The 107,199-nt window shown below is 64.4% G+C and carries 115 protein-coding genes, 1 tRNA gene and 3 pseudogenes; 53 read left to right on the forward strand and 66 right to left on the reverse strand.

All coding sequences use genetic code 11. From position 1 onward, the window contains the following. Positions 1-392 precede the first annotated feature (392 nt). The 8 genes from QQK95_RS20390 to QQK95_RS20425 all read right to left on the reverse strand — a co-directional run bounded on the left by QQK95_RS20390 (position 393) and on the right by QQK95_RS20425 (position 6,016). Positions 393-650 (reverse strand): DUF6953 family protein, encoded by a 258-nt coding sequence (locus QQK95_RS20390; protein WP_284276008.1) that lies wholly within the window; start codon positions 648-650, stop codon positions 393-395. Further along, a complete protein-coding gene (locus QQK95_RS20395) occupies positions 643-834 on the reverse strand; it encodes a YodC family protein (protein WP_284276010.1) in 192 nt (63 codons plus the stop codon). The genes QQK95_RS20390 and QQK95_RS20395 overlap by 8 nt, the downstream gene beginning before the upstream one ends. Positions 835-1,548: 714 nt before the next feature. Next, the gene (locus QQK95_RS20400; RefSeq protein ID WP_284276012.1) at positions 1,549-1,755 is read right to left on the reverse strand and encodes an FKBP-type peptidyl-prolyl cis-trans isomerase; all 207 of its coding nucleotides are present in this window, start codon (positions 1,753-1,755) and stop codon (positions 1,549-1,551) included. 161 nt (positions 1,756-1,916) lie between these two features. Then, positions 1,917-2,675 (reverse strand): metallophosphoesterase, encoded by a 759-nt coding sequence (locus QQK95_RS20405; protein WP_284276013.1) that lies wholly within the window; start codon positions 2,673-2,675, stop codon positions 1,917-1,919. Between the two features lie 92 nt (positions 2,676-2,767). Further along, positions 2,768-3,331 carry an ATP-dependent metallopeptidase FtsH/Yme1/Tma family protein gene (locus tag QQK95_RS20410; RefSeq protein ID WP_284276015.1) on the reverse strand — a complete coding sequence of 188 codons (564 nt, stop codon included), beginning with the start codon at positions 3,329-3,331 and terminating at the stop codon, positions 2,768-2,770. A gap of 235 nt (positions 3,332-3,566) precedes the next feature. Further along, a complete protein-coding gene (locus QQK95_RS20415; protein ID WP_284276016.1) occupies positions 3,567-3,869 on the reverse strand; it encodes a hypothetical protein in 303 nt (100 codons plus the stop codon). A 230-nt stretch (positions 3,870-4,099) separates the two neighbouring features. Next, entirely contained in the window at positions 4,100-5,665 is a 1,566-nt protein-coding gene (locus tag QQK95_RS20420) for an AAA family ATPase (RefSeq protein WP_284276017.1), read from the reverse strand. A gap of 9 nt (positions 5,666-5,674) precedes the next feature. Then, positions 5,675-6,016 (reverse strand): DUF6634 family protein, encoded by a 342-nt coding sequence (locus QQK95_RS20425; RefSeq protein ID WP_284276019.1) that lies wholly within the window; start codon positions 6,014-6,016, stop codon positions 5,675-5,677. A gap of 32 nt (positions 6,017-6,048) precedes the next feature. Here QQK95_RS20425 and QQK95_RS20430 point away from each other — a divergent pair, with 32 nt between their 5' ends. After that, entirely contained in the window at positions 6,049-6,480 is a 432-nt protein-coding gene (locus tag QQK95_RS20430) for a helix-turn-helix domain-containing protein (protein ID WP_284276021.1), read from the forward strand. A 613-nt stretch (positions 6,481-7,093) separates the two neighbouring features. Beyond that, a pseudogene (locus QQK95_RS20435) lies at positions 7,094-8,398 on the forward strand (YifB family Mg chelatase-like AAA ATPase); the annotation flags it as partial. Between the two features lie 61 nt (positions 8,399-8,459). Here the strand turns inward: QQK95_RS20435 and QQK95_RS20440 are convergent. The 8 genes and pseudogenes from QQK95_RS20440 to QQK95_RS20475 all read right to left on the reverse strand — a co-directional run bounded on the left by QQK95_RS20440 (position 8,460) and on the right by QQK95_RS20475 (position 16,594). Further along, a complete protein-coding gene (locus QQK95_RS20440; protein WP_284276023.1) occupies positions 8,460-9,047 on the reverse strand; it encodes a TetR/AcrR family transcriptional regulator in 588 nt (195 codons plus the stop codon). A gap of 29 nt (positions 9,048-9,076) precedes the next feature. Further along, positions 9,077-9,666, reverse strand: a pseudogene (locus QQK95_RS20445) (DUF308 domain-containing protein). Positions 9,667-9,984: 318 nt separating this feature from the next. Beyond that, entirely contained in the window at positions 9,985-12,156 is a 2,172-nt protein-coding gene (locus QQK95_RS20450; protein ID WP_284276025.1) for a malate synthase G, read from the reverse strand. 229 nt (positions 12,157-12,385) lie between these two features. Continuing rightward, positions 12,386-14,428 carry a hydantoinase/oxoprolinase family protein gene (locus QQK95_RS20455; RefSeq protein ID WP_284276027.1) on the reverse strand — a complete coding sequence of 681 codons (2,043 nt, stop codon included), beginning with the start codon at positions 14,426-14,428 and terminating at the stop codon, positions 12,386-12,388. Between the two features lie 215 nt (positions 14,429-14,643). Next, complete coding sequence (locus QQK95_RS20460) at positions 14,644-14,946, reverse strand: cupredoxin domain-containing protein (protein ID WP_284276029.1); 303 nt, start codon at positions 14,944-14,946, stop codon at positions 14,644-14,646. A gap of 58 nt (positions 14,947-15,004) precedes the next feature. Then, on the reverse strand, positions 15,005-15,631 hold the full coding sequence (locus QQK95_RS20465) for a CDGSH iron-sulfur domain-containing protein (protein WP_284276031.1): 627 nt from the start codon (positions 15,629-15,631) through the stop codon (positions 15,005-15,007). Between the two features lie 110 nt (positions 15,632-15,741). Beyond that, positions 15,742-16,113 (reverse strand): hypothetical protein, encoded by a 372-nt coding sequence (locus tag QQK95_RS20470; protein ID WP_284276033.1) that lies wholly within the window; start codon positions 16,111-16,113, stop codon positions 15,742-15,744. 232 nt (positions 16,114-16,345) lie between these two features. Beyond that, entirely contained in the window at positions 16,346-16,594 is a 249-nt protein-coding gene (locus tag QQK95_RS20475) for a DUF1127 domain-containing protein (RefSeq protein WP_284276035.1), read from the reverse strand. A gap of 228 nt (positions 16,595-16,822) precedes the next feature. Here QQK95_RS20475 and QQK95_RS20480 point away from each other — a divergent pair, with 228 nt between their 5' ends. After that, positions 16,823-18,340: a winged helix-turn-helix domain-containing tetratricopeptide repeat protein gene (locus tag QQK95_RS20480; RefSeq protein WP_284276037.1), complete on the forward strand. Its 1,518-nt coding sequence runs from the start codon at positions 16,823-16,825 to the stop codon at positions 18,338-18,340. 28 nt (positions 18,341-18,368) lie between these two features. Here the strand turns inward: QQK95_RS20480 and QQK95_RS20485 are convergent, their stop codons facing one another. From QQK95_RS20485 to QQK95_RS20495, 3 genes are all read right to left on the reverse strand, one after another. After that, positions 18,369-18,725: a hypothetical protein gene (locus QQK95_RS20485; protein WP_284276039.1), complete on the reverse strand. Its 357-nt coding sequence runs from the start codon at positions 18,723-18,725 to the stop codon at positions 18,369-18,371. A 67-nt stretch (positions 18,726-18,792) separates the two neighbouring features. Beyond that, complete coding sequence (locus QQK95_RS20490; protein ID WP_284276041.1) at positions 18,793-20,280, reverse strand: pyridoxal phosphate-dependent decarboxylase family protein; 1,488 nt, start codon at positions 20,278-20,280, stop codon at positions 18,793-18,795. A gap of 13 nt (positions 20,281-20,293) precedes the next feature. Further along, positions 20,294-21,382, reverse strand: a complete 1,089-nt coding sequence (locus tag QQK95_RS20495; RefSeq protein ID WP_284276043.1) for a PLP-dependent cysteine synthase family protein — start codon at positions 21,380-21,382, stop codon at positions 20,294-20,296. Between the two features lie 173 nt (positions 21,383-21,555). On the opposite strand from QQK95_RS20495, the gene QQK95_RS20500 reads away from it, so the two are divergent. The 3 genes and pseudogenes from QQK95_RS20500 to QQK95_RS20510 all read left to right on the forward strand — a co-directional run. After that, complete coding sequence (locus QQK95_RS20500) at positions 21,556-23,619, forward strand: transcriptional regulator (protein ID WP_284276045.1); 2,064 nt, start codon at positions 21,556-21,558, stop codon at positions 23,617-23,619. A gap of 96 nt (positions 23,620-23,715) precedes the next feature. Beyond that, positions 23,716-23,895, forward strand: coding sequence for a hypothetical protein (locus QQK95_RS20505; protein ID WP_284276047.1), 180 nt, complete (start codon positions 23,716-23,718; stop codon positions 23,893-23,895). Positions 23,896-24,001: 106 nt separating this feature from the next. Next, a pseudogene (locus QQK95_RS20510) lies at positions 24,002-24,369 on the forward strand (YkvA family protein); the annotation flags it as partial. 83 nt (positions 24,370-24,452) lie between these two features. Here the strand turns inward: QQK95_RS20510 and QQK95_RS20515 are convergent. Beyond that, positions 24,453-24,995, reverse strand: coding sequence for a phosphatase PAP2 family protein (locus QQK95_RS20515; protein WP_284276049.1), 543 nt, complete (start codon positions 24,993-24,995; stop codon positions 24,453-24,455). A gap of 38 nt (positions 24,996-25,033) precedes the next feature. Here QQK95_RS20515 and QQK95_RS20520 point away from each other — a divergent pair, with 38 nt between their 5' ends. Both QQK95_RS20520 and QQK95_RS20525 read left to right on the forward strand, forming a co-directional pair. Continuing rightward, positions 25,034-25,516 (forward strand): DUF2127 domain-containing protein, encoded by a 483-nt coding sequence (locus QQK95_RS20520; protein WP_284276051.1) that lies wholly within the window; start codon positions 25,034-25,036, stop codon positions 25,514-25,516. A gap of 54 nt (positions 25,517-25,570) precedes the next feature. Continuing rightward, on the forward strand, positions 25,571-25,882 hold the full coding sequence (locus QQK95_RS20525) for a hypothetical protein (protein WP_284276053.1): 312 nt from the start codon (positions 25,571-25,573) through the stop codon (positions 25,880-25,882). Between the two features lie 83 nt (positions 25,883-25,965). On the opposite strand, the gene QQK95_RS20530 is transcribed toward QQK95_RS20525, so the two are convergent. Next, positions 25,966-26,274, reverse strand: a complete 309-nt coding sequence (locus tag QQK95_RS20530) for a UBP-type zinc finger domain-containing protein (protein ID WP_284276054.1) — start codon at positions 26,272-26,274, stop codon at positions 25,966-25,968. Next, positions 26,274-27,977 (reverse strand): FAD-dependent oxidoreductase, encoded by a 1,704-nt coding sequence (locus tag QQK95_RS20535; protein ID WP_284276056.1) that lies wholly within the window; start codon positions 27,975-27,977, stop codon positions 26,274-26,276. The genes QQK95_RS20530 and QQK95_RS20535 overlap by 1 nt, the downstream gene beginning before the upstream one ends. 247 nt (positions 27,978-28,224) lie before the next feature. Between QQK95_RS20535 and QQK95_RS20540 the strand changes: the two genes are divergently transcribed. Genes QQK95_RS20540 through QQK95_RS20555 form a run of 4 tightly spaced genes read left to right on the forward strand, consistent with a single transcriptional unit; the run spans position 28,225 to position 31,312 of the window. Then, positions 28,225-29,058 carry an FMN-binding protein gene (locus tag QQK95_RS20540; protein ID WP_284276058.1) on the forward strand — a complete coding sequence of 278 codons (834 nt, stop codon included), beginning with the start codon at positions 28,225-28,227 and terminating at the stop codon, positions 29,056-29,058. Between the two features lie 24 nt (positions 29,059-29,082). Beyond that, a complete protein-coding gene (locus QQK95_RS20545) occupies positions 29,083-29,805 on the forward strand; it encodes an FAD:protein FMN transferase (RefSeq protein ID WP_284276060.1) in 723 nt (240 codons plus the stop codon). Further along, positions 29,802-31,097: an RnfABCDGE type electron transport complex subunit D gene (locus tag QQK95_RS20550; RefSeq protein ID WP_284276062.1), complete on the forward strand. Its 1,296-nt coding sequence runs from the start codon at positions 29,802-29,804 to the stop codon at positions 31,095-31,097. Before QQK95_RS20545 ends, QQK95_RS20550 begins: the two co-directional genes overlap by 4 nt. Beyond that, positions 30,989-31,312 (forward strand): hypothetical protein, encoded by a 324-nt coding sequence (locus tag QQK95_RS20555; RefSeq protein ID WP_284276247.1) that lies wholly within the window; start codon positions 30,989-30,991, stop codon positions 31,310-31,312. The genes QQK95_RS20550 and QQK95_RS20555 overlap by 109 nt, the downstream gene beginning before the upstream one ends. A gap of 7 nt (positions 31,313-31,319) precedes the next feature. Here QQK95_RS20555 and QQK95_RS20560 read toward each other — a convergent pair whose 3' ends face one another. The 13 genes from QQK95_RS20560 to QQK95_RS20620 form a co-directional block, all read right to left on the reverse strand. Further along, positions 31,320-32,663, reverse strand: coding sequence for a sensor histidine kinase (locus tag QQK95_RS20560; protein WP_284276064.1), 1,344 nt, complete (start codon positions 32,661-32,663; stop codon positions 31,320-31,322). Then, positions 32,663-33,328, reverse strand: coding sequence for a response regulator transcription factor (locus QQK95_RS20565; protein WP_284276066.1), 666 nt, complete (start codon positions 33,326-33,328; stop codon positions 32,663-32,665). The genes QQK95_RS20560 and QQK95_RS20565 overlap by 1 nt, the downstream gene beginning before the upstream one ends. Continuing rightward, positions 33,328-33,738, reverse strand: coding sequence for a PepSY domain-containing protein (locus QQK95_RS20570; RefSeq protein ID WP_284276068.1), 411 nt, complete (start codon positions 33,736-33,738; stop codon positions 33,328-33,330). Before QQK95_RS20570 ends, QQK95_RS20565 begins: the two co-directional genes overlap by 1 nt. A gap of 25 nt (positions 33,739-33,763) precedes the next feature. Then, a complete protein-coding gene (locus QQK95_RS20575; RefSeq protein WP_284276070.1) occupies positions 33,764-34,306 on the reverse strand; it encodes a cytochrome b in 543 nt (180 codons plus the stop codon). Positions 34,307-34,599: 293 nt separating this feature from the next. Beyond that, positions 34,600-34,684: transfer RNA gene (locus QQK95_RS20580), tRNA-Leu, on the reverse strand. A gap of 139 nt (positions 34,685-34,823) precedes the next feature. Then, positions 34,824-35,444 (reverse strand): 2,3-bisphosphoglycerate-dependent phosphoglycerate mutase, encoded by a 621-nt coding sequence (locus tag QQK95_RS20585; protein ID WP_284276072.1) that lies wholly within the window; start codon positions 35,442-35,444, stop codon positions 34,824-34,826. 42 nt (positions 35,445-35,486) lie between these two features. Beyond that, the gene (gene dapB / locus QQK95_RS20590; protein ID WP_284276074.1) at positions 35,487-36,329 is read right to left on the reverse strand and encodes a 4-hydroxy-tetrahydrodipicolinate reductase; all 843 of its coding nucleotides are present in this window, start codon (positions 36,327-36,329) and stop codon (positions 35,487-35,489) included. Next, complete coding sequence (locus tag QQK95_RS20595; RefSeq protein ID WP_284276076.1) at positions 36,326-38,185, reverse strand: ABC transporter ATP-binding protein; 1,860 nt, start codon at positions 38,183-38,185, stop codon at positions 36,326-36,328. Before QQK95_RS20595 ends, dapB begins: the two co-directional genes overlap by 4 nt. A 134-nt stretch (positions 38,186-38,319) precedes the next feature. Further along, positions 38,320-39,345, reverse strand: coding sequence for a glucokinase (locus tag QQK95_RS20600; RefSeq protein WP_284276078.1), 1,026 nt, complete (start codon positions 39,343-39,345; stop codon positions 38,320-38,322). Between the two features lie 188 nt (positions 39,346-39,533). Continuing rightward, on the reverse strand, positions 39,534-40,613 hold the full coding sequence (gene mepA / locus QQK95_RS20605; RefSeq protein WP_284276080.1) for a penicillin-insensitive murein endopeptidase: 1,080 nt from the start codon (positions 40,611-40,613) through the stop codon (positions 39,534-39,536). Between the two features lie 64 nt (positions 40,614-40,677). Next, positions 40,678-41,577 carry an SDR family oxidoreductase gene (locus QQK95_RS20610; RefSeq protein WP_284276082.1) on the reverse strand — a complete coding sequence of 300 codons (900 nt, stop codon included), beginning with the start codon at positions 41,575-41,577 and terminating at the stop codon, positions 40,678-40,680. Next, a complete protein-coding gene (gene queG / locus QQK95_RS20615; RefSeq protein ID WP_284276084.1) occupies positions 41,574-42,728 on the reverse strand; it encodes a tRNA epoxyqueuosine(34) reductase QueG in 1,155 nt (384 codons plus the stop codon). The genes QQK95_RS20610 and queG overlap by 4 nt, the downstream gene beginning before the upstream one ends. Next, positions 42,709-43,401 (reverse strand): glutathione S-transferase family protein, encoded by a 693-nt coding sequence (locus QQK95_RS20620; RefSeq protein WP_010912586.1) that lies wholly within the window; start codon positions 43,399-43,401, stop codon positions 42,709-42,711. The genes queG and QQK95_RS20620 overlap by 20 nt, the downstream gene beginning before the upstream one ends. A 159-nt stretch (positions 43,402-43,560) precedes the next feature. Between QQK95_RS20620 and QQK95_RS20625 the strand changes: the two genes are divergently transcribed. After that, complete coding sequence (locus QQK95_RS20625; protein ID WP_284276086.1) at positions 43,561-44,367, forward strand: undecaprenyl-diphosphate phosphatase; 807 nt, start codon at positions 43,561-43,563, stop codon at positions 44,365-44,367. A gap of 35 nt (positions 44,368-44,402) precedes the next feature. On the opposite strand, the gene QQK95_RS20630 is transcribed toward QQK95_RS20625, so the two are convergent. Further along, positions 44,403-44,780, reverse strand: a complete 378-nt coding sequence (locus QQK95_RS20630) for a YraN family protein (RefSeq protein ID WP_284276088.1) — start codon at positions 44,778-44,780, stop codon at positions 44,403-44,405. Further along, on the reverse strand, positions 44,773-45,675 hold the full coding sequence (gene rsmI, locus QQK95_RS20635) for a 16S rRNA (cytidine(1402)-2'-O)-methyltransferase (protein ID WP_284276090.1): 903 nt from the start codon (positions 45,673-45,675) through the stop codon (positions 44,773-44,775). Before rsmI ends, QQK95_RS20630 begins: the two co-directional genes overlap by 8 nt. A gap of 189 nt (positions 45,676-45,864) precedes the next feature. On the opposite strand from rsmI, the gene QQK95_RS20640 reads away from it, so the two are divergent. Further along, positions 45,865-46,050: a hypothetical protein gene (locus tag QQK95_RS20640; RefSeq protein ID WP_284276091.1), complete on the forward strand. Its 186-nt coding sequence runs from the start codon at positions 45,865-45,867 to the stop codon at positions 46,048-46,050. Between the two features lie 7 nt (positions 46,051-46,057). Beyond that, positions 46,058-46,246, forward strand: a complete 189-nt coding sequence (locus QQK95_RS20645; protein WP_284276093.1) for a hypothetical protein — start codon at positions 46,058-46,060, stop codon at positions 46,244-46,246. 91 nt (positions 46,247-46,337) lie between these two features. On the opposite strand, the gene QQK95_RS20650 is transcribed toward QQK95_RS20645, so the two are convergent. From QQK95_RS20650 to rph, 5 genes are all read right to left on the reverse strand, one after another. Then, the gene (locus tag QQK95_RS20650) at positions 46,338-46,661 is read right to left on the reverse strand and encodes a low molecular weight protein tyrosine phosphatase family protein (RefSeq protein ID WP_284276095.1); all 324 of its coding nucleotides are present in this window, start codon (positions 46,659-46,661) and stop codon (positions 46,338-46,340) included. 79 nt (positions 46,662-46,740) lie between these two features. After that, positions 46,741-47,919 (reverse strand): radical SAM family heme chaperone HemW, encoded by a 1,179-nt coding sequence (hemW, locus tag QQK95_RS20655; RefSeq protein ID WP_284276097.1) that lies wholly within the window; start codon positions 47,917-47,919, stop codon positions 46,741-46,743. Next, positions 47,916-48,578 carry an RdgB/HAM1 family non-canonical purine NTP pyrophosphatase gene (gene rdgB, locus QQK95_RS20660; RefSeq protein WP_284276099.1) on the reverse strand — a complete coding sequence of 221 codons (663 nt, stop codon included), beginning with the start codon at positions 48,576-48,578 and terminating at the stop codon, positions 47,916-47,918. Before rdgB ends, hemW begins: the two co-directional genes overlap by 4 nt. Then, positions 48,578-48,988: a VOC family protein gene (locus tag QQK95_RS20665; protein WP_284276101.1), complete on the reverse strand. Its 411-nt coding sequence runs from the start codon at positions 48,986-48,988 to the stop codon at positions 48,578-48,580. The genes rdgB and QQK95_RS20665 overlap by 1 nt, the downstream gene beginning before the upstream one ends. Before the next feature lie 15 nt (positions 48,989-49,003). After that, on the reverse strand, positions 49,004-49,720 hold the full coding sequence (gene rph / locus QQK95_RS20670) for a ribonuclease PH (protein WP_284276103.1): 717 nt from the start codon (positions 49,718-49,720) through the stop codon (positions 49,004-49,006). 158 nt (positions 49,721-49,878) lie between these two features. Between rph and hrcA the strand changes: the two genes are divergently transcribed. The 6 genes from hrcA to QQK95_RS20700 all read left to right on the forward strand — a co-directional run bounded on the left by hrcA (position 49,879) and on the right by QQK95_RS20700 (position 55,595). Next, complete coding sequence (gene hrcA / locus QQK95_RS20675) at positions 49,879-50,961, forward strand: heat-inducible transcriptional repressor HrcA (RefSeq protein WP_041164512.1); 1,083 nt, start codon at positions 49,879-49,881, stop codon at positions 50,959-50,961. A gap of 40 nt (positions 50,962-51,001) precedes the next feature. Continuing rightward, a complete protein-coding gene (locus QQK95_RS20680) occupies positions 51,002-51,199 on the forward strand; it encodes a hypothetical protein (protein ID WP_095202875.1) in 198 nt (65 codons plus the stop codon). A gap of 92 nt (positions 51,200-51,291) precedes the next feature. Then, positions 51,292-52,659 carry a PQQ-dependent sugar dehydrogenase gene (locus QQK95_RS20685; protein ID WP_284276111.1) on the forward strand — a complete coding sequence of 456 codons (1,368 nt, stop codon included), beginning with the start codon at positions 51,292-51,294 and terminating at the stop codon, positions 52,657-52,659. A gap of 121 nt (positions 52,660-52,780) precedes the next feature. Next, a complete protein-coding gene (locus tag QQK95_RS20690; RefSeq protein WP_284276113.1) occupies positions 52,781-53,398 on the forward strand; it encodes a LysE family translocator in 618 nt (205 codons plus the stop codon). A gap of 179 nt (positions 53,399-53,577) precedes the next feature. Next, positions 53,578-54,558: a cysteine synthase A gene (gene cysK / locus QQK95_RS20695; RefSeq protein WP_095202872.1), complete on the forward strand. Its 981-nt coding sequence runs from the start codon at positions 53,578-53,580 to the stop codon at positions 54,556-54,558. 410 nt (positions 54,559-54,968) lie between these two features. Next, positions 54,969-55,595: a glutathione S-transferase family protein gene (locus QQK95_RS20700; RefSeq protein ID WP_284276116.1), complete on the forward strand. Its 627-nt coding sequence runs from the start codon at positions 54,969-54,971 to the stop codon at positions 55,593-55,595. Between the two features lie 3 nt (positions 55,596-55,598). Here the strand turns inward: QQK95_RS20700 and QQK95_RS20705 are convergent, their stop codons facing one another. The 4 genes from QQK95_RS20705 to QQK95_RS20720 form a co-directional block, all read right to left on the reverse strand. Then, positions 55,599-56,843, reverse strand: coding sequence for an RNA polymerase sigma factor (locus QQK95_RS20705; protein ID WP_284276118.1), 1,245 nt, complete (start codon positions 56,841-56,843; stop codon positions 55,599-55,601). Between the two features lie 25 nt (positions 56,844-56,868). Next, positions 56,869-57,237, reverse strand: coding sequence for a YciI family protein (locus QQK95_RS20710; RefSeq protein WP_284276120.1), 369 nt, complete (start codon positions 57,235-57,237; stop codon positions 56,869-56,871). A 173-nt stretch (positions 57,238-57,410) separates the two neighbouring features. Further along, positions 57,411-57,863 (reverse strand): thiol-disulfide oxidoreductase DCC family protein, encoded by a 453-nt coding sequence (locus tag QQK95_RS20715; protein ID WP_409371702.1) that lies wholly within the window; start codon positions 57,861-57,863, stop codon positions 57,411-57,413. A gap of 218 nt (positions 57,864-58,081) precedes the next feature. Beyond that, complete coding sequence (locus tag QQK95_RS20720) at positions 58,082-58,222, reverse strand: hypothetical protein (protein WP_013892047.1); 141 nt, start codon at positions 58,220-58,222, stop codon at positions 58,082-58,084. A gap of 398 nt (positions 58,223-58,620) precedes the next feature. On the opposite strand from QQK95_RS20720, the gene QQK95_RS20725 reads away from it, so the two are divergent. The 3 genes from QQK95_RS20725 to ligD all read left to right on the forward strand — a co-directional run bounded on the left by QQK95_RS20725 (position 58,621) and on the right by ligD (position 62,622). Continuing rightward, on the forward strand, positions 58,621-59,127 hold the full coding sequence (locus QQK95_RS20725) for a YciE/YciF ferroxidase family protein (protein ID WP_284276156.1): 507 nt from the start codon (positions 58,621-58,623) through the stop codon (positions 59,125-59,127). Between the two features lie 111 nt (positions 59,128-59,238). Further along, the gene (gene ku, locus QQK95_RS20730) at positions 59,239-60,108 is read left to right on the forward strand and encodes a non-homologous end joining protein Ku (protein WP_284276158.1); all 870 of its coding nucleotides are present in this window, start codon (positions 59,239-59,241) and stop codon (positions 60,106-60,108) included. 12 nt (positions 60,109-60,120) lie between these two features. Then, positions 60,121-62,622, forward strand: a complete 2,502-nt coding sequence (gene ligD, locus QQK95_RS20735) for a DNA ligase D (protein ID WP_284276159.1) — start codon at positions 60,121-60,123, stop codon at positions 62,620-62,622. Positions 62,623-62,632: 10 nt separating this feature from the next. On the opposite strand, the gene QQK95_RS20740 is transcribed toward ligD, so the two are convergent. Continuing rightward, on the reverse strand, positions 62,633-63,307 hold the full coding sequence (locus tag QQK95_RS20740; protein ID WP_284276161.1) for an ArsR/SmtB family transcription factor: 675 nt from the start codon (positions 63,305-63,307) through the stop codon (positions 62,633-62,635). Between the two features lie 68 nt (positions 63,308-63,375). On the opposite strand from QQK95_RS20740, the gene QQK95_RS20745 reads away from it, so the two are divergent. The 3 genes from QQK95_RS20745 to QQK95_RS20755 all read left to right on the forward strand — a co-directional run bounded on the left by QQK95_RS20745 (position 63,376) and on the right by QQK95_RS20755 (position 64,373). After that, complete coding sequence (locus QQK95_RS20745; protein WP_284276164.1) at positions 63,376-63,591, forward strand: DUF1127 domain-containing protein; 216 nt, start codon at positions 63,376-63,378, stop codon at positions 63,589-63,591. Positions 63,592-63,699: 108 nt separating this feature from the next. Continuing rightward, positions 63,700-64,032 carry an NIPSNAP family protein gene (locus QQK95_RS20750; RefSeq protein WP_019862263.1) on the forward strand — a complete coding sequence of 111 codons (333 nt, stop codon included), beginning with the start codon at positions 63,700-63,702 and terminating at the stop codon, positions 64,030-64,032. Further along, the gene (locus QQK95_RS20755; RefSeq protein ID WP_284276167.1) at positions 64,029-64,373 is read left to right on the forward strand and encodes an antibiotic biosynthesis monooxygenase family protein; all 345 of its coding nucleotides are present in this window, start codon (positions 64,029-64,031) and stop codon (positions 64,371-64,373) included. Before QQK95_RS20750 ends, QQK95_RS20755 begins: the two co-directional genes overlap by 4 nt. Positions 64,374-64,544: 171 nt before the next feature. On the opposite strand, the gene mbfA is transcribed toward QQK95_RS20755, so the two are convergent. Beyond that, complete coding sequence (gene mbfA, locus QQK95_RS20760; protein WP_284276169.1) at positions 64,545-65,528, reverse strand: iron exporter MbfA; 984 nt, start codon at positions 65,526-65,528, stop codon at positions 64,545-64,547. 179 nt (positions 65,529-65,707) lie between these two features. On the opposite strand from mbfA, the gene QQK95_RS20765 reads away from it, so the two are divergent. Together QQK95_RS20765 and QQK95_RS20770 are read left to right on the forward strand one after the other, a co-directional pair. Next, positions 65,708-66,025 carry a hypothetical protein gene (locus QQK95_RS20765; protein ID WP_284276170.1) on the forward strand — a complete coding sequence of 106 codons (318 nt, stop codon included), beginning with the start codon at positions 65,708-65,710 and terminating at the stop codon, positions 66,023-66,025. A 156-nt stretch (positions 66,026-66,181) separates the two neighbouring features. Further along, positions 66,182-67,165 carry a threonine/serine dehydratase gene (locus tag QQK95_RS20770; RefSeq protein WP_284276171.1) on the forward strand — a complete coding sequence of 328 codons (984 nt, stop codon included), beginning with the start codon at positions 66,182-66,184 and terminating at the stop codon, positions 67,163-67,165. Positions 67,166-67,256: 91 nt separating this feature from the next. On the opposite strand, the gene QQK95_RS20775 is transcribed toward QQK95_RS20770, so the two are convergent. Genes QQK95_RS20775 through QQK95_RS20790 form a run of 4 tightly spaced genes read right to left on the reverse strand, consistent with a single transcriptional unit; the run spans position 67,257 to position 70,979 of the window. Further along, complete coding sequence (locus QQK95_RS20775; protein ID WP_284276173.1) at positions 67,257-68,393, reverse strand: ABC transporter permease; 1,137 nt, start codon at positions 68,391-68,393, stop codon at positions 67,257-67,259. After that, on the reverse strand, positions 68,390-69,310 hold the full coding sequence (locus tag QQK95_RS20780) for an ABC transporter ATP-binding protein (RefSeq protein WP_284276175.1): 921 nt from the start codon (positions 69,308-69,310) through the stop codon (positions 68,390-68,392). Before QQK95_RS20780 ends, QQK95_RS20775 begins: the two co-directional genes overlap by 4 nt. Further along, on the reverse strand, positions 69,307-70,260 hold the full coding sequence (locus QQK95_RS20785; protein WP_284276177.1) for an HlyD family secretion protein: 954 nt from the start codon (positions 70,258-70,260) through the stop codon (positions 69,307-69,309). The genes QQK95_RS20780 and QQK95_RS20785 overlap by 4 nt, the downstream gene beginning before the upstream one ends. Continuing rightward, complete coding sequence (locus QQK95_RS20790; RefSeq protein WP_284276179.1) at positions 70,257-70,979, reverse strand: CerR family C-terminal domain-containing protein; 723 nt, start codon at positions 70,977-70,979, stop codon at positions 70,257-70,259. Before QQK95_RS20790 ends, QQK95_RS20785 begins: the two co-directional genes overlap by 4 nt. Before the next feature lie 90 nt (positions 70,980-71,069). On the opposite strand from QQK95_RS20790, the gene QQK95_RS20795 reads away from it, so the two are divergent. Genes QQK95_RS20795 through QQK95_RS20805 form a run of 3 tightly spaced genes read left to right on the forward strand, consistent with a single transcriptional unit; the run spans position 71,070 to position 73,346 of the window. Continuing rightward, positions 71,070-71,543, forward strand: coding sequence for a CYTH domain-containing protein (locus tag QQK95_RS20795; protein WP_284276181.1), 474 nt, complete (start codon positions 71,070-71,072; stop codon positions 71,541-71,543). Beyond that, positions 71,540-72,484, forward strand: coding sequence for a CHAD domain-containing protein (locus tag QQK95_RS20800; RefSeq protein WP_284276183.1), 945 nt, complete (start codon positions 71,540-71,542; stop codon positions 72,482-72,484). The genes QQK95_RS20795 and QQK95_RS20800 overlap by 4 nt, the downstream gene beginning before the upstream one ends. A gap of 55 nt (positions 72,485-72,539) precedes the next feature. Beyond that, the gene (locus tag QQK95_RS20805; protein WP_284276184.1) at positions 72,540-73,346 is read left to right on the forward strand and encodes a C40 family peptidase; all 807 of its coding nucleotides are present in this window, start codon (positions 72,540-72,542) and stop codon (positions 73,344-73,346) included. 6 nt (positions 73,347-73,352) lie between these two features. On the opposite strand, the gene QQK95_RS20810 is transcribed toward QQK95_RS20805, so the two are convergent. After that, on the reverse strand, positions 73,353-74,183 hold the full coding sequence (locus QQK95_RS20810) for a LytTR family DNA-binding domain-containing protein (RefSeq protein WP_284276186.1): 831 nt from the start codon (positions 74,181-74,183) through the stop codon (positions 73,353-73,355). A 129-nt stretch (positions 74,184-74,312) separates the two neighbouring features. Here QQK95_RS20810 and QQK95_RS20815 point away from each other — a divergent pair, with 129 nt between their 5' ends. Next, complete coding sequence (locus tag QQK95_RS20815; RefSeq protein ID WP_284276188.1) at positions 74,313-74,951, forward strand: DUF6622 family protein; 639 nt, start codon at positions 74,313-74,315, stop codon at positions 74,949-74,951. Positions 74,952-74,962: 11 nt separating this feature from the next. Here the strand turns inward: QQK95_RS20815 and QQK95_RS20820 are convergent, their stop codons facing one another. Next, positions 74,963-75,751, reverse strand: coding sequence for a helix-turn-helix domain-containing protein (locus tag QQK95_RS20820; RefSeq protein ID WP_284276190.1), 789 nt, complete (start codon positions 75,749-75,751; stop codon positions 74,963-74,965). Positions 75,752-75,865: 114 nt separating this feature from the next. Here QQK95_RS20820 and QQK95_RS20825 point away from each other — a divergent pair, with 114 nt between their 5' ends. From QQK95_RS20825 to QQK95_RS20835, 3 genes are all read left to right on the forward strand, one after another. After that, positions 75,866-76,723 carry an SMP-30/gluconolactonase/LRE family protein gene (locus QQK95_RS20825; RefSeq protein WP_284276192.1) on the forward strand — a complete coding sequence of 286 codons (858 nt, stop codon included), beginning with the start codon at positions 75,866-75,868 and terminating at the stop codon, positions 76,721-76,723. Between the two features lie 98 nt (positions 76,724-76,821). Beyond that, entirely contained in the window at positions 76,822-77,202 is a 381-nt protein-coding gene (locus QQK95_RS20830) for a nuclear transport factor 2 family protein (RefSeq protein WP_284276194.1), read from the forward strand. After that, entirely contained in the window at positions 77,181-77,807 is a 627-nt protein-coding gene (locus QQK95_RS20835) for a DNA-3-methyladenine glycosylase (protein WP_284276196.1), read from the forward strand. The genes QQK95_RS20830 and QQK95_RS20835 overlap by 22 nt, the downstream gene beginning before the upstream one ends. 57 nt (positions 77,808-77,864) lie before the next feature. On the opposite strand, the gene QQK95_RS20840 is transcribed toward QQK95_RS20835, so the two are convergent. The 4 genes from QQK95_RS20840 to QQK95_RS20855 all read right to left on the reverse strand — a co-directional run bounded on the left by QQK95_RS20840 (position 77,865) and on the right by QQK95_RS20855 (position 81,332). Next, the gene (locus tag QQK95_RS20840) at positions 77,865-79,613 is read right to left on the reverse strand and encodes a SulP family inorganic anion transporter (protein ID WP_284276198.1); all 1,749 of its coding nucleotides are present in this window, start codon (positions 79,611-79,613) and stop codon (positions 77,865-77,867) included. A gap of 66 nt (positions 79,614-79,679) precedes the next feature. After that, on the reverse strand, positions 79,680-79,958 hold the full coding sequence (locus tag QQK95_RS20845; RefSeq protein ID WP_010912541.1) for a helix-turn-helix domain-containing protein: 279 nt from the start codon (positions 79,956-79,958) through the stop codon (positions 79,680-79,682). A gap of 296 nt (positions 79,959-80,254) precedes the next feature. Beyond that, entirely contained in the window at positions 80,255-80,965 is a 711-nt protein-coding gene (locus QQK95_RS20850; protein WP_284276201.1) for a phosphatase PAP2 family protein, read from the reverse strand. Between the two features lie 28 nt (positions 80,966-80,993). Beyond that, positions 80,994-81,332, reverse strand: coding sequence for a hypothetical protein (locus QQK95_RS20855; protein WP_284276203.1), 339 nt, complete (start codon positions 81,330-81,332; stop codon positions 80,994-80,996). Positions 81,333-81,501: 169 nt separating this feature from the next. Between QQK95_RS20855 and QQK95_RS20860 the strand changes: the two genes are divergently transcribed. Together QQK95_RS20860 and QQK95_RS20865 are read left to right on the forward strand one after the other, a co-directional pair. After that, complete coding sequence (locus QQK95_RS20860) at positions 81,502-82,893, forward strand: sensor histidine kinase (protein WP_284276205.1); 1,392 nt, start codon at positions 81,502-81,504, stop codon at positions 82,891-82,893. Next, positions 82,890-83,552 carry a response regulator gene (locus tag QQK95_RS20865; RefSeq protein ID WP_284276206.1) on the forward strand — a complete coding sequence of 221 codons (663 nt, stop codon included), beginning with the start codon at positions 82,890-82,892 and terminating at the stop codon, positions 83,550-83,552. The genes QQK95_RS20860 and QQK95_RS20865 overlap by 4 nt, the downstream gene beginning before the upstream one ends. A 192-nt stretch (positions 83,553-83,744) precedes the next feature. On the opposite strand, the gene QQK95_RS20870 is transcribed toward QQK95_RS20865, so the two are convergent. Then, positions 83,745-84,401, reverse strand: coding sequence for a hypothetical protein (locus QQK95_RS20870; protein WP_284276208.1), 657 nt, complete (start codon positions 84,399-84,401; stop codon positions 83,745-83,747). A 272-nt stretch (positions 84,402-84,673) separates the two neighbouring features. Between QQK95_RS20870 and QQK95_RS20875 the strand changes: the two genes are divergently transcribed. Continuing rightward, a complete protein-coding gene (locus tag QQK95_RS20875) occupies positions 84,674-86,677 on the forward strand; it encodes a PhoX family protein (RefSeq protein ID WP_284276210.1) in 2,004 nt (667 codons plus the stop codon). Positions 86,678-86,912: 235 nt separating this feature from the next. Beyond that, the gene (locus QQK95_RS20880) at positions 86,913-87,137 is read left to right on the forward strand and encodes a hypothetical protein (RefSeq protein WP_284276212.1); all 225 of its coding nucleotides are present in this window, start codon (positions 86,913-86,915) and stop codon (positions 87,135-87,137) included. Positions 87,138-87,150: 13 nt separating this feature from the next. Here QQK95_RS20880 and QQK95_RS20885 read toward each other — a convergent pair whose 3' ends face one another. Next, positions 87,151-88,320, reverse strand: coding sequence for a flavin-containing monooxygenase (locus tag QQK95_RS20885; protein WP_284276214.1), 1,170 nt, complete (start codon positions 88,318-88,320; stop codon positions 87,151-87,153). Between the two features lie 380 nt (positions 88,321-88,700). Here QQK95_RS20885 and QQK95_RS20890 point away from each other — a divergent pair, with 380 nt between their 5' ends. From QQK95_RS20890 to QQK95_RS20910, 5 genes are all read left to right on the forward strand, one after another. Further along, on the forward strand, positions 88,701-89,738 hold the full coding sequence (locus tag QQK95_RS20890) for a phosphatidylglycerol lysyltransferase domain-containing protein (protein ID WP_284276216.1): 1,038 nt from the start codon (positions 88,701-88,703) through the stop codon (positions 89,736-89,738). A gap of 360 nt (positions 89,739-90,098) precedes the next feature. Further along, the gene (locus tag QQK95_RS20895) at positions 90,099-91,052 is read left to right on the forward strand and encodes a sulfonate ABC transporter substrate-binding protein (RefSeq protein WP_284276218.1); all 954 of its coding nucleotides are present in this window, start codon (positions 90,099-90,101) and stop codon (positions 91,050-91,052) included. Positions 91,053-91,143: 91 nt separating this feature from the next. Next, positions 91,144-92,301: an FMNH2-dependent alkanesulfonate monooxygenase gene (gene ssuD, locus QQK95_RS20900; RefSeq protein WP_284276251.1), complete on the forward strand. Its 1,158-nt coding sequence runs from the start codon at positions 91,144-91,146 to the stop codon at positions 92,299-92,301. Continuing rightward, a complete protein-coding gene (locus QQK95_RS20905) occupies positions 92,298-93,074 on the forward strand; it encodes an ABC transporter permease subunit (RefSeq protein WP_284276219.1) in 777 nt (258 codons plus the stop codon). Before ssuD ends, QQK95_RS20905 begins: the two co-directional genes overlap by 4 nt. A gap of 7 nt (positions 93,075-93,081) precedes the next feature. Then, complete coding sequence (locus QQK95_RS20910) at positions 93,082-93,879, forward strand: ATP-binding cassette domain-containing protein (RefSeq protein WP_284276221.1); 798 nt, start codon at positions 93,082-93,084, stop codon at positions 93,877-93,879. A gap of 122 nt (positions 93,880-94,001) precedes the next feature. Here the strand turns inward: QQK95_RS20910 and QQK95_RS20915 are convergent, their stop codons facing one another. Then, positions 94,002-94,178, reverse strand: coding sequence for a hypothetical protein (locus QQK95_RS20915; protein ID WP_284276223.1), 177 nt, complete (start codon positions 94,176-94,178; stop codon positions 94,002-94,004). 309 nt (positions 94,179-94,487) lie between these two features. Here QQK95_RS20915 and QQK95_RS20920 point away from each other — a divergent pair, with 309 nt between their 5' ends. From QQK95_RS20920 to QQK95_RS20935, 4 genes are all read left to right on the forward strand, one after another. Beyond that, positions 94,488-94,853 (forward strand): septal ring lytic transglycosylase RlpA family protein, encoded by a 366-nt coding sequence (locus QQK95_RS20920; RefSeq protein ID WP_284276225.1) that lies wholly within the window; start codon positions 94,488-94,490, stop codon positions 94,851-94,853. Positions 94,854-95,085: 232 nt separating this feature from the next. Continuing rightward, entirely contained in the window at positions 95,086-96,363 is a 1,278-nt protein-coding gene (locus QQK95_RS20925; RefSeq protein WP_284276227.1) for a polyhydroxyalkanoate depolymerase, read from the forward strand. 168 nt (positions 96,364-96,531) lie between these two features. Next, positions 96,532-97,152: a transglutaminase-like cysteine peptidase gene (locus QQK95_RS20930; RefSeq protein WP_284276228.1), complete on the forward strand. Its 621-nt coding sequence runs from the start codon at positions 96,532-96,534 to the stop codon at positions 97,150-97,152. Between the two features lie 221 nt (positions 97,153-97,373). Then, positions 97,374-97,613, forward strand: coding sequence for a hypothetical protein (locus tag QQK95_RS20935; protein ID WP_284276230.1), 240 nt, complete (start codon positions 97,374-97,376; stop codon positions 97,611-97,613). An 84-nt stretch (positions 97,614-97,697) separates the two neighbouring features. Here QQK95_RS20935 and QQK95_RS20940 read toward each other — a convergent pair whose 3' ends face one another. From QQK95_RS20940 to QQK95_RS20955, 4 genes are all read right to left on the reverse strand, one after another. Then, positions 97,698-98,066, reverse strand: coding sequence for a helix-turn-helix domain-containing protein (locus QQK95_RS20940; protein ID WP_284276232.1), 369 nt, complete (start codon positions 98,064-98,066; stop codon positions 97,698-97,700). A gap of 19 nt (positions 98,067-98,085) precedes the next feature. Beyond that, a complete protein-coding gene (locus QQK95_RS20945) occupies positions 98,086-98,616 on the reverse strand; it encodes a Smr/MutS family protein (RefSeq protein ID WP_284276234.1) in 531 nt (176 codons plus the stop codon). Next, positions 98,613-99,713, reverse strand: a complete 1,101-nt coding sequence (mltA, locus tag QQK95_RS20950; RefSeq protein WP_284276236.1) for a murein transglycosylase A — start codon at positions 99,711-99,713, stop codon at positions 98,613-98,615. The genes QQK95_RS20945 and mltA overlap by 4 nt, the downstream gene beginning before the upstream one ends. A 126-nt stretch (positions 99,714-99,839) precedes the next feature. Continuing rightward, positions 99,840-100,547 (reverse strand): Tim44/TimA family putative adaptor protein, encoded by a 708-nt coding sequence (locus QQK95_RS20955; RefSeq protein WP_284276253.1) that lies wholly within the window; start codon positions 100,545-100,547, stop codon positions 99,840-99,842. Between the two features lie 213 nt (positions 100,548-100,760). Here QQK95_RS20955 and QQK95_RS20960 point away from each other — a divergent pair, with 213 nt between their 5' ends. The 3 genes from QQK95_RS20960 (at position 100,761) to QQK95_RS20970 (ending at position 103,957) form a co-directional block, all read left to right on the forward strand. Then, positions 100,761-101,258 (forward strand): FxsA family protein, encoded by a 498-nt coding sequence (locus QQK95_RS20960; RefSeq protein ID WP_038650885.1) that lies wholly within the window; start codon positions 100,761-100,763, stop codon positions 101,256-101,258. A gap of 248 nt (positions 101,259-101,506) precedes the next feature. After that, the gene (gene secB / locus QQK95_RS20965; RefSeq protein WP_284276239.1) at positions 101,507-102,010 is read left to right on the forward strand and encodes a protein-export chaperone SecB; all 504 of its coding nucleotides are present in this window, start codon (positions 101,507-101,509) and stop codon (positions 102,008-102,010) included. Between the two features lie 306 nt (positions 102,011-102,316). Beyond that, positions 102,317-103,957, forward strand: a complete 1,641-nt coding sequence (locus tag QQK95_RS20970) for an ABC transporter substrate-binding protein (protein WP_284276241.1) — start codon at positions 102,317-102,319, stop codon at positions 103,955-103,957. 376 nt (positions 103,958-104,333) lie between these two features. Here QQK95_RS20970 and QQK95_RS20975 read toward each other — a convergent pair whose 3' ends face one another. Continuing rightward, positions 104,334-104,846 (reverse strand): hypothetical protein, encoded by a 513-nt coding sequence (locus QQK95_RS20975; RefSeq protein ID WP_284276243.1) that lies wholly within the window; start codon positions 104,844-104,846, stop codon positions 104,334-104,336. 218 nt (positions 104,847-105,064) lie between these two features. On the opposite strand from QQK95_RS20975, the gene QQK95_RS20980 reads away from it, so the two are divergent. Continuing rightward, a complete protein-coding gene (locus QQK95_RS20980) occupies positions 105,065-106,927 on the forward strand; it encodes a Z1 domain-containing protein (RefSeq protein WP_284276245.1) in 1,863 nt (620 codons plus the stop codon). Positions 106,928-107,199 lie beyond the last annotated feature (272 nt).

Genomic DNA, 107,199 nt, shown 5'->3' on the forward strand with positions numbered 1-107,199 from the left:
CCCGCCTCGATACGCCGCCCTTCTCAAACCGTCATCACCCATTTTCCGCCATAGCTCTCTGTCAGCTTATCGGGCTCGGAAATCCATGTGGTTCGAAGCCAATCCAAATCCTCAGATACGCTAGAGAGAGCTTCGGGCATTGCGCGGTCTCACATGAACTAAGTAGCCTATGCCCGCAAACGTATGTAGGCGAGTCTCAAGCGATGGATGCCTTGCGCACAAGGCGTCACTGCCGCATGGTCATTTCGGGCCATGGCTCGACAAGCAGCAAGGGCTTTCCCGCGCCGTGGCTTCGCAATGCATGGCGCTGGCCACGGGCGGGCGTCAGGACGCGCGGGATGCTTCGCCTGTGTAGGCCCCCCGCGCCGGTCACGGCAAACGCGCGCTTGGGCCTATTGTTGCCTGCCTGGTTGATCTGTTTCCAGCCGAAGCCGCCAGAACTTGCCTGCGCGTTCATAAACAGCTTTAGGTGTCAGGCTATTGAAGAGCGCCAGCACCTTCTTGCCTACGCAAAGATTTGAGTACTTGTCGAAATAGGCCAGACGTTCGTCGTTGTATTGGAAGAGGTGAGTTGCCGCACCCTCTTGGTAAAGGAAGCCGAATTCCTCGAATTCCTTCAGCATCCACCGGGCGGCCTCATCCTCAGTCATTCTTTTTCGGCGCCTCGTAGAGCTTCAGCGTTTCGGAATCGAATGTTGACGCTTCCCGTGAGGCCCCCTTAAACCAAACACAATCATAACGATTGGAGTTCGAGCTGTTCTCACGAGAGACGGTCATTGCCGGCCCGCCGGACTTGAGTAGCACGATATCTCCGGCCTTGAACTTCTGCGCCATGAAAGACTCCCATAGTTTCTGATAACGTAACCTCGCCTATTGCCGGACTTTCTTCAATCGAACACCCGGCCCACGACTATCACGCCAGCCGCAGTGGTGCATACGCATTAAGCCCGCCGAACGCCAGAACGCGGCGGACGATTCTCCGCCGTGGACGGCGGCCAGTAAGATCGCGCGCTGACGGGCTTGCCAGCGCCATCTTGATCAGGAGTATAATCCTCCCGTTGCGGCGACCCTCAAATGGAGATCGCCATGCCTCAGAAGACCCTCGCCGAAGCCCTGGCTGCCCGCGAAACCTAGCTGCAAGAGTTCAAAGGGGGCGGAGCTTTGAAGCTCAACCATCTGCTTCTCGTATCTGCCATATGCATCAGCGCCGTTTTTTATTTCTCAGCATGGGCCGGTCGAACGCCAGAAGCGGTCGAGCTTCCAAAAATGATCAAACCTGACAACCAGCGGCGTACAGGTAAATTTCTGATCACGCATGACCAAGAAGTACATGGCCACATGGAATCCTTCCCGTTCGTAGTGTCGCAAAGTCGGGCCCCAGCATTCGTTGAACGCAACCCTACCGACGAGGAACTCGCCGTGGCCGCGTCGAGGTGGCGCGGACCATGGCTATCGCCAATTCCTGATCTTGCGCGAATCGCCACCCGCTGCCGGGGAATGCTCGTAAGGGACGTCGCGAAGCCGGCCAATTCTGGGCCGTATGGGTTGCTACGCCGCCTGAACGATCTCGACCAGTTCAACGTCGAACACCAAATCCTTTCCGGCCAACGGATGATTGCCGTCGAGCTTGACGCTGGCGTCGTCCACTTCGACGACTGTTACCGGCATGGGGCGCCCGTCACGGGTTCTGACCTGCAATCGACTGCCGATATCAATGTTGACGTTGTCCGGCACCTTGGTGCGGTCGATGATCACGACCGCTTCGGGGCGTTCGCTGCCGCCTATTCGGTGATATCGGCAACCACAATTTTCGGATTGATCTGCGGCTATTTGATCGAGCAGTTCGGTACCCTCATCGTGCTAGGGGCGCCCACGCCAACTGGCACGACCTGCATTCATCGATGGCGGCCTCGCTGCTACACTCCCACGACCAGCGCCGGATCAAATGCGATGTTCTCGTCATCGTAGCCGCGCGGATTACAGAGAATGCGTGTGCTGCCGACCTTGTAATCACAGCTATCATGCGTGTGCCCATGGACCCAGAGCACGGGTCGATCACTCTCGATCACCTCGGAAAGGTCCGAAGCAAAGGCGGCATTCAGCAGGTCCCCCATGAATCTCGAAGGAATAGATTTCGCGTGGGGGAGGTGGTGGGTGACGACGACGGTCTCGATCGGATCGGCCTTCAACGCGGTATCGATGAACCGACGGGATTCCTGATGCATTCGGAATGCTGTCTCGGGCACGAAACGCTGCCAGGGATTGCGCTGTTCCGCGATCAGCCTGTGGTCGTTCATGCGTTCGCGCGCGTAGATCATGGCGAGTTCCGGATGCCCCTCGATCCGATAGTCCGTCCAGAGCGTCGCGCCGAGAAACCGAACGCCGTCGATCGTAACAAAATCGTTCTCCAGGAGGTGCACATTCGGGAACTGGGCGGCCGCGGCGCGCCCATCTTCCAACCCCTCCCCGATCGAACCCCGATAGAATTCGTGGTTGCCCGCGACATAGATGCACGGCATCGCATGAGCGACATTTTTGCCCAACCAGTGAACGCCGTTGGCGGGGGCGCGGCAAAGGTCTCCCGCCACGACGCAGACGTCGGCGTCCGGGATCGTCAGCGGCTGCCGCAGATCGGCAAATTCAAGATGCAAGTCGGAGAATAGCCATAGCTTCATAGGATCGAAACCTTGGTTTCATTCACGCGGGCGCGCCAAAACTCCACGAATCCTGCAAACGTGACCGCAGTGTTTTGCGACCGTTTGTCGGATCACCCGGGCGTCGCGACGATCCGCTGCTTCACTTCCTGGAGCACGGCGTCGAGTTCAGCTCCCTCCAGCGTCTTTCGTGCCAGCAGGATCTCGCCAAGGAAGTCGATCGCGATCTCCTGGTTGACGACCATTTTTCGGGCGACCGCATAGGCGCTCTCTAGCCGGGCGTTCACCCGCGCCGCCAGTTCGTGGTCGGTCGCGAGCATCGATGCCCGATCCTCGACTTTGCGGTGAAGCAGCGGCCATTTCTTCGAAAAACCCATCACAGTCTCCATGTCGAATGCCAATGCGGTTGCAGCCGCAAGATCACAGGACTCAGAGCCAGATCCGGCGGCGACCGACCCCACGATCACTTCCTCCGCTGCTCGGCCGGCGAGTGCTGCGATGAGAACGCCGGTGAGCACCGCCTCGGTCTGCTCTCTCGGCATGGTTCCGGTGACATATCCGCCTTCCGGCTCCTCGATCGTGATCTTCGCGATGGTTCCAAGATCGAGATGGAGGCGCGCTACCGCATGAGCGGCTTCATGGACGGACGTCCGGAACTGGAGCTGCAGCAATTGCAAGAGCAGAGGGTCTCCGAGAAAACTGTCCGCGCTCTCAATAGCGTCTGCAGCCCTTTCAGCAGAAATGCCGGAGTCACCCGCAGCCTCGACAGCTCTGGTCTTCTTGCTACGATGCTGTCGCGAGGGACGTATGCGACGTCTTTTCATCTTCCAATCCTTTCGATCGTTGCCGTGCCCGATGGAACTGGCTGGCCCTGACGAGCTTCCCGACGATGGTTCATCAATGGTCCGCTCCCTAGTGACTGTTCGCCTGCGGCGGGAGATCGAGAAGACCAGTCGCCTCAAGCCATTCCGCCAACTCGGTACAGGCAGGGTTTGCGTCCATGACGTGGCAGGTCAGCAGTTCGAGGATCACCGTCGGAATCGGCCACCCGGTCGCGATGGCTATGCGGGCATAATGGCTCGTCACCTCGACGGCGATCGCTGGATCCTCCATGTGCGCGGTTCTGTAGTCACAGGAAGCGATGGGGCCGGCCCTGATGAGGGCGAGGCAGCTTTCAGTATGGCCGAGAAGCCCAAGCAGCGTCTCGCTGGCCATGTGCCTGCCGAACGCCAAAGGCCTCGGTAATGCAGGCGCCGAGGGATTCGCCATAGGAATCCCGCGCTCCATCAAGTGCTGCTTTGATCTGCCCCCGGGCTGATGATCGACAAGCGATGATCCTTCCACTTCATTGCGCGGTCGGTGTAGAAAGCCTCTTGCTTCACGAGCTTTCATTCGGTTGCCTCCTGTGTCAGCCTATCGTTGCCGATCGTTTTGACGGGGCCAGCTCATTGCCTGCCCCAATGGCGTTCACGCGCCTCCACAAGCTTCTCGACAAGCCGCTCCAGTTTCCTGATTGACCCGCCCGGCCAGTTGTTGGCCAGCGCAGCGATTTCGAATCCTTCGATCGGTGCCGCCCAGCGCGGGTCGTGCCCCGTCTCGAGGTAGAGCCTTTCGAGAATGCGAGGGGCGAGGAACGGCAACTGGTCGGGGCCCGGCTCCGGAAATCGCAGGATCCGACATCTATCCCGCATCACCGCCGGGACGCTTCCCACCTCGTTTGCTGTCATCAGCCATGACACATGCGAGAGATCGCAGTTCGCTTCGACGTAGGGATCGAACCAGCGCGACGACGTTTCCTTCTCGAGCAAACCGATCAGGACGTCATGGACATTACCATTCTGGCGACCGGTGCCCACCTTCTCGATCTCATCGAGGATGATGGCAGGCCCCGCGCATTCATGCCGGCGCACCGCCATAATGGCGAGGCTCGGTTCACCCGAGGACCATCGCCGCGCGGTGCCGCCGACGGCACTGTCGCTCAAGCCGCCACAGGGAACCAGCTCGTATGGGATCCGGAGTTCCTCGATCAGCCTTCTCGCGAAGCGGGTCTTGCCGCATCCAGGCGGGCCGACCAGGATTGTTGGTCGCACGTATACATGTCTCCCGCCGACGAGACGGTTCAGGATATCGTCGGCCACCGATGCGACCCAGGGGAATTCGGACACAAGCTGCGTGCGAGGAATGGAGAGGTCGGATGCAGCTGGAAGCGGCAGTCCGCGCTGCACGAATTCTTGGAACTCGCCCAACACGCGCTTTCCTTCCGATGTTGTCGCGTTGCCGATGGAAGGAACGACAACCACGGTAGCATTCGGCGCGGGTTTGGTTTCCGCTTCGTCCTTGAGGAGGTACTCGATGTCGTCATCTCTAGACGCCTTCTTGGCCGACGCCTCTTTCGCCTCTTTGTTTGTCTGTTCGTCCGTCAGCCGTGCCTTTAGGATCGCAGACTCGAACTCGGCTTCAAAATTCAGAAGCATCCGGAACAGCGAATGCTGCGGATGCGGGACATGGAAGATTTCGGCGTAGCGCGAAGAGAAGAGAGTACGTGACAGCATACTCCACGCTAGCGCGCGCCAAAGCATTCGCGGGCCTCTGCTCTCGTTGAAGTCGCGCATCGCCATCGATGCCGTTTCGCTCGCCACCGCCGCCGCAGCCTGCGGATCGCCAAACACGGCAAGATAGAATTGACAGCGCAGGCGGCACGCCTCGGCCTGGATTCCCTTTACGGCTTCGGCGGTGCCGAGCGCGGCCTCGACACTTTTGATACCGTCCTCAGATTGCTCGGTCGCAAGGTCGTCGAGACAATTGGCAAGGGGCAAAAGTTCGACGCGACCGCGCTTCTTTATCCGCCGTGACAGGCGGCTTGAATATTCCCGGATATCGTCTTCGAGACGATCGCCAAAGAACGCCATGCCGCGCAGCAACTCGTCCTCACTCGGCAGATGCAAGCCGGCCTTCGCTGCTTTCAGGCGTCGGTCGAAATGACGGTCGAAAGTCGAACCCCTGAATGTCATGGACGACCCTCACGCATCTAGGCCGGACTGTTCGGCAGGACGTCCGAGTCGGTACCATCGCGACAGCGTTCGTGCCCAAGTCCGGTCTTCGGAGAGCAGCCACAAATCTGTTGTGGCGATCAATCTGTCCTGGCCGACGAGTCGGGGATGGCCGGTCGAGAGTCCTGCAAGGCAAGGAACGGCTCGCTGGGCAAGGATCCATCGGTCGAGAATTGGGGCTGCGTCACCCGCCATCGCCTCAGGCGGCACGCCACGGCGGACGCGCTCCATGTCGGCGGTCAATGCGAGAAGACGGTCCATCTGGAAGGTGACCATCTCGTCGGTAGTCGTTTCGCGGCCAAACAGCAGCATTCGAGTGCCTCCATGTTTCGATCAAGGACCCGTTGGATTTCGAATCCTTGATTCGCGAATCAAAGGCACGAGACATACGGCGCCGCGGCTTTGGCGTCCACGACGCCGCTTGGGATTTTTTGGACGCCATTTATCGTTCAAACTCAGGATTCCGCTCAGGACATCTAGAGCGACGGGGCATCTCCGATGTAGGGAGAGCAATGGATGTCCCGAACGAACTTTTAAGGGCAGCGCGCGTTGCGCTCGGCATTGGCCAACGAGAACTGGCAAAGCTCACTGGAGTTGGCCAGCGCACGATCCTACGCATCGAGCGCAATGACGAAACGGTCACTTTGGAGACCCGCCGCCGGTTACAGGACGCTTATGAGGAAGCCGGCGTTACGTTCATTCCTGACGATGGCTTGTCAGGACCTGGGCTTCGTGTGCGCCGGGATATTCTGAAGCAAGGCAAGTTGCGGTTCTGATTTGCATACCGGTGACGGGTGGCTCGACTGATTTCACCGCCGCCGGCTTTGGGAATGCATCCACGTCTTCTTGACCTAAATGCCAATCCCGCGAGTGAGCATGTTCGAGGTCGGCATGAGTACTTAAGGGGCAATTTTTCGCGATCCCGGCGAATGACACTATGCAATGACTCAGGGCCCTCCGTTCACGGCAGGCTAAATTACTGATGCCTTGCGCTGACGCGCTGCGGACCCGAGAGGGTCAAAACGCATACTCCCACTGACACACTACAATCCGGAACCGATCGTGGTGGTGAGTGCCACCGCAGAGCTACTCGACGCAACGCGATTGCACACGAGCCATATTGAGCCCCCTTTTTTGGTAACGCGCTTGCTGAAACTGTCAGACGTCGGGCTCTCAAGGCCCGCCCCCGAAGGGGGCAGGTCCGGGAGCTTGACCTTGAAAGGTCTTGGAAGGGGAAAGGTCGGGAGCTTCATTTGAGGCGCCCTCCCGACCCGCCGTGATACTTGACGATCGAGCGGTCCGGGAGGGCTCGTGTCGTGGTGATGTTGACGCTGTGGGATTGGGAAAAGAGAGCGGAGTATGCTTCGCATACGAATCTTTCAATAGGTCAAAAGCAGCCACTACGATCTGCCGATCGCGCTTGGCCTGATGGCCGCGCTTGGCGCCATTCCGGGCGACATGCTGGCTGGCTATGTCGTGCTTGGCGAACTTTCGCTCGACGGCACGATCGCCGCCGTCGCCGGCGCCTTGCCGGCGGCGATCGGCGCCAATGCCGAGGGCAAGGGCCTGATCTGTCCGTTCGCCTGCGGGCCGGAAGCTGCCTGGGCCGGCAAGGATTTCGACATTCTGGCGCCGCGCAGCCTGATCGCCATCGCCAATCATTTCCGTGGCACGCAGGTGTTGTCGCGGCCGGAGGCCGGTATCCACGCCGCGGCGCGCGACCTGCCCGACCTTGCCGACATCAAGGGCCAGGAAACCGCCAAGCGGGCGCTGGAAGTGGCAGCGGCCGGCGGGCACAATCTGTTGATGGTCGGTCCGCCGGGCTCGGGAAAATCGATGCTGGCGCAGCGGCTGCCGTCGATCCTGCCGCCGCTGGCGCCGAAGGAATTGCTCGAAGTCTCGATGATCGCCTCGGTGGCGGGCGAGCTCGGCGAAGGCAAGCTGACCGACCGGCGGCCGTTCCGCGCCCCGCACCATTCGGCCTCGATGGCGGCGATGGTCGGCGGTGGTCTGCGCGCGCGGCCGGGCGAAGTGTCGTTGGCGCATCACGGCGTGCTGTTCCTCGACGAATTCCCCGAATTCACCCCGCAGACGCTCGATGCGCTGCGCCAGCCGCTGGAGACCGGCGACTGCATGATCGCGCGCGCCAACCACCGCGTCACCTATCCGGCGCGCATCCAGCTGGTGGCGGCGATGAACCCGTGCCGCTGCGGCATGGCCGGCGAGCCGGGCTATCGCTGCCTGCGCGGCGAACGCTGCCGCACCGATTATCAAGCACGTATTTCCGGTCCGCTGCTCGACCGCATTGACCTGCGGATCGAAGTGCCGGCGGTCTCGGCCAGCGATCTCATCCGGCCCGACCGGGCTGAGAAGAGTGCGGATGTGGCGCTGCGCGTGGCGCGCGCCCGCACCTTGCAGCGCGAGCGTTTCGAACGGCTCGGCGTCACCAGCGCCACCAACGCCCATTGCGCGCCGGCTGTGATCGAAGACATCGCCATGCCCGACGCGTCAGGCCTGTCGCTGCTCAAGGACGCCAGCGAGAAGCTCGCCTTCTCGGCGCGAGCCTACCACCGCGTGCTGAAAGTCGCGAGAACACTGGCCGACCTCGACGCCAGCGAAACCGTCGGCCGCATCCACCTGGCCGAAGCGATTTCCTATCGCATGAGTTCGGAGCGCGTGGCGCAGGCGGCATAGGCGAAGGGCATCTGCAGCTACGCCAGGTCCGTCTCTCCGGGCCGATCCGCCTTTGCCCGGATCAATCGGTCGCGGGGATCAGCCTCTGCAGCGTCGGCGCCATGATCATGCCGAAGGTCAAGGTATCGCCGTAGGCTCGCGCGGAAAGCATTGCCCCATGGACGGTCGCCATGAAGGCTTCCGCTTCCACGCGCGGCGCATTCGATATTGTCAGTGTCCTCTGTTCGGCACCGCGCTCGATGACGCCAGTCAGCCAGCCCGAGAGAAACCGAAAATACGCCCGGACTTCCACGGCAACCTCCGGCGGAAGCGCCGGAAGTTCACTGGCAAGCAGCGCGCAGACGCAGAACGGCATGCTCGCATCCTCGATGCACCGAGCCCAGATGCCGGCATAGGTTCGAAGCAACTCGGGCGGCTCAGGGATATCGCGCTCGAGCCCTCCCATGCCCGTCACGGCATCCTGGAGGTAACGCTTGAGCAGGGTCCGCACGAGGTCGACCTTGCTGGGGAAATGGTGATGGATACTGGCCTTGCGGATGCCAACCACCTCGGCGACATCCGCGTAGCTGAATCCATTGTAGCCGCCGGCGACGATGAAGGCTCGCGCGGCGGCCAGGATGTCATCGGCAGTGGTCGAAGGCTTGCTCATGAACGTACCTGCCTTTCCGCAAGGAGACCTTAACTTGCGACCCGCGGCGACTTCCGAAGGACATCGCTGACCGACAACCACACCGCAGACACAAGGAAGTAGAAGGCGCCGAAAGCGGCATAAGGTGCGACGTTGGCAATGCCAATAGCTTCCGTGCCGCCCGCCATCCTTACGAAGAAGAGACCTGCCAGCGCCGACTGGGCGCCACTCAGGATCATCGCCCACTGGGCGCCGTTGGTTTTCCAGCGACGCACCGCCGTCAGGAGCTGAAACAGGCCGGAGACAACGGCCCAGACGCCGTAGACCGAGAGCACCGCGTTCATGCTGTGACCGAGCGCGATGGCGACCGCAACCGTGGCGACGATGCTGACGGCGAAGTTCAGCAATTGCGACTTGTTGCGGCCGAGCCCGCCGGTACGCCGGGCGTCGATGTAATTCGCGAGCGCGTCCCATGCGGGGTAGGCAACCAGCATGGCGGCGGCGAGCGGCGGGCTGCTCTTGGGACGGTAAAGGCCGCCGCGACCCAGGCCGCCGATACGGCAAACCGCAGATAATAATAGCTTTTGAGCCAGCCGTTCGATGACGGCGCGCGGCTTTGATCATTCATTTGTCCAGGCATGATGGGGATCTCTCGTTTCAACTGCCTACCAACTAGTAGGTAGATAACCGACCGTCAAGGCATCGGAAACCGATTGCCGGTCACCCCGACATCTCATTTGCGTGATCGGCGCTGGCTTGTGCCCTCGCTGGCGCCGGGACCAAAAGGCGGACGCTTTAGACGTGTTTTGACTTGCCATGAGCGGCAGCTTTCGCTGGCTGACACTGGCCGGCGCCAGCGAGACGGTCGGACGCATCCATCTCGCCGAGGCGACTTCTTATCGCATGAGCCCTGAGCGCGTGGCGCAGGAGCCACGGCGCTTGCGGCCGGTCCTGCTTTTCAGGTCCTGTCGCGCGCCTTCAGCTCCAGCCGCCGCGCGTGCAGCACCGGCTCTGTATAGCCGTTGGGCTGGCTGGTTCCCTTGAACACCAGGTCGCAGGCGGCCTGGAAGGCGATGGACTTGTCGAAATCCGGCGCCATCGGCCGGTAGAGCGGGTCGCCGACATTCTGGCGGTCGACGATAGCGGCCATGCGCTGCAGGGAATCGCGAACCTGGATCTCCGAGCACACTTTGTGGCGCAGCCAGTTGGCGATGTGCTGCGAGGAGATGCGCAGCGTGGCGCGGTCCTCCATCAGGCCGACATCGTTGATGTCGGGCACTTTCGAGCAGCCGACGCCCTGGTCGATCCAGCGCACGACATAGCCGAGGATCCCTTGCGCGTTGTTGTCGAGCTCGCGCTGGATCTCGTCAGGCGTCCAGTTCGGCCGCACAGCCACGGGCACGGAGAGTATGTCGTCGAGCTTGGCCTTCGGCCGGCTCTTCAGCGCTGCCTGCACGGCGTGCACGTCGACCTTGTGATAGTGCGTCGCGTGCAGCGTCGCCGCCGTCGGCGACGGCACCCAGGCGGTGTTGGCGCCAGCCCTGGGGTGCGCGATCTTCTGTTCCAGCATCGCCGCCATCAGATCCGGCATTGCCCACATGCCCTTGCCGATCTGGGCGTGGCCGGCCAGCCCGCATTCCAGTCCGGTGTCGACATTCCACGCCTCATAGGCGGAAATCCAGGCGGCCTGCTTCATGTCGCCCTTCCGGATCATCGGGCCGGCTTCCATCGAGGTGTGGATCTCGTCGCCGGTGCGGTCGAGGAAGCCGGTGTTGATGAACACCACGCGCTCCCGCGCGGCACGGATCGCTTCCTTGAGGTTGACGGTGGTGCGCCGCTCCTCGTCCATGATGCCCATCTTGATGGTATTCTTAGCCATGCCGAGCAGGGCTTCGACGCGATCGAAGATCTCGACGGCGAAGGCGACTTCCTCCGGTCCGTGCATCTTGGGCTTCACGACATACATCGAGCCGGCGCGGGAATTGGCGCGGCGGCCCTTCGGCCCGACATCGTGCAGCGCGATCAGCGCTGTCAGCGCGGCATCCATGATGCCTTCCGGCACCTCGTTGCCGTCGCGGTCCAGGATCGCAGGATTGGTCATCAGATGGCCGACATTCCTGACCAGCATCAGCGAGCGGCCGGGCAAGCCAAGCTGGCCGCCGGCAGGCGCGGTGTAGGCGCGATCGGGATTGAGCTTGCGGACGAAGCTCTTGCCAGCCTTGACGATCTCTTCGGCGAGGTCGCCCTTCATCAGGCCGAGCCAGTTGCGGTAGACGACGACCTTGTCCTGTGCATCCACCGCCGCGACCGAATCCTCGCAGTCCTGGATGGTGGTCAGCGCCGATTCCAGGACGACGTCGGCGATGCCGGCTGGATCGGTGCGGCCGATCTGGTTGTTGCGGTCGATGACGATCTCGATGTGCAACCCGTTCTTCACCAGCAGCACGGCATCGGGGTTGGCGGCGTCGCCGCGATAGCCGGCGAATTGCCTGGGGTCGGCCAGCGTGGTGTCGCCGGCGCCGGCGCCGAGCTTCAGCGCGCCATGCGCCACCGACAGGCCATTCACCCCCGCCCATTTGCCTGAGGTGAGCGGCACGGACTGGTCGAGAAAATCCTTGGCCCAGGCGATGACCTTGGCGCCGCGCGCCGGGTTGAAACCCTTGCCCTTTTCCGCGCCGCCGGTCTCGGGGATGGCATCGGTGCCGTAGAGCGCGTCGTAGAGCGAACCCCAGCGCGCATTGGCGGCATTGAGCGCATAGCGCGCATTCATCACCGGCACGACCAGCTGCGGCCCAGCGACGACGGCGATTTCGGGATCGACATTGTCCGTCGACACGCTGAAGGCCGGCCCCTCGGGAACGAGATAGCCGATCTCTTTCAGGAAGCCCCTGTAAGCCTCCATGTCGACCGGCGCGCCATTGTCGCGATACCAGCCGTCGAGCTTCTCCTGCATGGCGTCGCGTTTTTCGAGCAGCGCCCTGTTCTTCGGCGCGAGGTCGTGGACGATGGCCGAAAAACCGTTCCAGAACGCATCGGCGGCGATGCCGGTACCGGGCAAGGCCTCGCCAGCCACAAAATCATGCAGCTCGCGGGCAATCCGCAATCCGGCGATCTCGATGCGATCGGTCATCAGGCTACTCCAGATGAAAGGCTTTGCGGGGCGTTTGGCATGTTGAGGTTGCAGGGTCAATTCAGCTTAGGGTGAAGGTGGGGCATTTTGGCAAGTTGGCGAAGGTGGCGACAACAGCGTCCTTCTCCCCGTTCTACGGGGGTGAGGCATGATCCGCATAGCGGACGAAAAGCCAATTGCTTGGCTTTTCGAATGACGAACGCCCGTAGAACGGGGAGAAGGAAGAAGGCTACACCGCGATCCTTGGCCGTCCCGAGGCCACCGCCACGACATGCGCCTCGATGAACATGCGCTGGGCTTCGACGGTGGAAACCTTGAATTCCGTCGCAACGTCGATCTCGGCGCTGTCGGTGCCGGCGTCCCGGGCGCGCTCGGCGACGATCGCCCGCACATCGGCCTCGGCGGCGGCGATCGCAGTCGCTTCGTCGAGGAAATCGCGCACCGTTTCTCCGGAGGCAAGCCGGAACAGCCCTTCCTTGGGCTGGCTGACCCGTGCTTCGGCCGAGACCCTGACCTGGCCGACGACGGCGCCGAGCGCGTTGGCGACATCGGTGTCCTCCGGCACCACGCAGTCATTGCCGACAAGCGGCGCCAGGCCGGCATAGTGCAGCGGCGCCGAGGCGCCGAGGCCGATGACAGGACGGTCGAGCGCGACGCTCAGCCGGGCGATGCCGGGATGGGCGTCGACGGCGCGCTGCACCAGCGCGTGCGCCACCGTCGCGGCGCCATCGAGCCCGTCCTCGGCGAAGGCGGTTTCGAGGATATATTCGGCCGACCAGCGTGTCAGCGTCACCAGCACGCGCTCCGAGATTACCTCCGACGACTCGGCGATAGGCTGGCCACGGCCATCGCGCTTGCGGGCGAACAGCTCGGCGCCGAGGCGGGCGGTGGCTGCATCCCAATTGGCCTGCTTGCCCAGCACGTGCGCCGCGTCCGACGGGGTGAAGCCTGAGATATGCACCAGCCCGCGCGAGACCAGCCGGTTCAAGGTGGCGTTCTGGGCATTCGACGTCAGCAGCCTGTCGAGGGCAAGCGGGGTCGCGCCGATCGCCTCGTAGAGCCGCGCTTCCGGAGCCGTCAGCCCGGCGGCAAGCCTGTCCGGCACGCCGGTGCGCACCGCGAAGCGGCCATCCATGCGGCCGGGGTTGGGCGAACGCAGCTGGCGTTCGAGTTCCGATCTGACGGCGTCGCCATGCGCCATGCCGGCCAGCGCCAGCGGCACCAGGCGGCGCGGCCCAAGCAGGATCCTTGGATTGAACGCGCCGTCCTCCAGCGCCACTTCGGAATCGCCGCCAAGGCCGAAAGTGCGCATGGCGACGGCCTCGACCATGGTGCGGAAACCGCCGACGGTGGCGCCTTCGGGGTCAAGCCGCGGCCGGCCCTTGTCGAGCACGGCGACGTCGGTGGTGGTGCCGCCAATGTCGGAGACCACAGCATTGTCGAGCCCGGTCATGTGGCGGGCGCCGACCAGGCTGGCCGCCGGGCCGGAGAGGATTGTCTCGATAGGCCGCTGGCGGGCGAACGCCGCCGAGACCAGCGCACCGTCGCCGCGCACCACCATCAGGGGAGCGGCGATGTCGCGGGCTTGCAAAAACCCTTCGGTCGCGGCCACCAGCCGGTCGATCATCGAAATCAGCCTGGCGTTGAGCAGGGTGGTCAGCGCCCGTCGCGGGCCGCCGAGCTTGGCCGACAGTTCGTGGCTCGCGGTGACCGGCAGGCCGGTTCTGTCGCGGATCAACTCGCGGGTGGCGATCTCATGCGCCGGGTTGCGGGTGGCGAAATAGGCGCAAACGGCAAAGCCGGACACCGAGGCGCCGAGTTCCGGCAGGGCCTCTTCCAGGCCCGACAGGTCGAGCCTGGCGGCATTGCCGTGGACGTCGTGGCCGCCCGGGCAAAAAACCACCGGATCGGTGCCGAGCGCCGTCTTCAGCCCGTCGCGGGCGAGGTCGGCTTCGGAAAAGCCGATCATGACGAGCGCGACGCGGCCGCCCTGGCCTTCGACCAAGGCATTGGTGGCAAGCGTCGTCGACATCGAGACCAGCTTGATCGCGGCCGGATCGGTGCCGGACTTTTCGAGCACCGCGTCGACGGCGCCGGAAATGCCGACGGCGAGATCATGCCGCGTGGTCAGCGCCTTGGCCTTGGCCAGCACCTTGCCCTTGTTCGGCCCCTGCTGCGGCCCTTCGGTCTCGGACCACAGCACGGCGTCGGTGTAGGTGCCACCGGTATCGATCCCGAGGAACAGCGGCTTTGGCTTGGTCTTGGCGGTCATTTGGTAGGTCCGAGAGTTCTTCTGCCCCGCCCCTTAGCCGATACGGGCCTACGGATAAAGGCGCGAGCGCTGGGCCAACACGCGATGGCCGCAATACGAGCCCCGATCCCCCCGAGAGAGGATCGGCGGCTTTGACCGCAACGCCAGGGACCATCTCTCCCGCCCACGCAATAGGTCTTCTTGCGTTGGCGGGAGAGGGTCTGGCGAGGATGCCGCTATTTGGCTGTGACAATGCCCTTCATCGAGCTGTGGATCGCACAATGGAATGGATGTGCGCCGGCAGCCGATACCTTGACCTTGGCGCTCTTGCCGGTGGCGAGATGGCCGGTGTCGAAGGAGCCATCGAGCGCAGTGGCGGTGTGGGTCATGGGGTCGGCATTGGTGAAAGTGATGGTATCGCCAACGGCGACCGAGATTTTCGACGGGTTAAACTTCATGCCCTTGATCTGGACCGCATGATTGGCGGCATAGGCGGGCATGGCAAAGGCAAGCAGAGCAAGAACGAGCATGGTGCGCATGGTGGATTTCCTCCTGAACGCGAACCCTCATCCTACACCAACGCTGGCGAACGGCCTTTTATGCCACGAAGCCGATCTTCTTATGCGTATTGTCACAAAACGGCTTGTTGGCCGAGTGGCCGCAGCGGCAGAGGAAGGCGCGTTGCGTTCGGTCGATCGTGTGGCCGGTGCCGGTGACGATCTCGACATTGCCTTCGAGCTTGAGCGGGCCGTTGGCGGTCGGCGTCACTTTCAACGGGCCGTTGCGCGCTTCGAGCGCCGGCGTGTCCTTCAGCGGAGGTTCGCCGGTGGCGGCGAAGCCGGCCTTGTTGTGGCTGCCGTCGCAGAACGGCTTGTTTTCCGACGCGCCGCAGCGGCACAGCGTGGCGCGATAGAAGGTTTCGCCGTCGAGCACGATCTCGGCGTGCACGGCGAGCGGGCCGTTTTCGCGCAGCCGCACGGTGTTGACCACCGGCGGCTGTTCCTGCGGCCCGCCATCCTTCCTGACATAGGTGATGGCGCCGGACGGACAGCTTTCGGCTATGGCAACGATCTTCTCGACGCTGGCCGCATCGGGATGGATCCATTGCCCCGGCGCGTTGGGCTCGAAGACATGCGGATCGCCGAGCACGCAGTTGCGCGAATGGATGCAGCGCTTGCCGGCGAAGCCGACGTCGATCTTCTCACCTTCGACCGTGCCTGCCATTGCCGTGCTCCTCTTGCCTGGGCGCGTCGCGGCTGAACAGACGCGGCGCGCTTTGGGTATCGGCACAGGCTATGGCTCCCATGGGGAAAACCGTCAAGCTGGCAAACCGGTCAGGGGACGAGATTGATCTCCTCGGTCTCGCCGCCGCTGCAGGTGTAGCAGCAATCCTCGCATTTTTCCTTGTTGCCGGGTCCGACGCCCCAATAGGTGCCCTCGTCGCCATCGACCCAGGCGCCGTAGCAGATCGATTCGCCTTCGTTGCAGGAGATCGGCAGCGACTTGGTCTCGCCGTCATCGAGATAGAAGTCCTTGCCGTTGCCAGGCCAGACATAGTCTCGGTCCTGGCTGTAGAGCTCGAGCCGCATGGCGTTGGGATGGCTGTTCTTGATGGCAAAGGTGACGTCGCCGGCATGGGCGGCTGGTGCAAACAGGATGGCAAGCGAAAACGCGGCGGCAAGCCGGCGCGCTGGTGTCAAAGACATGGAAACCCCCGATGAAGAATCGGCCCCCACGGCCGATCGGGTCATCATGCCATGACAAGGGCCGACGCTAAAGGGATGATGGCGACAATCGCTGATATAATCGCTGGAGCTAAACGACCAGAGCTCTTTGTTTTGACGCAATTCCCTAGGGAAAGCGCTACGCGCTTTTCCCGGGAAAACCGCTCACACTTTTCCTGGAATTGCTCTAACCCGCGTCATCGCAGGCTTTTGCCTAGCGTTGCCAGAAGGGCAGCTTGGCGATCTCTTCATCGACCTGCCGTGGGGTCAAACCGATATCGTCGATCAGATGCGGGTTAACTTCCGAGATCCGCTTGAGGTCCCAGCGAAAGCGTGTCTGTTGACGCCAGGCCGCGATGGTGTTCCGCAAGGTGGCAAGGCTGTAGCGCCGGCGCGATGTCTGCCCGACACACAGTCCCCGCCGCACTGCCTGATGCGGGGCCGATGCAAGAATATTGGTCATGACAACCTCCATATGGTTGACGCCCACAGGCTTGAGAATGGGCGGCCTTTGATCTGAACGAGGTTGAATTCTGCAGGATATGGAGGGCGCCGTAATTAAGCCCTGCCAAATAGTTCTCAAAAGTTCCAAACAGACCCTAACGCGTTGTTTTGGCGTCATTCCCTGGGAAGAGGCGGTACGCTTTTCCCGTTGAAACCGCCTCACACTTTTCCTGGATTTGCTCTATAGATGCGCCCTATGCAGGGATCGCGCTTTGCCTTTGGTCCGTTCGTGCTTGATCCGGGTGCGGGAACGCTGCTTCGGAACGACGATCCCGTCGCCGTCGGCTATCGCGGCCTGAAGCTGCTTGCCGCACTCGTCGGACGGCCCGGCGAAATCCTGGAGAAGGCCGAGCTGATGGACGCGGCGTGGCCGGGCACGGCGGTCGAGGAGGGCAACCTCACCGTCCAGATCGCGCAGCTGCGCAAGCTGCTTGGTCCGCCCGCCGATGGCGGCGAATGGATATCGACGGTGCCCCGCGTCGGCTACCGTTTCACGGGCGCCATCGAACAGCTTGACCGGGCGAAACGCAAACCCTTGCCGCTGCCCGACAAACCATCGATAGCGGTGCTGCCTTTCGTCAATCTCAGCAACGATCCCGAACAGGAGGCCTTCGCCGACGGGTTGACCGAAGATTTGATCACCGATCTGTCCAGGGCCCCGGGCCTGTTCGTCATCGCGCGCAACTCGACCTTTGCCTACAAGGGCAAGGCGATGGACGTGCGCGCGATCGCCGAGGAGCTTGGCGTGCGCTATCTCCTGGAGGGCAGCGCCAGGCGCGCCGCGGGGCGCGTGCGCATCAACGCACAGCTGGTCGACGCCAAGAGCGGCGAGCATCTGTGGGCCGAACGCTTCGATCGCGGCCTGGACGATATCTTCGCCGTCCAGGACGAGGCCACGGCCAAGATCGTGGAGGCGCTTCTCGGCCGGCTACGGCCGCCGCCACCACGCAACCGGCCGACAAATCTCGAGGCCTACGATCTGTGCGTAAGGGGGCGCAAGCTGATCGAGGAATCACCGCAGACCGCACGGGAAGCGCATCTGCTGTTGACGCGCGCGGTGTCCCTCGATCCGGACTATGCCGAAGCCCATCGCTGGCTTGCCATGAACCATTGGATGGGATGGGTGCATTGGGGCGAGCCCGTCGACCCCAACCGTCGCATCGCGCTGGAACTGGCGCGCAAGGCGGTGGCGATCGATCCCAATGATGCCGGCTGCCGTTGGGTGCTCGGCAATTTGCTCGCCTATGAGCACAGCTTCGAGGAGTCGGAAGCCGAATTCGCAAAGGCGTTCGAACTCGACCCGAACGAGGCCGACGCTTGGGCGACCTTGTCCGACATCGCGGTTCTGGCCGGACGGGTCGAGGAAGGCCTAGAGCATATCCGCAAGGCGTTCCGGCTCAACCCCTATCCGGCCAGCTGGTACTATCTGACGCTCGGCGAGGCGCAATATGCGGCGCGCGATTACGAAGCCGCCGTCGAGACCTTGCGCCGGGAGGAGACCTACCGGACGAGCTCACGCCGCTTCCTGGCGGCGAGCCTGGCGCAACTCGGCCGGCTCGACGAAGCGCGCGCCGAGGTCGAAATGTTCCTCATCGGCAACCCGCATTTCACGACCAGCTACTGGGTCTGGACGGAGCCCTTCCGCGACGACGCTATGCGCGATCATTTCGTCGATGGTTTTCGCAAGGCCGGTCTTCCGGACTGACGCGACCTCCTGCGCGCAGGCGCGCCAATCACGGCACCAGGTCGATCGTCTCGGTCGTGTGCTCCACGCAGATGAAGCAGCAGGTGTCGCAAGGCTGGTCGTTGTCAGGCCCGACGCCGGCCGAAATCCGGTCATTGCCGTCGACCCAGGCGCCGTAGCAGATGCGCTCGCCCTGATTGCAGGAGAGCGGCACCGATTTCTGGGAATTCGGGTCGATCAGGAACACCTTGTCGTTGCCCGGCCAGACCGTTTCGCGGTCGCGGCTGAACAGCTCGACCGCAACCGCTTCCTTGCGCAGGTTCTTGACGAAGAAGGCCATGTCGGCCGCCTCGGCCGAATTGGCGCAGACGAGTGCAGCGAGCACGGCCAAACGAAACAGCGTCACGGTCGGACCTCCCGAATCACCGCCGCAGAATCGCATGGCCGCCCATGCCTGTCGCTCGCTTTTGGAACTATTTCCCCGAAGGACCTTCCGCCATGATCTCCCGCCCCAGCCGCACCGTTTCGCCGACGAGAAGATCGAGATCGTCACGCCTTGTGCGGTGGTTGGCGATCGCCACGCGCAGCCAGTGTTCGCCATGCACGGTGGTGTCGGAAAGGACGGCAATGCCCAGTTCCTGCAGCCGCAGCATGATCTCGGTGTTGAGCGCCTTCAGCGCCTCGCCGGTGACGCCGGGCTGGTAGCGGAAGCAGACGATGTTGATGGTCGGCGACATCGCCAGCTCCAGCAGCGGCTCGGCCTCGATGAGTGCGGCGAGATAGGAGGCTTGCGCGATGTTCTGGTCGATGAGGCGACCGAATTTGTCGACACCATGTTCCTTCAGCGCCATCCAGACTTTCAGCGCGCGAAAGCCGCGCGAGGTCTGCAGGCCGTAATCGTGCAGCCATTCGCCGGAGGCGAGGCCGCGCGGCGTCGATTCCAGATATTCCGGCGTCACCGCGAAGGTCCGGCGATGCGCGACGGCATCCCTGACCAGCGCGCAGCCGACCTCGAACGGCGCATGCAGCCATTTGTGCGGATCGAGCGCGACGGAATCGGCCCATTCGATGCCGGCAACGCGGTGCGCATTGTCGGGCGCGATCGCGATCAGCGCGCCGATGCAGCCATCGACATGGAACCATAGGCCTTCCTCATGCGCGAGTTTGGCAAGCGCGCGCAGATCGTCGACCGCGCCGGTGTTCACCGTGCCGGCATTGCCGATGACGCAGGCCGGCTTGAAACCGGCTTCGCGGTCTTCAACGATCGCCGCACGCAAGGCCGGTATATCGATGCGCAAGCCGGCATCCGTCGGGATGCGCCGCAGCGCCCTGTTGCCGAGGCCGAGCGCTTCCATCGCCTTGCGGTGGCAGGAATGGATCTGGTCCGAGCCATAGAAACGCAGCGGCTTTTGGATTGCGGCGACGCCGTGCTCGCGCACGTCGATACCGGCCTTGGTGTTGCGCGCCACGGTCAGGCCGATGATGTTGGCCATGGAGCCGCCGCTGACCAGCGTGCCGGAGGCGGAAGCCGGAAAGCCCAGCATCTGCTTGCACCAGTTCACCACCTGGCTGTCCATCAGCCCGGCGGCGTGGTTGCCGCCGCCGAGATTGGAGCCCTGGATTGCCGCCAGGAAGTCGCCGAGCGCGCCGGTGAAGTTGCTCGACCCCATGTACCAGGCCCAGAAGCGTGGATGGATGTTGCCCATCGGGTACGACATCACCGTGCGCGTGACCTCGTCATAGACAGCGGCCAGCGGCACCGGCGATCGCGGCAAGGGTGCCGCGAAGGCTTCTCGCACCTCCGCCGGCATCTCGCGCCAGGCCGGCCGGTCCCTGACATCGCCGAGGTAGTCGACGGCATCGTCGATGATCTGGTGCGACAGGGCTTGCACCGCGGCCCAGTCGGCGGGGTCGAGCGTTTCCTCGGCCAGCATGCCGAGGGTTTCCTGCGCGATGTCCATGGCCGGTCTCCCGTCAAGCCGCCGGGAACTGGCAGCCGGGCGTCGAGCGCGACAGCGCCATCTCCTCGGCATCCATCTCGGCCTCGATGCCGTCGAACAGCGGCGTCGACATGTAGCGCTCGCCGGTGTCGGGCAGCATGCACAGGATCACCGATCCGGCCGGCGCCTTCTCCGCGACCTGCCGCGCCACGGCAAAGGTGGCGCCGCCGGAAATGCCGGTGAAGATGCCTTCCTTCTGCGCCAAGGCCTTGGCCCATTTGATGCCTTCGGGTCCGGCAATCGGCGTCACCTCGTCATAGAGGCTGGCGTCGATCGCTTCCTGCAGCACGTTGGGGATGAAATCCGGCGTCCAGCCCTGGATCGGATGCGGCTCGAAGGCCGGGTGGCTGGCGGCGGGGGCGCCATGGACACCGCGCTGCTGCGGCTTGCCGCTGCCGATCAGCTGGGCATTGGCCGGTTCGGAGAGCACGATGCGGGTCTCCGGCCGCTCGCGGCGCAGCACGCGCGCCACGCCGACGACGGTGCCGCCGGTGCCGTAGCCGGTGACGAAGCAGTCGAGCCGCGAGCCGGCGAAATCATTGACGATCTCGCGTGCCGTGGTGGCCTCATGGATGGCGGCGTTGGCCGCCGTCTCGAACTGGCGGGCGAGGAACCAGCCATTGGCCTCGGCCAGCTCCACCGCCTTCTTGTACATGCCGAAGCCCTTTTCGGCGCGCGGCGTCAGCACCACCTTGGCGCCGAGCATGCGCATCAGCTTGCGGCGCTCGACGGAAAAGCTGTCGGCCATGGTGACGACCAGCGGATAGCCCTTCTGCGCGCAGACCATGGCCAGCCCAATGCCGGTGTTGCCGCTGGTCGCCTCGACCACGGTCTGGCCGGGCTTCAACGCGCCGCTGCGCTCGCCCTCCTCGATGATGTTGAGCGCCAGCCGGTCCTTGACCGAAGCGCCGGGGTTGAAGAACTCGGCCTTGACGTAGATCGTCGCATGGGCCGGTCCGAGATTGTTGATGCGCACCACCGGCGTGTCGCCGACTGTGTCGAGAATGCTGTCGAACAGGCGACCGCGACCGGCGGTGGTTCTGATTTTCCGTTGCTGCAACATGGAAGAACTCCTTGTCTGTGCTCGTTGTCGTCACAGGCCGGTTACAAACCGGCGGGTTGGGCGGCGAGGTTTCGAGACCTTGCCACGCTAGGCTGACGTGCCGGCGATGCGGCAACAGCCGCATCCGGCGCGATTCGCCGCCGGATGCGTCGTGTCGTGTTTGGTGATAGAACATGGGCCGACGGGCCAACGTGGGAGCAGGCGTGGAAACGCACGTGGAATCCGCACCATCGAGGCTGGACGGCGATGGGCCGCGCCTGACCGTGCGCCTGCTCGGACCACTGGAAATCCTGCGCGATGGCGTGCCCGTGGCGCTGCCGGCATCGCGCAAGTTGCGCGCGCTCCTGGCCTATCTGGCGCTGGCGCCGCACGCCGTAGGCCGCAGCCGCCTGTGCGAACTGTTGTGGGATGTGCCCAACGATCCCCGCAGCGAATTGCGCTGGTGCCTGAGCAAGCTGCGCGGCGCTCTCGACACGCCGAACCGGCGCCGGGTCACCACAGAAGGCGATACGGTCGCGCTCGATCTCGAAGGCTGCCTTGTCGATGCGCTGGAGATCAGCCATGCCGCCGCGCAAGGGATCGCCACGTTTGATGTGGAACGGCTGCTGGCGCTGGCAAAACTCTTCGCCGGCGATCTGCTCGAAGGGCTGGAGCTGGTGCGGAGCCCGCTTTTCGACGGCTGGCTGGTCGCCCAGCGCCGGCGTTTTCAAACCTGCCATGCCGCCATATTGGAACAGCTTGCCGTAGATCATCCGGCGGGCTCCCCCGAAATGTCCACGCATCTCGATAAATGGGTCGAGCTGGCACCATTCGACACGCGCGCGCATCTGGCCTTGCTGTCGAATCTGGCGGAGCGCGGCGCCGTTGGCGCGGCCGAGGAGCATCTGGCTTCGGCGGAACGGCTGTTTCGGTCCGAGGACCTGGATTTCGCGCCACTTCGCGCGGCCTGGCAGGCAATCCGCGATCGACAGTCCGGCACCTCGCTCAAGGCGCAACCGGCCGGCCCGTCCACGCTGCCGCAATTGGTGGTCCCGTCAGGTGATGCCGGTCCGGTCGAACCCAGCCACGCTTCGCTGGCGGTGATGCCGTTTGTCGACGAAAGCGGCGCGCGCGGCGGGCTGGCCGACGGGTTCACCCACGACATCATCACCCGGCTTGCCAAGCTCAGGGATTTCTTCGTCATCGCGCGCGGATCGGTGTTCGCGCTGGCCGAGAAAGCCATCGCACCGGAGGAGGCCGGCAGAAAGCTCGGCGTCGATTATGTCGCCACGGGCACGGTGCGCAGCATGACCAGCCGCCCGGTCGTCAGCGTCGAGCTGGTCGAGGTGCGCACCGCCAGGATCGTCTGGGCGGAGACCTTCGAGCGCAGGCCCGACGACCTCTTCGCCGTGCTCGACGATATCGGCGACAGCATCGTGTCGTCGATCTCGGCCGAGATCGAGACGGTCGAGCGCAACCGCGCCATGCTGAAGGCGCCCAACTCGCTCAATGCCTGGGAGGCCTACCATCGCGGCCTCTGGCACATGTACCGCTTCACCCAGGCCGAGAACGAGCAGGCGCGGCACTTCTTCGACAAGGCCCTGCAGCTCGACCCGACTTTTGCCCGCGCCTATGCCGGCCTGTCCTTCACCCACTGGCAGAATGCCTTCCAGCGCTGGGGCGACCGCGACCGCGAAAGCGCGCTGGCCTATGAGAGTGCTGGCCACGGCCTGCTGGTCGACGACCACAATCCGGCCGCGCACTGGGCGATGGGCCGGGCGCTGTGGCTGCGCGGCGAGCAGGACGGGTCGCTCGCCGAACTGGGGCGGGCCGTGGATCTCAGCCCGAATTTCGCGCTCGGCCATTACGCGCTGTCCTTCGTCCACTCGCAGTCGGGCGACCCGCGGGCGGCGATAAGCTCGTCGGACCATTCACGGCATCTCAGCCCCTTCGACCCGCTGCTGTTCGGCATGCTGGGGTCGCGCGCCATGTCGCATGTCCGGCTCGGCCAGTTCGAAGAGGCGGCCGAATGGGCGCTGAAGGCGGCGGCGCGACCCAATGCCCACACCATCATCCTGGCGATCGCCGCGCACTGCCTGGCGCTTGCCGGCCGGCTCGACGAGGCGCGCGGCTTCGCCGCCGCCATCCGCCGGACATTGCCTGATTACCGCGCCGACGATTTCATCGGCACTTTCCGCTTCGACCCCGATGCCGAGGCGCTGTTCCGGCAGGGCGCGAGGCGCATCGGGCTCAACTGATTTCGCGCTTGCAGCCCCGTTAACGAAGTCGGAAGGAGTTGTTTAACGGTTCACCTCTATGTGACCTCTCGGGGGGTCCATGGCAAAGTGAGTATGATGAGCGACAGCCCCGACAAGCGCAGCAACGAATGGCGCGCCATTCTTCATGTACAGGCCCGTGTCGCCGTCCTGTTCGTTCCGGTGGTGGCCAGCCTGCTGCTCGTAGCCGCGCTTGCCGGCAACGACCGCAAATCCGTTCCCGACGTCGACCGGACGGTCACCGGGTCGGTGCGATAGGCGGCAGCGAACGCCTGTTGGAAGGCCGCGCATATCGAGGGGCCGCCGACCCTCCTGCCAGGCGCTCTGCGTGCGCTATCGGCGCCTCAGCATTTGGCGCTAGCCAATGGCTACGACACTGAATGAATGGGCAAGAACGATCAAGCGCGACGTGCATGCGCTCTACCTCGCCGCGCGCGATCCCGAACGCCGTGGTGCGCCAAGGCGCTTGCAGTGTGTCGCGGGCTACGCCTTGTCGCCAATCGACCTGATCCCCGATTTCATCCCCGTGGCTGGCTATCTCGACGAGGCGATCCTGGTCCCCTTGGGCATCCTTGCCGTGGTCAGATGACGCCGCCCGAAGTCATGGCAGAACACAGGGAGGCCGCCGCCCTGGCGGTCGACAGGCCAGTGAACCGCGGCGCGGCGGTGATCATCGCCTGTATATGGGTCGCTTCGGTCGCGCTGGCGGGATGGCTGGCATCTCGATACTTCGCGGGCCGATTTGAAACCGCCTCCCCCCGTGGTTTGGGAAAAGCTCGATCGCCCTCCCGAACACCTCCTTGGGCAGCGCCTGGCTAAAGGATTTTGGTCACCAGTTTGTCCAGACGGGAGTTCTCGCGGTAAGCCAGTCGCACCACGATGGCACCCAGGACGCCCGTGATGGCCCCGCCGACAACGTCGGTCAGGTAGTGCGTCCCGATGTAGATCCTCGACCAGCAGATCAGGAATGCCGTGGCGAACAGCGCAATCGTCCGGCGCGGCAGGCCTTGCAGCGCAAAGGCGGCGACAATCGCAATGCTGGCTGTCGCGTGATCGGATGGGAACGACCAGTCGGCACTGGGCGCAATCAACAGATGCGTCACGCCGGCATCGTAGGGCCGTATCCGATGCACGAACAGAAGAATGAACTGGTTGATCGCCAGACCGAGCAAGAACGCCAGACCGGCCGACACGGCCGCGTGGCGAACATGGTAGCGGTCAACCTTTGCCCACCATTGCAGGACCACAGCCAGCACCATGAGAGGAACGCCGATTTGTGAGACGCCGATCATCGTCTTATCAAGAAAGGGGCTGATACCAGCCGCGGCATTTATCCAGTGTGTTAAAGCTACATCCATTTGGCGTGGGTTTCCGTGGTTGGTTGTGAGGTGGATTCTTGAAACCCGTCAATGAACATCGCATCCATCAGATCTTCGAAGTCGGCGTATGGCTGAAGGGCGCGCATGCCCTGATCGAATGCATCGGCGGGATTCTGCTCTATGTCGTCACGACCGATACCATTGCCTCCTGGGTCAATGCCCTCACGGCAGAGGAGTTGATCGAGGATCCGAACGATTTCATAGCTGGCCATCTGTCGCAGATGGCAAGCCATTTTTCGATCGCCAACAAGGAGTTCTATGCCTTCTACCTGCTGAGCCATGGCCTGATAAAGCTTGCCCTGGTTGTCGGGCTTTTGCGGGGCAAGCTCTGGTCGTACCCGGCATCGCTCGCGGCATTGGGCTTGTTCATGATCTACCAGGTCTACCGCTACTCATACACCCATTCATTCGGCCTGCTGGTCCTGACCGTCTTCGATGCTGTCGTCATGGTGTTGATCTGGCATGAGTGGAGGATCGTGCGACAGCACAAGCCGGCATGACCGTTGATTTTTCCCGCCTTGTCCTTGTCCCTGTTTCCTGAATGACGGCACGAGATGGGCCGACGGATCGATTGTAAAACGCTGCCGCGGTCCGGCTACGAACGCCTGATTGCAAGGAGCGCCCCTGCTTTGCCGGCGGAACCCTCGTGCCCTCTCGAACATTGTCTTACAGGACAGCTTCTGGAAGACATCATGACCCGAGCCCTCGACGTCAACGAAAACACCGAGCAAAATCCTGAGCGCCCGCCGCGACCGCAGACCAGCGATGATCTCAAGAAAAGGAAGGTCGATGGAAAGGCCTTCCAGGTGAATGAAAACAGCGTCGACAATCCGGCGCCCGCTCCGATGACGCCAAAGCGGGACTGATCGCGAGGTCGGCATTATCGGTCGAAAAAACCCGGTCGCCGGGCTTTTCTCGCCTCGGAAACTTGGCTGCCTGGCGCGGCACCTCAATAAAAGCGCGGGATCGGGCCGTTCTGCGGCGTCGTGCGGTCGCCGAGGTCGGGAAAGACCTCGTCGACATAGCACCAGCCCCAGCCTTCCGGCGGATCGTAGCCCTCGATGACGGGATGGCTGGTGGCGTGGAAATGCTTTGTCGCGTGGCGGTTGGGCGAGTCGTCGCAGCAGCCGACGTGTCCGCAGGTGCGGCAGAGCCGCAGATGCACCCACCACGAGCCGCTCTTCAGGCATTCCTCGCAGCCGAGCGCGCTCGGCGTCACGTCCTTGATCCCAGCCGCATGCTTGCATTCGTCCGCCATCACACTCTCCTTCTCGGGACCATGCTTTGAGGCGTGACGGCGGGGCTGCCGTCTCGCGCGAGATAGGCATGCAAGGCCGCGACCACCTGGGCACCTTCGCCGACGGCCGCCGCGACGCGCTTGACCGAACCGCAACGGACGTCGCCGATGGCAAACACGCCGCTACGGCTGGTTTCCATCAGGCCATGCTCGGGTCCGAGCTCCGATCCGGTGCGGATGAAACCCTTGGCGTCCAGCGCCACATTGCATTGCGCGAGCCAGTCGGTGTTCGGGTCGGCGCCTATGAACAGGAAGAGGTGGCTGATCGGGCGCGTCGTCACCTGGCCGCTGACGCGGTTGCGCCAGCGGACAGTGGCGAGATTGCCTTCCTCGCCCTCCAGCGCCTCGATTTCGGTCTGGGTCAGCACCTCGATGTTCGGTTGCGCCTTGATGCGCTCCACCAGATAGCGCGACATCGAGGCATCGAGGCTGCCGCCCCGCGCCAGCAGCGCCACCTTGCGCGCATGGCTGGCGAGGTAGACCGCCGCTTGGCCCGCCGAATTGCCGGCGCCGACCAGCGCCACCTCCTGGCCGGCGCAGAGCCGGCCTTCGATGGGCGAAGCCCAATAGTGCACCGAGGTTCCCTCGAACTGCGACAAATTGGCGACGTCGAGACGGCGGTAACGCGCGCCGCTGGCGATCACGACGCTGCGTGTGCGCACCGTCTCGCCATCGCCGACATCGAGCAGGTAACGGGCGCCTGAATTGTCGGTTGCCGCACTCAACAGCTTCGCCTCGTCCGGGATCACCATTTCGACGCCGAATTTCTGCGCCTGGTTGTAGGCGCGCGCCATCAGCGCCATACCGGTGATGCCGGTGGGGAAGCCGAGATAGTTCTCGATGCGCGAGGAGGCGCCGGCCTGTCCGCCGAAGGCCCGGCAATCGAGCACGATGGTCGACAGCCCTTCAGAAGCCGCATAGACCGCCGCCGCCAGCCCCGCCGGCCCGGCGCCGACAATGGCGACATCATACAGCGTATCGGCATCGATCGGCCTGAGCAGGCCGATGCAGCGGGCAAGATCCTTCTCGCTCGGATTCATCAGCAGCCTGCCGTTCGGACACAGCACGACGGGCAGATGGTGCGGGTCGACATCGAAGCGCTCGACCAGGGTTTTGGCGCAGGGGTCGCCGCCGGAATCGAGCACGCGGTGCGGCTGGCCGCTGCGGGCCAGGAAGCCCTGCAGCCGCAGCACGTCGGCATTGCCTGATGGTCCGATGATGATCGGCCCGCTGGTGGCGCTTTCCAAGAGCCCGACGCGGCGCAGGATGAGCGCCCGCATGATGCGCTCGCCGAGATTGGCCTCCTGCACCATCAGGTCGCGCACCCGCCGCGAGGGAATGACGAAAGCCTCGACCGGCCCGGCGGCCTCGGCATTGACCAGCGAGGGCCGGGCCGAAAGCTGCGCCAGCTCGCCGACGAAGCTGCCGGGGCCGTGGGTGACGATCGTCTCGCGCCGGCCGAGCCCATCCTGGGTGATATCGACCTTGCCCGACAGCACGACGATCAGGCCTGGCGCGACATCGCCGGCCTTGATGATGTGCTCGCCGGCCGCATAGGCGCTGGCCTCGCCGAACCGGCGCATATGGTCGATGTCGGCCTCGCTCAGCGTGGGAAAGGCCTGGTCGCGACGGGCGCCGAAGATCGCAGTGCTGGATTGAGACATGGCCGCAAGCGTAGCGAAGCCGCGGCCCGGTTTGAAGTGGTTTGTTCAGCGCCTAGCCGCGAGGGCAGGTTTTGGTTGACGGCCTCCGCCGTCCCGTTCGTTCCGGGATGATCACTGGGCGTTCAAGGATCGGTGCTGTCGACGGTGTCCGCGCCTGACAGCCAATTGTCAGGTGGATCGTGAGACATTGCTTCCGAATTGCCGCGAAGCCGATTCGCCGGCATGGAATTCAAGGTGAAACGAGCCGATGAAACAGATTGCCCTGTCACTTTTCGTGATCGCGTCTTCGGGCGCCTATGTATGGGACCAGGCAGGCAAGGGTCCTGCCGGCGACATGATCGACACGGCGGGTTCCGCCAATGCCGCCGAGGACAGTGTGGCGCAGCCCCCTGCTCCGGCCAGCCCCGCTCAAACTGATCCCATTCCAGCGCCTGCCCCCCCTTCGCCTGGGATCCGCCAGCAGAGTGTGCGGCTCGATCCTCCCGCGACCACGCCGACACCGGTCGGTGACGAAACCACCGCCGCGATCTCCACGCCCGCCCCGAAGCAGCAGGCGACAAAGCCGCCGCTCTCGGCCAGCCCTCCGCAGCTTTCCCAAGCGCCGGCACAACGGCCGGAACAGGCGCCAGTTCAACGTGTCGCCGATGCCGCGCCGCGGACAGCATCCTTCACCGTAACCCCGGCCGTCTATATCCCCATTCCCCAGCCGAGGCCGGACTATCCGCAAGCACCCGCCCGCGTCTTCAAGACCGCCATGAAGCTGGCTGTGAACCCCGGCGCCAAGCCAGCGGGGCACGGCTTTGCCGACGGCACCTACACCGGTCCTGCCGCCGATGCCTATTACGGCCTCATCCAGATTCAGGCTTCCATCCAAGGTGGCCGTCTCACGGCGCTCAAGGTGCTGAGATACCCCAATGACCGCCGCACCTCGATCAGCATCAACAGGCAGGCGCTGCCGATGCTGCGTGACGAGGCGATCAGCGCGCAGAGCGCCAATGTCGACATCATTTCGGGCGCCACGCTGACCAGCAGGGCCTTCATCCAGTCGCTTGGCGGCGCATTGAAAAAAGCAGCGTCCTGATCCATGCGCGACACGAGGATCTTGATGGGCATGCCCATCACCGTCGACATCGCCGGTGCCTCGGGCGCGACGCTTGTTGACACAGTCTTCGATTATTTCGAGCATATCGACCGCCGCTTCAGCACCTACAGGACCGACAGCGAGATTTCGGCCATCAACCGGGGTGATCTTCCGGTCCGCGACTGGAGCGCCGAAATGATGGAAGTGATGGCGCTTGCCGCACAGACGAAAAACCAGACGGACGGTTATTTCGACATCCGCAGGCCCGACGGATCGCTGGACCCCTCCGGCATCGTCAAGGGCTGGGCCATCCGCAATGCCGCCGGGATCGTTCGCCGGGCCGGCGTCGGAGATTTCTTCATCGAGGCGGGCGGCGACATCCAGTCCTGCGGTCGAAATGCTTCGGGTCTCGACTGGAGCGTCGGCATCCGCAATCCCTTCAATGCCGAAGAGATCATCAAGATCGTCTATCCGCGAGGACACGGCGTCGCCACCTCCGGCACCTATGTGCGCGGGCAGCACATCTACAATCCGCTCGGGGCCGCCGATTCGATCACCGAAATCGTCAGCCTGACCGTCATCGGCTCGGATGTGTTCGAGGCCGACCGTTTCGCCACCGCCGCCTTCGCCATGGGCCGGGAGGGCATTTTCTTTCTCGAACAGGCGCCCGGCCTCGAAGGTTACGTCGTCGACAGCAACAGTCGAGCCACGCCGACAAGCGGCTTCGGAGCTTTTTGCCAGCCATGATCAAGACCATCGACCGGCTTCTCGACCATCAGACCATGTACCGGCTGGTCCTCTATTACCTGATCGCCCTGCTGGGCACGGCCTTCGTGCTCGGCTTCCTCAAACTGGTGCCGCATGATCCAGTCATGCTCGCCTTCACCACGGGGCTGATGCTGGCCGCCTGCTGGATCACCAACAGGGTTTTTGCCGCCGTCTTCAAGGTTCCGGCCAACAACGAGTCGGTCTACATCACCGCCCTCATCCTGGCGCTCATCCTCGATCCGGTGGCCGCCACGGACCTCAAGGGGATATGCGCGGTGGCGTTCGCCTGCGTCTGGGCGATTTCATCCAAGTTCATCCTCGCCATCGGCGGGAAACACGTCTTCAATCCCGCGGCGCTGGGCGTGGCGCTGACCGCGCTGCTGCTCGACCAGCCGGCCACCTGGTGGGTCGGCGGCAATTTGCCATTGCTTCCCGTCGTGCTCTTCGGCGGCTTCCTGATGGTGCGCAAGCTGCGCCGGCTCGATCTGGTCGCCACCTTCGGTGTCGTCGCGCTGGCGACGATCCTGGCAACCACCGAGCCGTCGCGATACGCCGCCGCGCTGACGGAGACGCTGGGCTCGTCGCCGCTGCTGTTCTTCGCCTTCGTGATGCTGACCGAGCCGCTGACCGCGCCGACGACACGGTGGCCGCGCATCGCCTTCGCCGCCATCGTCGGCTTCCTGTTCGCGCCCAACATCCATGTCGGCTCGTTCTATTTCACGCCGGAACTGGCGCTTCTGACCGGCAATCTGTTTGCCTACGCCGTGAGCCCGAGAGGACGCTTCGTGCTGACGCTCGAGCGCATCGAGCAATCGGCCGTCGACAGCTATGATTTCATCTTCAGGTCACCACGAAAGCTTGCCTTCGAGGCTGGACAGTATCTGGAATGGACACTTGGGCTCGACCGATCGGACAATCGCGGCAACCGCCGCTATTTCACGGTGGCCTCGGCGCCCACGGAGCAGTCCATACGGCTTGGCGTCAAGTTCTACCCGCAATCGAGCGCCTTCAAGCGAATGCTGGGCACAATGAAGCCGGGCAGCACGATCCACGCCTCCCAGCTGGCCGGCGACTTCACCTTGCCGGCCAATCCCCAACCAAGATTGCCTTCCTGGCCGGCGGCATCGGCATCACGCCATTCCGCTCGATGCTGCAATATCTTATCGACAGCCATGAAAGGCGGCCGATCGTCGTCCTCTATGGAGCCGAGACCCAGCAGGACATCGCCTATCGCGATGTGCTCGGCGCGGCGAAACGGGAACTGGGCATAAGGACGGTGCTTGCCGTAGCCCGGGGGGCCGAGCGGGGCCAGTATCCCGGCTATATCGACGCGCGCCTGGTGCGCCTGGCCATCCCCGACTATCTGGAGCGGACCTTCTACATTTCCGGCCCCCAGGCCATGGTCAAGGCGCTGCGCCACATGCTGCTGGGCATGGGTGTTCGGCGCTCGAAGATAAAGGTCGACTATTTCCCAGGCTTTGCCTGAGCGTCGATCAACCGTGCCGGGGCAGGGTGATGGTCACGACCAGGCCGGGATCGGCGTTGGTCATCGTCAGCCGTCCGCCATAGGCTTCGACAATGTCCGAGACGATGGCCAGGCCCAGCCCGCTGCTGCCGCCCTTGCTGTCCAACTGCACCCCGCGTGACAGGGCGGATTCCCGGTCCGCATCGGGGATGCCAGGGCCGTCGTCGGCGACCGCGATGGACACCTCGCCGCCGGTTGCCCACGCATTGACCTTGACCGAGGATCTTGCGAAGCGCGCCGCGTTCTCCACCAGATTGCCGAGGATTTCCGAAAGGTCGCCCTCGTCGACCGGCGCCATGAAATCCTCCGCGACGTCGATCAGGAACGAGAGCTGCTTGCCGCCCGGCGTGCGCTTGATGACGGCTATGACGCCGGCCGCGGCTTCCCTGACACGGCACGATGCCTTGCCGGAAACGCCGGGCGCCAGACGGGCGCGCGCGAGTTCGCGCTCGACATGACGCCGGATCGCTCCGGCGCTCTTCTCGATCTCGTCGGCCAGCTCGGTTTCGCCCTTCCCGCGCAGCGCGCGGATGTCGGCCGACAGCACCTGCAGCGGCGTCTTGAGGCCATGCGCCAGGTCGGTGGCGCGCGACCGGGCGCGCGCAAGGGCCTTCTCCTGCGCATCGAGGAGGCGGTTGATTTCGTCGGCGAGCGGCTGCACCTCGCTCGGCGCCGCCACGTCCAGTCGTGCCGTCCGCTGCGCGATCACGTTTCGGACGGCGACCCGCAGGCTTTCCAGCGGCGCGAGGCCGACGGTGATCTGGACGAAGAAGGCCACCATGAGGGCGGCGGCGAGCAGGATGAGCGCCGGGACGAGATCGCGTACATATTCGCGCACCGACACCGTGACGCTGCTATGATCTTCCGCCACGATGGCGCGAAACGACCGGCCGTCGGCATCGGTTATGGTGCGCACGACGGCTACGGTGAGTTCGCCGCCAGGCCCCTTGAGCTCCTCGATCGTTTTCAGTTCGCCGCTCGCGCCTTGGCCGGGCAACGCAAGCGTTGCGTCCCACAACGAACGCGAGCGCACCAGGCTATGGCTGGCCAGGTCTTCCACCTGCCAGTAATGACCCGACAGCGGATTGGTGAAGCGCGGGTCCGTCAGGCCCGGGGCGACCGAAAGCTGGCCGTTGGCCGCGAAGCTGGTCGCGCCGATCAGCTCATTGAGATCGGCGGTCAGTTCGCCGACGATACGCCTCTCGACATTCAGCTCGAACAGATAGCGCAGTCCGACCCCGGCGATGGCAAGGGCGACGAGAATCGAAATGGTGGCCGCCGACCAGAGCCTGAAGCGGATCGAATTGCCCATCAGGACGGCTCGTCGGGTACGAAATATCCGAACCCGCGCCGAGTCTCGATGACGTCGTTGCCGAGCTTGCGCCGCAGACGCGCGACGATGACCTCGATTGTGTTCGGATCGCGATCATTGCCGGAATCGTAGAGATGCTCGGCGAGTTCTGTCGGCGCGACCACGCGCCCGGCATGATGCATCAGGAACGCCATCAGCCGATATTCCAGCGGTGACAGTGCGACGGGAACGCCGCGCAGCGAAAGGCGCATCTGGCGCGTGTCGAGGACCAGCGGTCCGGATTTCAGCACCGGTGCCGCCTGGCCTGTCGAACGGCGAAGGATCGCGCGCAGCCGCGCCAGCAGCTCGTCCATTTCGAACGGCTTGGGCAGGTAATCGTCGGCGCCCGCGTTGATGCCTTCGACGCGCTCGGTCCAAAGGCCCCGTGCCGTCAGGATCAGGACGGGAAAGCGGCGCATGTTGGCCCGCCAGCGCTTCAGCACGGTCAGGCCATCGAGTTTCGGCAATCCGAGATCCAGGATCGCCGCGTCGTAATTCTCGACGTCGCCCGCGAACCACGCGGCCTCTCCGTCGCGCACGGTATCGACGGCCATCCCCGCGGCCTTGAGCACCGCCGCGATGTCGCTCGCGATGCGCGGCTCGTCTTCGGCAAGGAGTATCTTCATCAATCACCGCCCCTGTCGCGCATCAGCACACCGGCGCCGGCGTCGACGTCGACGATCCGGCGGCGACCGTCGGGGGCGACGACCTGGAAGCGATAGACCCAGCGGTCGCCCATCCGGATGAAATCGACAGCCACGATGTCGCCGGGAGCATCGGCGTGAACCACGCCCAGGATATTGGCCAAGCCCTTTATTTCGCCACGCTCGTAAAGGTCCCGCGCCCGGTCGTGATCACCGTCGTCATCCTCGTCCGCGCGGGCGTGGAACGGTCGAAGCAGGACAAGCCCGACCAGGCTCGCCGTCGCCAAGTGTTTCAGTATCGGTTTCATCCAAGGGCCATGCAGCAGACCTTGTGTTTCAATCCGGCTCGTCATCCGGCCAGTCTCCTGGTCCGCAAGCACGACAAAGGGCATCGGCCTGCCGACGTTTGCCCCGCGATCAGGGGCCGCTTGTCCCCGGCAGCATACGCTTGAGTACGTCGTCCCTGCGGACATAGTGATGCCAGAGCGCAGCCGCCGCATGCAGACCGGCAAGGATAAGGATCAGATTGGCGCAGAGGCTGTGCAGTTCCCTTATGGTTCGGGCCGTGCCGCTGTCCGCGGAGACCGGAGCCGGGATGGTGAAGAGGCCGAAGAAGCTCAAGGCGTCGCCCCTGTACCAGGTCACCAGGATGCCAAGGACCGGAATGGCGACAAGCAGCGCGTAGAGCACGAGATGCGCGACCTTGGCCACCCATCGTTCCAGCTCCGACATTTCCCGCGGCAGCCCCGGGGTTCCCAAGAACAGGCGCAGGCCGATGCGGATGACGACCAGCGCGAACAGCAGCATCCCGAACGAGATATGGAACCACCAGACGAGTGCCCGGCCGGGGTCGTTGCGTGGAAAGATATCCGCGACGTAAGTCAGGCCGTAAAGGCCGATAACCAGCAGAAACACGGCCCAATGAATGGCCTTCTGTGCGCTTGTATAGGTGGGATTCATGCAGGACTGTCCAATTTCGAATGTTTCCAAACTAGCCGCGATCATGTCAAAGCTTTGTCGGGGCGGTCCCTTCGATGGCAATCGAGGAGGCCGTGACGGTTCCCCCGACGAGAGCGGTTCTGGAACCGGACTTTGGCGATCGTGATGCAGTGGGACATTGGCTGGAGGAACCTGTCAATTCGCTGACAGTCGAACATCGGACAACGTCGAGATGACGGACAAAGAAAAAGCCCGGACGAACCGGGCTTTTTCTTTTGGGTTTCTGAACCATCGAACGGTTCGAAACGGGAATTTGGTGCCCAGAAGAGGACTCGAACCTCCACTCCTTGCGGAACACGGACCTGAACCGTGCGCGTCTACCAATTCCGCCATCTGGGCTGGTGCGGGCTCATGTAAGCGGGCAAGCGATGGCTGTCAACGCGCTTTTTGGACCATGCCGCCGAAAGCTGGAAACACGGCTTCGGCAAAAGCGCTTGTCCAGCCGGGGCGGCAGTCTCCGCTTGCCGGCTCAGGACCCTCAGCCCTCCAACACTTCCTTCGACGCCACGGTCGAGTCGGCGTTGAGCTGATAGATGACAGGCACGCCGGTACCGAGTTCCAGCTTGACGATCTCCTCGCCCGACTTGCCGTCCAGCGCCATGATCAGCGCGCGCAGCGAATTGCCGTGCGCGGCGACCAGCACGGTGCCGCCGCGCAGCACGTGCGGCTGCAGATCGTGCAGGTAGTAGGGCCAGACGCGGGCGCCGGTGTCCTTAAGGCTTTCGCCGCCGGGCGGCGGCACGTCATAGGAGCGGCGCCAGACATGCACCTGCTCCTCGCCCCATTTCTTGCGGGCATCGTCCTTGTTGAGGCCGGAAAGGTCGCCATAGTCGCGCTCGTTGAGCGCCTGGTCGCGGATCGTCTTGAGATCGCTCTGACCGACGGCGTCGAGAATGTGCTGGCAGGTCTTTTGCGCCCGGCTCAGCGCCGAGGTGAAGGCGATGTCGAACTTCAGGCCGCGCGCCTTGAGTTTCTGACCGGCGGCCTTGGCCTCGGCGTGGCCCTGCTCGGTCAGGTCAACGTCACGCCAGCCGGTGAACAGGTTTTTCAAATTCCATTCGCTCTGGCCATGGCGCACGAGCACGAGGGTTCTCGACATGTTTGCTCCCTTCAGATTGGCAAATTTGGCAGATTGGCCGCTTCAGCTCAGGCCGAGCACGTCCCGCATCGAATAGAGTCCTGGCTTCTTGCCACGGGCCCACAGCGCCGCCTTGACGGCGCCGCGCGCGAAGATGGCGCGGTCCTCGGCATGGTGGGACAGCGTGATGCGCTCGCCGGTGCCGGCGAGGATCACGCTGTGGTCGCCGACCACCGAGCCGCCGCGCAGCGTGGCAAAGCCGATCGTGCCTTGCTTTCGCACGCCCGTATGGCCGTCGCGTGAACGCACGTCATTGCCCGCAAGCGCGATACCGCGCCCGGCAGCGGCGGCTTCACCCAGCAGCAATGCCGTGCCCGAGGGCGCGTCGACCTTGTGCTTGTGGTGCATTTCCAAAATCTCGATGTCGAAATCGTCGGCCTCAAGCGCGCGCGCCGCCTGCTCGACCAGCACCGCCAGGAGATTGACGCCGAGGCTCATATTGCCCGACTTGACGATCGTCGCGTGGCGCGCCGCGGCAGCGATCCTGGCATTGTCGTCGGCCGAACAGCCGGTCGTGCCGATGACATGGACGATGCGCGCCTGTGCCGCGTAGCCGGCGAATTCGACCGTCGAGCCCGGCGTGGTGAAGTCGAGCACGCCGTCGGCCTTGGCGAAAACCGGCAGCGGATCGTCTGATATCGGCACGTTGATGATGCCGATGCCTGCGAGCTCACCGGCATCCTTGCCCAGATGAGGCGAATCCGCGCGCTCGACGGCGCCGATGACGCGGGCGCCCGGAATGGTGTGGATGGCGCGGATCAGTGTCTGGCCCATGCGGCCAGCGGCCCCCACCACCACAAGGCCCATATCGCTTGCCGGCTTGCCGGTTGCCGATGTCTCGCTCATGCCGTGCTCCGGGCGATGTTCCGGGTTTCGATGTCCTCAACCGAAGTCTGGATCGATACGCTGTCGTCGACAAGCCCCAACCCCTTCTTGCCCTGGATGCGGTGGAAGCGGGCATAGACGCTGTCCGGGTCCGCCATCAGCGTCGCATGGGTGCCTTCCTCGACCAGCCGTCCCTCTTCCAGCACGATGATGTGGTCGGCGTTGACCACCGTCGACAGCCGATGCGCGATGACGATCGTCGTGCGGCCTTGCATGACATGGGTCAGGGCCTCCTGGACGCGCGCCTCCGCCTCGTTGTCGAGCGCCGAGGTCGCCTCGTCGAGCAGCAGGATCGGTGCCTGCCGCACGATGGCGCGGGCGATCGAGACGCGCTGGCGCTGGCCGCCGGAAAGCGTCGAGCCGCCTTCGCCGACCGGCGTGTCGTAGCCTTGCGGCTGCTGGCGGATGAATTCATCGGCTGCCGCCTGTTTCGCCGCCTGCTCGATCTCGGCGTCCGTGGCCGACAGCCGGCCGTAGCGGATGTTGTCGCGGATCGTGCCCTCGAACAGATACGGCGCCTGCGCCACATAGGCGATCGACTGCCGCAGCGAATGCTTGGTCACCTTCGAGATGTCCTGGCCATCGACCTCGATGCGGCCCTGATCGACGTCGTAGAAGCGCTGCAGGAGCGCCACCAGCGTCGATTTGCCGGCGCCCGACGCACCGACGACCGCCGTCACCTTGCCGGCGGCGGCGGTAAAGCTCAGATCCCTCAGCACCGGCATGTCGGCGCCGTAGCCGAACGTCACATTGTCGAAACGCACCTCGCCGGTGGTGATCCTGGCCTCGACGGCATCGGGCGCGTCACCTTGCTTCGGCTCGAGGTCGAGCAACTCGTAGATCATGCGCGCGTTGACCAGCGCGCGTTCCATGCCCACCTGCGTGCGCGCCAGGCGTCTTGCCGGGTCGTAGGCCATGATCAGCGCGGTGATGAAGGAGAAGACCGCGCCCGGCGGTTGCCCAAGCACCAGCGCCCGGTAGCCGGAATAGGCCAGCACGGCGGTAATGGCGAGACCGCCCAGAATCTCGGAAATCGGCGACAACCGCTCCGAGACGCGGGCGATCTTGTTGTTACGCTGCTCGGCGGTATCGGCCATGATGCCGATGCGGCGCGCCAGCTCCTCCTCCAGGGTGAAGGCCTTGACGATGGCGATGCCTTGCGTCGCCTCCTGCACGGACCCGTTCAACCGCGAATTGATCAGCACGGATTCCCGGTTGATACGCCGCAGCCGGCGGGTGATGTAGACAACGGCCCAGATCAGCGGCGGCCCGATCAGCAGCGAGCTGAGCGACAACACCGGGTCCTGGTAGATCATCACGCCGACGAGGGCGACCAGCGTGACCGCGTCGCGGCTGATGGAGGTCAGCGTCAGCGACAGCAGATCGCGAACGCCGCCGACATTCTCGTTGACCTGTGCCGCCAGCCGGCCGGAACGCGTATCGTTGAAGAAGTCGACGCCGAGCTTCATCAGATGGTCGAAGCTGCGCTTCTGGTAGCGCGCGACCAGGTTGTTGCCGATCTTGGCCAGCGCCACGGCCTGACCGTAACCGGCGAAGCCGCGCAGCAGGGAGGCTCCCATGAAACCGGCGCAGATCCAGACGATCATGTCGCCGCGCCGTTCGTAGAAGATCTGGTTGATCATCGGGGCCATGATCCACGCCGTGAAGGCCGTGGTGCCGGAAACAATCAGCAAGCAGGTGACGGCGACGACATAGGACCAGCGATGATCGCGGCCGTTTTCGGAGAGGATGCGGCGCAGCACCGCGTTGACCTCGCCAACGCTGGCTTTCTGCTTGTTTGGAGCTTGAAGTGTCAAATCGGGAGCTTCGTGGGTTTTCCGCCTGGGACCGGGCTGCAATTCGGCACTCCTCTTAGCGCCATGCGGCCGGCTTGCCTATGCCCGCGGCTGATTAACTTCGTCGCGGGTCCCCGACGCTTCGCGCCGGGGCTTCAGGCCTGCCAGCGCCGGCCCGCCGTCTGGACGCCGAACAGCGACGGGTTCCTGGCATAGGCGGCGAGGCCGAGAAGGGCCGCCAGCGGATGGGTGATGACATAGACGGGCATGGTGCGCATCAGCGCGCTGTGCGGCGCCTTGTCCTCGAAGGCGGCGCGGAAATTGCCCTCCTTCAGCGCCGGCACGATCTTCTGCGCGATGCCGCCGGTCAAGAACACGCCGCCACGGCTCATGAACACCAGGGCAAGGTCGCCGGCGGTGCGCCCGAGGCAAGTGACGAAGGTTTCCAGCGCTTCCTGCGCCACCGGATCGGTCTTGGCCAAGGCGGCGCCGGTGATCTCGGCCGGCGTGGTGAAGGGCGACGGCTTGCCGTCCGCCTTGGCGACAGCCCGGTAGACATTGACGAGGCCGCGCCCGCACAGGATCTGCTCGCCGGAAATGCGGCCCTCGAGCTTCTCGATATGCGGGAAAACCTCGAAATCGCGCGGCGTGCGCGGACCGATGTCCATGTGGCCGCCCTCGCCGGGCACAGGAATCCAGTGGTGCAAGGCATGGACCAGCCCTGCCACGCCGAGCCCGGTTCCGGGGCCGAGCACGACGCGGCCGGCATTGGGCTCAGGCGTGCCGCCGCCGATCTTTTCCATATGCTCTTCGCCAAGCGCCACGACGGCCAGCGCCTGCGCCTCGAAATCGTTGAGCACGACGATGTCGCTCAAGCCGAGATTGGCGAACATCTGCTTCGGCTTGACGACCCACGGGCAATTGGTGAGCTCGATCTCGTCGCCGTCGACCGGGCCGGCCACCGCCAGTACCGCCGAATTGGGGCGGACCGACGAGCGGTCGAGCACCGCCGCCTGGATCGCCTCGTCGATCGTGTTGAAATTGGCGGTCTGGACGATCTGCGGCTCGGTCGGCTCGGAATTGGCGTCGAGCACGATCGAAAAGCGCGCATTGGTGCCGCCAATGTCGCCGATCAGGATCGGAAACCGCAACGACGTGTCGGTATCGCTTACGCTTGGCATGCTCTCGTCCGTCCCCGGCGCCCCCTGACGGCGTCTCGCCGTTCCTCCGTTGACTAGCGCATGAGTTTGAAAAGGGAAACGGTTTTCGAAGCCCTCCGCGCCCGGAGAGGGGTTCTGCGGCCAAACGGCCACTATTTCCCGAAAACAGCTCGCTAAACCGATTGAGCCGACCGGTGGCGCAGAGGCAATCAGTTCGCCGGCGGCCGTGGCCGCGGCACCGGCGCGCCCATTCTGGGCGTCGCGGCGAAAGCATTTGCCGCGCCTGGCAAATCGTCACCACCACTGGCCGTGGCGGCAGGCTGCGGCGGCGCTTCCGGCTCGGGCGCGGCGACCGCGATCGGCACGGCGCCGCCATGATAGGTTGCCGCCTCGGCCGAGTCCGGGCCTGGCGCGTCGAGCACGGCGCGGCATTCCTTGGGCAGGTTGGCCATCGTCATCACGTCTCGGGCCTTCGGCGCGTCGGGGTTCTTGTTGGGCCGCCACGGCTCCTCGGTGAACCACCAGGCCAGCGGCTTGCCACAGCCGTCATCATCCGGCGTCGCCTCCTGCGCCTTGCAGTTGGGCGAGCCCGGCTGGCAGCCGATGCGCATGTGGAAATGATAGTCGTGGCCCCAGAACGGCCGGATCTTGCGCAGCCAGCTACGGTCGCCCCTGACGGTGTCGCAGAGCTTTTTCTTGATGCCGGGATTGACCAGGATGCGTTCCACCTCGGGATAGCTCGCCGCCCGTTTCAGAAGTGCGGTGTGCTGTGGCGTCCACAGCGCGTCCTTCACCAGATGTGTCTTCTCGTCGACCATCAGGGTGGCGCTCATCGATTCGCGCTGCGCCCTGGTCATGGTGCGGCCAGGCATCGGCGTCAGCCAGATGTCGGCATCGAGCCCGATCTGGTGCGAGGCATGGCCTGTCATCATCGGGCCGCCACGCGGCTGCGAAATGTCGCCGATCAGAAGGCCCGGCCAGCCGTCGGCGGCGGCGTCGCGCGACAGTTTCTCGATCAGAGCGATCATCGCCGGATGGCCCCAGCGGCGGTTGCGCGACGGGCGCATCACCTGCCAGGTCGGGCCGTCCATGGGGATGGCGACGCCGCCGGCAAAACAGCCCTTGGAATAGAAGCCGATCGACTGCGCCGCGGTAGCGGTCGGCAGTTTTTCCGCGCCGAACAGGTCCTTTGCCCGTTCCTCGGCGCTTACAGGCTGCACGGCGAGGCCAAGCAAACCGAGCACCGCTGCCAGCAGTGATTTCTTGCCAAGCCGCATCGCTGTCTTCATGAAACCGGATCCCCACCGCAATCCCAGGCCGAATCATAGCACGCCGCGCAGAACGCTTCGATCGTCAGCGTTTCATCGGGCTGCGCGCCTCGCCGTCGCGCCAGTCGCCGCTTGCCCACATATGGTCGAAGGCGGCGCGGTAGTCCGGGAAACGCAGGCAATAGCCCGCCGCCTTGATCGCCGCATTGGCGACACGCTTGTTCTCGCCATAGAAGGACCGCGCCATGGGCGAAAGTTGGGCGGTGTCGAAAGGAATCTCCGGCGGCGGCTCGACGCCCATCAGCGACGCGGCATAGGCGACGACATCCTGCGGCGGCGCCGGCTCATCATCGGTGACGTTGAAGATGCCGCCTGTATTGCCTTCGACAAGCCGCCACAGCGCCCCGGCGATATCGTCGCAATGGATGCGGTTGAACACCTGGTCCGGCTTGACCAGCCGCCGCGCGGTGCCGTTTTCCAGATTGACCAGCGCATTGCGGCCGGGACCATAAATGCCAGACAGACGCAGGATCGCCACCGGCTTGCCGATCTCCTCGCCGAGTTTCAGCCACGCCTGCTCGGCTTCGACCCGCATGACGGAGCGTTTGGATACCGGCCGGCACGCAGCCGTTTCATCGACCCAGGCGCCGCCATAATCGCCATAGACGCCGACGGTGGAGAGATAGCCGATCCATTGCAGTGCCGGCATTCCTGCGATCGCTTCCCGGGCGGCATTCAGGACGGGGTCGCCGGCTTCTTCCGGGGCGACCGAAATCACCAGATGGGTTGTTTTTTTCAGCGCCTCGCCGATTTCGCCGGTCAATGCGCCATCGAACAGCAGCGGGGCGATGCCGGCCTGGCGCAACGCCGCGAATTTCTCCTCGGACCGCGTTGTCCCGAGGATCGCGGCGGCATCCCTGTTGGCGCGGGCAAAGGCCTTGCCGGAATAGCCGGCGCCGAAGATGAATATCTGCTTTTCGCTCATGCATGCGCCCTGTCTGGCCGCGCCAGGCGCCATTCCTCGCGCACCGCCGCATCGTTCTCGGTCTTCAGGCCGGTCGCGGCCCGCTCGGCATATTCGGCATCGGGCACCAGCCGCGCCAGCGCCCATATTGCCGCGCCACGCACCAGCGGCGAGGCGTCATCCAGCAAGCCACGCACAGGGATGGCCAGGGCGGCATCGCCGGAATTGCCGGTGGCGATCAGCACGTTGCGGATGAAGCGGTCGCGGCCGATGCGCTTGATCGGCGAGCCGGAGAAGAAGGCGCGGAAGGCCGCGTCGTCCAGTTCGAGCAGGTCGGCGAGCGGCGGCTCACGCAAATCGTCACGCGCGGCGAGCTTTGCTTCCGATGCCGCCCGGGCGAACTTGTTCCAGGGACACGCGGCCAGGCAATCGTCACAGCCATAGATGCGGTTGCCGATCTTCTCGCGGAATTCGTGTGGGATCGGCCCCTTGTTCTCGATGGTGAGGTAGGAAATGCAGCGCCGCGCATCGAGCCGGTAGGGCGCGGGGAAGGCATCGGTCGGGCAGGCGTCGAGGCAGGCGCGGCAGGAGCCGCAATGGTCGATCTCGGCCCGGTCGGGCGCGAGCTCGGCCGTGGTGAAGATGGTGCCGAGGAACAGCCAGGAGCCGTGCTCGCGGCTGACCAGATTGGTGTGTTTTCCCTGCCAGCCGAGGCCCGCGGCTTGCGCCAGCGGCTTTTCCATCACCGGCGCCGTGTCGACGAACACCTTCACGTCGCCGCCGGCGCGCGCGACGATCTTGCCGGCGATTTCCTTCAGCCGGCCTTTTATCACATCGTGATAATCGCGGTTTTGCGCATAGACGGAGATGGCGCCCCGGTCCTGCCTGGCCTGCAGGTCGCGCGGATCATGGTCGGGGCCGTAATTCATCGCCAGCACGATGATCGAGCGTACTTCTGGCCACAGCGTGGAAGGTTCGCCGCGCCGTTCAAGCGTCTCGGCGATCCAATCCATCGAGCCGTGAAAGCCGTCGGCAACGAATTCGGCCAGGCGGGCCGGCGCCAGCGGGATCGCATCGGGAGTGGTGACGGCAATGGCGTCGAAGCCGGCGCGCTGCGCCTCCGCGTCGATCAGCGCGCGCAGTTTTGCGGCGTCAGAAGTCGAGGTCCGCATAATGCGACACCGGCGACAGGCCGCGCACGCGGTCGGTCAAGAGCGGCCGGAAGGAGGGCCGCGACTTCACCCGCGTGTACCATTCGCGCGCCGCGGCATGTTCGCGCCAGTCGATCTCACCGAGATAGTCGAGCACCGACAACGTCGCGGCGGCGGCGAGATCGGCATAGGTGACCCTGCCGCCGGCCAGCCAATGGCGGGTGCCGGCCAGCCAGTTGGTGTATTTCATGTGCTGGCGGATGTTGGCGCGCGCGGCGCGGATCGCGCCCGAATCAGGCGAACCGCCGCCCGCCGTTTCCGGCATGATCGGCTTCAGCACGCGTTCGCGCACCAGATGGCGGGTGACTTCGCTTTCGGCCTTGTTCAAGTACCAGTCGATCAGCCGGCGGATTTCGGCGCGCTGCATCGGGTCCTCGGCGAACAGCCGCTTGTCGCGCTTGAGCACGCCGCGCGTCTCGTCGAGATATTCCGAGATCACCGTCGCGCCGACGATCGGCACATCGCCTTCGGCGAGCAGGATCGGCAGCGTGCCGGCCGGGTTCAGCGCCAAAAACTCCTTGCGCCGCGTCCACGGCTTTTCCTCGATCAGCGCCAGCTCCTCGCCATACTCGCCGAAAGCAAGGCGGACGAAGCGGCAGGTTGCGAACATGGGATGGTGGAAAAGCGTCAGCATGGTTCCGCGATGATAAAGCGCACTGGCGAATCGCCGGGCGCACCGGTAAGTCTTGGCCGCCCGGTTAGCGGGCCGTCAGGGTGTTGCGACCTATAGGGGGACTTCAACGCCATGACAAGCAAGCCGTTCAGTTAGCCGTCGCGCAAAGCCGAGGTAGCCATGGAAAGCCAGACCATCGTCGAAGCCCTGCTGCTCGGCCTGCTGGAAGGCCTGACCGAGTTCATACCGGTGTCCTCGACCGGCCATATCCTGCTCGCCGGCCATTTCCTCGGCTTCAATTCGACCGGCAAGGCCTTCGAGATCCTGATCCAGCTCGGCGCCATCCTGGCGATCCTGAGCGTCTACTTCCGCCGCCTGTGGCAGATGCTGCTCGACCTGCCGCATGACCGGCTGACGCGGCATTTCGTCATCGGCATCCTGATCGCCTTCCTGCCGGCGGCGATCATCGGCGCGCTGGCGCATGATTTCATCAAGACGGTGCTGTTCGAATCGCCAAGGCTGATCTGCATCATGCTGATCATCGGCGGCGTCGTGCTGCTGGCGGTCGACCGCATGAACCTGAAGCCGGTCTATCGCGACGTCGAGCGCTTCCCGACCCGGCTTTACCTGCAGATCGGCCTGTTTCAGTGCCTGTCGCTGATCCCCGGCACGTCGCGCTCGGGTTCGACCATCGTCGGTGCGCTGCTGCTGGGCGTCGACAAGCGGGCGGCGGCGGAGTTCTCCTTCTTCCTGGCCATCCCGACCATGGTCGGCGCCTTCGCCTTCGACCTGTTCAAGAACCGCAACGTGCTGACCTCGGCCGACCTTCCGATCATCGCCATCGGCTTCGTCGCCGCCTTCGTCACCGCGCTGTTCGTGGTGCGCTACCTGCTCGATTACGTCTCGCGCAACGGCTACTCGCTGTTCGGCTGGTGGCGGCTGGTGGTGGGTATTGTCGGGCTGGTGGCGTTGATGATCTGGGGGTGAGCCTACCCTCCCCCTTGTGGGGAAGGGTGAAGGGCTCAATTCCGCCCATAAAACGCGTTTTCGACATGCACCGGCCAGCGCCAGGGCAGCACGGCGACCATGTCGAAACGCATCGACAGTTTGCCATAGTCGGGCTGGCGAGACAGCCAGATGTCGGCGGCAGCCTCGATGCGGCGCTCCGATTCATGGCCGATCGCTTCCATGGCTTCCATCAGCGTGCGCCGCGCCTTGACCTCGACGAACAGCACGAGTTCGCCACGCCGCGCGATCAGGTCGATCTCGCCGAAACGGGTGCGATGACGGCGCGCGAGGATGCGGTAGCCCTTCAGCATCAGCGCCACTGCGGCCAGCCATTCGCCGCGATGGCCGCGCCGATAGGCTTTCTGGCGGCTGGCGCTCGGGCGCTCAGCCACCGTCGCCTTCTTTGAGCTCAAGCAGCCGCCGGTAAAGCGCCTGCTTCTGGCCGCCGGTCATCTTCGCGGCTTCCGCCGCCGCCTTGGAGGCCGGCATTTCGGCGGCGAGCGACAAAAGCAGGCGGTCAATGTCTTCGGGCTCGTCCGCCTTGGCCTCGGCCGGCCCGACGCAGACGACGATCTCGCCCTTCGGCGTATCGGCCGCCGCATAGTGGTCGGCCAGCGCCCGCAGCGTGCCGGTGCGCATTTCCTCGAAGGTCTTGGTCAATTCGCGGCCGATGGCGGATTTGCGTTCGCCGCCGAGCGCCTCGACCATGGCGCCGAGCGACTCGGCCAGGCGGCGCGGCGATTCAAAGAAGATCAGCGTCGCCGGTACCGCTTTCAGCGCCTCCAGCCGCGTCAGCCGCTGGCCAACCTTGACCGGCAAAAAGCCTGCGAACAGGAAGGCGTCTGATGGCAGGCCTGACGCCGTGAGCGCCGCAAGCGGCGCCGAGGGACCGGGGATCGGCACGACGCGAATGCCGTGGTCGATCGCCTCGCCGACCAGCCGGTAGCCGGGATCGGACACCAGCGGCGTGCCGGCATCGGAAATCAGCGCCACGCTCTGGCCGGCCTGAAGCGCCGCGATCAGCTTCGGCCCGGCCTCGCCGGCATTGTGCTCGTGATAGGCCGTGGTGCGGCGGCGGATGCCGTAGCGGTCGAGCAGCACGCGCGACACCCTGGTGTCCTCGCAGGCGACGATATCGGCGGCGGCCAGCGTCTCCAGCGCGCGCAGCGTGATGTCGGCCAGATTGCCGATCGGGGTGGCCACCAGATAGAGCGCCGGCTCGAGCCGACGGGCCGGGATTTCGGTCTGCCCGACCACATAGCTGCGTCTGCCCGTCTCATCGGTCACTGATGCCGTCTCCGTTCGGCCCTTTTTGGCCTGCCAGATCTTGTTTGGCCTGCCAAATCCTATTTGGCATGGCTGGCGCAGGCTTGCAAAAGCCCACGCCGATGTAAGGTGACCGCCATTCCTTCGCCACAGTAGGGAACCAAACCGGCATTGGCAGATTTAGCCCCTGATTCCTAAAGGGAGGACAGGATGGACAGCCTGAAGATACAGGACGCTTTCGAGCCTTACTATGCCGGCCGCAAGCGCGTTGCCGCCCCCAGGGACAAGCGCCTGCCTGCCAAGACCGACACCAGCCTGACCGAGCGGGCAACAACCGCCCTGCCGTCGAATGTCAGGCTTTGCGACAACAAACCCGACAGCACGACGGAGCACTGACCGGACGATGCCCAATCGCTTCGATATCTTCATCACCCGTCTTGAAACGAAAACCGCCAGGGACGGCGTGCCTCCACATCCGATGAACGACCAGCACAGCGTTCGCCGCGAAAAGGCCGACGCCAAACCGGCCCGCAACGGAGAGGCGCATGCCGAGAAGGACCGAGGCAAGCGGCGTTTCAAGCACGACGCCTGACAAGCGCGACCTCCGTGACCTGCTCTTGGCTCGTCATCGTGCGTGGAGATGGGGAGATGCAGCGTGAACCCGAGGATAGCGGGGATCTGGTTCACACCAGATAGCGTGAAACGCGCGCCTTCAGAAGGTCAATCAGCTCGAGATCCATGAATTCATAATTATCCGGTATATCGAGACAGATGACCCGGGCCTTCTTCAGGCTCGTCTTGAATTTCTTCTGCAGCTTGGTGCGGTGCACCTTTTCCATGACGAAGATGATGTCGGCCCAGGCGACGAGCTCGTGCGTCAGCGGCGTATCGGCGTCATGATTGGTGCCGGCCGACGCAACTTCGATATCCCGGCGCGTTGAAAACACCTGTTCGGCGGTCGGGCTGCGCAAGCGGTTCTGGCTGCAGACGAAGAGGACGTTTTTCAAGACTTTTGCTCAAGCATGATCTCTGGACAAACGGAATCGTTTGCCCGAGAAAACCGGCTTCCACTTTTCGGGACCATGCCTAGCGCGCCAGATCCGCCACCACGGCGTCGAGCACGATCATGCCGGCCGGCGTGGCGCGCAGGCGGGCATTGCCGATCGGCGCCACCAGCCCCTCACCCTGCAGCACCGACAGCCGCGCGCTCGACAGGCCACGGCCGGAAAACGCCTCGTAACGCGAGAGGTCGATGCCTTCGGCAAGCCTCAGCCCCATCAGCAGGAACTCGTCGGCCTCCTCCGAGCGTGTCAGTATCTCACCGCCGGTGACGCCGTGGCCCTTGGCCTCCACGAGGTTGGCCCAGGTCTCCGGCATCCGCTCGGCGATCGTCACCGTGCGGCGGCCGTTCTCGACGAAGCGGCCATGCGCGCCGGGCCCGACGCCGACATACTCGCCATAGCGCCAATAGGTCAGATTGTGCCTGCTCTCCGCGCCGGGCCTGGCGTGGTTGGAGATCTCATAGGCCGGCAGGCCGTGCGCCGTGGTGATCTCCTGCGTCAACGCATAGAGGTCGGCGGCGTGGTCATTGTCGGGAATGGCGAACTTTTTCGCCGCATGCAGGGCGTGGAAGGGCGTGCCCTCCTCGATGGTCAGCTGGTAGAGCGAGAGATGGTCGGCGGCATGGCCGATCGCCTGCTCCAGCTCGGATGCCCACGCCTCCGGCGTCTGGCCGGGGCGGGCGTAGATCAGGTCGAAGGACAGGCGCGGGAAGATTTCGCGCGCGAGCCCGATGGCGTGCAGCGCCTCGTCGACATTGTGCAGCCGCCCGAGGAAGCGCAGATCCTTGTCGTTCAGCGCCTGCACGCCGAGCGAGACGCGGTTGACGCCCGCCGCCCGATAGCCGCGAAAGCGTTCGGCCTCGACCGAAGACGGGTTGGCCTCCAGCGTCACTTCGATGCCATCCGGCACTGTCCAGTTCTTGGCCACCGCATCCAGAACCCTGGCCACGGTTTCCGGCTTCATCAGCGACGGCGTGCCGCCGCCGAGGAAGATGCTAGTGACCTCGCGCGGCCCGGTCCGCTCGCGCATCGTCGCCAGTTCGGCCTCGAAGGCGGCGGCAAAGCGCTCCTGGTCTACCGGCTGGTGGCGGACATGGCTGTTGAAGTCGCAATAGGGGCATTTGGCCGCGCAGAACGGCCAATGGATGTAGACGCCGAAGCCGGGGCTGCGATCCAGCGGCATGGTGATGCCGGATCCAGTCATGCCGAACCCAATCTCGGCAGATCCAACCGTGCTTGGGCGAATTTCTGGAAAGCGCGGGCACGGTGCGACAGCGCCGTCGCCTGGCCGGGTTTCCAGCCGTGCTTTTCCTCGGCGCTCATCTCGCCAAAGGTCTTGTCGAAACCATTGGGCAAGAACACCGGATCATAGCCGAAGCCGAGCTCCCCGCGCGGCGGCCAGACCAGCGTGCCTTCGGCCTCCCCGCGATAGTATTCGGCCGCCCCGTCGGGAAAGGCGAGGCAGATGACGGCGACGAAGCGGCCCTTGCGCTGTTCGGCCGACGCGGCGCCGACTTCCTGCAGCGCCACTTCGGTGCGCTGCATGGCCATGGCGAAATCTCTGCTGCCGTCAGGGGTTTCGGCCCAGTTGGCGGTGTAGACGCCGGGCGCGCCGTCGAGCGCGTCGACGCAGAGGCCGGAATCGTCCGACAGCGCCGGCAGGCCGGTCGCCTTCGCGGCGGCGAGCGCCTTGATGTAGGCGTTTTCCTCGAAAGTGGTGCCGGTCTCGTCAGGCTCAGGCAGCCCATAGTCCTTGGCCGACTTCGCCTCGAAGCCGAACGGCCCCATCAAATCGGCGAATTCGCGCAGCTTGCCGGCGTTGTGGCTGGCGACGACGATCTTCTTGCCATCAAGTGTATGCATCAAAGGCCCCAGATTCTCGGCTCGGCGAACTCGATCGAATTGCCCGAGGGGTCGCGTATATAGAGCGAACGGCCGCCCTGCGGCCATTCGAATTCGCTTTCGATGACGATCTTCTTCGCCTCGAGATGCGCCTTCCAGCCGACGATTTCATCGGCGCTGGCCGCAAAGCAGAGATGACCTTCGCCGACCGCGCCATGCGGCGGCACCGGCAGCCGGGCGTCGGGCGCCGGAGGTATTCTGGTCGCCTCGGCATTGAAGACCAGCAGCACGCCCGGCCCGCAGCGGAAGAAAAGATGCCTGCCGTCGACCTTGCCGAGCAGGTCGAGGCCGAGCACGCCGACATAGAATTCTTCCGCCGCCGCCAGATCGGTGACGTAGAGGGCTGATTCAAGGATGGCGGAGGGGGTCACCAGAAGATCGATGGCTTACGCCACCGCCATCTGCTGCAGGCTGACCAGGCGCTGGATGCCTTTCTTGGCCAGGCCCATCAATTCGGCGAACTGGTCCTCCGAGAAAGGCTCGCCCTCGGCTGTGCCCTGGATCTCGACGATGCCGCCCTTGCCGGTCATGACGAAATTGGCGTCGGTGCCGGCCGCGGAATCCTCGAGATAATCGAGGTCGATGACCGGCTGGCCGTCATGGATGCCGCAGGAAATCGCCGCGACATGGTCTTTCAGCACCTTCGAAACGCTGGCCATCTGCCGGGCTTCCATCCAGCGCAGGCAGTCATGGAGCGCCACCCAGCCGCCGGTGATCGAGGCGGTGCGGGTTCCGCCATCGGCCTGGATGACGTCGCAATCGACGGTGATCTGCTGTTCGCCGAGCGCCTGCAGATCGACAACGGCGCGCAGCGAGCGGCCGATCAGGCGCTGGATTTCCAGCGTGCGGCCGCCCTGCTTGCCGGCCGAGGCCTCGCGGCGCATGCGCTCGCCGGTCGAGCGCGGCAGCATGCCATATTCGGCCGTCACCCAGCCCTTGCCGGAATTGCGCATCCAGCCCGGCACCTTCTCCTCGAGGCTCGCCGTGCACAGGACATGGGTATCGCCGAACTTCACCAGGCACGAACCTTCGGCGTGCTTGGAGACGCCGCGCTCGAAGGAGATGGCGCGCATTTCGTCGAATTGGCGTTTGGAGGGGCGCATTCAGGCTTCTTTCCCAGTCATTTTTCGGAATCTTGGCCGGCTTTTAGACGCATGGGGAGCAGCGCGCAAAGGAAAACGGACCGGGCGATCCGATACAGAGACCGGGTTGCGCCCACCGTGCCGAAGTCTATATCCTGAGCAAGGAGGTTTTTGGCCGAATGACCAAGGCAATCGATCCCGGTTCGCAGTCGCTTGCACTTCAATCACTCGACATGCGCTCACGTGACATCTTCCGGCGCATCGTCGATTCCTATCTCAGGGACGGCGAGCCCGTGGGCTCACGCAGCCTGTCGCGCATCCTGCCGTCCTCGCTGTCGCCGGCCACCATCCGCAATGTGATGAGCGATCTCGAGCATCTCGGGCTGATCTATGCGCCGCATATCTCGGCCGGCCGGCTGCCGACGCAGGCGGGCCTGCGCTTCTTCGTCGATGCCTTCATGGAACTTGGCGACCTCTCCGACGAGGAGCGCCGCACCATCGAGGCGCAGGTGCGGGCCTCCGGCTCGGGCGCGACGCTGGAGCACATGCTGACCGAGGCCAGCCAGATGCTGTCGGGCATGTCGCGCGGCGCCGGCCTGGTGCTGGCCGCCAAGAACGAGGTGGCGCTGAAGCATATCGAATTCATCCAGTTGGAGCCGACCAAGGCGCTCGCCGTGCTGGTGTCGCAGAATGGCGATGTCGAGAACCGCGTCGTCGAGCTGCCGGCGGGCATCACCGTCTCGCAGCTGCACGAGGCCTCGAATTTCCTCAACGCGCATATTCGCGGCCGCACGCTGGCCGAGGCGCGCACCGAGATCGCCCGCATCAAGGAAGAGACGAGGGCGGCACTGGACACGCTGTCGCAGGACCTCGTCGAGAAGGGCCTGGCGGTGTGGGCGGGCGCGGAAAGCGGCCTGCCGGCACGGCTTATCGTGCGCGGCCGCGCCAATCTCCTCGAAAACGTCACCGCCCAGGCCGACATCGAATTGCTGCGGCACCTGTTCGAGGACATGGAGACGCAGGACGGGCTGATCCAGCTGCTTGACCTCGCCGAGCAGGGATCGGGCGTGCGCATCTTCATCGGTTCGGAAAACAAGCTGTTCTCGCTGTCTGGCTCCTCGCTGGTGGTCGCGCCCTATCGCGACAAGGATGCCCGCGTCGTCGGCGCGCTCGGCGTCATCGGGCCGACGCGGCTGAACTACGCCCGCATCGTGCCGATGGTCGACTATACCGCGCAGCTGATTTCGCGCATGCTAAGGTAGGGGCCCGGACAGCAAGAGACGGGCAGCAAGGAGAAAAACAATGGCGCTCGAAGAACTCAAGGCCCGGATCAGCCTGCTGCTCGAGGAGATGGTCAACCAGCCGGAAGACCAGCACGAAATCCAGGAACAATTGCGCGAGAAGCTGCAGGAAATGCGCGCCATGGGCTTGCCGCTACCGGCCGATCTCGTCGCGCTGGAAAAACGCCTCGACGACGATTTCCTGGCTGCCGGGACATAGGCAGGGAACCTGCTTCCCTCAACTCGTCGTGTGAGGCGGAACCCGAGGACAAATCGGCCGTTGGTTTCCTTCGCGACCAGATGGAGGACAAGATGACCCGATTGGCCGGACTGGTGATCCCCGCCCTGTTTCTCGCGGGCGCGGCGTTCGCCCAGCAGGCGGATCAGCCTGTTTTGCGGGGTGCCGCCGCCTTCGGCGACTGGCGTGCCGACAGGCCGGGCGTGCGCCGCCTGATCAAGCCGGAAGACCTGCCGAAGCCATATGTCACCAAGTCGGTGTCGAACAGTGCCGGGCTTGCCGACATGCCGGCGGGCGAGAAACCGCAATTGCCGCCGGGTTTTTCGGCCGAGATGATCGCCTCCGGCATCGACAATCCGCGCGTCGTGCGCGTCGCACCCAATGGCGACCTGTTCGTCGCCGACAGTGAGGCCAACCAGATCCGCGTCTATCGCCTGGCCAAGGACAGCGCCAAGCCCGCCGAGGACGGCATTTTCGCCGGCAATCTCAACCAGCCCTATGGCATTGCCTTCTATCCGCCGGGCGATGATCCGCAATGGGTCTATGTCGCCAACAGCGACAGCATCGTGCGCTTCGCCTACCAGAAGGGCGAGCTGAAGGCATCCGGCGAGCCCGAAATCATCGTCGCCAACATTCCCGCGAACCACCACTGGACCCGCGACATCGTCTTTTCGCCTGACGGCAAGACGCTCTATCTGTCGGTCGGTTCGGGCTCGAACGTCGCCGAGGACATGGGCAAGGCGCCCGATGGCGGCCTTGAAGCATGGGAGAAATCGCAGCCACTGGGCGCGACCTGGGGCTCCGAAGAGGGGCGCGCCGACGTGCAGGCCTTCGATCCCGACGGCAAGAACGGCCGCATCGTCGCCACCGGCCTGCGCAACTGCTCCGGCATGACCATCCAGCCGGCGACCGGCGCGCTGTGGTGCGTGGTCAACGAGCGCGACGCGCTGGGCGACAATGTGCCGTTCGAATACGCCACCACCGTCAAGGACGGCGCGTACTATGGCTGGCCCTGGTACTATATCGGCAATCACGAGGATCCGCGCCACAAGGGCGCGCGGCCCGACCTCGCCGGCAAGGCAACCGTTCCCGACGTATTGATGCAGGCGCATTCGGCGCCGCTCAACATCGCCTTCTACGACCGCAAGGATCTGCCCGCCGATAGCGGTTTTCCCAAGGAATACCGGGGCGATGCGTTTGTCGCCCTGCACGGTTCGTGGAATCGCGGCAACAGGACCGGCTACAAGATCGTCCGGCTGCTGTTCAAGGACGGCAAGCCGACCGGCGAGTATGAGGATTTCATGACCGGCTTCGTCGTCTCCAATGGCGAGGTCTGGGGCCGGCCGGTCGGCGTGGCGGTGGCCCATGACGGCGCGCTGATCGTTACCGAGGACGGCAACGGCACGATCTGGCGCGTGACCTATGACGGCGGCCGTTCCTGAGGAACCTTGCTTGGGCAGCGCGGGCTCCCTCCGTGCGATCTGGTGCAATGGATTCGGCACCCAGGAAATTCAACCCTCGCCCGTTCCATGCGATAAGGCCCTTCAATCTGGGACCGCATCCATGACCCTCACCGGCTTCCTCGCCTACAGTGCCGCCCTCGGCATCGCCGCCGCCATTCCCGGCCCCGGCGTCACCGCGCTTGTCGCGCGGGCGCTCGGCTCCGGCTTCCGCTCGTCGCTGGCCATGTCCTTTGGCCTGATGCTGGGCGACCTCACCTACCTGACCGCGGTGGTGCTCGGCCTCGCCTTCGTCGCGCAGACCTTCGGCATGGTGTTCCTCGCCATCAAATGGGCCGGTGTCGCCTATCTGGCATTTCTGGGCTGGCGTTTCTGGACCGCCGGCATCACGCCCGAGACGGTCGAGGCGAAAAAGGGCAAGGGCGGACTGGTGTCGAGCTTCATCGCCGGCCTCACCGTCACGCTCGGCAATCCGAAGACGATGATCTTCTATCTCGCCATCACGCCGACCATCGTCGACCTGAAGACCATCACCCTGGCCGATTACGGCATTCTCGCCGCGCTGACGGTAGTCGTACTGTTCGTCGTTCTGGTTCCCTATCTGGCGCTGGCCGCCAAGGCGCGCTGGTTCCTGAAATCGCCGCGCGCGCTGAAGCTGCTGAACCGCACCGCCGCCGGCTTCATGGTGGGCGCGGCGGCGGCGATCGCGGCCCGCCAGTAGCACGCTTCCCGCCAAAACATTCCGGGGTCAGGCTTCCCCGCGAAATGCTTTTCCGTGACAAGGGCGTTTTAGACACAGACCCCACTCGGATATTTCCGGCCGACAGCTTATGTTGCGCGGCTGAAAGCCCTATCTTGCCGGCTGTAATGCCACTTGCCTGAAATCCTGGGAGCGAAACAATGAACAAGCCCGTCACCTCCGCCCGCGTCCCCGGCCGCGGCCGCATCTACAGTTCCATCACCGACACGATCGGCGACACGCCCCTGGTCCGGCTCGACAAGTTCGCCAAGGAGAAGGGCGTCGTCGCCAATCTCGTTGCCAAGCTCGAGTTCTTCAACCCGATCGCCTCGGTCAAGGACCGCATCGGCGTGGCGATGATCGAGGCGCTGGAGGCGGCCGGCAAGATTGCGCCCGGCAAGACGACGCTGATCGAACCGACCTCGGGCAATACCGGCATCGCGCTTGCCTTCGCCGCCGCCGCCAAGGGCTACAAGCTGATCCTGACCATGCCCGAGACGATGTCGGTCGAGCGCCGCAAAATGCTGGCGCTGCTCGGCGCCGAACTGGTGCTGACCGAAGGTCCCAAAGGCATGAAGGGCGCCATCGCCAAGGCCGACGAGCTGGCCGCGACGATCCCCAACGCCGTCATCCCGCAGCAGTTCGAAAACCCCGCCAACCCGGAGATCCACCGCAAGACGACAGCGCAGGAGATCTGGAACGACACGCAGGGCGAGGTCGACATCTTCGTCGCCGGCATCGGCACGGGCGGCACCATCACCGGCGTCGGCCAGGTGCTGAAGAAGCTCAAGCCTTCGCTGCATGTCGTCGCCGTCGAGCCGGAAGCCTCGCCGGTTCTGTCGGGCGGCCAGCCCGGCCCGCACAAGATCCAGGGCATCGGCGCCGGTTTCGCGCCAAAGATCCTCGACACCACGATCTATGACGAGATCGTCAAGGTTTCCAACGAGGATTCGGTCGCCAATGCGCGCCTCGTCGCCCGCCTCGAAGGCGTGCCGGTCGGCATTTCGTCGGGCGCGGCGCTGCAAGCGGCAATCGTCGTCGGCTCGCGACCGGAGAACAAAGGCAAGACCCTGGTCGTGGTCATTCCGGACTTCGCCGAACGCTACCTGTCGACGATTTTGTTCGAGGGGCTGGGGGCTTAGGCTTCATACCTCGAAGATTGGCCTTAGCGGCCCTCACGCTTCGTCATCCCAGGGCAGAGCAGCCGCGCAGCGGCGTCGCGGAGACCCTGGGATCCATGCCGTGAGCGTGGCCGAGGAATGCCACGGTCCAGAATGCCTGTCTTCCGCTGCATCTTGTCGAATTCACGGAGCTGCTGTTCTTCGAGACAGTATCTGCAATGTCGTGACGTGGAGGCGTCACGGCATGGATTCTAGGGTCTGCGCGCGTCGCTTCGCTCCTTGCTCCGCCCTAGAATGACGAAGTCGGTGGTGTCTTCTCCTCGCTGGACCGTTCAAAAAAGCGGCCGTGGCGCCTGCCACCCGGCTTGAGCGGGACCCTGCTTCCGGTTCATATCGCCCGGCCCGCTTTGCGCGGGCCAGGGGAGAATTTCATGTACAAGCTTTATACCCGCCCCGGCAGCGGCGGCTTTGTCGTCGAGGCAGCGCTGGCGCTCGCCAACGCACCATTCGAGCAGATCGACGTGCCGAAGACCGACCGGCCGGATCCGGCTTTCCTCGACATCAGCCCGCTGAACCAGGTGCCGGTGCTGACCCTGCCGGACGGAAGCTCGATGACCGAGTCGGCGGCGATCTGCATCCTGCTCGCCGAACGCCATCCTGAGGCCCGCCTGGCACCGGCGGTCGATGCGCCTGCCCGCGCCGATTTCCTGCGCTGGATGGCGTTCATGTCGTCGGTGCTCTACCCGGCGGTGCTGCGGTTCTACTATGCCCATCGCTACACGGCCGACGCCGACGGCACGAAAGCCGTCAAGCAGGCGGCCATCGCCGAGATGGACCGCGGCTTTGCCGTTCTCGACAATGCCCTGAAGGGGCGTGACTGGCTGGTTGGTGACCAGATGTCAGTGGCCGACATCTATCTCGTCATGCTGGTGGCCTGGCATCCCGACATCGACAGCGCGCGGGCGGCATGGCCAAACATTGAACGTCTCTGGGCCCGATTGCGCGAGCATCCGCTGCTGAAGACGCTCAACACCTCGCACGAGATGTGGCCGGGCTGAAGGTCAGTTTCGCAGCGCAGCCCTTTTGCCTTGCAGGAACCGGCGCACCGCCGGGTCGCGTTCGAGACCGATTGCCCTGTCATAGGCCTCGCTTGCCTGCGGTACCTGGCCAAGCCTGGCCAGGAGACCGGCCCGCGCCGCCCAATAGGGCTGATACTCATTGAGCCGCTTGTCGTCGCCCAGCACGTAAAGTGCCGCCAGCCCCGCCACGGCGCCTTCCGTCTCGGCAAGCGCTACCGCGCGGTTGATCGCCACCACCGGTGATCCCACAATCGAAAACAGCGCGTCGTAAAGCGCGCGGATCGCCGGCCAGTCGGTGCGGCCGGTCAGACGCCGCGCCGCGTGGGCGGACTGGACGGCCGCCTCGAGCTGGTAGCGGCCGACGACGCCGCTCACCGCGGCATGGGACAGAAGCATTTCCGCCTCGTCGATCAGGGCGCGGTCCCACAGGTCGCAATCCTGTTCGGCCAGAGGCACGAAGTCGCCTTCGGCGCTGCGCCGGGCAGCGCGGCGCGCCTCGGCAAACAGCATCAGCGCAAGCAGGCCAAGCGCTTCCGGCTCTTGTGGCATCAGCTTCGCCACGAGGCGGCCGAGCCAGATGCCTTCGGTGGCGAGGTTGCGGCGCCGCGTCTCGGTGCCGGCCGGATCGGACCAGCCTTCGGCGAAGGCGGCGTAGATCGCCTCCAGCACCGCGTCCAGCCGTTCGCCGAGTTCGGCCCGCTCCGGCACGCGGAACGGAATGCCGGTTTCGCGGATGCGCATCTTGGCGCGTACCAGGCGCTGGCCCATCGTTGCCGGCGAGACCAGGAAGGCGGAAGCGATCGTCGCGGCATCGAAGCCCAGCACGGTCTGCAGGATCAGCGGCGCGCGCACGCCGGGTTCGATCGCCGGATGCGCGCAAGCAAACATCAGCCGCAGCCGTTCGTCGGGCAGCTCTTCGTCGGTCATGCGCGCCTCCATCTCCTCGGCGATCAGCTTGAGATGATCGCGGGCCGCTTCCCGGGTGAGCCGCCGGCGAACCGCATCGACCCGTCGCCGCCGCGCCACGGCCAGCAACCAGGCTTCCGGCTTTTCAGGCACGCCTGATTTCGGCCAGCGTTCGAGCGCCGCGGCGAAGGCATCAGCCAGCGCATCCTCGGCCGCGGTCACGTCGCGCGTGCGCGCCGCAAGCCAGGCGACCAGCTTGCCATAGCTCTGCCGGGCGGCGGCCTCGGCGGCCGCCCGGGCGATCTCCGGGCGACTGTCCATCAGATGGTCATTTCTTGGCACGTCGTCATTTCTGGGGCATGTAGTCGGCCATTTCCCAGATCGGCCGCAACTCGACCGTGCCGGTGCTGGCCGCCGGGCAGCGCGCCGCCCATTCGATGGCGGTATCGATGTCGGCCGCTTCGATCATGTAGAAGCCGGCAAGCTGCTCCTTGGTGTCGGCATACGGGCCGTCGATCACGTTGGTCTTGCCGCCGGCGATCCGCACCGAGGTGGTCGCCTGGGTCGGGCGCAGCCGTTCGCCGGCCAGCCAGGCGCCGGATTGCTTCAACGCTTCGGTGTAGGCGCCATAGGCCGCGCTCATCTGCTGGGCCTTCTCGATCGGCATGGCCGCCATCGCGGCTTCGTCGTTGTTGATCATCAGCATGTATCGCATGGGTCTTCTCCCGTGGTTTCGAAGGCCGCGTCCTTGCGGGGCCAGACGTATGTCGCGCGGCGTCGACCGATTTCGACAGGGCGCCAAGAAAAAACTTTCGACCCTGATCGGGCACGGCGCAAGCGCAGAGCGCGCACCCGTGCTGGTCAACAATGCGCCGCTCTGCAGGGCTTTCAGCCGATCAGGCGCCCGCGCAGTTCGGCCGACGGGATGTCGCAACTGTCCTTCCTGCCGAACAGGGCGTAGCGGTTCCCGGCGATGCCGATGTAAAGCCAGTCACGCAGCGGGCGCGGCAGCAGCAACAGCACCTTTGCCGCACGCCACGGCCAGCCGAGCTCCGACATCACGGCGACGAGACTGTCGAGCTTGGTGAACGCGAGCCCGTCCACGAGGACGAGATTGGTTTCGTAGGCGTCCGTGCGCAGACCATGCTTCCTGAACAGCGCTTCGCCAAGGGGAGATTGCGCGGTGGCGAAGCGGAAGCGGCTTTGGCGGTCGAGCCTCACCACCATGCGCACGAAGCCGGAGCACAGCACGCAGACGCCATCGAAGGCGATCAGCGGATGGCTGACATCGAAAGATGGTTCAGCGGGAGGGCCGGGTTTGGCACGATTTGGCTGGGACAGACTTGATTGGGGAAACTCGGTCACGTGGACCTCGGCTGCTCGTGTCGCAGGACACTAAGCCAGCCGGAGGCGAGATCAAAGACGTGGCGATGTCGCACGCCGCCTGTCGCCGAGGAGCCGGTCGCCCAGAAGGGGATGCTCGGCGCGATAGGTCGTGGCGCGGGTCGCGGCACCTGGCCTGCAGATGCGGCTGTTGTGGCGGCTCTCGAACGTCATGGTCAGTGCGCGCCGAGCGACGTGCCGCGACGGGCGCAAGCCGGACCGGGGCCGCGCATGTAGTAGCGCTCCGGCCGATAGGTCGGCGCGACGAATTCGCGGATGGCGGCGGCGTAGCCGATGAGGTGTGTAAGGAAGTTCATTTACCCTGTCCCTGTCCCGATTTTCGGATGTCCCTTCCGAATTGCGCGAAGGATAGCATCGAGGCGTGAATAGTCGGTGAACACGATGTTAATATCTGGTCGAAAACCCGTTGCTTCGTGGCCGGATTGCGGCTGTTTCGGGGTGTTTCCACGCCTTTTGTCGCCATTCCGGCCTGTGTGACTTTTGCATCACATATGTTTCGTTTGAATGTCGCCTGGGCGCGGTTCTGTTTCAATTTTTGGCTGGCTGATGGAATTTCCTTGCTCAGGCAGGAAAGGAAGGAACCGGCATATAGGGCGGACGTTGACCGTCGGGACTGGCGTGGCCGGCCCGCGATTGCCTGCAAGCCGCAGGCTCGTACACCAACATCGCAAGAGCAAATGGAAAGGCTAGAACAATGGGCTTCTTTTCGAAGGACATCAAAACGCTGGACGACCTGTTCGTGCACACGTTGCGCGACATCTATTACGCGGAAAAGCAGATCGAGAAGGCGTTGCCGAAGATGATCGACAAGGCCACCAACGCGCAGCTCAAAGCAGGCTTCGAAAAGCATCTTGAACAGACCAAGGGTCATATCGAACGCGTCGAAGAGGTGTTCGATCTGCATGGCGTGAAGGCCAAGGCGATCAACTGCCCGGCCATTGACGGCATCCTCCAGGAAGCCGACGAGGTCAGCGGCGACATCGCCGACAGGGAGGTCCTGGATGCCGCCCTGATCGCGTCTGCGCAAGCAGTCGAGCATTACGAAATGACCCGCTACGGCACGCTGATTGCATGGGCCAAGCAACTCGGCCGCAGCGATTGCGCCAATGTACTCGCGAAGAATCTTAAAGAAGAGCAGGCGACCGATCGCAAGCTCACCGAGATGGCGGAAAGCAAGATCAATCTCCAGGCTGCCGAATAGGTGGGATGGCCGGCAGACGGCGCGGCAAGGGCGCCGACTTGCCTTGTCGCGCGGTCGGAACCGGAATGGGCTTTGCCCGTTCTGGATTTAACCCATTGCAAGGAGTTTGTCATGGCGCCGCGTCCAGCCTGGAAGGGCTATCTGAAGCTTTCGCTGGTCACTTGCGCGGTCGAACTGACCAACGTCGTCACCCATACCGAACGGGTCTCGTTTCGCATTCTCAACCGCAAGACCGGCAACACGGTGAAGCGCATTTATGTCGACGCCGAGACCGGTAAGCCCTTGGACGATGGCGACGAGATCAAGGGCTATGAATTGGACGACGGCGACTTCGTCCATGTCGAGGAAGACGAGATCGAGGCGGTGCAGATCGAATCCTCGCACACGATGAGCCTCGACGGCTTCGTCGACAAAGCCTCGATCCAGCAGATCTATCTCGACACGCCCTACTATGTCGCGCCGGCCGACAAGGTGTCGGAGGAGGCGTTCGCCGTCATCCGCGATGCCATGGCGGGCAAGAAGATGGCCGGGCTGGCGCGCATCGTGCTCTACCAGCGCGAACGTCCCGTGGTCATCGAGCCGCTCGGCAAGGGCATGGTGCTGACGACGCTGCGCTATGACAATACGGTGCGCCAGCCCGATAGCGTGTTCGGCGAGATCAAGGCGGTGAAGACCGACCAGGAGATGACCGATCTCGCCGAACTGATCATCGACAAGAAGAAGGCGAAGTTCGACCCCTCGAAATTCGACGACAAATACGAGGATGCGCTGCTGGAGCTGATCCGGGCCAAGAAGGCAGGCCACAAGGCGCCAAAGGCCAAGGCGGCGCCCAAACCCTCCAACGTCGTCAATCTGTTCGACGCGCTGAAGAAGAGCCTGTCGTCGGATTCCAGCCCGCCGAAATCATCATCCGCGAAAGCCAGGCCGGCGGCCAAACGCGCCAGGCCGAAAGCGGCCGCGCCGAAGCGCAAATCGGCCTGAGGAGACCAAGCGATGGCCGACCTCGAACAGTATCACGCCAAGCGCGATTTCAAGAGGACGTCGGAGCCGGCCGGCAAGGTCGCACACAGCCGGAAGAGCGAGGCGGGCGGCATCTTCGTCATCCACAAACACGCGGCGACCAGGCTGCATTACGACCTTCGCCTCGAGCATGGCGGCGTGCTGTGGAGCTGGGCGGTGACGCGGGGACCCAGCCTCGATCCGCATGAGAAGCGGCTCGCCGTGCATGTCGAGGATCACCCGATCGACTATGCGCCGTTCGAAGGCACGATCCCGAAGGCCGAGTATGGCGGCGGTTCGGTCATCGTCTGGGACGAGGGCACATGGCTGCCCGAGACCGATCCGGCCAAGGCGATGAAAAAGGGCCATATCAGTTTCGAGCTCAAGGGCCACAAATTGCATGGGCTGTGGCATCTGGTACGGCTGAAGCCGCGGGCGGGTGAAAAGCGCGACAACTGGCTGCTGATCAAGTCGGATGACGCCGCTGCGCGCCCGGGCGAGGACATTTTGAAGGAGAAGCCGGAATCGGTGAAGTCGGGCCTGACGATCGAAGAGGTCGGCGAAGGCAAGACCGCCAAAGGCCGAAGGCCCGAGGTCTGGCACTCCAACAAGCCGGCCGCAGGCAAGGCGAAGGCCGCAAGCCGGAGACTCGATTTCATCGAACCGCAGCTTGCGACGCTGGAGCGGGACGCACCGCCGGGCAAGGACTGGCTGCATGAGGTGAAATTCGACGGCTATCGCATGCAGGCGCAGATCGCCGGCACCGATGTGCGGCTCTTGACCCGCACCGGCCTCGACTGGACGGAGAAGTTTGGGAGCGAGATCATCGCGGAGCTGGCCGCGCTGAAATGCAGCGACGCCATCCTCGACGGCGAGATCGTCGTGCTGGCCGACAACGGCGTCTCATCCTTCGCTCTGCTGCAGCAGGATCTGTCGGCGAAGCGGACAAACCGCTTCCTCTACTACGTGTTCGACCTGATGCGGCTCGACGGCAAGGATTTGCGCGCCGAGCCGCTGGTCGAGCGCAAGCAGGCCTTGCAGGAGCTGCTCGGCAAGCGGCCGGATAATGCAGCTGTGCGGTTCTCCGACCACTTTTCCGAGCCCGGCAAGATCATGCTGGAACATGCATGCCGCATGGGCCTGGAAGGCGTCGTCTCAAAACGCGCCGACGCGCCCTATCGCAGCGGGCGCGGCCCGACCTGGGTGAAGTCGAAATGCACGGCGCGGCAGGAATTCGTCATCGGCGGCTATCTGCCGTCGGACAAGACCGGGCGCGGGCTGCGCTCGCTGCTGGTCGGCTATTACGAAGCCGGCAAACTGCATTATGCCGGCCGTGTCGGCACCGGCTTCTCCGCCAAGGGCGCCACCGCGCTGAAGAAGAAGCTGGACGCGCTGAAGGCGAACGCTTCGCCCTTCGACAAGGCCGTGCCGAAAGGAAAGGGCCTGGTCTGGGTCAAGCCGGAGCTTGTCGGCGAAGTGGAGTTTCGCAGCTGGACGTCGGACCGTATAATACGCCATGCTTCGTTCCAGGGGCTGCGCGAGGACAAGCCGGCGGAGGACGTTGTGCAGGAAAAGCCCAAGGCAGCGACAGGCAAGGACAAGCCGGCGTCAAGCGGCCCGGGCACATCCGCCGGGGCGATGACGACCAGCGTAAAACTCTCCCATCCCGACAAGCTGCTGTGGCCCGACGAGAAGATTTCCAAGCAGGGCCTGCTCGACCACTATGCTCAGGTCTGGCCGCGTATACAGCAATTCGTCGTCAACCGCCCGCTCAGCCTGGTGCGGGCGCCGGACGGCGTCGGCGGCCCGCGCTTCTTCCAGAAACATGCCTCGGCCGGCATGAGCGACAGGATAGCCCGGATGAAGGACCCGACCGATGGCGAAGAAATCCTGTTCGTGCGGGATTTCGACGGTGTAGCCGCGCTCGTCCAGTACGGCGTGGTCGAGATCCATATCTGGGGCTGCACGATCGACAAGCTTGAACAGCCGGACCAGATCATCTTCGATCTCGACCCCGATGAGGGCGTCGACGTGAAAGCGGTGCGCGAGGCGGCGCTCGATATCAGGGGCAAGCTTGACGAGCTTTCCCTGCCGAATTTCGTCAAGACGTCGGGCGGCAAGGGCTATCATGTGCTGGTGCCGCTGAAGCCATCGGCGGACTGGGACGCGGTGAAGACCTTCGCGCATGATTTCGCCAAGGCGCTCGAACAAGGTGCCCCGGACCGCTACACGGCGACGCTGTCGAAAAAGGCGCGCACCGGGAAAATCTTCGTCGACTATCTGCGCAATGGCCGGGGCTCGACGACAGTCGCGCCCTATTCCTCGCGCGCCAAGAAAGGGGCCACCGTGTCGATGCCGGTGACCTGGGCCGAGATCGAGGCCGGCCTGGCACCGAACGCGTTCCCGATCGGCGACAAGACGACGCTGGCGAAGCTGGCGGAAGCCGACCCGTGGAAGGGGTTTTTCGAGCAGGGCAAGGTGCTGAAGCGGGGGTAGTTCTCCGCGCTCAGCTCAAAAACACCCTATCGAAGGCCTGCTTGCCCGGCGGCGAGAAAATCACCGCGCGGCTGTCCTTTTCGCGGCGCGCCCATTTTTCCTGAAGTATCTTGTCGAGTATGGCGGCGCCCAGCGTGCCGGCGAGGTGCGAGCGGCGCACGCTCCAGTCCAGGCAGGCGCGGCATACCGGGCGGCGCGGTTTGGCGTCGACATCGATGCCGATCGCGGCAAAATGCGACGCCGCCGACGGCCCGAGCCTGATCTCCCTGTCGTCGCGCAGCAATATGTCCTTCTCGACAAGGCGGTCGAGCATGGCCACCGCCTGCTCGCCGGCGAGATGGTCGTAGCAGACGCGTGCCACGCGCATGGCGCCGTCGCGCGGACCCGGCCGCACGCGCTTGGGGCCAACGGCTTCGGCGACGCCGGTGATGGCCTCGATCATGCCCGCCACCTGTGGACCGGCGAGGCCGTAGTAGCGGTGCCGGCCCTGGCTGGCCAAGGTCAGCAATCCGCCCTCCATCAGTTTCGACAGATGCGAGGAGGCGGTCGGCAGCGACACGCCGGCCTCAAGCGCCAGTTCGCTCGCCGTCAGCGCCGTGCCGCCCATCAGGGCGTTCAGCATGTTGGCGCGGGCCGGGTCGCCGACCAGGCTGGCGATGCGGGCGATGTCGGGTCCTTCACGCATAGTTCGTTCCTCATCGAAGCATTCTTGTCAGATAAGCATTATTCTCCGACCAGATCAAGGAGACGACGATGACCGCACGAACCGCTTCCACCTCCGCACCGTTCCATGCCCGCCGATCGTTCCCGTTCATCACCTGGTTCCGTTCACGGCTTTTGGCCCGCTGGTATGACCGCCATCTGCAGCGTCTCGACCTTGGCGAGATCGACGACCATTTGCTGCGCGATCTCGGTCTGACGCCGGAAGACGTGCGCCGCGAATGCGCGAAATCCTTCTGGCAGGCATGACCGCAGGGGCAATTGCCGAGCAGATCGGGTGCCTAGCAGATCGGGCGGCACAACGTTTCGACGACGCTCGAACTATCGACGCGAAAACACACTCCAAAGGAGACGACCATGACCATCACCTGCTTCATCCGCTATGAGATCGACCCGTTCGGCAAGGCTGCCTTCGAGGAGTATGCCCGCAACTGGGGCCAGGCCATTCCGCGCTGCGGCGCCGACCTGATCGGCTACTATGCCCCGCATGAAGGCTCGGCGACGACGGCCTACGCCGCCTACAACATCGAGAACCTGGCAGCCTATGAAGCCTATCGCGCACGGCTTGCCGCCGATCCCGCCGGCAAGGCAAACTATGAGTTCGCCAAGCGAGAACGATTCATCCTCAAGGAGGACCGCATGTTCCTGAAACACGTCTCCGGACCGCACGCGAAGCTGGTGCTGCCGTGATCGCCGTCATCTTCGAGGTGCAGCCCGCCGAGGGCCGGCGCGATGCCTATCTCGGCATCGCCGCCAATCTGCGTCCCTTGCTCGACGGCATCGACGGCTTCATCTCGATCGAACGTTTTCAGAGTCTCGCCGACCCGAACCGCATCCTGTCGCTGTCGTTCTGGCGCGACGAGGAAGCGGTCAAGGCCTGGCGCAACACGGAAGAACACCGGCAGGCGCAGCAGGCCGGCCGCGGCGGTATCTTTGCCGGCTACCGGCTGCGCATCGCCCATGTGGTGAGGGACTATGGGCTGACGGAAAGGGACGAGGCGCCGGCGGACAGCCGGGCGGCTAATGGGTAGCGGAGAGGCGCGTTTCTTCCTTCTCCCCTTGCGGGAGAAGGTGGCCTCGCGAAGCGAGGTCGGATGAGGGGTGCTCCAGGGAACACCAGCGCCTCACTTCGCTGGAGCACCCCTCATCCGTCTCGGCGCTACGCGCCGATCCACCTTCCCCCACAAGGGGGGAAGGAAGAACTATGCATTCCCGATCAGCACGCCGGCGGCGAACACCAGCGCGCCGCCCAGCACCACCTGGAAGGCGGCGCGCAGGAAGGGGGTCTGCATGTAGCGGTTCTGGACGAAGGCGATGGCCCACAATTCGAAGAACACCACCACGGCGGCGACGGCCGTCGCCGTCCAGAAATGCGGGATGAGATAGGGCAATGCGTGGCCGAGACCGCCGGCCGATGTCATGACGCCGGTGGTGATGCCGCGTTTTATCGGCGAGCCGCGACCCGAGAGCTTGCCGTCGTCGGAAGCGACTTCCGTAAAACCCATGGAGATGCCGGCGCCGATCGACGCGGCAAGCCCGACCAGGAAGGTCTGCCAGGTGTCATGGGTGGCAAAGGCGGCGGCGAAGATCGGCGCGAGCGTCGACACCGAACCGTCCATCAAGCCGGCCAGCCCCGGCTGCACATAGGTGAGGATGAACTGGCGCTGCTCGGCGGCGGCCTCTTCATCCTTCACGTCGCCGGGCACGTGCTTCTGCTCCAGCCGCTGGGCCAGCGTCTCGTGACCCTGTTCGGCTATCGCCAGGTCGTTGAGAAGTTTTCGCGTCGAGGCATCGGTCGTGCGCTTTGCCGCTTCGACGTAGAACAGGTAGGCCTGCCGCTCCATGGCTTCGGCCTGGCTGCGCACATGCTCGATGCCGAGCGGCCTGACCAGCCAGTCGGGCTTGCGCTCGTAATAGCCCTTCACATGTTCGCGCCGGATCAGCGGGATGCGCTCGCCGAAGCGCTTGCGGAAGATCTCGATCAGCGAGTCGCGATGGCCGTCCTCTTCCTCGGCCATCTCCTCGAACACTTTTGCCGATTGCGGAAAGCTTTCCGCCAGCCCGTCGGCATAGGCCCGGTAGATGCGCCCGTCATCTTCCTCGGATGAGATGGCCAGCGCCAGGATTTCCTGCTCGGAGAGCGATTCGAAGGGGCGGCGGCCGAAGCCGAAAACACGGGAAAGCATGAGGAAAGGACCCTAGTTTAGAATTGTTCTAAACTAGGGTTTGCGGCGCCCCGGGTCAATCGCGCTGAGGGCCACAGGTTCAAGAATTGTTGAAGCGCCCGAGCGGCCTCGATCCCTGTTTATTGCCAAAGATTCACCTATATAGCTGAACCTAAGACAAGGATGAGGATTTTGAGCATATGACGAAACCGCCCCCCCATTTCGAACCGAAACCCGTTCTCGATCTCATCGCCAGCATCGATGCCGATCTGCAGCGCCTGAAGGGCCTGGTCGAACAGCAGATCGAGAAATTCGACCCCGCCAACCCGCACAACAAGGCCCCGGACGGCAAGCTGACCGAGGAAGGGGTCGAGTGCTGCTACCGCCTGTTCGACGAAGGCAAGTCGCGCTACTCGGTCGCCCAGCAGATGAAGATCTCCTTTGCCGCCGCCACCCACCGCTTCAACAATTGGCGCAAGCTGGGCGGGACGAAGAGGCAGCGGACACTTCTTGGTTGAAACTGGCGAGATGTCGGCGGGGGGTGACTGCCGAGACGACGGAGACAGTGCCCGGCCCATATCCGCCAACTTTGTAACGGTCACATTTTTTCAATGGTGCGCCATGTGCCTTTGCGGGCATCATGAGAAGAGACTGCCTCTCTTGCTGGACCTCGCATGACCGCCACCACCCCTCCCGGCATCGCCGACATCCATGCCGCCGCCGCGCGGCTTTCCGGCTTGATCGTCGAAACGCCATTGATCGAATCGGCCGAGCTGAACAAGCGCTTCGGCGGCCGCATCCTGTTCAAGCCGGAGACGTTGCAGCGCACCGGATCGTTCAAGTTCCGCGGCGCCTACAACAAGCTTTCGTCGCTGAGCGAGGAAGAGCGCGGCCGGGGCGTCGTCGCCTTCTCCTCGGGCAATCATGCGCAAGGGGTTGCCGCCTCCGCCGCCATGTTCGGCGTCAAGGCGGTCATCGCCATGCCGGCGGACGCGCCGGCGATGAAGATCGGCAATGTCCGCAAGATGGGCGCGGAAGTGGTGCCGTTCGACCGCTTTCGCGATGACCGCATGAGCGTGGTTCGCCCCTATATCGACAGGGGCATGGTGCTGGTGCCGCCCTTCGACGATCCGGCCATCATTGCCGGGCAAGGCACGATCGGCCTTGAACTGATGCGGCAAGCCAGGGCGCTCGGCGTCAGCCTCGACGCCGTCGTCATCCCCTGCGGTGGCGGCGGCCTTTCGAGCGGCATTTCGGTCGCGGTCAAGGATGCCTCGCCAGCCACCGCGGTCTGGGCGGTGGAGCCCGAGCATTTCGACGACACGCGCCGCTCGCTCGCCGCCGGCGCCCGGGTTTCCAACGAACCGGGTTACAGCTCGATCTGCGACGCGATCCTGACCGCCGAGCCGGGCGTCATCACCTTCGAAATCAACCGCAAGAACCTCACTGGGGCCATCGCCGTCTCCGACAAAGCGACGGCGCAGGCGATGCGCGATGCCATGGCCTATCTCAAGCTGGTGGTCGAACCGGGCGGCTGCGTGGCGCTCGCGGCGCTGTCGTCGGGCGAGATCGAACTGTCCGGCAAAAATGTCGCCGTGGTGCTGTCCGGCGGCAATGTCGATTTCGGCACCTATGCCGGGATCATGGCGGCCGCCTGAACGCTCTGTCCTGGGTGCCATCTCGCTATCGGCGTAGCCCGGCGGGCGCCTCGGCCGCTCACTGCGGCCGGGCCGAGGTGCCCGTTTGCGGTCAGTCCAGCGTGCGTCTGAACCGCAGCAGCGCGGTGCCCGCGAAGACCAGCACGAACACGGCCAGCCAGCCGACCTCGGTGGCGATGGCATGGAAGTCGGCGCCCTTCAGCATCACCGATCGAGTAATGCGCAGGAAATGCGTCAGCGGGAAGATTTCGCCCAACGCCTGGGCCCAGCCCGGCATGCCGCGATAGGGGAACATGAAGCCGGACAGGAGCAGCGACGGCAGGAAGAAAAAGAAGGTCAGCTGCATGGCCTGCATCTGCGAGCGGGCCATGGTCGAGATGGTGTAGCCGAGTAGCACCAGCGACAGCACGAAGACAAGCACCGACGACAGCAGCAGCGTCAGGCTGCCGACGAACGGGATATCGAACAACAGCTTCGCCGCCACCAGCACCACCGCGACCTGCACCGCGCCGACGACAAGGAAGGGCAGCACCTTGCCCAGCATGATCTCGGCCGGGCTGGACGGCATGGCGAGCAGGTTCTCCATCGTGCCGCGCTCGGTTTCGCGGGTCAGCGCCATGGCCGTCATCATCACCATCGTCATCTGCAGGATGACGCCGAGCAGGCCGGGCACGATGTTGTATTGCGAAATGCCTTCAGGATTGTAGCGATGGTGCACCACCACCTGCAGCTGCTGCCTGGCATTCTCGGCGGCCGCCGCCTGCATGCCTTGCGCGCGCAGCAGCGCCTGGCTCGCCACCGTGCTCAGCGTGGAAATGGCGCCGCTCGCGGCCGACGGATCGGTCGCGTCGGCCTCGATCAGGATCTGCGGATTGTCGCCGCGCTCGACTCGGCTGGCGAAGTCGGCCGGGATGGTGACGACGAAGGAAACGTCGCCGCGCGCCATCAGGAACTCCGCCTCTTCGGCGCTCTCGGTGACATGGTCGAAATGATAGTAGCCCGTCACCTGCAGCGCCGAGACCATGGCGCGCGTATACTGGTCGTTGCTCATCGCCACCAGCGCCGTCGGCAGGCCCTTCGGATCGTTGTTGATGGCAAAGCCGAACAGGATCAGCTGCAGCAGCGGCACGCCGAGCATCATGGCGAAGGTGATGCGGTCGCGCCGCATCTGGATGAACTCCTTGATCAGCAGCGCGCCGAGCCGGGCGAAGGAGAAGACGCCATTCATGCCATGTTGTCCTTCGACCCCGACATGAACTGGATGAAGACGTCCTCCAGGCTGGTTTCGCCCGGCGCCACCGTCACGCCCTTATGCTCCTTCTCGACATCGGCGAGGGCTGCCTCGAGCTTCTTCCTGTCGGAACCGACGACATGCAGCGTGGCGCCGAAAGGCGCCACCTGGTCGACGCCCGGGCGGCCATGCAACTCTTCGGCCACCTTGGCCAGCCGCGGCCCTTGCACCACGAACGTCGTCAGGCCGGCATTCCTGACCACCTCCTCAACGGTGCCGGTGGCCAGCATCTTGCCGTAGGAGATGTAGCTTATGCGGTGGCAGCGCTCGGCTTCGTCCATGTAGTGGGTGGAGACCAGCACGGTCAGCCCGCCGCTGGCGAGGCGGTGGATCTCGTCCCAGAATTCGCGCCGCGCCTTGGGGTCGACGCCGGCCGTCGGCTCGTCGAGCAAGAGCAATTTCGGCTTGTGCATGATGCAGGCGGCGAGCGCCAGCCGCTGCTTCCAGCCGCCGGACAGCGTGCCGGCCAGTTGATCGCGGCGCGACGTAAGGCCGAGTTCATCAAGCGTCCTGGCGACATAGTCCTCGACCGGTTTCAGCTGGTAGAGCCGCGCCACGAATTGGAGATTTTCGCCGATCGTCAGATCCTCGTAAAACGAGAATTTCTGCGTCATGTAGCCGACTTCGCGTTTGATGCTGAGCGAGTCGGTGCGGATGTTGAACCCCAGCACCGTGCCCTCGCCTTCGTCCGGCGTCAGCAGGCCACACATGATGCGGATGGTGGTGGTCTTGCCCGAACCGTTGGGGCCGAGGAAGCCGACGATCTCGCCTTCGGCGACCGACATCGTCACATGGTCGACGACGGTCTTGTCGCCGAACCGCTTGACCAGGCCATGAACGTCGATGGCATTCATTTTGCCGTTTCCGCGAGGTCGACGTCGACGATCTGGCCGGGCTGCAGCGGACCGGCATCGCCCTCCGGCCGCGCCTCGACCAGATAGACCAGCTTCTGCCGGTTCTCGAGCGAATAGATCACCGGCGGGGTGAATTCGGGATCGGGCGAGACATAGCTGACGCGCGCCTTCACGCCGTCGCCGCAGCCGTCGCAATGGACGCTGAGCAGGCTGCCGATCCTGACCGAGGCGAAGGCCGCCTCCGGTATGTAGACGCTGAGCTTGATAGCGCCGTCGGGCAGCATCGAGATGACCGGCGCGGTCGGCCCGGCCGTGTCGCCGGGATTGCGGATGACGTCGTTGACGCGGCCGGGCGAGGGCGCCGCCAGCGTGCGCTTGGACAGCCGCCACCGGGCCTGCTCCAGGGCGGCCTGCGCCTGCTTGACCTGATTGTCGGCGGCCTTGATCGTCTCGGGCCGCGCCGGCAGGCCGCCGACGGCGAGATTGGCCTGCGCCTGGCCGACCTGGGCGTTGGCGGTCTCCAGCGTCGCCGAGGCGGTGTCGTAGTCGGCCTGGGTGCCGGTGCCGCGCTTGAACAAATCGGCGGCGCGATCATATTTGCGCTTGGCGTCATCAGCCTGCGCCTTGGCCATGTCGACCTGCGCCTTGAGTGCGGCGATCTCTTCCGGCCGCTTGCCGACTTGCAGATCGGCGAGCTGCGCCCGCGCCTGGGCAAGGCTTGCCTCGGCCTGCGCCACCGCGATGCTGGCGTCGGCGCTTTCCAGCGTCACCACCGTCGCGCCCGGCGTGACGCGATCGCCGCGCTTGACGACGACGGTCTCGACCTGCGCCACCTCGATGGGCGCCAGCAGCACATAGTCGCCCTCGACATAGCCGACGGCGAGTGGAGCGGCGGGCGCACAGGCACCGAGGAGCTTCGCGGCGAGCGGCAAGGAGCAGAGGAAACTCATTGTTTTGATCCAATTGGGGGTTTTGATCCCATTCGGGCGGCCAGTATGGCGCTGAGATTGTCAGTCGTGACCGCCACGACCTTGGCGGCCTCGGCGGCGCCGATGTCGTGCCAGCCCATGCGGCGCTTCACCGCCTCGCGGCCGATGCGGAAATAGACGACCTGGCCGACCAGCGTGAACACGGTGAGCCGGGTCCGCTCGCTTTCGGCCGGCTCGCCGGTTGCCTGCTCCCACAGATGACATAGACGGCGATGCGTCGGCTCGAACACGCCGTCATAGACGCGGTCGAGCGCAGCGGTGGGATGCTGCAGTTCGCGCAGCAAGAACTGCACGATCTCGCCTGCCCGCGGCTGCGCCACGACGAAGCCGACGATCCCCTCTATTGCGGCGAAAAGCTGCGCGCGCGCCGCCTCGGGATCGCCCGCCGGCGCCGCCTGGCCACTGGCTGGCGCCCGGCCTGCGGCCAGTGCCTGGCCGGCAACCGCCTGGATGGTCTCGACGATATAGTCGGCGACGGCGGCGCGGAGGCCTTCCTTGCCGCCGAAATGATAGGCGATGGAGCCGATATTGGCCTGCGCTTCGGCCGCGATCTCGCGGGTCGAGGTGCCGTCGAAACCCTGCCGGCCGAACAGTTTCAGCGCCGCCTGCACGAGTGCGGCACGCGTCAGCTCCGGAGAGGTCTCGCGGCGTGGACTTTTGGGGTTGGGCAATCTGGTCATGGCGAAACTTTAATCAATCGATTGATTAAAGTCAACTGCCGTTCGGAGCCGTCTTGCCATCGCCCGCGCCAAGCGCTTTAGTGCGCGGCCATGGGCAAGGAAGTCGAGCGCAAGTTCCTGGTCTCCAGCACCGCGTGGCGGGAGCTGGCCGAGGCGAATATCCGCATCCTCCAGTTCTATCTCGCCACGGCGCCCGGGCGAACCGTCCGCATCCGCATCAGCGACGGCGCTTCCGCCAAGCTGACGCTCAAATTCGGCAGCGGCGCTCGCGAGCGCGACGAGTTCGAATATCCGATCCCTCTGGCGGATGCCCTGGAGATGCTGGACTTCGCCATCGGACGTGTCATCGAGAAGACACGTCACCATGTTAGGCATCGCGGCTATCTCTATGAAGTCGACGTCTTTGGCGGTGCACTCGCGGGACTTGTGGTGGCCGAACTCGAGACTCCGGAAGATGTGCCGGACGAAATGCTGCCTGACTGGCTCGGCCGTGAAGTGACCGGCGAGCAGAAATTCTACAACGCGTCGCTCGCCCTCGGGGGGATACCGGAGATCGCCGCATGAGCTTTCGCATCGACCCGCGCCTGCCGCTGACCGGCGAGGTCCGGCGCATCCTTGCCGAGGAAATCGGCAAGGCGCTCCAGCATCTGGATGCTGCGCGCAGCCGGCCGGAACAGGGCCTGCACAAATGCCGCAAGCGGCTGAAGAGCGTGCGTGCCTTGTTGCGCCTGGTTCATTCCGGCGACGAAACATTCTGCACGACAGAGAACCAATGCTATCGCAACGTGGCGGCGCTGCTTGCCGGCCCGCGCGAGGCGACGGCACTGATCGAGACCATCGACCGGCTGGCGGCGGCTTTTCCCAAGGAGAGCGCCGATGGCGGGCTCGATGCCGTGCGCGACAGGCTGATCGCGCGTCAGCACGATCTGCATGAGGGCGCCGGCCTCGAAGCGACGATCGGCGCGGCGACCGCCGCCTGCGAAGACGGCATGAAGCGGATCGAATGCCTTGCCTTGCCCGACCAGCCCGAACAGGCGGCCGACGTGCTTGCCGAAGGCGCCCGCGTCACTCTGCGCCGTGCCAAAAAGGCGCTCGACAGGGCCGGCTCGCGCGGCGAGGCCAATGATTTCCACGATTTGCGCAAGGCGGCCAAGACGCATGGCATGCACCTGTCGCTGCTGGGCAGGCTGTGGCCGACGCCGATCAAGGCGCGGCGCAAGGCCGTCGATGCCCTGGGCGAGCGGCTCGGCGAACTGCACGACCTGTTCGTCATGCGCGCGCTGCTCGAGGCGGACGACGAGCCGCTGGGGCCGCGCGAGGACACCAAGCTTCTGGGCAAGCTGTTGAAGCGCTCGGAAAAGCAGCTGCGGAAGTCGTGCCTCGCCGATGCAACCGAGCTGTTCGGCGACAGCCCCAAGCGCTCGACACGTAAACTGGCCCGCAAGGCGCGCGACGACCTGGCCAGCCCGGCGTCGCACGACGAGACGAGCGCTTCCGCCGGCTGACCAAGAGGCGGCGCGCTGGCACTTCCCCGCCGGCCCGTGCTAGTCACGCTCTACCATGACCGAGCCCGGCGACACGCTTCTGGATCGACTTGGCCGCTGGCTTGCCGGCCGGCTGCAGGAAGAATCCTCCGGCTATGAGCCCTATACCCCATCCGACGCCGAGACGCTGCGCCGCACGCTGGAGCCGGGCGACATCCTGCTGATCGAGGGCAACCAGAAGATTTCGGCGGCGATCAAGTACCTCACCCAGTCGACCTGGTCGCATGCGGCCTTCTATGTCGGCGACGCGCTGGCCGAGCCGGAGGACGGAACCGAGCGGCGGCGGCTGATCGAGGTGACGCTCGGCGAAGGCTGCGTGGCGGTACCCCTGTCGCGCTATCGCACCTACAACACCCGCATCTGCCGGGCGAGCGGGCTGACACCGGAGGACCGCGATCATGTCGTCGCCTTCATGATCGGCAAGCTTGGCCTGAAATACGACCTCAAGAACATTTTCGACATGTTGCGCTATTTCCTGCCGACACCGCCGGTGCCGGTGCGCTGGCGCCGCCGCATGCTGGCCTTCGGCTCCGGCGATCCGACGCGAGCCATCTGCTCGACGCTGATTGCCGAGGCCTATGGGCAGATCCGCTATCCGATCCTGCCCGAGATCACCCGTGCGCCGGGCCGCGCCTCGGCGCAGTCGGCCTATATGCGCAAGGAAATCCTGCACATTCGCCACCACTCGCTCTACACGCCGCGCGACTTCGACCTGTCGCCGTTTTTCCGCATCGTCAAGCCGACGCTGGAATATGGTTTCGACTACCGGACAATGACGTGGGACGACGGTGCCGCCGATCCTGACGCGAAAGCCGCCGAGTAGCGACGATCAGGCAAGCCCGGCTTTGCGCACCGCGTCGATGCAGGACCGGCTAACCGGCAGCATGGCATCGTCAGACAGCTTCAGGAACAGCTTGCCGTCCTTGCGGCGGCTGCCGGTGACGGCGTCCAGCGCCACCCAATGCGAGCGATGGACCTGCACGCCCGGCGTGTCGCCCACCTCGCGGATGGCGTCGGCCAGCCGCATCAGGATCAGCGTCGAGCCCTTGTCGGTGTGCACCTCGACATAGTGATCCTGCATCGAGAGATAGAGCAATTTTCCGCGAGCCGCATGGGGCAGCCGGTCGAGCAGCGGCGGCCGCGTCGGTTGCGGCGGAGACGGTTGTGGCGACGGGGCCGAACCGCGTGGCGGCGCAGCGGTGGCCGGCGCCGTCACGGCCGCGCCTTGCGGGTTTCTCCCCATGGCGATCAGGAAAGAGATAGCGACCGAAATCAGGCTGCAATTGAGAAACAGTCCGGCGGCGGCAGCGGCAGACGGGAGCGGCCCACCAAACAGCGAGCGGTTGAACAGCACGACCATCGCGGTGATCGGAAATCCGGCAACGGTGCCGGCGACGACGCTGCGGACCGGCTGCGAGCCCGCGGCGCCGAACACGGCGGCGAGCGTCAGCCGCATTGTGAGATAGCCGACCGAAAAGGTCGCGAGTGCCAATGCCAGCCAATAGGCGAAGCGGGGCAAGGGTGCGAGTTCCTGGAACGTGCCGAAAGGTCCAGCGACGCCGAGGATCGCCGACACCGCCACAAGCGCGCCCCAGAAGCGCGGCGAGGCGAACAGCGCCTGCATTTCGCGAAGCGTGGAATGCAACAGCGTGCTGTTCACGTAGCCATTCGTCCCTTGCCGAAGAGGCGTTTGATGCAGGGCTGGCGGCTCTGCATGGTGCCGGTCAACCCGCAGCGCCAAGCGATACCGCGCCGGCGGTAAGCCTTCAACCACGGACGGAGTTCCGCAATGTTTCTTCACCGCATCCAAACGATTCAGATAACCACCTTGCCTTTCGGCAAGCCGGCCACGCTTTTGTGTGCCGCCGGCCTGCTGCCGGCGTCAAGCCGTATCGCGCTGGCCGCGAACATCGCTGCCGAGACCCAGATGCCCGGTGCCGTCGATATCCTGTCGCACACACCGCTCTGGGTCTGGCCGTTGATCCTCTACGGCCTGTTCATCGGCTGGAGCCGCACCCGGGACCGCGTCGTCTCGCCTTCACGCCTTCTCGTGTTGCCGGCGCTCGTCAGCGGCCTTGCCCTCTACAATCTCGTCGCCTCGGGCATTTCGGCGACCGGACTGCTCGGCTCCGCCTGCGGCGCCGTGGCCGGCGCCCTCGCCGGCACGGCCATGGCGCGTCGGCGGCCGGCCAGGCTGCTTGCCGACGGCAGGCTGGCGCTGCAAGGCGACTGGTTGCCCCTGGCGCTGATCGTCGCCATCATCATCATTCGCTATGCCAGGGGCATCGCGCTTGGGGTAGATCCTGCCCTGGCGCAGGAGACCGGTTTCGTGCTGGCAAGCGCGGTGCTGTCGGGTCTCTTTGCGGCGATGATGATTGCACGCTCGATCGGTGTTCTTCCGCGTGGATTCTTCAGGCAACCGGCCTGAGAAATCCCCGGTCACGCCGGCTGCGGCCGCTTTGCCGGATCCTTCGGGCGCGCGCCGGCATCTCGCGCGTGCGGGCCGATGGGCATGATCGCGGGGAACGGCGTCGCGCCGAAGGCAAAGGTGAATTTGTAACCGGTGAGCCCGTCCTCGGGCGTCGTATGCTGGTCGTGATGGGCGAGCAGCTTGGCACGCTCGGCCAACTCCTCCGCTTCGCGCCGCACCATCTCCGCCGTCTCCGGCCGCATCCGCCTGGAGAAGCTGACGAAGGTCGCCTCCCTGTCGATATGGGTGATGGCCCAGCCGATGAAATTCTTGTTGGTCATCTCGAACAGCGGCCTCAGCGGCCCTTCAAAATTCCACTGGATCGGCGTCTCGACCAGCAATCTTGCCGAAAGACCCCGGCCGAGCGCGATCAGGCCGAGGTCTTCCAGATCGCGCAGATAGAGGAACATCGAGGCCTCGCTCAGGCCTTGCGAACGCATGATGCCTTCGGGCGTGAACTTTTCCGACAGCATGACGAAGATGAACAGCAGCGCCGGCCGGCCGGCCAGCCTCCGTTCGATCTCGGGCGCGATGTGGTTGAGCGGCCCCGGCCCCCGGTTCATCGAGCCGAGCACGTTTTCCAGCTCGACGCCGGCGGCCGCGCAGATCTCCACCAGCCGGTCGAGCTTGCAGTTGCGCTCATGGAAGATACGCTTCACCGTCGGCTCGGAAACGCCCATGCGTTCGGCAAGCTCGCGATAGGTGACGCCCTTGGCTTTCAGCGTCCGCTTCAGCGCCTCGAAGATCAGACCGTTCATGGCATGCACCCTCTTGCCGGCAGTTTCGTATCGATATTCGATACTAGCGGTAATCGGACTTCCAGAAAAGTATCGAAAATCCTAGCTCTCGCCTGCCATCACAGGAGAACAGCCATGAACCGCCTCATCCTCTTAGCATTCGCCGCCATCGGTATTAGCGCCGCACCAGCCGCCCGGGCCGGCGAGCTCTGGCGCGCCACGGGCCTCGAACAGCCGGAATCGGCGCTGTTCGACGCCGCCAACAACCGCATCATCGTCTCCAACATCGTCGGCAATCCCGGCGAAGCCGACGGCAACGGCTATCTCTCGGTGCTGTCCCTCGACGGCAAGACGATCACCCAGCACTGGACCGACGGCATGGACGCGCCCAAGGGCATGGCGATATCGGGCGGCAAGCTCTATGTCGCCGACATCACCAAGGTCCGCGTCGTCGATCTGGCCAGCGGCAGGCTGATCGCCAGCATCGCGGTGCCGAATGCCGTCTTCCTCAACGACATGACCTCGGACCACACAGGCAAGGTCTATGTCAGCGACATGCTGGCCGACACGATCTACCGCATCGACGGCGACCGGCCGGAGCTGTTCGTCAAGGATGCGCTGCTCGCCTCGCCCAACGGCGTCTTCGCCGATGGCGACAGGCTGATCGTCGCCTCGTGGGGCAAGGGCATCAAGCCCGACTTCAGCACGGCGGAACCAGGCGGGCTGCTCGCCATCGATCTCGCCAGCAAGGCGATTTCGCCGCTGCCCGGTGCGCAGACATTCGCCGACCTGGACGGCGTCATCGCCATCGGCGACACCATCTATGCCACCGCCTACATGACCGGCACGCTCTACCGCTATCATGCCGGCGGTGCGCCGGAAGCGGTGGCCCATTTCAAGCCGGGCAGCGCCGACATCGGCACCGACGGCAAGTCGATCCTCTACGTGCCGCTGATGAACGAGGGCGAGGTGGCGGCGCTGAAGCTCGATTGAGAGCCGGAGGCTCAGGGCCGATCCGTGCGACCTCTCGCTAACAGCCGTGGGATGGACCGTGCTACGAAGTCCATCCACGGTCCAGGAGGATTATTGCCATGGAAGGCCGGGACATCCCTGCGGCTCTGCATCGTCACTGGACTGCCTCCGATGCCGGTGACTTCGAGGCGGAGCATGACATTTACCGGGAGGATGCGGTGCTCGACTATCCGCAATCGGGCGAGCGCATCCGCGGGCGGCGCAACATCCAGTCCTCCCGCGCCGCGCAGCCCAACCGCAAGCGCTTTAGCGTGCGGCGGATCACCGGCGCCGATGATCTCTGGGTCACCGAATATGTCCTGACCTATGACGGGCGGCCCTCCTTCACCGTCAGCATCATGGAGTTCGTCGACGGCAAGGTGGCCCGCGAGACGCAGTATTTCGGCGACCCGTTCGAGCCGGGACCATCGCGCGCGCAATGGGTCGAGCGCATCCCGTGAACCACAGGATTGATCATCCGCCGATCGCCCGTTCGGAGCTGCCCGACGACACGGCCGCTCTAGCCCGCTTCCTCATCGGCAAGCTGGTGATGCGGGCGCTGCCTGAAGGCATGGTCAGCGGCCGCATCGTCGAGACCGAGGCCTATGTCGTCGGCGACGCCGCCGGGCATGGCTTCAGGGGAATGACCCCGCGCAACCGCTCGCTGTTCCTCGAGCGCGGCCACGCCTATGTCTATCTCGCCTACGGCGTCTCCATGATGCTCAATGTCTCGAGCGAGGCGGAAGGTACCGGGACCGGCGTGCTGATCCGGGCGCTCGAGCCGCTCGAAGGCATCGCCATCATGCGGGAGAATCGCGGCGTCGAGCGCTTGCGCGACCTGGCGCGCGGGCCGGGCAGGCTGGCGGCGGCGCTGCGGATCGACCGGTCGCTCGACGGGCTCGACCTCTGCCGGAAAGGGCCTCTGTGGCTGGCGAAGGGTGGCCAAAAACCCGGCGAGATCGGGCAAGGCACCAGGATCGGCATTACCAAGGATGCGGACCGGCTGCTGCGGTACTATGTCAGGGGAAGCCCGTTCGTCAGCGGGCCGAGGTCGCTCAACCCATGAGAGGCGGCGGGCGGCCTCCTCCCGTGAAGGAGGCTGGATGGGAAGTGGCCGCACCTCTCACTTCCCCGCCAGCTGCGCCCGCGCATCGCTGATCGAAGCGGCGTAGGTCACCAGCGGACGCTTGACGCCGTGGTTGATCAGGGTGCGTCGTATCTGCGGAGAGGCGCCCGATATGATGAAGCGCACACCAGCGCGCTGCGCCTTGTGTGCGGCGCCCTCGATGACGTTGGCCGCCGTCGAATCGAAGAAGGGCACCGCCGAGCAGTCGAGGATGAAGTTCTTGCGCTGGTCGGCGATGCGGTCGAGCACGCTGCCGACCGTGGAGGCGGCGCCGAAGAAGAAGGCGCCCGAAATGCGGTAGACGACGGTGTCGGCGTCGCTGGCCTCGCTGGCGTCATAGGCGCCGGCGGCGTTGACGCTATCGGCGACATCGTCCTGTACCAGATGCGCCTCGACCGCGATCGACTTGGCCATGCGGTCGATGAACAGGATCGAGCCCAGGGCGAAACCGACGACGATGCCTTCGGTCAAGTCGCGGAAGACGACGATTAGGAAGGTCGCCATCAGCACCAGCGCATCGCCGCGCGAGGCGCGCAGCAACGTCGCGAAGGCCTGCTTTTCGAACATGTTCCAGCAGACCACCGCCAGCACGCCGGCAAGCGCGGCAAGCGGGATGTAGCTGGCGAGCGGCGCCGCCACCAGCATGAAGACCAGCAGGAACAGCGAGTGCAGCATGCCCGAGACCGGCCCATGCGCACCGGCCCGCACATTGGTGGCGGTGCGGGCGATGGTGCCGGTGACGCAGATGCCGCCGAACAGGGCGGAGGCGATGTTGGCGAAACCCTGCGCCACCAGCTCGCAATTGGAGCGGTGCCGCCGGCCGGTCATGCCATCGGCGACCACGGCCGACAGCAGTGATTCGATGGCGCCGAGCAGGGCAAAGGCAATGGCGTCCGGCAGCACCGCGAGCATCTTGCCCAGGCTGAGCGCCGGCAATGCTGGAAACGGCAGGCTGCGTGGAATGCCGCCATAGCGCGTGCCGATGGTTTCAGCCGGCAACGCCAGCAGCGCCACCACCAGCGAGGCAAGCCCAACGGCGATCAGCATGCCCGGCCAGCCCGGCCGCCAACGCTTCATCGCGACAATGGTGACGATGGTCAGCACCGCCACCAGCGTCGCCGAGATGTTCACCGTGCCGGCTGCCCGCCCGATCGCCATCAATTTCGGCAGCAGCGGCCCGGGCTCCGGCCCCGCAAGCTTCAGCCCGAACAATTCGACGATCTGGCCGGAGAAGATGATGATCGCAATGCCGGCGGTGAAGCCGACCGTCACCGGATAGGGAATGAATTTGATGTAGGTGCCAAGCCTGAGGTAGCCGATGGCGAGCAGGAAGACACCGGCCATCATCGTTGCCAGGAGCAATCCGTCGACGCCTTCGCGCTGGACGGTTGCCGCCACCAGCACGATGAAGGCGCCGGCCGGCCCGCCGATCTGGAAGCGGCTGCCGCCCAACGCCGAAATGATGAAGCCGCCGACGATGGCCGTGAACAAGCCGCGCTCCGGCGTAACGCCCGATGCGATCGCGATCGCCATCGACAGCGGCAGGGCCACGATGGCCACGGTCAGCCCGGCCATGAAGTCGGACTTGAACTGCGGCAGGTGGTAGCCTTCGCGCCAGACCGTCACCAGCTTGGGCGTGAACAATTCGGAAAATGTCGGCTTTGCCGACCCGTGGGCCGACCCGTGGGCCGACTTGTGGGCCGACCTTTTGATCGGTTGATGCACTGCCTGCCGTGTCTGATCCATGGACTGCCTTCCGCACATGAAGGCGGCGGGATCGTCGGCAGGAATGTCGGCGGTCGCCGTCGCGACTTATGCCGGCTCAGCCCTGGGATCTGGCGGCACGGCGGGTTTGAGGCGCACGCCCCTGCCGCCGCGCTCGCTGGCCTGGTTCTCGCCGATCAACTCCACCCCGGCCTCGTCGAGCGCCTGGATGACCTTCATCAGCGTATCGACCACACCCCGGACCACGCCATCGCTCGCTTCCATGCGCTGGATGGTCGGAAGCGAAACGCCTGCGCGCTCGGCGAGCGTCTTCTGGTCGATGCCGGCCAAGGCCCTTGCGGCACGCATCTGCGCGGCAGTGATCATCGGCCGGACCCCATGTCTGAGTCTGCAGGAATAACGTATAATACCATTGTCATGATGTTTCAAGCATCAATATGAATGTCTGAGGCGTAAGCGCCTTCGCCTGATTGTCCATTTTTTCCGATACTTCCCGAGGATTGCAGGCTAGGGTGTCGCGATCTGGGCAGGGGGGTAACGCGGTTGACTGTTTTCAAGACCTTGATGACATCGGCATGCCTGCTGTCGATGGTTCTGGCCCTGGCAGGCTGTGGTGGACACCTCATCAACAGATTGATCTGAGGGCAAGCCCGAGGGTGCGGTCAGTCGCCATCGGCATCGTCGCCCACCACCTTGCGGCGCTGCAACATCCGCGCCACCAGCCAGCACAGCATCGCCCAGGCGAAGCCCGCGCACCAGCCGGCCAGCACATCCGACGGCCAGTGGACACCGAGATAGACGCGGCTGACACCGACCAGCACCGTCGTCAGCACGGCCAGCGACAGGACGTAGATCTTCGTCGCCCTGCCGTGCAGGAAGCGCGCCGCCAGCGAACCGAGCGTGAGATAGGTCACCGCCGACAGCATGGCGTGGCCGCTCGGGAAGGAAAACGACGTCTCGTTGACCAGATGCGAAACGAGCTCGGGTCGCGGCCGGTCGACGCCAACCTTCAGCAGGCTCGACAGCACCTGGCCGCCGGCCACGGCGACGAAGATGAGAAGGGCCGTCCCCGGCCGGCGGATCAACAGCAAATAGAGGATCGTCGCCGTCGTGATCAGCACCAGCACGCTGGCGCTGCCGAGGCTGGTGATGTCGCGCACCGCCCCTTCCAGCCACGATGGGCCGATCGGGATCCCCGGTTGGCCAACCTGGCGGAAGGCAAGCAGGATTTCGGTGTCGAAGGCGTGCGGCGCGGTTGCCCGCGCCACCTCCATCAGCTCCACGAAGCCCCACAGCCCGCCGGCGATGACCAGGCCGGCCAGCAGCACCGGGAATTCGATGCGATTGAGCAGGGTGCTTGCGGTGTCTTTCATCGGGCCGGTGTCGCAATCTTCATCTCGATCAACGCCCCTGCAGATAGGGTCCGAGCGTGATCAGCGCCACGGCGGCGATCGCCAGCACGATGCCGGTGGCCTGCAGTGCGTTGACGCGCTCGCCGAAGAACACCAGCGCCACGACGTTGACCGAGACCAGCTGGATGACCGCCGAGAGGCTGAACGACACCGACATGCCGAATTCGCGGATCAGCCGCAGCATGATCAGATTGCCCAGCGAGTAGAGCGCGAGCGTCAACAGGATCTTGCCCAGGCTCGGCGCCAGTCCCCATTGCTTGGCGGCGGTTGCCGCCAAAAGGAAGATCACCGTCGAAATGCCAAGCTGCAGCAGTCCCGAAAAACTCAACGTCCCATCCCCTCGAAGCGGCTGCCGCCGCATGTGCCGCGGACCTTGTTTCCCAAGCGCCTCGAGACGTCAAGCAAACTCCTTCCAACGAAGGTCTTGGCAACGGCAAGACTGAGGCTCAATGTGCCGATATCGCCCAGCTGATCGATGGAAGGGCGGTCAGGGGCTCATGATTCGTATTCTGCAGAATTTGGCGCGGCGCTGGAGCGAGCTTTCCCTTGCCCTGCAATTCCTCGTTGCCGGCGGCTTTGGCCTGCTGGCCGTCATGCTGGTGGTGGGTGCATGGGTGACGTCGCAGATCCGGGACGGCGTCACCCGCAATTCGGCCGCCACGACGGCGCTCTATGTCGACAGCGTGATCGCGCCGCTGCTGCCGGACCTGCGCAAGAGCGAGGAGCTCAGCGACTCCGTCAAACAGGCGCTCGACGAGACGCTCGGCCAGGGCGCGCTCGGCAAGCGCCTGGCCTCGTTCCGGCTCTGGCGCCGAGACGGCACCGTGCTTTATGCCAAGGACGCGGCCTTGATCGGCCGCCGCTTTGATCTGACCGACGATCTGCGGTCCGCCTTCCAGGGCAACGTCACCGCCCAATTCGACACGTTCGACGAAACCGAAGGTAGGGAAAAGACCGCCGGCGTGCCGTTGCTGGAGATCTACAATCCGGTGCGCGAACCCTGGTCCGGCGAGGTGGTGGCCGTCACCGAATTCTTCGAGATCGCCACCGATTTCAAAGCCACGCTGGCCTCTGCCCTGCTGTCGAGCTGGCTGATCGTGGCCGGCACCACCCTGACGGCTTTTCTGCTCTTGTCGAGCATCGTGCTGCGCGCCAGCCGCACCATCGACGATCAGCGCGGGGCGCTGCGCCGCCAGGTGTCGGAGTTGCAGGGCCTGGTGACGCAAAACAGCGCCTTGCGGCAGCGTGTGCAGCGGGCGTCGCGCCGCGCCACCGCACTCAACGAACGATATTTGCGCCGGATCGGCGCCGACCTGCATGACGGACCGGCGCAACTCGTGGCCTTGGCGGCGCTGCGCATGGACAGCCCGGTATTCTCCGGCGAGGGCCATTGGGGCGAAAACCGCGCCACCGAGGTCGCGATGATCCGCAAGACGCTGGAGGATGCGATGCGCGAAATACGCGGTATCTGCACCGGTCTCGTCTTGCCGCAGATAGAAACGGCGGCTGCAACGGACATATTGCGGCTGGCCGTCGACGAACATGAGCGCCGGACGGGAACGTCGGTGGCGCTCACACTGCCCAAGCATTTGCCCGAACTCGGCGCTTCCGAGAAGATCAGCATCTATCGTTTCGTGCAGGAAGGGCTCAACAATGCCTATCGCCACGGGCGGGCCAAGGATCAGGCGGTGCGGGCCGGGATGAAGAATGGCAGGCTTTTTGTCGAGGTGTCGGATAGCGGGCCGGGTTTCGATCCGGCGCGGGTCGACGGGTTGGGGCTCGCCGGCCTCAGGGAGCGGGTCGAAAGCATTGGCGGCCAGTTCGAGACCTTGACGGGAGCGCAAGGCACGCGATTGGTGATCAGTCTTTCGGTCGAGGAGCAAGCATGATTGGCACTATCCGCATCGCTATTGTCGACGATCATCCGCTGTTTCGCGAAGGCGTGACGCGCAGCCTGTCGGAGATCGGAGGTTTCGAGATCGTCGGCGAAGGCGCGACAGCGCAAGATGCCGAACGCATCGCCTCGACGATGCAGCCTGACATATTGCTGCTCGATATCTCCATGCCGGGTGGCGGCCTGTCCGCGGTCGCAAGCATCCTTGCCGCCCATCCCGCCCAGAGGATCGTCATGCTGACCGTTTCGGAGACCAATGCCGATGTAACCACGGCGCTGAACGCGGGCGTGCAGGGCTATATCCTCAAGGGTGTCGGATCGCGCGCGCTCGCCGATATCCTGCGCAACGTGGCGGGCGGCGAGAGCTATCTTTCGCCGATGCTGTCGGCGCGGCTGCTTTCCGATCTCCAGTCCCCGCAATCCACCAACGGCGCGGCGGACCGGTTGCGGCAACTGACCGAACGGCAAACGGAAATCCTGCGGCTGGTGGCGGAGGGGCTCTCCAACAAGGAGGTTGCCTTGCGCCTGGAGCTGCAGGAAAAGACGGTCAAGCACCACATGACCGGGGTGCTGTCGAAACTCAATGTGCGAAACCGCACTGAAGCGGCGCTCATGATGCGCGAGTTTCGCGACCGGGACAGGAACCGCCCTTAGAGCAATTCCAGGAAAAGTGTGAACGGGTTTCACGGGCAGAGCGCATAGCGCTTTCCCCTTGGGAATAGCATCAAGACAAACAGTCAGGCCATCGCGGACCCGCGCGCGAGGTCGGACAAGGGAGGTCGGACAAGGAAGGTCACCTGCGCCGGTGGCGGCGGAGGTGACGTGCGAAACCGGCCGTTGCCTGTTTCACAAGGCCTTTAGCCGGCTGAAGTCCGCCGGCGTGGCCCGGCGGTCGATGATCGTGCGGCCCAGCGCATCCCTCATTTTGAAACGGCCGTTCTCGATCTTCTCGGTGATGCCGTCGGGGTGTGTGACCGTAATCTGGTTGTCGCTCACCTCGACCTTGTCACCGGTCGTGACGTTGACATGGCTGACACCTTTGTCGCCCTGACCCTTGCCGGATGCCGAGTTGTCACCGCTGCCATCCGTTCCAGAATTGCCGCCGTTTCCATTTCCGTTGCCGCTGTTGCCGCCGCCGCTGTTACCGCTGTTGCCGCCACTGCTGTTACCACCGCCATTGCCGCCGCTGTTGCCGTTGTTGCCGCCACCGCTGTTACCACCACTGCTGCCGCTGCTGCTGGCGCCGCTGCTGCCGCCACTGCTGTTGCCGCCGCCGCTGTTACCGCCCTTGCCGCCACCACCGCCGTTGCCACCACCATTACCGCCGCCGTTGCCGCCGCCGTTGCCACCGCCATTGCCGCCATTGGCGGCCTGTGCTGACGCGGTGTCGATTCCGGGGGCGGAGCCGTGCAGAGCAATTCGATAGGGAATGATGGTCAGCGCCAGAGAAGCCGCCGAAACGAGCGTCAGCCGGCGACACCGGGCCGTGATCGATCCGTGCATCCTGATCTCCGTCGATTGAGCCGGCGCGCCCACCCCAACGTTGCAACCCGCAACATCGCCGAAAGATGTATTGGCCGGAAGCGACCTCCGACCGTTGCGTTTGTCCTCCAGGACTTTTGCCAGCGCAAGATTGGACTAAAGTCCGATGTCGCGGTGACAACCATCTCGCGCGGAACGGCGGAGCATGTATGATGTCACGAAAATGTGATCAGTCGGCTGTAGGGGTCGAAAGGCGACAAAAAGCTCCAGCCACTCCAAAGCCAGAGGCCCTCATGACCGAACATCGCTCCCCCGACGCCCGATTCCGCACCAGCCTGCTCGAGGAGAACGAAGGACCGGCCACCAACCCCACCGACAACCGCACCATGGGCGAGATCATCGCCGCGCGGTTCTCGCGCCGGGGATTCCTGAAGGGGTCGCTCGCCGTCTCCGCGATCGCCGCGACCGTCGGCCCGCTGGCCATGATCGCCGCGGACGGCGCCCGCGCCGCGGAAGGCTCGGCCTTCAAATTCGACGAGCTCGAGGCCGGCATCGACGACAAGCACCATGTCGCGCCGGGCTACGACGCCGACGTGCTGCTGCGCTGGGGCGATCCGCTGTTTGCCGATTCCCTGGAGTTCGACCCGACGAAACAGTCGGCGGAAGCGCAGGCCAGGCAGTTCGGCTACAACAATGACTATGTCGGCTATATCGCGATCGACGGCTCGGCCGAGCACGGCCTTCTGGTCGTCAACCACGAATACACCAACCCGCATCTGATGTTCCCAGGCATCGTTTCGATCGTCGAGAAGGACGGGAAGAAGAAGGCCGAGGTCGCCCCGCTCTCGAAGGAGCAGGTCGATGTCGAGATGGCGGCGCATGGCGGCACCATCGTCGAGATCCGCAAGGTGTCGGGCAAATGGCAAGTGGCGCGCGACGGCAAGCTCAACCGCCGCATCACCGCCACCACCGAAATGGCGCTGTCAGGCCCGGTCGCCGGCCATGACCGCGTCAAGACCAATGCCGACCCGTCCGGCACCAAAGTGTTCGGCACTTTCAACAATTGCGCCGGCGGCGTCACGCCATGGGGCACCTATGTGATGGCCGAGGAGAACATCCACGGCTATTTCTCCGGCCAACTGCCGGAAGGTCACAAGGAAGCCGCCAACTACAAGCGGCTCGGCATTCCGGAAGGCGCCTATGAATGGGGCGCGCATTACGACCGCTTCAACCTCGCCAGGGAGCCGAACGAACCCAATCGCTTCGGCTGGATCGTCGAGGTCGACGTCAACGATCCGAATTCGACGCCGAGGAAGCGCACCGCCATGGGCCGCTTCAAGCATGAGGGCGCCGAATCCATCGTCGCCAAGGACGGCCGCGTCGTCTTCTATCTCGGCGACGACGAGCGCTTCGACTATGTCTACAAATTCGTCACCAAGGGCACGTTCAACGCCAACGACCATGCCGCCAACAAGGACCTGCTCGACGAGGGCACGCTGCATGTCGCGAAATTCGCCGAGGACGGCACGGTCGACTGGCTGCCGATCGTCTTCGGCCAGGGGCCGCTGACGGCGGAAAACGGCTTTGGCAGCCAGGCAGACGTGCTGATCGAGACGCGGCGCGCCGCCGATCTGCTCGGCGCCACCAAGATGGACCGGCCCGAGGACATCCAGCCCAATGGCGTCAACGGCAAGGTCTATGTCATGCTGACCAACAATTCGAAGCGCAAGGCCGACCAGGTCGACGCCGCCAACCCGCGCGCCGAAAATGCCTTCGGCCACATCATCGAGATCACCGAGACCGACGGCGATTTCACGGCCACCAAAGGCAAGTGGGAAGTGCTTCTGAAATGCGGCGATCCGTCGGTCGCCGATGTCGGCGCCACCTTCTCGACGGCGACGACGGCCCATGGCTGGTTCGGCATGCCCGACAATTGCGCGGTCGATTCGGCCGGGCGCCTGTGGGTCGCCACCGACGGCCAGGGCCCGAAGGCCACCGGCCGCACCGATGGCCTGTGGGCGGTCGACACGGAGGGGGCTGCGCGGGCGACTTCGAAGCTGTTCTTCCGGGTGCCGATCGGTGCGGAAATGTGCGGCCCGCTGTTTGCGCCCGACGACCAGACCGCCTTCGTCGCCGTCCAGCATCCGGGCGACGGCGGCGAGGATTGGGAAGGTTTCGGCCGGCCGTCCTACTATGAGGATCCGTCGACGCGCTGGCCGGACTTCAAGCCCGACATGCCGGTACGGCCGTCGGTGGTCGCCATCACCAGGCAAGGCGGCGGCAAGATCGCGGTCTGATCGCAACCCGGTCCGCGGATCTCAAGGGAGGGGTCTGGTTCCCGAACACCCTCCCTTTCCGCATGAGTTCCTTCAAGCCTCGGGAAAGATTGCCAATTTACAGGTGGCGCCCCAACGCACGTCGAAACGGATTCATGCGACGCGCGTTAGGTCCTTGTCTTGTGCATATCGTTCTCCCGAAACCGGAGTCACTTTTGGGCGACATGCATCGGGTCGTTTCCAGGAGACCGCCACCATGTCGAAGTCAGTCTATGACCGCGGCCTGCTCAAGCCCGCCGACATCGCCAGGCTGCAGCGCGTCTTCGACGAAGCCTGCCTGCGGCGCGCAGCACGGCCCGATTCGCCGGAAGCGCGCGAGATCGCGCTGACCCTGCTCGCGCTCCACAATGCCGGCATGGTCGACGAGGAGATGCTGACGGACGCCGTCGGTTTCCGTCGGCTCGAGCCGAAATCAGCGTGAGGCGCCAGGTTTGCTAGTGGCCGGAACCGGTGATCCGCCTGGCGATCGCCTTGCCCAGTATTGCGGCATTGGCGAAGCAGCCGCGAATGCTCGGCCGCATGCCGGTGAACCACAGGCCGGGCAGTTTCGGGTCGGCGTCACCGCCGTTGAAGAGCGGGACACCCTTGCCGTCGAGCACGCCGAGATTGCCGACCATGCGCTCCAGCCCGGTGCGATAGCCGGTCGCGGCAATGACGATATCGGGATCGATCAGGCTGCCATTGGCCAGGATCACGCCGTGGCGGGTGAATTCGCGTATCGCCGGCACCACGGCGATCTTGCCCGCCTTGATGGCGTCGACGGCGCCGTCGTCCGCGGCGATCGCGGTGTAGTCCGAGGTCAGGCGGCTGGCGCCGCCCGACGGCGCGGGCGGCATGCCGAATTTGGTCAGATCGCCGAAAACCAGGCGCTGCGTCGCCGCGATCGCCGCATCGGCGACGCGCAGCGGCAAACGCGCCATGAGCGGCGAAAGCCGGTGCACGGCGATCTTGCCGATCCGCTTGGGCAGAAGCGCGGGGCCATTGCGGGCCGACAGCCAGAGAGAAGCCGTATCCACGCCGGCCAGATGATTGAGGGCATCGAAGCCCGAATTGCCGGCGCCGACAACCAGCACCTTCTTGCCGGCATAGGCGTTGGCGTCGCCAAAATCCGCCGAATGGATGATCCGGCCCGCGAAGGCCTGCATGCCTTGCCATTGCGGCGTGAAGGGCTCCTTGTCGCGGCCGGTGGCGACGATAACGTGACGCGCCAGGCGCGAGCCGGCGCTGGTGCGCACCGCCCAATGGTCGCCCCGGAACACCAGGGTCTCGACGGCGACGCCGAACTCCACCGGCAGCTGGTTCGCCTCGCGGAAATCGTTCATGTGGCGGATGACGACGCTCTTGGGTGGAAAGGCTGGCGTGCCTCCGGGATAGGAAAGGCCGGGCAGCGCCGAGAGGTCGCGATGGGTGTTGAGATGCAGCTGCTGGTGCCGCCGATGCCAGGGCTCGGCAAGCCGGCTCTCCTTTTCCAGGATCGCCACCGGCACGCCGGCCTTGATCAGCGCCTGCGCGACAGCCAGTCCGGCGGCGCCGGCGCCGATGACGATCGCCGGCTCGACCTTCGCCACCTGCTCCACATTCGGTCTGGTTGTCGTATCAGCCATTCACTCTCAAAGCCCTTTCACCCCTGCGGCATCCCGACAAGCTCGCAGGACGCTGTAACCGTTTGATCGCGCGCAGAACATCGCACCGCCAGGCGCAGACAACTCCCGTCGCGGAAATGCGGCCAGAGCAACGACATGGTGCGGAATGCCCCGCTTCCGTCCGAAACCATGCAGCCCTATATGGCATATCAGCGGCATCGGCGATAATCAGGTCGCGGCAATGTGATTGATTCGAGCTCCGGGGGCTGGCGGATCTCGTTACCGACGCAGGAATCCGAAACCGCAGGGATTTCGGCTTCCCGTGAAAAATCAAGGCGCCGTGGCGCGTCCGGCGTGCCGAAAGGCATGTCGCGCCACAGACGGCACGCGGAATCTCGACCATGCCCTCCTTGCGGATCTATTTCGACAAAATCCTCGAGCGTGCCTCGCCCAAAGTCGAGCGCCAGGCGCTGACGCATGTCGAACGCCTGGCGATGGTTCGCCGCCATGGCGACTTCTCGCTCGCCTATTCAACTGCCGTGCAGCAGAAGCTTTCCTATTTTGGCGACGCCGACGGCTACATCGCCTTCGGCACCAAGATGAAGCATCATTTCGCGCTTGGCGACCCGGTGGCGGCGCCGGCCCGGCGGGCCGACTATATCAGGCGCTTCGTCGAGGCCGCCGGCGACCCCTGGTTCGTGCAGATCAACGAGGAGACCGCGCGCGTGCTGGCCGGGCTCGGCTACAAGGTCAACCGGCTGGGCATCGACACCCGCCTCGTCCTGCCCGAGCATGACTTTTCCGGCAAGCGCAACGAGACCGTGCGCTATTCCGAGCGCTGGCTCTTGAAGAAGGGCTTTTTTTTCGAAGAAGACAAGCGGACGGTATTCCTCGACGAAATCGCCCGGCTGTCGGAGAACTGGCGCGGCGACCGCATCGTCAAGCGCTGGGAAATGGGCTTTCTCAACCGCCCGTTCTACGATCAGCTCGGCACCGACATGCGCCGCTTCGTCCTGCATGGTCCCAATGGCGAGCTGATCGCGCTGCTCGATTTCGATCCGTTGTTTCGCGACGGCAAGGTCATCGGCTACACCACCGCCTTCAAGCGCAAGCAGATCGATGCCTCTCCGCACGCCGAGATCGGCCTGACCAAATTCGCCGTCGATCGGTTCCGCGAAGAGGGCATCTCGGTGGTCACGCTCGGCCTGTCGCCGCTCGTCGACGTCACTCCCAACGGCTTTGCCGAAAGCGATTTCTGGCGCAACACTTTTCAGCGCGCCTACTCTTCGGCATGGGTCAACCGCCGCAGGTTCAACCTGCAGGGCCAGGCGGCATTCAAGCGCCGCTTCCATGGCATGGAAGAGCCGGTATACATCGCTTTCCGCAAGGGGACCTATATCGAGATGGTGGGCCTGCTGCGGCTGGTGAAAGCGCTCTAGAGCAATTCCAGGAAAAGTGTGAGCGGTTTTCCCGGGAAAAGCGCGCAGCGCCTTCCCTAGGGAATTGCGTCAAAACAAAGAGTTAGAGCGGTTCGCCGTTTTCATGAAACGGTGAAACGCTCTAGGACCCGGCACGGTCCTGGCCAAATCCTTCATTCGTCATCCCGCACCGCACCGCGCCGCTCCTTGCCTTACCTTCGGATGACGAACGCCGGGTTTCCATGGAAGATATTTCCGCACCACGGCGCCAAGTCGCAAAATCATTCCTCTACTAAATTTATAGAATTACCTAGCCTTGTCCTTCATCCAACCGGCGAGGACGTTTTCCCGGCGCCGATCCGCAGCGAAGGAGTGGGAATCATGTTCAATCTGACGAGACGCGTTTTCGGCATCGGCCTGCTCGCCGCGACCGTCGGCCTGTCGTTCGGCGCCGCCGCGCAGGACCTGAAGCAGCTCAACATCGGCTATCAGAAGACCGGCCTGCCCGTGATCGCCCGGCAGCAGCAGGTGATCGAAAAGGCGCTCGCCGACAAGGGCGTCACCGTCAAGTGGGTGGAATTCACCGCCGGGCCGCCACTGGTCGAGGCGCTCAATGTCGGCGCCATCGACGTCGGATGGACCGGCGACGCACCGCCGATCTTCGGCCAGTCGGCCGGCGCCAACATCGTCTATGCGGCGGCATTGCCGTCCAATGGCGACGGCGAGGCGATCTTCGTCAAGCCGGCCTCGCCGGTCCAGTCGGTCGCCGACCTCAAGGGCAAGCGCATCGGCGTCGGCAAGGGCACTTCCGCGCATAATCTTCTTGTGGCAGCGCTGGAAAAGGCCGGCGTCCCCTTCGATCAGATCACGCCGGTCTATCTCAGCCCCGCCGATGCGGCGGCCGCCTTCGCCAGCGACCAGATAGACGCCTGGGCGGTCTGGGACCCGTTCTTCGCCATCGCCGAAACACGCTACCAGCCGCGCGTGCTGGCGCGCTCCAGCGATGTGCTCAAGGTCAACACCTATTTCCTCGCCAACAAGGATTTCGCCAAGGCGCATCCCGAAATCATCACCACCACCATCGCCGCCCTCGGCGAGGCGGCGAAATGGGCGGACCAGAACCGTGACAAGGTGGCCGAGGCGCTGCATGAGGTGACCAGCGTGCCGCTCGACGCCCAGACCATCGCCGCCAACCGCAGCAAATTCGGCATCTTTCCAATCACCGACGAGATCGTCGCCAGCCAGCAGGCGACCGCCGACCGTTTCTACAAGCTCGGCCTGATCCCGAAAGCGGTCCGCATCTCCGACGCCGTTTGGGCCGCCCCGGGCAACTGATTTTTCTCGTGCGGCGCCGGGCGGAAACGTCCGGCGCCTTTGCCGTTTGTTCCTGCAATCTCCAGGAGATCTGTCCGTGACTGCGCCAGACATGACCACGCCAGCCAGCCCGCTCGATTTCTTCTGGTTCATCCCGACGCATGGCGACGGCTCCTATCTCGGTTCCGAGGAGCAGCAGCGGCCGCCGGAGTTCGGCTATTTCAAGGAGATCGCTCAGGCGGTCGACAGGCTCGGTTTTCCCGGCGTACTGCTGCCGACCGGGCAGAATTGCGAGGATTCCTGGATCACCGCGACGGGCCTTGCCACGCTCACCGAAAAGCTGAAATTCCTGGTGGCGCTGCGGCCCGGCGTGACGCTGCCGACCTTCGCCGCGCGGCAGACCGCGGCACTCGACCGGCTGAGCAACGGCCGCCTGCTGCTCAATGTCGTGGTCGGCGGCAATCCGACCGAGCTCGCCGGCGACGGCGTCTTCCTGCCGCATGACGAACGCTATGCCCAGGCGCATGAATTCCTGACCATCTGGCGCGGCCTCGTCTCGGGTGAGCGCGTCAATTTCGACGGTAAATATTATCGCGTCGAGAATGGCCGCCTCGACCTTCTGCCAAGCCAGGAGCGGCCGCCGCTCTATTTCGGCGGATCGTCCGACGCCGGCCAGGATCTCGCCGCCGACCTCGTCGACATGTATCTCACATGGGGCGAGCCGCCGGCGCAGGTCGCCGAGAAGCTCGCTTCGGCGCGCAAAAAGGCGGCGCTGCGCGGCAGGAAACTGCGCTTCGGCATCCGGTTGCATTTCATCGTGCGCGAGACCGAGGACGAAGCCTGGCGCGCCGCCGACCGGCTGATCAGCCATGTCACCGACGCCCAGATCGAGAACGCGCAGGCGCGCTTCCTCAACCAGATGGACTCGGTCGGCCAGCGCCGCATGGCCGAGCTGCATGGCGGCCGCCGCGACAAGCTTGTCGTCTCGCCCAATCTGTGGGCCGGCGTCGGCCTGGTGCGCGGCGGCGCCGGCACCGCGCTGGTCGGCACGCCGGAGCAGGTCACCGAGCGCATCCGCGAATACCAGGCGATCGGCATCGACACCATCATCGGCTCCGGCTACCCGCATCTCGAGGAAGCCTACCGCGTCGCCGAGCTTTTGTTCCCGCGCCTCGGGCTCGGCACCAGGCGGCAGCGGGCGCATCGCGACATCGCCAATGAATTCTCGGTCGGCTTCCATGGCGCCGCCCGCCTGCAGGCCTCCTCATGAGCTTTTCCGCGCGCCTCCACGCAAATGCCATCGGCTGGGTGCTGCCGGTCCTGGTGATCGCCGGCTGGGAAGCCGCATCGCGCGCGGGCCTCATGCCGGCCAACGTGCTGCCGGCGCCAAGCGCCGTCGCGGAGGCCTTCTGGCGGCTGACGTTGTCGGGTGAGCTGATCCGCAATATCGGCGTTTCGACGGCGCGCGCGCTTGCCGGCTTTGCCATAGGCGGCTCGATCGGCTTCGCGCTCGGCCTTGCCAACGGGCTGTCGCGGCTCAGCCGCGGCCTGACCGACACGACGCTGCAGATGATCCGCAACATCCCGCATCTGGCGCTGATCCCGCTCGTCATCCTGTGGTTCGGCATCGACGAGGAAGCAAAACTGTTCCTGGTGGCGCTCGGCGTGTTCTTTCCGATCTATGTCAACACGCTGCTCGGCATACAGAGCGTCGATCCGCAGCTGGTCGAGATGGGCCGCGTCTACGGCATGGACCGGCGCGCCCTGTTCTTCCGCGTCATCCTGCCCGGCGCGCTGCCGGCGATCTTCGTCGGCCTGCGCTATGCGCTCGGCATCATGTGGCTGACGCTGATCGTCGCCGAGACCATCTCGGCCAGTTCCGGCCTCGGCTACATGGCCATGCAGGCGCGCGAATTCCTGCTGATCGATGTCGTCGTGCTGTCGATCCTGATCTACGCGCTGCTCGGCAAGCTCGCCGACAGCCTCGCCCGCCTGCTCGAGCGACTGTCGCTCGGCTGGCATCCCGCCTTCCAGAACGGATGAGGTTCCGATGCCAGCCGCCAGCCTGACCTCCATCCGTTCCTTTGTCGCAGCACCAGTGCCGCCGCGCCCGGCGATTTCTGTCGAAGGACGCCGCGCCTTCGCCTTCAAGGGCGTGGAAAAACGCTTCGGCGACAAGATCGTGCTCGACGGTATCGACCTTGACGTACCGGCCGGGCAGTTCGTCGCCGTCATCGGCAAGAGCGGCTGCGGCAAGAGCACGCTGCTCAGGCTGCTGGCCGGGCTCGACCGGCCGACATCGGGATCGCTGACGCTCGGCGCCGAGGAAGAGGGCCACAGCCGCACCCGCTTCATGTTCCAGGAGCCGCGCCTGCTGCCCTGGGCCAGCGTGGTGAAAAACGTCGAGGTCGGGCTGACCGGCATCGCTGCCGGCCAGGACGCAAGGCAACGCGCGCTCGACATTCTGGGCGAAGTCGGCCTCGCCGACCGTGCCGATGAATGGCCCTCCGTGCTGTCCGGCGGCCAGAAACAGCGCGTGGCGCTCGCCCGCGCACTGGTCGGCCAGCCGCAGATCCTGGCGCTCGACGAGCCGCTCGGCGCGCTCGACGCGCTGACCCGCATCGAGATGCAGCAATTGCTGGAGCGCATCTGGCTCGCCCAGAAATTCACCGCCGTGCTGGTCACCCATGATGTCGCCGAGGCGGTCGCGCTCGCCGACCGGGTGGTGGTGATCAGCGCCGGCAGGATCGCGCTCGACCTGGAGGTGCCGGTGGCCCGGCCGCGCCGGCGCGGCTCCGCCGAGCTCGCCCGCCTCGAAGGCACGATCCTGGACCGGCTGTTCGGTTAGGCCTGCGGGCCGCCTTCCCCCACTCCGTCGCTGCTTCTCAGCGCCACCTCTCCCCCTCCGGAGAAGAAGGGCGCCAACCCTGCTTAAGCTCGACGGACGGGGGTGACCTCCCCATCCAAGCTCTACCGGTTCGCCCATACCAGCCCGGCCAGGCCGACGAGCATGGTGACGAGGCCGATGTAAAGCCATTGCGACTGGCCGGTCATGAAGCTGCCGCCGACCACGCCGATGCCTTGCAGCGACCACACCGCACCGACAGCCAGCACAATCAAGGCCAGCAGATTTTTGCTCAGTCTCATTGACGGATCTCACTTTTCAAGTCGATCGTTCGCGGCGCCATGACCGTGATGAAAGAGCCGAAGGAAGCGGTCCAATCACGCCGGATTCTACTTGGATATTAATCCGATATCTTGTCAAAGCGATCTCGCATATCGGTGCGAAGATCATCGAAAATGAATCAAATCGCGCCGGAAAATCCCTGACAGACTGTTACCTCGTGACTCCAAACGTGTGATCTCGCCACGGAACGGACAGATGCTTGCCGCATTTCCTGCCTTATTCGGCACCTAACGGCTGGGGTCTGTCAAAAACGGAGCCATCCCTCAAATATGAAGAACCTAAACCAGACCGCGCTTGTCGCGGTAACGATCGCGGCTGGCCTGATGGTCGGCGCTTCCGCCACTTCGGCAACCGCCGCCGGCCAGTGTGGCCGTGCTTCCTGGTACGCGCTGCACTCGCGCACCGCATCGGGCGAGCGCATGAACCCGTCGGCGTTGACCGCCGCCCACCGCACGCTGCCCTTCGGCACGAAATTGCGGGTCACCAACCAGAACAATGGCCGCAGCGTCATCGTGCGCATCAACGATCGCGGTCCGTTCATCCGGGGTCGCGTGCTCGACCTGTCGAAGGGCGCCGCCGGCCAACTCGGCTTCATCGGTTCCGGCCATACCTCGGTCTGCATGGCGCGTGTCTGACTGTTGCCCGTGTCCGGCAGCAAGGCCGGACACATTTCCTACGCATTTCGGCACTGCACATTGAGCCGGCTCCGCCGTTCCAGGCGGATTTGCAACGCTTTGGACGAAAGAACCATTGGTCACGCCACGTGACGTATTGCATCGCAGCAATTAGTTGTTAACTTTGCCACGAGACATTTGAGGCTCGGCGCTGCTCGTCGTCCCTTCGGTCGCAGCAGCAGCGGGGTTGTCGATGTTCTACCAGCTCTACGAAATGAACCATGCGGCGCTGCAGCCGGCCCGGCTCTATGCCGACGCGGTGCGGATGTTCTATTCCAACCCGCTCAATCCGATTGCGCACACGCCCTGGGGCCGTTCGGTCGCGGCGGGCGCCGAACTGTTCGAGCGCACCACGCGCCGCTACGGCAAGCCCACCTTCGGCCTCGACAAGACCGTCGTCGACTGGAAGAGCGTCGACGTCACCGAAAAGACCGTCTGGTCGAAGCCGTTCTGCAATCTCGTCCGCTTCGAACGCGCCGTTCCCGCCGGCCGCAAGCCGGATCCGAAGCTGCTGATCGTGGCGCCGATGTCGGGCCACTATGCGACGCTGCTGCGCGGCACTGTGGAAGCCATGTTGCCCCATGCCGATGTCCACATCACCGACTGGGTCGACGCCCGCATGGTACCGCTGGCGGACGGCAGCTTCGATCTCGACGACTATATCGACTACATCGTCGACATGTTTCACGCGCTCGGTCCCGACACCCATGTGATGGCGGTGTGCCAGCCTTCCGTGCCGGTTCTGGCGGCGGTGGCGCTGATGGAGGCGAAGGGCGATCCCTTCGTGCCCTCGACCATGACGCTTATGGGCGGGCCGATCGACACGCGCCGCAACCCGACCGCGGTCAACCTGCTCGCCGAGGAAAAGGGCATCGACTGGTTCCGCGACAATGTCGTCATGCGCGCGCCCTGGCCGGTGCCGGGTTTCGGCCGCGAGGTCTATCCGGGCTTCCTGCAGCTGTCGGGCTTCATGAGCATGAACCTCGACCGCCACATCATCGCCCACAAGGACTTCTTCATGCACCTTGTGAAGCATGACGGCGACAATGCCGAGAAGCACCGCGACTTCTATGACGAGTACCTGGCCGTCATGGACCTGACGGCGGAATTCTACCTGCAGACCGTCGACACCGTGTTCGTGCGCCATGCCTTGCCCAAGGGCGAGATGATGCATCGCGGCACCCTCATCGACACATCTGATATCCGCAACGTCGCCTTGTTCACGGTCGAGGGCGAGAATGACGACATATCGGGCCTTGGCCAGACCAGGGCGGCGCAGGATCTGTGCGTCAATATTCCGGCCGACAAGAAGGCGCATTACGTCCAGCCGGCGGTCGGCCACTACGGCGTCTTCAACGGCTCGCGCTTCCGCTCCGAGATCGTGCCGCGCATCGTCGATTTCATCACCAGCTATGGCCGCCAGAACCGCGTCGCGGTGAAGCCGAAGTTGGTCCGCACCGCCAAGCGGTAGGCCATTCCCGGACAAAGCCTGAAAAATCGGCCGCCACTCCGATTCTGTTGCACAATAGACGCTGTGCCTCCCCGCGGGTAACCATGCCGCAAATCAGTCCGTCGTCGTAATTGACACGGACTGTCAATCGCCCTTAACGTTTCGTTAACAACAGGGTGAGCGGGGACAATGAATTCCTCAACAATGGCGAGAAGGCTGCGTTTGTACGTGGCTGCGGCCGGTCTGGCAGCCACGGGAGGCTGGATGGCTCCGGCCTTGGCGGCCGGAGCGATGGCGACAGGGGGGATCACCTCGCAGCCGATCGGCCACTATGATTTCTGCAAGCTGCATCCCGGCGAATGCTCGATCCGTCCGAGCAATCTGGCGCCGGCCAGGATGACCAACGGGCTGATGAGCAAGCTCGCCGGCGTCACCGCCCGGGTCAACGCCGCCGTCAAGCCGATGAGCGACATGGACATTTACGGCAAGGACGAGGTCTGGGCCTATCCCGACAAGGGCGTCGGCGATTGCGAGGACTATGTTCTGGAGAAGCGCCGCCGGCTGTCCCGCATGGGCATCTCGCTTTCCGATCTTCTCATCACCGTGGTGCGCAAGCCCGACGGCGAAGGCCATTCCGTGCTGACCGTGCGCACCGACAAGGGCGACTACGTGCTCGACAACCTGACCGACAAGGTCAAGGCCTGGGACCAGACCGGCTACCGGTTCCTCAAGCGGCAGGCGATCGACAACACCGGCCGCTGGGTCTCCATCCGCGGTGGCCAGCAGGTGCTGGTCGGGTCGGTGGAGTAGGGACTGGGAATGCGGGAGCCGTTTGAGGCGGCCGCGCCCGTCGCTTCGTCATCCTAGGGTCTCCGCGACGTCGCTTCGCGACTGCTCCGCCCGTGGATGACGAAGGCGTGGAGGCCCACCACGCATCCCCGCGAAAAAATCTCCGCCTCTCCATGAACCATTTCCGTCCGCCCGGCGACACACAGCCGTGAACGACAGAAACCCAACCATGGAGACTTCAAATGACTGCTTTCCTGCGCAATACCCTTCTCGCCTTCGCCGCCGTGTCGGCCCTGGGCGGATCCGCGATGGCCGACCAGACGGTCAGCTGCGCCCACACCAACCTCAATGACCTTTGGGCCGGCCGCTGTTGCGGCACAGCCGGCGCGTCGGACTGCCTGGGCGGCGGCAACAACGGCCACGACCATGGTGGCTCGACCAAGGGCGGCAACCCCAATGGCAGCACGGCCGGCAAGCCCTGATCTCGCCACAGTGGCCCGCCGGCTGCCGCCGGCGGGCACTGTCTTGCGCTCCGGCGGACCGTAGCGAAAGCCGGATAAGATGAGTTACTTCAGCCGGCCGAGCGCGGCGCGGATCGAGGCGGTGATGCGGCGTAGGTCCGCTTCGTCGAGCTTCTCGATGTTCTCGGCCAGGAGGTTGGCGAGCTCGGTGGCGGCCGGATTGAGGCCCGACGTGTCGAGCCGCACGCGCGGATGCGAGGCTTCGGCCAGCCGCGCCAATTCCTCGGCATCGTCCCAGATGATGTTGAAATAGCCGATGATCTTCTGGATCAGCGTCCAGGTCGGCGCGCCGCGCCTGCCATGCTCGAGCGCCGAGAGATAGGCGGCGCTGACGCCGATCGCCGCCGCCATGTCCTTCTGGCTGACGCCGCGCTCGTGCCGCAGCGCCCGCAGCCTCTCGCCGAACGGCGTCATGCGCCCGGCCTCCCAACCCTCATGAACGCACCCGCCGCAGCCTGATATAGAGCGCGCCAGCACCGCCATGGTTGCGGGCGGCATGGTCGTGGCTGGAGACAAGCGGCCGGAAGGCCGGCGTCGACAGCCAGGCCGGCACCGCGCGCCGCAGCACGCCGTCGCCGCCGGAGGACGACCCCTTGCCGGTGATGACCAGCACATAGCGGACGCCGCCGGCATGCGCCCGGTGCAGGAACGAGAACAGCAGCGAATAGGCCTCGTCCTGCGTCATGCCATGCAGGTCGACGCGGCCTTCGATCGGCAGCCGGCCCTTCGACAATTTGTCCAGCGTCGGCTCGTCGAGCCGGTGCGTGACATGCTGCACCTTCGGCTTTGCCGCTCCCGGCGCACTGGCGGCGGGCTGGGCCGTCTGCGGCGCCGCCGGCTTGGCCTCGACTGCGATGTCGGGAATGTCGACCGAAATCCTGCCCTTGAGCGGCTTGGCCGTGCGCGCCACAAGGTTCCACAGCACCCGGTCGTCTTCGCTTAGCCTGTCCGGACGCTTGCTCATCTCGCGCCCCCGGCCAGCGCGCGCGGCACCAGCGCATAGAAATCGGCGGCGTTGCGCACCACGCCGGCGATCTCGCCGGCGGCGTCGCCCGAACCGGCGAAGAGATCGCCGCGCGCCGGTCCGGTGATGGCCGAGCCGGTGTCCTGCGCGATCATCAGCCGGCGGAACGGTTTTGCGTCGAAGGCGGTCAGCGTCGGCGCGTCGATGTAGAAGGGCGTGCCGAATGTGTGCAGCAGCCGGTCGACCGCGACCGAACGGCCCGGCGTCAGCGGCACCTTGGCGGCGGCGATCGGGCCGAGCGCGGCGTCCTCGACATCGGCCTCGCGGAAGAAGATGTAGGAGCGGTTCCGCCACAGGATCTCGTCGATGCGCCGCGGATGCGCCTTGAACCAGGCGCGGATCGACTGCATCGTCACCTCGGCCAGCGGGATTTCGCCAAGCTCGCTCAACACCTTGCCCGGCCCGGTGAAGCGCTGGCCCGACTTGGCGGCGTAGGTGACGCGGCGCAGCCGGCCGTCGGTCATGGCGAGCCGTGCGGCGCCTTGCACATGGATGAAGAAGGCATCGACCTTGTCGGCCAGCCAGGCGATCTCCAGCCCTTGGCCCTCAAGCACGCCGCGCTCGATCGCGCCACGGTCGAAATACTCGGCCAGTCCACCCTCCGTCCGGCGCGCGAAGGCGAGGTAGGGATCCATCCCTTGCGGCCGGTTGGCGTCGTCGACATCGGCGAGATCGGCCGGCCGCGACAGCAGCGGCACGACGAAGCGTTCCGTGCGCACCGGCGAGGCCTCGACCTGCGGCTCGTAGAAGCCGGTGACGAGCCCGGCGCCGCTCTCGGCGCGGACCAGCATCGGCACAAAATGGCTCTCGAAGAAAGTTCGCGCCTCGATCCGGGTCGAGGGCGCTGCAGCGCGCGCCTCCGCATAAGCAGCCGCGAAGGCATTAAAATCGACGCCGAGCGCGCCGCTGCGATAGGGTTTTACCGGCACATGGAAGGCGGAGCGGCGAAACGCCTCGAAGGCCGGCAGGGGGTCGTCGTCACCCCAGCCGGGCAGGTCGTCGAAGGATTTTTCGATGAAGAGAGGCGATAGCGGCACCGGAGCCCCGTCGCTTTAAAGCGCGTCGTGTTTGAAGAAAGTCATGCGACGCGCTTCGGGTCCTGGTTTTGATGCAAGTCGTTGTCCCAAAACCGCTTCGCACTTTTGGGCGACATGCATCGGGGCTCAGTCTTCTTCTTCGGTGGCGACGAGCTTCCAGTTCGGATCGCGCGAGCGCGTGTCGCGGGCGAAGGTCCAGACATCCTTGACCTCGGCCACGGTTTCCGGATCGCCGTCGATCACCGCGCCGGCCTTGTCGCGCGTCGCGGAAATCAGCTCGCTGATGATGCGCAGCGTGACATGCGCCTCGCCGCCCTTCATCTCGGCCGAGACGATATCGGCCTTGTCGATGCCGACGAAGGAGGACTGGATCTTTTCCGACTTGGCCTCGCGCTCGCCGATCGCGGCGACGAACCCGTCGAACACCTCGCGCGACAACAGGTTCTTCAGCGTTTTGCGGTCGCCATCGGCATAGGCCATGACGATCATCTCATAGGCCATCTTGGCGCCGTCGATGAACCCCTTCGGATCGAAGGACGGGTCATTGTCCTTGATCGCGCGCAGGCCCTTGTTGAGGTCTGTATCGGGCTTGGCGAAGGCGTCGATCGCCGTATAGGCGTCGGCCGGCGCCGGCTCGCCCGGCAGGCGCTTGCGCGGCAGCGAAACGACATTTTCGGGCTTCTGCGTGGCGTCCTTCTCGGTACGCGCCGCCGAGTACGGATCGAAGGGCGGCCGCTCGCTACCGGTCCGACGGCCCAGCACGTTGCGCAGTTGGAAGAAGATCACCACCGCCGCGATCAGGAAGAAAATCGTGCCGAAGTCGAAGAAGCCCATATCTTCCGCCAATCAATCCCTGCCTCTAGGCCGGACCATCCGGCCAACAGGCCGCGGTCGCATAGCGTTCAACATTCAAAGCATATAGAACGCAAGGCGCAATCATTCAAATCAAAGGCAGGCATACCTATCTAACAGCCTCAGTGCCAGCGGCGATTGGCCGCCCAGGCGCAAAACAATCGAAACGACCAACGACCGGAAGGTTGGCAAGACTTGCGCATTTCGCTGCTTCCCCTTTTTCTTCTCGCCCTTCCGCTCATGGAAATCGCCGGTTTCGTCATCGTCGGCCGTGAGGTCGGCGCGCTGGCGACGGTCGGCCTGGTGCTGGCCTCCAGCATCGCCGGCGTGCTGTTGCTCCGCCACCAGGGGTTCGGCGTCATGGCGCGGGTGCGCGCCGAGATGGACGCCGGCCATGACCCCAGCCGCCACCTCGCCCACGGCGCCATGATCGTGGTCGCCGCGATCCTCCTGATCATCCCCGGCTTCATCACCGACATTATCGGCCTGCTCCTGTTCCTGCCGCCGGTGCGCGACCTGGCCTGGCGCCGGTTCAAGGGCCGCATCGTCGTCGCCACCGATTTCTCGGCCGGCGGCTTTCGCCGGTCGCGCGACAAGGTCATCGACCTCGACGACGGCGACTATTCGCGCGAGGACGATTTCAAGCGCGGCCCGGACCACAATTCGCCATGGCGGCGGCTGAAGGACGATTGAGACTGCACCGATATTCAGGTGATGCCGGTCTGCAAATGGCTGATACCTGCGCTTCCGGTGCTCACGTACTTCAAGTACGCTCCGCGGTATCAACCATTTTCGCCTCGGCCTGGCCTGAATCTCGATGCAGTCTGGGTCCACTCCGGTGACAAGGCGGCAAACCTTGTCTTGTCATGCCGGCCATGGTAGCGAACGCCCGATTTCAATTCGGTCAGCAACGCTGCCCAGGGGAAAAGGATATAAGGCTCATGGCCAGCAATGATGACGCGCCGACCGGCGCAGCCAACGGAAACGGCAACGCGGCGCAGCCGTCGCTCAACGTGCTCGCCCAGTATGTGAAGGACCTGTCCTTCGAAAGCCCCGGCGCGCCGAACTCGCTGCGCGGCCGCGACAAGGCCCCCGGCATCGCCATCAACGTCAATGTCAACGCCAACCCGCTCTCCGACAAGCAGTTCGACGTCAACCTGACGCTGAACGCCAAGGCCTCCTTCGACCAGGAAGTGCTGTTCAACGTCGAGCTGGTCTATGGCGGCGTCTTCGCCATTTCGGGCTTCCCGCAGGAGCACATGCTGCCGATCCTGTTCATCGAATGCCCGCGCCTGCTTTTCCCCTTCGCCCGCCAGATCATCGCCGAGGCGACCCGCAATGGCGGCTTCCCGCCGCTGATGCTCGACCCGATCGACTTCGCGCAGATGTTCCAGCAGAAGATCGCCGAGGACCAGGCCGCCGCGTCGAAGATCAAGGTGAGCTGAGGTTTCTCCTCCTCGTTTCTGAAAAGCCCGGCCTCGCGCCGGGCTTTTTATTTGGAGGTGCCACGCTTTCCCTCGTGCCTTCCTTGCCAACCGCTCCCCCAACCCTGCGGAGCAGCGCACAACTCCTGCGGATTTCAGAACACTCCGTAACGTCACCCCGCCCTATCATCGCCGCCTCAGGCAAAGGCGTCCCGGCGGTCGCAGCCGCCCCCGCGTCGGCGGTCCGCCGGGACGAGCCTGCTTCCGTGCATGTCCCAAAACCCCTGCACTTCTGGGCGGCATGCACCAACGACAAAGGGAACGACGATGAAATTCATGCTGACCGACCGCAAACTGCACCCGCAGGCCAAGCCCGTCGCCGACGATTTCAAGACCGGCGCCATCAGCCGCCGCGAATATCTGGCGCTGATGGCCGGTCTCGGCGTCAGCGCCGCCGGCGCGTTTGCCCTGGGCGGCCTTGCCCCGACCCCTGCCCGCGCGGCCGAGCCGAAGAAGGGCGGCACCTTGCGCGTCGCCATGAACGTCAAGGGTTTCAAGGACCCGCGCACCTTCGACGGCGTCGAAATGTCCAACGTCGCCCGCCACTGCAACGAATATCTGGTGCGCTGGAACACCGATTTCTCGTTCGAGCCCTGGCTCTTGGAAAAATGGGAGATGAGCGACGACGCCAAGACGCTGACCCTGCATGTGCGCAAGGGCATTTCCTGGTCGAACGGCGACGCCTTCAACGCCGACGATGTCGTCCACAACCTCACCCGCTGGTGCGAGGCGGGCGTGGCCGGCAATTCGGTCGCCGCGCGCATGGGCGCGCTGGTCAATGCCGACACCAAGAAGGCGGTCGATGGCGGCATCGAGAAGGTCGACGACTACACGATCAAGCTGAACCTGCCGAAGCCCGACATTTCGCTGATCGCCGGCATGGCCGACTATCCCGCGCTGATCATGCACCGCTCCTATGCCGGCGACGGCGACCCGATGAAGGCGCTCGCCATCACCACCGGCCCCTGCGAGCTGGTGAAATGGGACGCCGAGACGGGTGCGGAGGTGAAGCGCAAGGACAAGCCGTGGTGGAAGGGCGAGTTCTATCTGGATGGCATCCAGTGGATCGACTACGGCTCCGACCCCAACGCCATGCTGTCGGCCTTCGAATCCGGCGAGATCGACACCGACCACGAAACCGCCTCGGACGCGGTTTCGCAGACCGACAAGATGGGGCTGAAGAATTCCGAGATCGCCACCGGCTCGACCATCGTCGCGCGCTTCAACATCGGCAACGCGCCCTATGACGACATCAAGGTCCGCCGCGCCGCCCAGCTCGCCGTCGACAACGCGGCCGTGCTGGCGCTCGGCCTCGGCGGCCGGGGAAAACCCGCCGACAACCACCATGTCGGCCCCATGCACCCCGAATATGCCGATATCGGCCCGGCCAGGCGCGACATGGAGGAGGCGAAAAAACTGCTCGCCGCCTCCGCCAAGCCCGACCATGAATATGAGCTGATCTCGGTCGACGTCGAATGGCAGAAGAGCACCGGCGACGCGATATCCGCGCAGATGCGCGAGGCCGGCCTCAAGATCAAGCGCACCGTGCTGCCCGCCGCCACCTTCTGGAACGACTGGAGCAAATACCCCTTCTCCTGCACCGAATGGCTGGGACGGCCGCTCGGCGTCCAGGTGCTGGCGCTCGCCTATAAATCCGGCGCGGCCTGGAACGAGAGCGCCTATGCCAGCAAGGAGTTCGACGACCTCCTGGACAAGGCGCTCGCCACCCCCGACGCCAAGGCCCGCAAGGAGATCATGGCCGGCATCGAGAAGAACCTGCGGGACTCAGGCATCATCATCCAGCCCTACTGGCGGTCGGTGTACCGGACCTATCGCAAGGGCGTGGAGGGCTGCGAGCAGCACCAGGCGCTGGAGCAGCATTTCGAGAAGGTGTGGATTGAGGGGTGAGGCGCCGACGCTTCTTACCTTCTCCCCTTGCGGGGTGAGAAGCGGTCCGCGTAGCGGACGAAAAGCCAATTGCTTGGCTTTTCGAGCTTCGAACGCCCTGAGCCATGCGAAGGGCGGGGGCGCCGAGCCTTGCCGCCCCACCTTCACCGCCAGCGCCGCCCCTCACTGTCCTGCCGGACATCTCTCCCCGTAAACGGGGCGAGAGTAGCTGGCCGCAACGCCGGCGCCTTCCTTGCAACGTTGGCGATTGGCGAAAGCGGCGATGCCAGCCCCTTCGCCCCGTTTACGGGGAGAAGATGGCGGCAGCCAGATGAGGGGCAGCGCCGACGCTCACCTTCCTGTCGCGGACTTTGACAGACGCTGACATCGGCACCAGTTACCGCCCATCCCTCACCAGCGTCCAGATCCACCCAACAAAAGTCAGCACCAGGAACGGATAGCCTGCCGCCGGCAGCGGCGACGAGGTCGGCAGCAAGGGCGCGCCCCACAGGATCATGCCGGCCGAGATGACAAACAGCACGGCGGCGACGAGCGCGGTGAGCCGCATCCACAGCGCGAACGTGCCCGGCGCGCTGACCATGACCAGCCCCGCCGCCCAGAGCGAAATGCCGCCGACATAGGAAGGCACGCTGGCCTCCAGCCCCGCCGCATTGCCGGCCAGCAGCAGGCTCTCGCCGGCCAGGAAGGTCAGGAAGCCGGCGGCGACGCAATCATTGCCCAGCCGCTGGTATTTCATGGTGAGCAGCGCGGTGGCGACGACGAGCGCCACGCCGTCGATCGTCCACAGCGTTTCGCGCAGCGGCGCGCTGGCGACGAAGGTGCCGGCAAGGCCGAAGGCGCCGCCGATCGCGAGGCCGAGAGAGGCGACGGTGTTTGAGGTGGTGCGCATGTGGGGGTCCCCAAGCCGCGGAAGATACGCCAAGGGACAAACAACTCAAGGCGGCTAGCAGCAATTGTCCCAAAGAGCCTATTCAGGCCCCGGGGTGGTTTCCAGTGATAGTCAGCAGATAAGCACCTCCTGCAATGCACTGCGCTCTGGTCTGCAAGGGGTTGCAATCCAAAATAGAGGATATAGGTTGAATTAACAAAAATGCTTCGGGGGGAGCAATGGAAAAGTCATTTAATCTTGACCGCTTCAAGGCAATAGACCCTGCTGCGGATCAGTACGAACGACAGCTTCGGCGGCTGATCGACGACGGCGCTGACGTTACGTGCATCGAAAAGGCAGTGCAGGGGGCCCTCAAAAATCTCTCCGGCGATGGTCGTCGCGCGTTTGTAATCTACGGCGAACCGCAAAGCGGAAAAACGGAGATGATGATATGCCTTACGGCAAAATTATTGGATGACGGCCGGCGGTTCATTGTCCATCTGCTGAATGATAGCGTAGATCTATTGGGTCAAAACCTTGGTCGATTCCAAGACTCGGGCTTGGCCCCATCTGCACAGAATTACACCGAGATTCTCGACCCGTCGATCGACGTGAAGTCCCGACGTTATGTCATCTTTGCAAAGAAGAATGCTGGTGACTTGGAAAAACTTCTAGAGAAAATCGGCGCACTCAAAGATATCGTTGTGATTGACGATGAAGCTGATTTCGCGTCACCTAACTCGAAGATCAACAACGCGCAGAGAACCCGGATAAATCAGTTGATCCACGATATTCTCGGATCAACCGGGGATTACATCGGAGTAACGGCTACCCCCGCTCGGCTAGATTTGAACAACACGTTCGACAACGACAGCCGCCTCTGGGTCAATTTTCCTCCACATCCTATGTATACGGGCCAGGACATTTTCTTCCCCGTAGAGTGGCCCAGTAAGAACTTGTCACTACCATTTCAGCTTCAGTTGCTTCCAGATCGCGGTGACGACCCGAAATATGCCAGACGAGCACTCTTCGGATTTCTAGTAAACGTTTCCTACCTCAACCAGTATGTAAACCAGGCGGAGGCAAATTACTCGCTTCTGGTTCACACAAGCGGGAAGCGGATCGACCATAAAAGTGACTGGTCCATCATGCAAGACACGTTGGCCTCCTTAACCAACAGCCAGAGCAAAAAGTTCGATGGCTATGTAAGGGAGATATGGACTCTCGCCAACGAGCGCTATCCGGACGTCGATCCAGACCGAGTTACATCATATATCGTCAAAAATATAAGTAGAAATGCAGTCATAATATTAAATAGCGACCGTGATCTCACAAGAAAAGGACGATCTGCTACGCGCCCAGCTTCGCTGTTCACGATTGTTATTGGAGGAAACATCGTGTCTCGCGGAGTAACCTTTGAAAATCTCCTGTCCATGTTCTTTACACGCGACGTGAAGCACAAGATACAGCAGGATACCTACATACAGCGCGCTCGGATGTTCGGAGCAAGGGGGAAATATCTAAGGTTCTTTGAGCTAACGATTCCAAACGCGCTATACGCGGATTGGCACAGATGTTTTGTGTTTCACAAGCTAGCACTCGAGGCAATTAGGGAAGGGAAAGGGTCTCCAGTTTGGTTGGGAGATCATCGAATATCCGCCGTTTCGAGCGCCAGCATCGATCGATCTACCGTTGACATGAACAAGGGAGAAATGGGGTTCGGGCTCTTTGAGTTCGATTCCGGAATTGACCAGAGGATACAATCTCTGAATTCAGTCAGCGCCAAACTGGAGGCGCTTCAGAAGGAATTGGGAGAGTCAGGATTCCCCGAGTATCTTAAACGTTACATATTTCGGACCGCGAGTCCTAGCGTAGAGCAAGCCGTTGCCGTGCATCCGTCGTCGAGCATCGAGGGATACAAGGACGCTGAGGGACTCGATAAAGCAGCAATCGAGAGGCGACGCGGACTTATTGGGCAGTCTCAGACTGCCCAATTTCCTAATGCGCTTCATCATCTCAAGGTCTTCACCAACAGTAGCGGAAAGGGGAGGCTCTTTTATAAATTCTCGGGCTCGATCCAATTTATCAAGAACACGAAATGATAGCCGAGCTTGACCGTTATCATGGAGTCGCCTTGCGGCTTATAATAGCAAGTTCAGAAAAGCCAATTACTATTGGTAAATGCGATACATATGGGCGCCTAAACAGCTATTCTTTGAATAATAAAATTGCAATATACTTGAAGCATTCAACCAAACGCCTTACGCCTTGGGCGTTTAGTTTTACCATAGATCACTTGAAGGAACTAGTCGATTTGACCCAACTTGAACAGTTGGACGTGAACGGATAGCGAACACTGTCCGTTAAGCCATTG

Source organism: Mesorhizobium huakuii (assembly GCF_030160235.1).
Lineage (GTDB): Bacteria > Pseudomonadota > Alphaproteobacteria > Rhizobiales > Rhizobiaceae > Mesorhizobium > Mesorhizobium huakuii.

Coding starts and splice junctions, on each gene's coding strand:
- QQK95_RS20390 (WP_284276008.1), bottom strand. CDS start 650: ATGACTGAGGATGAGGCCGCCCGGTGGATGCTGAAGGAATTCGAGGAA.
- QQK95_RS20395 (WP_284276010.1), bottom strand. CDS start 834: ATGGCGCAGAAGTTCAAGGCCGGAGATATCGTGCTACTCAAGTCCGGC.
- QQK95_RS20405 (WP_284276013.1), bottom strand. CDS start 2,675: ATGAAGCTATGGCTATTCTCCGACTTGCATCTTGAATTTGCCGATCTG.
- QQK95_RS20415 (WP_284276016.1), bottom strand. CDS start 3,869: ATGGCCAGCGAGACGCTGCTTGGGCTTCTCGGCCATACTGAAAGCTGC.
- QQK95_RS20420 (WP_284276017.1), bottom strand. CDS start 5,665: ATGACATTCAGGGGTTCGACTTTCGACCGTCATTTCGACCGACGCCTG.
- QQK95_RS20425 (WP_284276019.1), bottom strand. CDS start 6,016: ATGCTGCTGTTTGGCCGCGAAACGACTACCGACGAGATGGTCACCTTC.
- QQK95_RS20440 (WP_284276023.1), bottom strand. CDS start 9,047: ATGAGCAAGCCTTCGACCACTGCCGATGACATCCTGGCCGCCGCGCGA.
- QQK95_RS20450 (WP_284276025.1), bottom strand. CDS start 12,156: ATGACCGATCGCATCGAGATCGCCGGATTGCGGATTGCCCGCGAGCTG.
- QQK95_RS20455 (WP_284276027.1), bottom strand. CDS start 14,428: ATGACCGCCAAGACCAAGCCAAAGCCGCTGTTCCTCGGGATCGATACC.
- QQK95_RS20460 (WP_284276029.1), bottom strand. CDS start 14,946: ATGCGCACCATGCTCGTTCTTGCTCTGCTTGCCTTTGCCATGCCCGCC.
- QQK95_RS20465 (WP_284276031.1), bottom strand. CDS start 15,631: ATGGCAGGCACGGTCGAAGGTGAGAAGATCGACGTCGGCTTCGCCGGC.
- QQK95_RS20470 (WP_284276033.1), bottom strand. CDS start 16,113: ATGTCTTTGACACCAGCGCGCCGGCTTGCCGCCGCGTTTTCGCTTGCC.
- QQK95_RS20475 (WP_284276035.1), bottom strand. CDS start 16,594: ATGACCAATATTCTTGCATCGGCCCCGCATCAGGCAGTGCGGCGGGGA.
- QQK95_RS20480 (WP_284276037.1), top strand. CDS start 16,823: ATGCGCCCTATGCAGGGATCGCGCTTTGCCTTTGGTCCGTTCGTGCTT.
- QQK95_RS20490 (WP_284276041.1), bottom strand. CDS start 20,280: ATGGACATCGCGCAGGAAACCCTCGGCATGCTGGCCGAGGAAACGCTC.
- QQK95_RS20495 (WP_284276043.1), bottom strand. CDS start 21,382: ATGTTGCAGCAACGGAAAATCAGAACCACCGCCGGTCGCGGTCGCCTG.
- QQK95_RS20500 (WP_284276045.1), top strand. CDS start 21,556: ATGGGCCGACGGGCCAACGTGGGAGCAGGCGTGGAAACGCACGTGGAA.
- QQK95_RS20505 (WP_284276047.1), top strand. CDS start 23,716: ATGAGCGACAGCCCCGACAAGCGCAGCAACGAATGGCGCGCCATTCTT.
- QQK95_RS20515 (WP_284276049.1), bottom strand. CDS start 24,995: ATGGATGTAGCTTTAACACACTGGATAAATGCCGCGGCTGGTATCAGC.
- QQK95_RS20525 (WP_284276053.1), top strand. CDS start 25,571: ATGGGCCGACGGATCGATTGTAAAACGCTGCCGCGGTCCGGCTACGAA.
- QQK95_RS20530 (WP_284276054.1), bottom strand. CDS start 26,274: ATGGCGGACGAATGCAAGCATGCGGCTGGGATCAAGGACGTGACGCCG.
- QQK95_RS20535 (WP_284276056.1), bottom strand. CDS start 27,977: ATGTCTCAATCCAGCACTGCGATCTTCGGCGCCCGTCGCGACCAGGCC.
- QQK95_RS20540 (WP_284276058.1), top strand. CDS start 28,225: ATGAAACAGATTGCCCTGTCACTTTTCGTGATCGCGTCTTCGGGCGCC.
- QQK95_RS20545 (WP_284276060.1), top strand. CDS start 29,083: ATGGGCATGCCCATCACCGTCGACATCGCCGGTGCCTCGGGCGCGACG.
- QQK95_RS20550 (WP_284276062.1), top strand. CDS start 29,802: ATGATCAAGACCATCGACCGGCTTCTCGACCATCAGACCATGTACCGG.
- QQK95_RS20560 (WP_284276064.1), bottom strand. CDS start 32,663: ATGGGCAATTCGATCCGCTTCAGGCTCTGGTCGGCGGCCACCATTTCG.
- QQK95_RS20565 (WP_284276066.1), bottom strand. CDS start 33,328: ATGAAGATACTCCTTGCCGAAGACGAGCCGCGCATCGCGAGCGACATC.
- QQK95_RS20570 (WP_284276068.1), bottom strand. CDS start 33,738: ATGCCCTTTGTCGTGCTTGCGGACCAGGAGACTGGCCGGATGACGAGC.
- QQK95_RS20575 (WP_284276070.1), bottom strand. CDS start 34,306: ATGAATCCCACCTATACAAGCGCACAGAAGGCCATTCATTGGGCCGTG.
- QQK95_RS20585 (WP_284276072.1), bottom strand. CDS start 35,444: ATGTCGAGAACCCTCGTGCTCGTGCGCCATGGCCAGAGCGAATGGAAT.
- dapB (WP_284276074.1), bottom strand. CDS start 36,329: ATGAGCGAGACATCGGCAACCGGCAAGCCGGCAAGCGATATGGGCCTT.
- QQK95_RS20600 (WP_284276078.1), bottom strand. CDS start 39,345: ATGCCAAGCGTAAGCGATACCGACACGTCGTTGCGGTTTCCGATCCTG.
- mepA (WP_284276080.1), bottom strand. CDS start 40,613: ATGAAGACAGCGATGCGGCTTGGCAAGAAATCACTGCTGGCAGCGGTG.
- QQK95_RS20610 (WP_284276082.1), bottom strand. CDS start 41,577: ATGAGCGAAAAGCAGATATTCATCTTCGGCGCCGGCTATTCCGGCAAG.
- queG (WP_284276084.1), bottom strand. CDS start 42,728: ATGCGGACCTCGACTTCTGACGCCGCAAAACTGCGCGCGCTGATCGAC.
- QQK95_RS20620 (WP_010912586.1), bottom strand. CDS start 43,401: ATGCTGACGCTTTTCCACCATCCCATGTTCGCAACCTGCCGCTTCGTC.
- QQK95_RS20625 (WP_284276086.1), top strand. CDS start 43,561: ATGGAAAGCCAGACCATCGTCGAAGCCCTGCTGCTCGGCCTGCTGGAA.
- QQK95_RS20640 (WP_284276091.1), top strand. CDS start 45,865: ATGGACAGCCTGAAGATACAGGACGCTTTCGAGCCTTACTATGCCGGC.
- QQK95_RS20645 (WP_284276093.1), top strand. CDS start 46,058: ATGCCCAATCGCTTCGATATCTTCATCACCCGTCTTGAAACGAAAACC.
- hemW (WP_284276097.1), bottom strand. CDS start 47,919: ATGACTGGATCCGGCATCACCATGCCGCTGGATCGCAGCCCCGGCTTC.
- rdgB (WP_284276099.1), bottom strand. CDS start 48,578: ATGCATACACTTGATGGCAAGAAGATCGTCGTCGCCAGCCACAACGCC.
- rph (WP_284276103.1), bottom strand. CDS start 49,720: ATGCGCCCCTCCAAACGCCAATTCGACGAAATGCGCGCCATCTCCTTC.
- hrcA (WP_041164512.1), top strand. CDS start 49,879: ATGACCAAGGCAATCGATCCCGGTTCGCAGTCGCTTGCACTTCAATCA.
- QQK95_RS20680 (WP_095202875.1), top strand. CDS start 51,002: ATGGCGCTCGAAGAACTCAAGGCCCGGATCAGCCTGCTGCTCGAGGAG.
- QQK95_RS20685 (WP_284276111.1), top strand. CDS start 51,292: ATGACCCGATTGGCCGGACTGGTGATCCCCGCCCTGTTTCTCGCGGGC.
- QQK95_RS20690 (WP_284276113.1), top strand. CDS start 52,781: ATGACCCTCACCGGCTTCCTCGCCTACAGTGCCGCCCTCGGCATCGCC.
- cysK (WP_095202872.1), top strand. CDS start 53,578: ATGAACAAGCCCGTCACCTCCGCCCGCGTCCCCGGCCGCGGCCGCATC.
- QQK95_RS20700 (WP_284276116.1), top strand. CDS start 54,969: ATGTACAAGCTTTATACCCGCCCCGGCAGCGGCGGCTTTGTCGTCGAG.
- QQK95_RS20705 (WP_284276118.1), bottom strand. CDS start 56,843: ATGGACAGTCGCCCGGAGATCGCCCGGGCGGCCGCCGAGGCCGCCGCC.
- QQK95_RS20710 (WP_284276120.1), bottom strand. CDS start 57,237: ATGCGATACATGCTGATGATCAACAACGACGAAGCCGCGATGGCGGCC.
- QQK95_RS20720 (WP_013892047.1), bottom strand. CDS start 58,222: ATGAACTTCCTTACACACCTCATCGGCTACGCCGCCGCCATCCGCGAA.
- QQK95_RS20725 (WP_284276156.1), top strand. CDS start 58,621: ATGGGCTTCTTTTCGAAGGACATCAAAACGCTGGACGACCTGTTCGTG.
- ku (WP_284276158.1), top strand. CDS start 59,239: ATGGCGCCGCGTCCAGCCTGGAAGGGCTATCTGAAGCTTTCGCTGGTC.
- ligD (WP_284276159.1), top strand. CDS start 60,121: ATGGCCGACCTCGAACAGTATCACGCCAAGCGCGATTTCAAGAGGACG.
- QQK95_RS20740 (WP_284276161.1), bottom strand. CDS start 63,307: ATGCGTGAAGGACCCGACATCGCCCGCATCGCCAGCCTGGTCGGCGAC.
- QQK95_RS20745 (WP_284276164.1), top strand. CDS start 63,376: ATGACCGCACGAACCGCTTCCACCTCCGCACCGTTCCATGCCCGCCGA.
- QQK95_RS20750 (WP_019862263.1), top strand. CDS start 63,700: ATGACCATCACCTGCTTCATCCGCTATGAGATCGACCCGTTCGGCAAG.
- mbfA (WP_284276169.1), bottom strand. CDS start 65,528: ATGCTTTCCCGTGTTTTCGGCTTCGGCCGCCGCCCCTTCGAATCGCTC.
- QQK95_RS20765 (WP_284276170.1), top strand. CDS start 65,708: ATGACGAAACCGCCCCCCCATTTCGAACCGAAACCCGTTCTCGATCTC.
- QQK95_RS20770 (WP_284276171.1), top strand. CDS start 66,182: ATGACCGCCACCACCCCTCCCGGCATCGCCGACATCCATGCCGCCGCC.
- QQK95_RS20775 (WP_284276173.1), bottom strand. CDS start 68,393: ATGAATGGCGTCTTCTCCTTCGCCCGGCTCGGCGCGCTGCTGATCAAG.
- QQK95_RS20780 (WP_284276175.1), bottom strand. CDS start 69,310: ATGAATGCCATCGACGTTCATGGCCTGGTCAAGCGGTTCGGCGACAAG.
- QQK95_RS20785 (WP_284276177.1), bottom strand. CDS start 70,260: ATGAGTTTCCTCTGCTCCTTGCCGCTCGCCGCGAAGCTCCTCGGTGCC.
- QQK95_RS20790 (WP_284276179.1), bottom strand. CDS start 70,979: ATGACCAGATTGCCCAACCCCAAAAGTCCACGCCGCGAGACCTCTCCG.
- QQK95_RS20795 (WP_284276181.1), top strand. CDS start 71,070: ATGGGCAAGGAAGTCGAGCGCAAGTTCCTGGTCTCCAGCACCGCGTGG.
- QQK95_RS20800 (WP_284276183.1), top strand. CDS start 71,540: ATGAGCTTTCGCATCGACCCGCGCCTGCCGCTGACCGGCGAGGTCCGG.
- QQK95_RS20805 (WP_284276184.1), top strand. CDS start 72,540: ATGACCGAGCCCGGCGACACGCTTCTGGATCGACTTGGCCGCTGGCTT.
- QQK95_RS20815 (WP_284276188.1), top strand. CDS start 74,313: ATGTTTCTTCACCGCATCCAAACGATTCAGATAACCACCTTGCCTTTC.
- QQK95_RS20820 (WP_284276190.1), bottom strand. CDS start 75,751: ATGAACGGTCTGATCTTCGAGGCGCTGAAGCGGACGCTGAAAGCCAAG.
- QQK95_RS20825 (WP_284276192.1), top strand. CDS start 75,866: ATGAACCGCCTCATCCTCTTAGCATTCGCCGCCATCGGTATTAGCGCC.
- QQK95_RS20830 (WP_284276194.1), top strand. CDS start 76,822: ATGGAAGGCCGGGACATCCCTGCGGCTCTGCATCGTCACTGGACTGCC.
- QQK95_RS20835 (WP_284276196.1), top strand. CDS start 77,181: ATGGGTCGAGCGCATCCCGTGAACCACAGGATTGATCATCCGCCGATC.
- QQK95_RS20840 (WP_284276198.1), bottom strand. CDS start 79,613: ATGGATCAGACACGGCAGGCAGTGCATCAACCGATCAAAAGGTCGGCC.
- QQK95_RS20845 (WP_010912541.1), bottom strand. CDS start 79,958: ATGATCACTGCCGCGCAGATGCGTGCCGCAAGGGCCTTGGCCGGCATC.
- QQK95_RS20850 (WP_284276201.1), bottom strand. CDS start 80,965: ATGAAAGACACCGCAAGCACCCTGCTCAATCGCATCGAATTCCCGGTG.
- QQK95_RS20860 (WP_284276205.1), top strand. CDS start 81,502: ATGATTCGTATTCTGCAGAATTTGGCGCGGCGCTGGAGCGAGCTTTCC.
- QQK95_RS20865 (WP_284276206.1), top strand. CDS start 82,890: ATGATTGGCACTATCCGCATCGCTATTGTCGACGATCATCCGCTGTTT.
- QQK95_RS20870 (WP_284276208.1), bottom strand. CDS start 84,401: ATGCACGGATCGATCACGGCCCGGTGTCGCCGGCTGACGCTCGTTTCG.
- QQK95_RS20875 (WP_284276210.1), top strand. CDS start 84,674: ATGACCGAACATCGCTCCCCCGACGCCCGATTCCGCACCAGCCTGCTC.
- QQK95_RS20880 (WP_284276212.1), top strand. CDS start 86,913: ATGTCGAAGTCAGTCTATGACCGCGGCCTGCTCAAGCCCGCCGACATC.
- QQK95_RS20885 (WP_284276214.1), bottom strand. CDS start 88,320: ATGGCTGATACGACAACCAGACCGAATGTGGAGCAGGTGGCGAAGGTC.
- QQK95_RS20890 (WP_284276216.1), top strand. CDS start 88,701: ATGCCCTCCTTGCGGATCTATTTCGACAAAATCCTCGAGCGTGCCTCG.
- QQK95_RS20895 (WP_284276218.1), top strand. CDS start 90,099: ATGTTCAATCTGACGAGACGCGTTTTCGGCATCGGCCTGCTCGCCGCG.
- ssuD (WP_284276251.1), top strand. CDS start 91,144: ATGACCACGCCAGCCAGCCCGCTCGATTTCTTCTGGTTCATCCCGACG.
- QQK95_RS20905 (WP_284276219.1), top strand. CDS start 92,298: ATGAGCTTTTCCGCGCGCCTCCACGCAAATGCCATCGGCTGGGTGCTG.
- QQK95_RS20910 (WP_284276221.1), top strand. CDS start 93,082: ATGCCAGCCGCCAGCCTGACCTCCATCCGTTCCTTTGTCGCAGCACCA.
- QQK95_RS20915 (WP_284276223.1), bottom strand. CDS start 94,178: ATGAGACTGAGCAAAAATCTGCTGGCCTTGATTGTGCTGGCTGTCGGT.
- QQK95_RS20920 (WP_284276225.1), top strand. CDS start 94,488: ATGAAGAACCTAAACCAGACCGCGCTTGTCGCGGTAACGATCGCGGCT.
- QQK95_RS20925 (WP_284276227.1), top strand. CDS start 95,086: ATGTTCTACCAGCTCTACGAAATGAACCATGCGGCGCTGCAGCCGGCC.
- QQK95_RS20930 (WP_284276228.1), top strand. CDS start 96,532: ATGAATTCCTCAACAATGGCGAGAAGGCTGCGTTTGTACGTGGCTGCG.
- QQK95_RS20935 (WP_284276230.1), top strand. CDS start 97,374: ATGACTGCTTTCCTGCGCAATACCCTTCTCGCCTTCGCCGCCGTGTCG.
- QQK95_RS20940 (WP_284276232.1), bottom strand. CDS start 98,066: ATGACGCCGTTCGGCGAGAGGCTGCGGGCGCTGCGGCACGAGCGCGGC.
- QQK95_RS20945 (WP_284276234.1), bottom strand. CDS start 98,616: ATGAGCAAGCGTCCGGACAGGCTAAGCGAAGACGACCGGGTGCTGTGG.
- QQK95_RS20955 (WP_284276253.1), bottom strand. CDS start 100,547: ATGGGCTTCTTCGACTTCGGCACGATTTTCTTCCTGATCGCGGCGGTG.
- secB (WP_284276239.1), top strand. CDS start 101,507: ATGGCCAGCAATGATGACGCGCCGACCGGCGCAGCCAACGGAAACGGC.
- QQK95_RS20970 (WP_284276241.1), top strand. CDS start 102,317: ATGAAATTCATGCTGACCGACCGCAAACTGCACCCGCAGGCCAAGCCC.
- QQK95_RS20975 (WP_284276243.1), bottom strand. CDS start 104,846: ATGCGCACCACCTCAAACACCGTCGCCTCTCTCGGCCTCGCGATCGGC.
- QQK95_RS20980 (WP_284276245.1), top strand. CDS start 105,065: ATGGAAAAGTCATTTAATCTTGACCGCTTCAAGGCAATAGACCCTGCT.